The sequence below is a fragment of the Pseudomonas viridiflava genome, from assembly GCF_003702045.1.
Lineage (GTDB): Bacteria > Pseudomonadota > Gammaproteobacteria > Pseudomonadales > Pseudomonadaceae > Aquipseudomonas > Aquipseudomonas viridiflava_C.
In genome coordinates this window covers 1-114,712 of record NZ_RBTP01000022.1, presented here as the reverse complement: position 1 = coordinate 114,712, position 114,712 = coordinate 1, and the positions used below count along the sequence as shown (strand labels likewise).

Annotated in this window: 107 protein-coding genes, 3 tRNA genes and 2 pseudogenes (1 of these 112 cut by a window edge); 75 read left to right on the top strand and 37 right to left on the bottom strand. The window is 57.9% G+C overall.

The genetic code is table 11. From position 1 onward, the window contains the following. The 7 genes from ppc to ALP40_RS08545 all read left to right on the top strand — a co-directional run. A protein-coding gene (gene ppc / locus ALP40_RS08580; protein WP_122207866.1) for a phosphoenolpyruvate carboxylase crosses the window boundary here: on the top strand, positions 1-421 show its 3' end. It extends 2,216 nt beyond the left edge of the window; 421 of the gene's 2,637 nt are visible here — the last part of the coding sequence; its start codon lies beyond the left edge, outside the window; the stop codon is at positions 419-421. Between the two features lie 281 nt (positions 422-702). Beyond that, the gene (gene adk / locus ALP40_RS08570) at positions 703-1,350 is read left to right on the top strand and encodes an adenylate kinase (RefSeq protein ID WP_122207864.1); all 648 of its coding nucleotides are present in this window, start codon (positions 703-705) and stop codon (positions 1,348-1,350) included. Positions 1,351-1,436: 86 nt separating this feature from the next. Next, positions 1,437-2,111: a tRNA (adenosine(37)-N6)-threonylcarbamoyltransferase complex dimerization subunit type 1 TsaB gene (gene tsaB / locus ALP40_RS08565; protein WP_122207863.1), complete on the top strand. Its 675-nt coding sequence runs from the start codon at positions 1,437-1,439 to the stop codon at positions 2,109-2,111. Between the two features lie 198 nt (positions 2,112-2,309). Next, positions 2,310-2,621: a hypothetical protein gene (locus ALP40_RS08560; RefSeq protein WP_122207862.1), complete on the top strand. Its 312-nt coding sequence runs from the start codon at positions 2,310-2,312 to the stop codon at positions 2,619-2,621. A 2-nt stretch (positions 2,622-2,623) separates the two neighbouring features. Further along, entirely contained in the window at positions 2,624-3,487 is an 864-nt protein-coding gene (locus ALP40_RS08555; RefSeq protein ID WP_183136018.1) for a DUF72 domain-containing protein, read from the top strand. Positions 3,488-3,535: 48 nt separating this feature from the next. Continuing rightward, positions 3,536-4,369: an oxaloacetate decarboxylase gene (locus ALP40_RS08550; protein ID WP_122207860.1), complete on the top strand. Its 834-nt coding sequence runs from the start codon at positions 3,536-3,538 to the stop codon at positions 4,367-4,369. A gap of 2 nt (positions 4,370-4,371) precedes the next feature. Further along, entirely contained in the window at positions 4,372-5,061 is a 690-nt protein-coding gene (locus ALP40_RS08545; protein WP_122207859.1) for an extensin family protein, read from the top strand. On the opposite strand, the gene ALP40_RS08540 is transcribed toward ALP40_RS08545, so the two are convergent. Beyond that, the gene (locus ALP40_RS08540; protein ID WP_122207858.1) at positions 5,062-5,682 is read right to left on the bottom strand and encodes an energy transducer TonB; all 621 of its coding nucleotides are present in this window, start codon (positions 5,680-5,682) and stop codon (positions 5,062-5,064) included. Positions 5,683-5,781: 99 nt separating this feature from the next. Between ALP40_RS08540 and ALP40_RS08535 the strand changes: the two genes are divergently transcribed. Beyond that, the gene (locus tag ALP40_RS08535; RefSeq protein ID WP_122207857.1) at positions 5,782-6,576 is read left to right on the top strand and encodes a class I SAM-dependent methyltransferase; all 795 of its coding nucleotides are present in this window, start codon (positions 5,782-5,784) and stop codon (positions 6,574-6,576) included. A gap of 21 nt (positions 6,577-6,597) precedes the next feature. On the opposite strand, the gene ALP40_RS08530 is transcribed toward ALP40_RS08535, so the two are convergent. Beyond that, positions 6,598-7,242, bottom strand: a complete 645-nt coding sequence (locus ALP40_RS08530; RefSeq protein WP_122207856.1) for a TetR/AcrR family transcriptional regulator — start codon at positions 7,240-7,242, stop codon at positions 6,598-6,600. 90 nt (positions 7,243-7,332) lie between these two features. Here ALP40_RS08530 and ALP40_RS08525 point away from each other — a divergent pair, with 90 nt between their 5' ends. Further along, positions 7,333-8,433 (top strand): efflux RND transporter periplasmic adaptor subunit, encoded by a 1,101-nt coding sequence (locus ALP40_RS08525; RefSeq protein WP_122207924.1) that lies wholly within the window; start codon positions 7,333-7,335, stop codon positions 8,431-8,433. A 7-nt stretch (positions 8,434-8,440) separates the two neighbouring features. Continuing rightward, positions 8,441-11,509 carry an efflux RND transporter permease subunit gene (locus tag ALP40_RS08520; RefSeq protein WP_122207855.1) on the top strand — a complete coding sequence of 1,023 codons (3,069 nt, stop codon included), beginning with the start codon at positions 8,441-8,443 and terminating at the stop codon, positions 11,507-11,509. A gap of 20 nt (positions 11,510-11,529) precedes the next feature. On the opposite strand, the gene ALP40_RS08515 is transcribed toward ALP40_RS08520, so the two are convergent. The 5 genes and pseudogenes from ALP40_RS08515 to dapE form a co-directional block, all read right to left on the bottom strand. Next, complete coding sequence (locus tag ALP40_RS08515) at positions 11,530-12,219, bottom strand: DUF4197 domain-containing protein (protein ID WP_122207854.1); 690 nt, start codon at positions 12,217-12,219, stop codon at positions 11,530-11,532. Between the two features lie 168 nt (positions 12,220-12,387). Beyond that, positions 12,388-14,864: pseudogene (gene plsB / locus ALP40_RS08510) on the bottom strand (glycerol-3-phosphate 1-O-acyltransferase PlsB). A 590-nt stretch (positions 14,865-15,454) separates the two neighbouring features. Beyond that, positions 15,455-15,832, bottom strand: a complete 378-nt coding sequence (locus ALP40_RS08505) for a hypothetical protein (protein WP_122207853.1) — start codon at positions 15,830-15,832, stop codon at positions 15,455-15,457. Positions 15,833-15,851: 19 nt separating this feature from the next. Continuing rightward, a complete protein-coding gene (locus ALP40_RS08500; RefSeq protein ID WP_122207852.1) occupies positions 15,852-16,661 on the bottom strand; it encodes a putative RNA methyltransferase in 810 nt (269 codons plus the stop codon). Further along, complete coding sequence (gene dapE / locus ALP40_RS08495) at positions 16,661-17,812, bottom strand: succinyl-diaminopimelate desuccinylase (RefSeq protein WP_122207851.1); 1,152 nt, start codon at positions 17,810-17,812, stop codon at positions 16,661-16,663. Before dapE ends, ALP40_RS08500 begins: the two co-directional genes overlap by 1 nt. 188 nt (positions 17,813-18,000) lie before the next feature. Here dapE and tcdA point away from each other — a divergent pair, with 188 nt between their 5' ends. Beyond that, complete coding sequence (tcdA, locus tag ALP40_RS08490; protein ID WP_122207850.1) at positions 18,001-18,831, top strand: tRNA cyclic N6-threonylcarbamoyladenosine(37) synthase TcdA; 831 nt, start codon at positions 18,001-18,003, stop codon at positions 18,829-18,831. On the opposite strand, the gene ALP40_RS08485 is transcribed toward tcdA, so the two are convergent. From ALP40_RS08485 to ALP40_RS08470, 4 genes are read right to left on the bottom strand one after another with little or no spacing between them, the layout of a single operon-like run. Further along, positions 18,822-19,229 (bottom strand): SufE family protein, encoded by a 408-nt coding sequence (locus tag ALP40_RS08485; RefSeq protein WP_122207849.1) that lies wholly within the window; start codon positions 19,227-19,229, stop codon positions 18,822-18,824. The two genes, tcdA and ALP40_RS08485, sit on opposite strands and share 10 nt — an antisense overlap. Further along, complete coding sequence (locus ALP40_RS08480) at positions 19,226-20,431, bottom strand: aminotransferase class V-fold PLP-dependent enzyme (protein ID WP_122207848.1); 1,206 nt, start codon at positions 20,429-20,431, stop codon at positions 19,226-19,228. The genes ALP40_RS08485 and ALP40_RS08480 overlap by 4 nt, the downstream gene beginning before the upstream one ends. Positions 20,432-20,489: 58 nt before the next feature. Continuing rightward, complete coding sequence (gene dapD / locus ALP40_RS08475; protein WP_122207847.1) at positions 20,490-21,524, bottom strand: 2,3,4,5-tetrahydropyridine-2,6-dicarboxylate N-succinyltransferase; 1,035 nt, start codon at positions 21,522-21,524, stop codon at positions 20,490-20,492. A 44-nt stretch (positions 21,525-21,568) separates the two neighbouring features. Further along, complete coding sequence (locus tag ALP40_RS08470; protein WP_122207846.1) at positions 21,569-21,916, bottom strand: ArsC family reductase; 348 nt, start codon at positions 21,914-21,916, stop codon at positions 21,569-21,571. A 214-nt stretch (positions 21,917-22,130) separates the two neighbouring features. Between ALP40_RS08470 and ALP40_RS08465 the strand changes: the two genes are divergently transcribed. Beyond that, positions 22,131-22,361: a hypothetical protein gene (locus tag ALP40_RS08465; protein ID WP_122207845.1), complete on the top strand. Its 231-nt coding sequence runs from the start codon at positions 22,131-22,133 to the stop codon at positions 22,359-22,361. Positions 22,362-22,437: 76 nt separating this feature from the next. Here the strand turns inward: ALP40_RS08465 and ALP40_RS08460 are convergent, their stop codons facing one another. The 4 genes from ALP40_RS08460 to map all read right to left on the bottom strand — a co-directional run bounded on the left by ALP40_RS08460 (position 22,438) and on the right by map (position 28,129). Then, on the bottom strand, positions 22,438-23,265 hold the full coding sequence (locus tag ALP40_RS08460) for a matrixin family metalloprotease (protein WP_122207844.1): 828 nt from the start codon (positions 23,263-23,265) through the stop codon (positions 22,438-22,440). 113 nt (positions 23,266-23,378) lie between these two features. Next, a complete protein-coding gene (gene dapC, locus ALP40_RS08455) occupies positions 23,379-24,572 on the bottom strand; it encodes a succinyldiaminopimelate transaminase (RefSeq protein WP_122207843.1) in 1,194 nt (397 codons plus the stop codon). 31 nt (positions 24,573-24,603) lie between these two features. Beyond that, on the bottom strand, positions 24,604-27,300 hold the full coding sequence (locus ALP40_RS08450; protein WP_122207842.1) for a [protein-PII] uridylyltransferase: 2,697 nt from the start codon (positions 27,298-27,300) through the stop codon (positions 24,604-24,606). Positions 27,301-27,346: 46 nt separating this feature from the next. Beyond that, entirely contained in the window at positions 27,347-28,129 is a 783-nt protein-coding gene (map, locus tag ALP40_RS08445) for a type I methionyl aminopeptidase (protein WP_122207841.1), read from the bottom strand. 312 nt (positions 28,130-28,441) lie between these two features. Between map and rpsB the strand changes: the two genes are divergently transcribed. The 23 genes from rpsB to ispD all read left to right on the top strand — a co-directional run bounded on the left by rpsB (position 28,442) and on the right by ispD (position 54,854). Continuing rightward, a complete protein-coding gene (gene rpsB / locus ALP40_RS08440) occupies positions 28,442-29,185 on the top strand; it encodes a 30S ribosomal protein S2 (RefSeq protein WP_122207840.1) in 744 nt (247 codons plus the stop codon). A 190-nt stretch (positions 29,186-29,375) separates the two neighbouring features. Further along, positions 29,376-30,239, top strand: a complete 864-nt coding sequence (tsf, locus tag ALP40_RS08435) for a translation elongation factor Ts (RefSeq protein WP_122207839.1) — start codon at positions 29,376-29,378, stop codon at positions 30,237-30,239. Between the two features lie 206 nt (positions 30,240-30,445). Continuing rightward, positions 30,446-31,189 (top strand): UMP kinase, encoded by a 744-nt coding sequence (gene pyrH / locus ALP40_RS08430; protein WP_024686172.1) that lies wholly within the window; start codon positions 30,446-30,448, stop codon positions 31,187-31,189. After that, on the top strand, positions 31,186-31,743 hold the full coding sequence (gene frr, locus ALP40_RS08425) for a ribosome recycling factor (protein ID WP_073164004.1): 558 nt from the start codon (positions 31,186-31,188) through the stop codon (positions 31,741-31,743). The genes pyrH and frr overlap by 4 nt, the downstream gene beginning before the upstream one ends. Positions 31,744-31,759: 16 nt before the next feature. Further along, positions 31,760-32,515: a polyprenyl diphosphate synthase gene (uppS, locus tag ALP40_RS08420; protein WP_122207838.1), complete on the top strand. Its 756-nt coding sequence runs from the start codon at positions 31,760-31,762 to the stop codon at positions 32,513-32,515. Further along, positions 32,515-33,330 (top strand): phosphatidate cytidylyltransferase, encoded by an 816-nt coding sequence (locus ALP40_RS08415; protein WP_122207837.1) that lies wholly within the window; start codon positions 32,515-32,517, stop codon positions 33,328-33,330. The genes uppS and ALP40_RS08415 overlap by 1 nt, the downstream gene beginning before the upstream one ends. After that, a complete protein-coding gene (gene ispC, locus ALP40_RS08410; protein ID WP_122207836.1) occupies positions 33,327-34,517 on the top strand; it encodes a 1-deoxy-D-xylulose-5-phosphate reductoisomerase in 1,191 nt (396 codons plus the stop codon). The genes ALP40_RS08415 and ispC overlap by 4 nt, the downstream gene beginning before the upstream one ends. Before the next feature lie 106 nt (positions 34,518-34,623). Continuing rightward, positions 34,624-35,976, top strand: a complete 1,353-nt coding sequence (gene rseP, locus ALP40_RS08405; protein WP_122207835.1) for a sigma E protease regulator RseP — start codon at positions 34,624-34,626, stop codon at positions 35,974-35,976. Positions 35,977-36,050: 74 nt separating this feature from the next. Further along, entirely contained in the window at positions 36,051-38,435 is a 2,385-nt protein-coding gene (bamA, locus tag ALP40_RS08400) for an outer membrane protein assembly factor BamA (RefSeq protein WP_122207834.1), read from the top strand. 45 nt (positions 38,436-38,480) lie between these two features. Continuing rightward, the gene (locus ALP40_RS08395; RefSeq protein WP_002554721.1) at positions 38,481-38,984 is read left to right on the top strand and encodes an OmpH family outer membrane protein; all 504 of its coding nucleotides are present in this window, start codon (positions 38,481-38,483) and stop codon (positions 38,982-38,984) included. Between the two features lies 1 nt (position 38,985). Further along, complete coding sequence (lpxD, locus tag ALP40_RS08390) at positions 38,986-40,041, top strand: UDP-3-O-(3-hydroxymyristoyl)glucosamine N-acyltransferase (RefSeq protein WP_122207833.1); 1,056 nt, start codon at positions 38,986-38,988, stop codon at positions 40,039-40,041. Positions 40,042-40,150: 109 nt separating this feature from the next. Beyond that, on the top strand, positions 40,151-40,591 hold the full coding sequence (gene fabZ, locus ALP40_RS08385; protein WP_122207832.1) for a 3-hydroxyacyl-ACP dehydratase FabZ: 441 nt from the start codon (positions 40,151-40,153) through the stop codon (positions 40,589-40,591). Further along, complete coding sequence (gene lpxA / locus ALP40_RS08380; protein ID WP_122207831.1) at positions 40,588-41,364, top strand: acyl-ACP--UDP-N-acetylglucosamine O-acyltransferase; 777 nt, start codon at positions 40,588-40,590, stop codon at positions 41,362-41,364. The genes fabZ and lpxA overlap by 4 nt, the downstream gene beginning before the upstream one ends. A 2-nt stretch (positions 41,365-41,366) precedes the next feature. Then, a complete protein-coding gene (gene lpxB, locus ALP40_RS08375; protein WP_122207830.1) occupies positions 41,367-42,509 on the top strand; it encodes a lipid-A-disaccharide synthase in 1,143 nt (380 codons plus the stop codon). A gap of 11 nt (positions 42,510-42,520) precedes the next feature. Then, positions 42,521-43,171: a ribonuclease HII gene (gene rnhB / locus ALP40_RS08370; protein WP_181113912.1), complete on the top strand. Its 651-nt coding sequence runs from the start codon at positions 42,521-42,523 to the stop codon at positions 43,169-43,171. Positions 43,172-43,234: 63 nt separating this feature from the next. Continuing rightward, on the top strand, positions 43,235-46,756 hold the full coding sequence (gene dnaE / locus ALP40_RS08365) for a DNA polymerase III subunit alpha (RefSeq protein ID WP_122207828.1): 3,522 nt from the start codon (positions 43,235-43,237) through the stop codon (positions 46,754-46,756). 127 nt (positions 46,757-46,883) lie between these two features. Next, on the top strand, positions 46,884-47,831 hold the full coding sequence (locus ALP40_RS08360) for an acetyl-CoA carboxylase carboxyltransferase subunit alpha (protein WP_122207827.1): 948 nt from the start codon (positions 46,884-46,886) through the stop codon (positions 47,829-47,831). Positions 47,832-48,139: 308 nt separating this feature from the next. Then, positions 48,140-49,477 carry a tRNA lysidine(34) synthetase TilS gene (gene tilS / locus ALP40_RS08355; RefSeq protein ID WP_122207826.1) on the top strand — a complete coding sequence of 446 codons (1,338 nt, stop codon included), beginning with the start codon at positions 48,140-48,142 and terminating at the stop codon, positions 49,475-49,477. 265 nt (positions 49,478-49,742) lie between these two features. Beyond that, entirely contained in the window at positions 49,743-51,374 is a 1,632-nt protein-coding gene (locus ALP40_RS08350) for a CTP synthase (protein WP_122207825.1), read from the top strand. Positions 51,375-51,389: 15 nt separating this feature from the next. Beyond that, the gene (gene kdsA, locus ALP40_RS08345; RefSeq protein ID WP_122207824.1) at positions 51,390-52,235 is read left to right on the top strand and encodes a 3-deoxy-8-phosphooctulonate synthase; all 846 of its coding nucleotides are present in this window, start codon (positions 51,390-51,392) and stop codon (positions 52,233-52,235) included. Between the two features lie 138 nt (positions 52,236-52,373). Next, positions 52,374-53,660, top strand: a complete 1,287-nt coding sequence (eno, locus tag ALP40_RS08340) for a phosphopyruvate hydratase (RefSeq protein ID WP_004879053.1) — start codon at positions 52,374-52,376, stop codon at positions 53,658-53,660. A gap of 189 nt (positions 53,661-53,849) precedes the next feature. Then, positions 53,850-54,128, top strand: a complete 279-nt coding sequence (gene ftsB, locus ALP40_RS08335; protein ID WP_004879054.1) for a cell division protein FtsB — start codon at positions 53,850-53,852, stop codon at positions 54,126-54,128. A 15-nt stretch (positions 54,129-54,143) separates the two neighbouring features. Then, positions 54,144-54,854, top strand: coding sequence for a 2-C-methyl-D-erythritol 4-phosphate cytidylyltransferase (gene ispD, locus ALP40_RS08330; RefSeq protein ID WP_122207823.1), 711 nt, complete (start codon positions 54,144-54,146; stop codon positions 54,852-54,854). Positions 54,855-54,867: 13 nt separating this feature from the next. Here the strand turns inward: ispD and ALP40_RS08325 are convergent, their stop codons facing one another. After that, positions 54,868-55,764, bottom strand: coding sequence for a LysR substrate-binding domain-containing protein (locus ALP40_RS08325; RefSeq protein ID WP_122207822.1), 897 nt, complete (start codon positions 55,762-55,764; stop codon positions 54,868-54,870). Between the two features lie 104 nt (positions 55,765-55,868). Between ALP40_RS08325 and ALP40_RS08320 the strand changes: the two genes are divergently transcribed. The 8 genes from ALP40_RS08320 (at position 55,869) to rpoS (ending at position 63,112) form a co-directional block, all read left to right on the top strand. Next, entirely contained in the window at positions 55,869-56,981 is a 1,113-nt protein-coding gene (locus tag ALP40_RS08320; protein WP_122207821.1) for an S-(hydroxymethyl)glutathione dehydrogenase/class III alcohol dehydrogenase, read from the top strand. Positions 56,982-57,040: 59 nt separating this feature from the next. After that, the gene (gene fghA, locus ALP40_RS08315; RefSeq protein ID WP_122207820.1) at positions 57,041-57,886 is read left to right on the top strand and encodes an S-formylglutathione hydrolase; all 846 of its coding nucleotides are present in this window, start codon (positions 57,041-57,043) and stop codon (positions 57,884-57,886) included. Between the two features lie 102 nt (positions 57,887-57,988). Beyond that, the gene (gene ispF / locus ALP40_RS08310; RefSeq protein WP_122207819.1) at positions 57,989-58,462 is read left to right on the top strand and encodes a 2-C-methyl-D-erythritol 2,4-cyclodiphosphate synthase; all 474 of its coding nucleotides are present in this window, start codon (positions 57,989-57,991) and stop codon (positions 58,460-58,462) included. Beyond that, positions 58,459-59,517: a tRNA pseudouridine(13) synthase TruD gene (gene truD, locus ALP40_RS08305; protein ID WP_122207818.1), complete on the top strand. Its 1,059-nt coding sequence runs from the start codon at positions 58,459-58,461 to the stop codon at positions 59,515-59,517. Before ispF ends, truD begins: the two co-directional genes overlap by 4 nt. Next, complete coding sequence (gene surE / locus ALP40_RS08300; RefSeq protein ID WP_122207817.1) at positions 59,505-60,254, top strand: 5'/3'-nucleotidase SurE; 750 nt, start codon at positions 59,505-59,507, stop codon at positions 60,252-60,254. Before truD ends, surE begins: the two co-directional genes overlap by 13 nt. A 41-nt stretch (positions 60,255-60,295) precedes the next feature. Continuing rightward, the gene (locus ALP40_RS08295) at positions 60,296-60,931 is read left to right on the top strand and encodes a protein-L-isoaspartate(D-aspartate) O-methyltransferase (protein WP_181113580.1); all 636 of its coding nucleotides are present in this window, start codon (positions 60,296-60,298) and stop codon (positions 60,929-60,931) included. Between the two features lie 200 nt (positions 60,932-61,131). Next, positions 61,132-61,998 carry a peptidoglycan DD-metalloendopeptidase family protein gene (locus tag ALP40_RS08290; RefSeq protein WP_122207815.1) on the top strand — a complete coding sequence of 289 codons (867 nt, stop codon included), beginning with the start codon at positions 61,132-61,134 and terminating at the stop codon, positions 61,996-61,998. A gap of 103 nt (positions 61,999-62,101) precedes the next feature. Continuing rightward, the gene (gene rpoS, locus ALP40_RS08285; protein ID WP_122207814.1) at positions 62,102-63,112 is read left to right on the top strand and encodes an RNA polymerase sigma factor RpoS; all 1,011 of its coding nucleotides are present in this window, start codon (positions 62,102-62,104) and stop codon (positions 63,110-63,112) included. Between the two features lie 520 nt (positions 63,113-63,632). Here rpoS and fdxA read toward each other — a convergent pair. Further along, positions 63,633-63,956 (bottom strand): ferredoxin FdxA, encoded by a 324-nt coding sequence (fdxA, locus tag ALP40_RS08280; protein ID WP_043305397.1) that lies wholly within the window; start codon positions 63,954-63,956, stop codon positions 63,633-63,635. 246 nt (positions 63,957-64,202) lie between these two features. Then, positions 64,203-66,770 carry a DNA mismatch repair protein MutS gene (gene mutS, locus ALP40_RS08275; protein ID WP_181113910.1) on the bottom strand — a complete coding sequence of 856 codons (2,568 nt, stop codon included), beginning with the start codon at positions 66,768-66,770 and terminating at the stop codon, positions 64,203-64,205. A 450-nt stretch (positions 66,771-67,220) separates the two neighbouring features. On the opposite strand from mutS, the gene ALP40_RS08265 reads away from it, so the two are divergent. From ALP40_RS08265 to recX, 3 genes are all read left to right on the top strand, one after another. Further along, positions 67,221-67,721 (top strand): CinA family protein, encoded by a 501-nt coding sequence (locus tag ALP40_RS08265; RefSeq protein ID WP_122207811.1) that lies wholly within the window; start codon positions 67,221-67,223, stop codon positions 67,719-67,721. 93 nt (positions 67,722-67,814) lie between these two features. After that, positions 67,815-68,879, top strand: coding sequence for a recombinase RecA (recA, locus tag ALP40_RS08260; protein ID WP_122207810.1), 1,065 nt, complete (start codon positions 67,815-67,817; stop codon positions 68,877-68,879). A gap of 5 nt (positions 68,880-68,884) precedes the next feature. Next, on the top strand, positions 68,885-69,352 hold the full coding sequence (recX, locus tag ALP40_RS08255) for a recombination regulator RecX (RefSeq protein ID WP_122207809.1): 468 nt from the start codon (positions 68,885-68,887) through the stop codon (positions 69,350-69,352). 2 nt (positions 69,353-69,354) lie between these two features. Here the strand turns inward: recX and ALP40_RS08250 are convergent, their stop codons facing one another. Continuing rightward, the gene (locus ALP40_RS08250) at positions 69,355-70,470 is read right to left on the bottom strand and encodes an LOG family protein (protein ID WP_122207808.1); all 1,116 of its coding nucleotides are present in this window, start codon (positions 70,468-70,470) and stop codon (positions 69,355-69,357) included. Positions 70,471-70,817: 347 nt separating this feature from the next. After that, on the bottom strand, positions 70,818-71,234 hold the full coding sequence (locus ALP40_RS08245) for a quorum-sensing-regulated virulence factor family protein (protein ID WP_122207807.1): 417 nt from the start codon (positions 71,232-71,234) through the stop codon (positions 70,818-70,820). Between the two features lie 218 nt (positions 71,235-71,452). Here ALP40_RS08245 and ALP40_RS08240 point away from each other — a divergent pair, with 218 nt between their 5' ends. The 3 genes from ALP40_RS08240 (at position 71,453) to ALP40_RS08230 (ending at position 73,494) form a co-directional block, all read left to right on the top strand. Continuing rightward, on the top strand, positions 71,453-72,163 hold the full coding sequence (locus ALP40_RS08240) for a tRNA-uridine aminocarboxypropyltransferase (protein ID WP_122207806.1): 711 nt from the start codon (positions 71,453-71,455) through the stop codon (positions 72,161-72,163). 235 nt (positions 72,164-72,398) lie between these two features. Then, positions 72,399-73,046: a response regulator transcription factor ErdR gene (erdR, locus tag ALP40_RS08235; protein ID WP_122207805.1), complete on the top strand. Its 648-nt coding sequence runs from the start codon at positions 72,399-72,401 to the stop codon at positions 73,044-73,046. A gap of 82 nt (positions 73,047-73,128) precedes the next feature. Continuing rightward, positions 73,129-73,494, top strand: coding sequence for a diacylglycerol kinase (locus ALP40_RS08230; RefSeq protein WP_122207804.1), 366 nt, complete (start codon positions 73,129-73,131; stop codon positions 73,492-73,494). 15 nt (positions 73,495-73,509) lie between these two features. Here ALP40_RS08230 and ALP40_RS08225 read toward each other — a convergent pair whose 3' ends face one another. Continuing rightward, on the bottom strand, positions 73,510-74,436 hold the full coding sequence (locus ALP40_RS08225) for a LysR family transcriptional regulator (RefSeq protein WP_122207803.1): 927 nt from the start codon (positions 74,434-74,436) through the stop codon (positions 73,510-73,512). A 123-nt stretch (positions 74,437-74,559) separates the two neighbouring features. On the opposite strand from ALP40_RS08225, the gene fpr reads away from it, so the two are divergent. Further along, on the top strand, positions 74,560-75,339 hold the full coding sequence (fpr, locus tag ALP40_RS08220) for a ferredoxin-NADP reductase (protein WP_002554680.1): 780 nt from the start codon (positions 74,560-74,562) through the stop codon (positions 75,337-75,339). A 48-nt stretch (positions 75,340-75,387) separates the two neighbouring features. On the opposite strand, the gene tsaA is transcribed toward fpr, so the two are convergent. The 5 genes from tsaA to rimO all read right to left on the bottom strand — a co-directional run bounded on the left by tsaA (position 75,388) and on the right by rimO (position 79,333). Next, a complete protein-coding gene (gene tsaA, locus ALP40_RS08215) occupies positions 75,388-76,095 on the bottom strand; it encodes a tRNA (N6-threonylcarbamoyladenosine(37)-N6)-methyltransferase TrmO (RefSeq protein ID WP_122207802.1) in 708 nt (235 codons plus the stop codon). A 13-nt stretch (positions 76,096-76,108) separates the two neighbouring features. Then, the gene (locus ALP40_RS08210; protein ID WP_122207801.1) at positions 76,109-76,570 is read right to left on the bottom strand and encodes a DUF1456 family protein; all 462 of its coding nucleotides are present in this window, start codon (positions 76,568-76,570) and stop codon (positions 76,109-76,111) included. A 67-nt stretch (positions 76,571-76,637) separates the two neighbouring features. Then, positions 76,638-77,348 (bottom strand): rRNA pseudouridine synthase, encoded by a 711-nt coding sequence (locus ALP40_RS08205; protein ID WP_122207800.1) that lies wholly within the window; start codon positions 77,346-77,348, stop codon positions 76,638-76,640. Positions 77,349-77,439: 91 nt separating this feature from the next. Continuing rightward, complete coding sequence (locus tag ALP40_RS08200; RefSeq protein ID WP_122207799.1) at positions 77,440-77,883, bottom strand: GNAT family N-acetyltransferase; 444 nt, start codon at positions 77,881-77,883, stop codon at positions 77,440-77,442. A gap of 106 nt (positions 77,884-77,989) precedes the next feature. Then, positions 77,990-79,333 (bottom strand): 30S ribosomal protein S12 methylthiotransferase RimO, encoded by a 1,344-nt coding sequence (gene rimO, locus ALP40_RS08195; RefSeq protein ID WP_122207798.1) that lies wholly within the window; start codon positions 79,331-79,333, stop codon positions 77,990-77,992. 457 nt (positions 79,334-79,790) lie between these two features. Here rimO and ALP40_RS08190 point away from each other — a divergent pair, with 457 nt between their 5' ends. From ALP40_RS08190 to ALP40_RS08185, 3 genes are all read left to right on the top strand, one after another. Then, entirely contained in the window at positions 79,791-81,686 is a 1,896-nt protein-coding gene (locus ALP40_RS08190) for a potassium transporter Kup (RefSeq protein ID WP_122207797.1), read from the top strand. 49 nt (positions 81,687-81,735) lie between these two features. Beyond that, complete coding sequence (locus ALP40_RS26125) at positions 81,736-81,921, top strand: CbrC family protein (protein WP_375140000.1); 186 nt, start codon at positions 81,736-81,738, stop codon at positions 81,919-81,921. Positions 81,922-82,093: 172 nt separating this feature from the next. Continuing rightward, positions 82,094-82,567: a hypothetical protein gene (locus ALP40_RS08185; RefSeq protein WP_122207796.1), complete on the top strand. Its 474-nt coding sequence runs from the start codon at positions 82,094-82,096 to the stop codon at positions 82,565-82,567. A 119-nt stretch (positions 82,568-82,686) separates the two neighbouring features. Here the strand turns inward: ALP40_RS08185 and ALP40_RS08180 are convergent, their stop codons facing one another. The 4 genes from ALP40_RS08180 to ALP40_RS08165 form a co-directional block, all read right to left on the bottom strand. Further along, positions 82,687-84,030 (bottom strand): virulence factor family protein, encoded by a 1,344-nt coding sequence (locus tag ALP40_RS08180; protein WP_122207795.1) that lies wholly within the window; start codon positions 84,028-84,030, stop codon positions 82,687-82,689. Further along, positions 84,030-86,606, bottom strand: a complete 2,577-nt coding sequence (gene mprF, locus ALP40_RS08175) for a bifunctional lysylphosphatidylglycerol flippase/synthetase MprF (protein ID WP_375140004.1) — start codon at positions 86,604-86,606, stop codon at positions 84,030-84,032. Before mprF ends, ALP40_RS08180 begins: the two co-directional genes overlap by 1 nt. A 419-nt stretch (positions 86,607-87,025) precedes the next feature. Beyond that, positions 87,026-87,102 (bottom strand) — tRNA-Met (locus tag ALP40_RS08170). 198 nt (positions 87,103-87,300) lie between these two features. Beyond that, positions 87,301-87,377, bottom strand: a tRNA-Met gene (locus ALP40_RS08165). Positions 87,378-87,637: 260 nt separating this feature from the next. Here ALP40_RS08165 and dinB point away from each other — a divergent pair. Continuing rightward, the gene (gene dinB, locus ALP40_RS08160) at positions 87,638-88,699 is read left to right on the top strand and encodes a DNA polymerase IV (protein ID WP_122207793.1); all 1,062 of its coding nucleotides are present in this window, start codon (positions 87,638-87,640) and stop codon (positions 88,697-88,699) included. Positions 88,700-88,733: 34 nt separating this feature from the next. On the opposite strand, the gene ALP40_RS08155 is transcribed toward dinB, so the two are convergent. From ALP40_RS08155 to ALP40_RS08145, 3 genes are all read right to left on the bottom strand, one after another. Continuing rightward, positions 88,734-89,690, bottom strand: a complete 957-nt coding sequence (locus ALP40_RS08155) for a hypothetical protein (protein ID WP_122207792.1) — start codon at positions 89,688-89,690, stop codon at positions 88,734-88,736. 68 nt (positions 89,691-89,758) lie between these two features. Continuing rightward, entirely contained in the window at positions 89,759-91,474 is a 1,716-nt protein-coding gene (locus tag ALP40_RS08150) for a proline--tRNA ligase (RefSeq protein ID WP_122207791.1), read from the bottom strand. 171 nt (positions 91,475-91,645) lie between these two features. After that, a complete protein-coding gene (locus tag ALP40_RS08145) occupies positions 91,646-92,986 on the bottom strand; it encodes an OprD family porin (RefSeq protein WP_122207790.1) in 1,341 nt (446 codons plus the stop codon). A gap of 954 nt (positions 92,987-93,940) precedes the next feature. Here ALP40_RS08145 and ALP40_RS08140 point away from each other — a divergent pair. Together ALP40_RS08140 and ALP40_RS08135 are read left to right on the top strand one after the other, a co-directional pair. Continuing rightward, positions 93,941-94,366, top strand: coding sequence for an HIT domain-containing protein (locus tag ALP40_RS08140; RefSeq protein WP_122207923.1), 426 nt, complete (start codon positions 93,941-93,943; stop codon positions 94,364-94,366). Positions 94,367-94,368: 2 nt separating this feature from the next. Beyond that, the gene (locus tag ALP40_RS08135; RefSeq protein WP_122207789.1) at positions 94,369-94,575 is read left to right on the top strand and encodes a SlyX family protein; all 207 of its coding nucleotides are present in this window, start codon (positions 94,369-94,371) and stop codon (positions 94,573-94,575) included. A 59-nt stretch (positions 94,576-94,634) separates the two neighbouring features. Here ALP40_RS08135 and ALP40_RS25970 read toward each other — a convergent pair whose 3' ends face one another. Further along, entirely contained in the window at positions 94,635-95,240 is a 606-nt protein-coding gene (locus ALP40_RS25970) for a cold-shock protein (protein WP_122207788.1), read from the bottom strand. A 462-nt stretch (positions 95,241-95,702) separates the two neighbouring features. Here ALP40_RS25970 and ALP40_RS08125 point away from each other — a divergent pair, with 462 nt between their 5' ends. From ALP40_RS08125 to ALP40_RS08045, 17 genes are all read left to right on the top strand, one after another. Beyond that, positions 95,703-96,176, top strand: coding sequence for a Dps family protein (locus ALP40_RS08125; protein WP_004879132.1), 474 nt, complete (start codon positions 95,703-95,705; stop codon positions 96,174-96,176). Between the two features lie 337 nt (positions 96,177-96,513). After that, positions 96,514-96,843 carry a ribbon-helix-helix domain-containing protein gene (locus tag ALP40_RS08120; protein WP_181113901.1) on the top strand — a complete coding sequence of 110 codons (330 nt, stop codon included), beginning with the start codon at positions 96,514-96,516 and terminating at the stop codon, positions 96,841-96,843. Positions 96,844-97,122: 279 nt separating this feature from the next. Continuing rightward, positions 97,123-98,898, top strand: a complete 1,776-nt coding sequence (gene aspS, locus ALP40_RS08115; protein ID WP_122207786.1) for an aspartate--tRNA ligase — start codon at positions 97,123-97,125, stop codon at positions 98,896-98,898. Between the two features lie 113 nt (positions 98,899-99,011). Next, positions 99,012-99,758 carry a YebC/PmpR family DNA-binding transcriptional regulator gene (locus ALP40_RS08110; RefSeq protein ID WP_122207785.1) on the top strand — a complete coding sequence of 249 codons (747 nt, stop codon included), beginning with the start codon at positions 99,012-99,014 and terminating at the stop codon, positions 99,756-99,758. A gap of 129 nt (positions 99,759-99,887) precedes the next feature. Next, complete coding sequence (gene ruvC / locus ALP40_RS08105; protein WP_122207784.1) at positions 99,888-100,412, top strand: crossover junction endodeoxyribonuclease RuvC; 525 nt, start codon at positions 99,888-99,890, stop codon at positions 100,410-100,412. A 106-nt stretch (positions 100,413-100,518) separates the two neighbouring features. After that, on the top strand, positions 100,519-101,127 hold the full coding sequence (gene ruvA, locus ALP40_RS08100) for a Holliday junction branch migration protein RuvA (protein ID WP_122207783.1): 609 nt from the start codon (positions 100,519-100,521) through the stop codon (positions 101,125-101,127). Beyond that, complete coding sequence (ruvB, locus tag ALP40_RS08095) at positions 101,128-102,186, top strand: Holliday junction branch migration DNA helicase RuvB (protein WP_122207782.1); 1,059 nt, start codon at positions 101,128-101,130, stop codon at positions 102,184-102,186. Between the two features lie 135 nt (positions 102,187-102,321). Next, positions 102,322-102,789 (top strand): tol-pal system-associated acyl-CoA thioesterase, encoded by a 468-nt coding sequence (gene ybgC, locus ALP40_RS08090; RefSeq protein WP_122207781.1) that lies wholly within the window; start codon positions 102,322-102,324, stop codon positions 102,787-102,789. Further along, a complete protein-coding gene (gene tolQ, locus ALP40_RS08085) occupies positions 102,779-103,474 on the top strand; it encodes a protein TolQ (protein ID WP_122207780.1) in 696 nt (231 codons plus the stop codon). The genes ybgC and tolQ overlap by 11 nt, the downstream gene beginning before the upstream one ends. Before the next feature lie 14 nt (positions 103,475-103,488). After that, complete coding sequence (gene tolR, locus ALP40_RS08080) at positions 103,489-103,953, top strand: protein TolR (protein ID WP_002554654.1); 465 nt, start codon at positions 103,489-103,491, stop codon at positions 103,951-103,953. Then, positions 103,953-105,023: a cell envelope integrity protein TolA gene (tolA, locus tag ALP40_RS08075; RefSeq protein WP_088235783.1), complete on the top strand. Its 1,071-nt coding sequence runs from the start codon at positions 103,953-103,955 to the stop codon at positions 105,021-105,023. The genes tolR and tolA overlap by 1 nt, the downstream gene beginning before the upstream one ends. After that, positions 105,020-106,321 (top strand): Tol-Pal system beta propeller repeat protein TolB, encoded by a 1,302-nt coding sequence (tolB, locus tag ALP40_RS08070; protein WP_122207779.1) that lies wholly within the window; start codon positions 105,020-105,022, stop codon positions 106,319-106,321. The genes tolA and tolB overlap by 4 nt, the downstream gene beginning before the upstream one ends. Positions 106,322-106,373: 52 nt before the next feature. Next, complete coding sequence (gene pal / locus ALP40_RS08065) at positions 106,374-106,871, top strand: peptidoglycan-associated lipoprotein Pal (protein ID WP_122207778.1); 498 nt, start codon at positions 106,374-106,376, stop codon at positions 106,869-106,871. A gap of 6 nt (positions 106,872-106,877) precedes the next feature. Beyond that, complete coding sequence (gene ybgF, locus ALP40_RS08060; protein WP_122207777.1) at positions 106,878-107,693, top strand: tol-pal system protein YbgF; 816 nt, start codon at positions 106,878-106,880, stop codon at positions 107,691-107,693. Positions 107,694-107,864: 171 nt separating this feature from the next. Next, a complete protein-coding gene (gene queE, locus ALP40_RS08055) occupies positions 107,865-108,512 on the top strand; it encodes a 7-carboxy-7-deazaguanine synthase QueE (RefSeq protein ID WP_122207776.1) in 648 nt (215 codons plus the stop codon). 16 nt (positions 108,513-108,528) lie between these two features. After that, complete coding sequence (gene queC, locus ALP40_RS08050) at positions 108,529-109,203, top strand: 7-cyano-7-deazaguanine synthase QueC (protein ID WP_181113505.1); 675 nt, start codon at positions 108,529-108,531, stop codon at positions 109,201-109,203. Positions 109,204-109,266: 63 nt separating this feature from the next. Then, a tRNA-Lys gene (locus tag ALP40_RS08045) sits at positions 109,267-109,342 on the top strand. 521 nt (positions 109,343-109,863) lie between these two features. Here the strand turns inward: ALP40_RS08045 and ALP40_RS08040 are convergent. Further along, complete coding sequence (locus ALP40_RS08040) at positions 109,864-110,820, bottom strand: aromatic alcohol reductase (RefSeq protein ID WP_122207774.1); 957 nt, start codon at positions 110,818-110,820, stop codon at positions 109,864-109,866. Between the two features lie 96 nt (positions 110,821-110,916). Between ALP40_RS08040 and ALP40_RS08035 the strand changes: the two genes are divergently transcribed. Beyond that, positions 110,917-111,375, top strand: a complete 459-nt coding sequence (locus ALP40_RS08035; RefSeq protein ID WP_122207773.1) for a helix-turn-helix domain-containing protein — start codon at positions 110,917-110,919, stop codon at positions 111,373-111,375. 17 nt (positions 111,376-111,392) lie between these two features. Here ALP40_RS08035 and ALP40_RS08030 read toward each other — a convergent pair. Then, positions 111,393-111,788: pseudogene (locus ALP40_RS08030) on the bottom strand (transposase); the annotation flags it as partial. A gap of 333 nt (positions 111,789-112,121) precedes the next feature. Between ALP40_RS08030 and ALP40_RS08025 the strand changes: the two are divergent. Then, positions 112,122-114,188, top strand: coding sequence for a PAS domain S-box protein (locus ALP40_RS08025; protein ID WP_409077510.1), 2,067 nt, complete (start codon positions 112,122-112,124; stop codon positions 114,186-114,188). Between the two features lie 75 nt (positions 114,189-114,263). Here the strand turns inward: ALP40_RS08025 and pilV are convergent. Beyond that, positions 114,264-114,712: shufflon system plasmid conjugative transfer pilus tip adhesin PilV (gene pilV / locus ALP40_RS25965; RefSeq protein ID WP_122207772.1), on the bottom strand; the 449-nt coding region annotated here is incomplete at its 5' end.

The window sequence follows — 114,712 nt, the reverse complement described above, 5'->3', positions numbered from 1 at the left end:
GCTGGAGCGCGGCGAGGGTGATGTGCTGGCACAGATGCGCGAGCACTGGCCGTTCTTCAGAACCCGTATCGACATGCTGGAAATGGTGCTGGCCAAAGCCGATACGGACATCGCCAGGCTCTACGACGAACGTCTGGTGGAGGATGGGCTGCAACATTTGGGCGCACATTTACGCGACCTATTGTCGCAGGCGTGTACGGTGGTTCTGGGGCTTACCGGGCAGACGCAATTGCTGGCGCATAGCCCTGAAACGCTTGAGTTCATCAGCCTGCGCAACACGTACCTCGACCCCTTGCACTTGCTTCAGGCGGAGCTGTTGTCGCGCTCGCGCCACCGTGAAGCGCAACTGGACAGCCCTTTGGAACTGGCATTGCTAGTGTCTGTAGCGGGGATCGCGGCAGGGCTGCGCAATACCGGCTGATGGCCAGACTGGCGCGGCGGGCGCTGGATTTGACGCCCGTCACGACAGACGCAGCGTTTAGCGGCTAACCTGCCGAAGAGGTTGCAGCAGGTCGTACGGCTGGATAGCCCAGGCACACACGCTAGTGTGCCTGCGGTTACTGCGACTTTTGGCGGCTTGTGCGGCTTGGGTCTGCTGTGTATCTTGATCAGCCTTTTGGCCTATTGGCCTGATTCATTTTTTAGATTGGCCCCTGAGGCGAATCCGATGATTTCCATATAAAAAATTTGAGGAGCATGACGATGCGCGTGATTCTGCTGGGAGCTCCCGGGGCCGGTAAAGGTACTCAGGCAAAATTCATCACTGAAAAGTTCGGCATCCCGCAAATTTCGACAGGCGACATGCTGCGCGCGGCGGTCAAGGCCGGTACAGAGCTGGGCATCAAGGCTAAAAGCGTCATGGATTCGGGCGGTCTGGTTTCCGATGACCTGATCATTGGCCTGATCAAGGACCGTCTGGCTGAGCCGGATTGCCAGAACGGCGTGCTGTTCGATGGCTTCCCGCGCACCATTCCCCAGGCCGAAGCGCTGCTGAAGGCCGGTCTGGAAATCGACCACGTGCTGGAAATCGCTGTCGATGACGAAGAAATCGTCCAGCGCATGTCTGGCCGTCGTGTTCACCCGGCTTCCGGGCGTACGTACCACTTGCAGTACAACCCGCCGAAAATCGAAGGCAAGGACGACGTCACGGGCGAAGAGCTGGTGCAGCGCCCGGACGATGTGGCAGAAACCGTACGCCATCGTCTGTCGGTCTATCACGAGCAGACCAAGCCGCTGGTTGAGTTCTACAGCAAACTGAGTGCCGAGAATGGCAAGCCCAAGTGCAGCCATATCCCAGGCGTCGGCTCTGTCGAAGAGATCACCGCCAAGGTGCTCAAAGCATTGAGCTGAGTTGATACAGACTGCTCATTAATGGCCCGCTTGCGGGCCATTTGTCATTTATACTGCGCCACTTTTCCATGACAACGGACACACCGATGACCACCTTGCTGGCCCTGGACACCGCCACTGAAGCCTGCTCGGTCGCTTTGCTGCATGACGGCAAGGTACTGAGCCATTACGAGGTGATTCCGCGCCTGCACGCCCAGCGCCTGCTGCCGATGATCAAAGACCTGCTGGCCGAGGCGGGCATCGCCATGTCGGCACTGGACGCTATTGCGTTCGGCCGTGGCCCGGGGGCTTTCACCGGCGTGCGCATTGCCATCGGCGTCGTTCAAGGTCTGGCCTTTGCACTCGAGCGTCCGGTACTGCCGGTTTCCAATCTCGCCGTACTGGCGCAACGTGCCTACCGTGAGCAAGGTGTGTCGCAGGTAGCCGCCGCCATCGATGCACGAATGGATGAAGTGTATTGGGGCTGTTATCGCGAGTCGGCTGGCGAGATGCGGTTGGTGGGAGACGAAGCGGTCATGGCGCCGGAGCTTGCTGCGTTGCCTGCAAATGCCGCTGGAACGTGGTTCGGTGCAGGCACCGGTTGGGGCTATGCCGGGCGCATTCCGGTCGCCTTGTCAGGGCATGACGCCTGCCTGCTGCCTCACGCACAGGATCTGCTGACGCTGTCCACCTTTGCCTGGAACCGTGGCGAAGCCGTCGCGGCCGATGATGCGCAGCCGGTCTATCTGCGTGACAAGGTGGCAACGCCCAAGGCGCGTTAATGTTCATGCCTGAGCTGGTTAGTTAGGGCGATTGCAAGCAAAGTATCAATTAGCCATCTACCGTTTATCGTTTTAATGTGACTTAAATCGGCTGTGCTCAAACAATTTGCAATATGTGTGGTCTAGTTAACGTTAGGAAGTTTGCAAGCATCCGGGCTGTAACGTTAAATTGCCACTACAGAAGCCGAGTAACTATTGATGCGCATCGACGGACCCTCACAACGTTCTTACCCTATCAAGCGAAAGCCGCAAAAGCAGCCTTCGATTGTTGAGGGCTCTTTCGAAGAAGTCACGACTGATGACCTTCCGCCTGTGCCTGCGCGGGCGTCCCGTCGCGAAGCTGACGAAGGCCCGATTGGCAGCACAGCCAATGTGCCTGCGCGTCCGCAGGACATCATCTTTCCCCGGTCCATGAGTTCTCGAGTCGCCAACGCCCTTGCCAGTTACCTGAGCACGGCCAGCTTTGTGGATTGGGACCTTGAAGTGTCGGGGCTCGATCTTCACGTCTGATTGTGTCCATCCTGCCTTACTACCTCGGTTGCCCTTCCTGGAGTGAAAACGCCTGGCGCGATTCGCTGTATCCCGAAGAGGCTCGCCCGACTGATTTCCTGAGCCTGTACTCACAGGTTTTCAATGTGGTCGAAGGCAATACGACGTTCTATGCCCGTCCCGCGGCTTCCACCGTGCAGCGTTGGGCCGAGACGATGCCTGAAGACTTTCGCTTCACTGCCAAATTCCCCCGCGACATTAGCCACGACGGCGATCTGCGCGCGCAGGTGACCGCTGCTGAAACCTTCATCCAGTTGATGGCACCTCTCGGCCAGCGGGTCGCGCCGTTCTGGTTACAGTTGTCGGCCGGTTTCACACCGCAGCGCTTGGCCGAACTGGTCGGCTTCATCGACGAGTTGAATGTGCCGCTCGCAGTGGAAGTGCGAAACATGGCGTTTTTCATGAAGGGCGACGAAGAGCGCATGCTCAATCGCATCCTGCTGGATCGTGGCATTGAGCGTATCTGTCTGGACTCGCGGGCGTTGTTCAGCTGTGTGTCCAGTGACCCTGCCGTGCTGCATGCGCAATCCAAGAAACCGAAGGTGCCTGCTCGTCCGGCAGCGCTGACTCAGTTCCCGCAGGTGCGCTTCATCGGCCGTCCCGAGCTTGAGGCCAACGACCCGTTTCTGGTGCAGTGGGTGGAGAAGGTTGCGGTCTGGATTGAAGAGGGCCGGGTGCCTTACGTGTTTCTGCACACGCCGGACAACCTGCGCGCGCCCGAGCTGGCGCGTCGTTTTCATGAGCAACTGATGGTTCGCCTGCCGGGGCTGCCGCCGTTGCCTGAACTGGATCGCGGTCCAGCGGTGGAGCAGTTGGGCTTGCTCTGAGGTCGCCAGTTGTGGGTTTATGGAGACTCACACCTGGAGAGCCTGCACATGGATCAGCATCACCTTCTCAAAGCACAGACATTCAAGGCCTTGCACGAGCGCGACGGGGCCTTTGTGATCCCGAACCCGTGGGACGCCGGTTCGGCCAGGCTGCTGGCCTCAATGGGTTTCGAGGCGTTGGCGACCACCAGCGCGGGCCTGGCCTTTACCTTGGGACGAGCCGACGCCGAGGGCGCACTCAGCCGTGACGACACGCTCGCCAACGTGGCAGCCATTGTGGCAGCCACACCCCTGCCAGTCGCTGCCGACTTGGAAAACGGCTTCTGCGACAGTCCACAGGGTTGCGCCGAGACACTGCTCAAAGCCGCAGCGACAGGCCTCGTGGGCGGCTCCATTGAAGATGCTACCGGTCACGCAGATCACCCCATCTACGATTTCGAGCTGTCTGTGGAGCGTGTCCGGGCGTCGGCCGTCGCAGTGCGCAGCCTGCCGTTTGCGTTCATGCTCACGGCGCGGGCCGAAAACCTGCTGCACGGCCGGATGGATTTCGCTGACACCCTGCGCAGGCTCGAGGCTTACGCCGAGGCAGGCGCAGACGTTCTGTATGCGCCGGGCCTGCGGACTCGGGAGGAGGTGATTGCGGTGGTGAGTGCAGTCGCTCCCAAGCCGGTCAATGTCCTGATGGGGCTGGGCGGGGTCACGCTGTCGGTTGCGGATCTGAGCGAGTGCGGCGTCAAGCGCATCAGCGTCGGGTCGTCGCTGGCGCGCGCAGCCTTCGGTGGGCTTTATCGGGCCGCCGAAGAGATTCGCAACTACGGCACCTTCAATTACGCCGGGCAAGCGATGCCATTCGATCAACTGAACGATCTTTTCAAAGGCTGAGCATGCGCGTGTTCCTGTTGTTGCTGATGCTCTGCGCCGCTGCGATGGCAGCGGTGTGGAAGGGCTGGATTGACGTGCCGCCACAGTGGAATCCTTGGGCTCCGCTGGACGTGCGCGCCGAGCCCAATCTGCTGACGCCGTTCAAGCTGTCACGTCTGCGAGACGATCCGGAGCTGTGCGATCAGGTGCTGAGTGCTTCCGGCCTGCGCTTCAGTCGTCAGGCCGATAGTCCGGCTTCGGCGCGTTGCCCGCTGGAGAACACGTTGCGCGTGCAGGGTGGCGACGTGGCCCTCAGCAGCAGCTTCCTGGCCAGTTGCCCGTTGGCGGTGGCGTACGTGCTGTTCGATATTCATACCTTGCAACCTGCCGCCCAAACCGTTTTCGGTCAGCGAGTCGCTCGTATCGATCATTTGGGCAGCTTTGCCTGCCGTAACATCTACAACCGCGCCAACAGCCGGCTCAGCCAGCATGCAACCGCCAATGCGCTGGACATCGCCGGTTTTCGCCTGGCTGACGGTCAGCGCATCAACCTGCTCAAGGATTGGAACGATTCAGGCGAAAAGGGGCGTTTTCTGAGGCTGGTGCGCGATGGGGCCTGCAAGAACTTCAGCACGGTGTTGGGGCCGGAGTACAACGCGGCCCATCGTGATCATTTCCATGTGGACATGGGGCGCTGGCAGGTGTGTCGCTGATCAGGCAGCCATGCGCAGGTTTTGCAGAATCAGCGGGCGAGCCCAGACGTTCTCGTAGTCGAACTGACGCTGCTGGGTGGCGATGGTCTTCTCGTCGAGGGGCAGAGCAGGCTTGTCAGCCAGGTCCCACTCCAGCTCAGCGATTGGCAGGTGCAGCGGGCGAGTCTGTGGGGCAGGGCCTGGCGTCACGTCGCTGTGGGCATTGAGTACGGTAGGGCGCACCCAGTTGCTTTCGAATTCCAGATGGCGCTGCTGCTCGATCATGTCGGCGATGCTGAAGGGTTCGGCCGGCGGTGGCAGCAGGTCGAGTTCGAATTCGGCAATCGGCAGGAACAGCGGCTCTGGCGGCTTGACCTCGGTGTCGTTCACCGGACAGGCGCGCTGCTCGACGATCTTGCTCAGGGTCTTGGCGCCAGCGACGGGCTCACCGGTTTCGACATCCACTTCCACACTCGTGGGATGGACGGGGATCGGAGTGCTGTCGGCGACCTGATCAGCCATTGCACGTGCAAACGCATCCGACCACAACTGGGTAACACCACCGAGGGTGCGACTGTTGCGTACGCTAAAGTCGCCTGAGTGCGACAAATAGCCAATGGATGTTTGAACAATGTCTGACATAGCGATCAGTACTGGCCTTGGGTCTGGCAAAATGCCGGATACTTTGGTTATCGGCAGATTTTGCCGATCATTAACATTTTTTGAGCGTGTGTAGACGTAATGAGTGAACAGCAGGCAGGCAGTCGCATCAGGGTCGAAGCCCTGATGACGAACGGGCAGGATCAGGCGGCGCACTGGGCGCAGCGCCTGGGTTTGCCGTTGCAGGATGAACAGGCCGATTTTGCCCTGCAAGTGACCGACGATGGCTTGCAATTGCAGCAATTGGACGACGATGCGCCCGGCGCGGTACGGGTCGATTTCGTCGAAGGCGCTGTGGCTCATCGCAGGCTGTTCGGCGGCGGCACCGGGCAGATGATCGCCAAGGCCGTGGGTATTCAGCCGGGTGTCAGGCCGCGCGTGCTGGATGCCACGGCCGGGCTTGGCAAGGATGCGTTCGTGCTGGCGAGTCTTGGGTGCGAGATGAGCCTGATTGAACGCCAGCCGATCATCGCTGCACTGCTGGAAGACGGCCTCTTACGAGGGCGCGATGACCGGGACGTGGGGTCGATCATTGCCCGGATGCGCTTGTTGACGGGTAATTCGATCCAGCTGATTGGCGACTGGCAGGGCGAACCGCCGCAGGTCATCTACCTTGACCCGATGTTTCCGCACCGGGAAAAGACGGCGCTGGTCAAAAAAGAGATGCGCCTGTTTCGTCCGTTGGTGGGCGATGACATGGACGCGCCAGCCTTGCTGGAAGCCGCGTTGGCACTGGCCACGCACCGAGTCGTGGTCAAGCGCCCGCGCAAGGCGCCCTGCATCGACGGCCCCAAGCCCGGCTATGCGCTGGATGGCAAATCCAGTCGTTACGACATCTATCCCAAAAAGGCGCTCAAGCCCAAGGTCGCCGACTAGGCTGGCCGTTTCGGGACCGGTTTAAAGACTGCGTTCAGGCTGATAGGCACGCATGAACAAGGTGACCACTTCCCGCACATGCTGGTCGGCAGTGTCCGCATCCGGTGGGTTGTTGTAACCCACCAGAAGCCGGAAGTTGTGAATGCCTTTGACCATGTTCAGAAAGTGCTCGGCAGCCCTGCGCGGGTGTTCGATGCGCAAGCTGCCGGTTGCGTCGATCTCGACCAGCACGCGTTCCATTTCGCTGATGAGCTTGAGTGGCCCCGCCTCGAAGAAGATCCTCGACAATTGAGGATCCTGTGTGCCAAGCGCCACCATCAAACGATGCAGTTCGAGAGACTCCGGGCTATTGACGAGGCATTGGAACGCACGCGCAATGTTCAACAGCGCGGTCTCGACGGTTGCACCTTGCGCCAGATGAAACAGCACGGCAGGCATTTGCTCTTCGCAACGCGCCACCACGGCGGCTGAAAACAGCGTTTCCTTGTCGGTGAAATGGCTGTAGACGGTGAGCTTGGAAACCCCGGCTTCGCTGGCAATTGCGTCCATGCTGGTGTTCACGTAGCCGTTGCTCACGAACAGATTCTTCGCAGATTCAAGAATGGCTTTGCGCTTCTCAAGGTCCTTGGGGCGACCGGGGCCGGTGGTGATCGGTGTGTCAGGCATAAGTTCAAATAATGTACTGGTGAGTTTGATAATTTTTAATATACTCGCCAGTACAATTATTCCAAGCCTGTTTTGATGAAGGTTTACATCATGCTCCGCGATGTCATGCCGCTTCTCGTGCCGCTGTGTCTGGTCTCTTTGCTGACCGCCTGCGGTCAGGAAACCACCACCCCGGTTTTCGTCCGCCCCGCGATGGTGGTGCAGCCGCTGCCTTCGGCTCAGTCGATGGACAGCTATCCGGGCGAAGTACGCGCCCGGTTCGAGCCCGAGCTGGCGTTTCGTATCGCGGGCAAGGTGAGCAAGCGGCTGGTCGAGGAGGGGCAGCGGGTCAAAGCCAATCAGCCTCTCGCTGAGCTCGACGCTCAGGATGTGCGCCTGCAACTGGACGCCACCCGTGCGCAAGTCACTGCTGCTGAAGCCAACCTGCAACTGGTGCGTTCCGAGCGTGATCGCTATAAAACTCTGCTGGACCGGCAGATGGTCAGCCGCTCGCAATACGACAACGCTGAAAATCTCTATCGCGCAGGCGAAGCCCGGCTCAAGCAGATCAAGGCCGAGCTGACCGTTGCCGACAACCAGACCGGCTACGCGGTCTTACGGGCCTCACAGGATGGCGTGATCGCCAGGCGATCGGTCGAAGTGGGGCAGGTGGTCGCTGCCGGGCAGACCGTTTTCACATTGGCGACCGATGGTGAGCGGGAAGTGCTGATCAGCCTCCCGGAACAGAATTTTGCCCGCTTCAAGGTCGGCCAGCCCGTTTCGGTCGAACTGTGGACCGCGCGCGATCAGCGCTTTGCCGGGCGTTTGCGTGAGTTGTCGCCGTCTGCCGATCCTCGTTCCCGGACCTTCGCGGCGCGTGTGGCGTTTGCCAGCGGGCAGGTGCCCGCCGAGTTGGGCCAAAGCGCACGCGTGTTCATCGCGACCGAGCATGCAGTGCCGCTTTCCGTGCCACTGGCGGCGGTAACCGCAGAGAACGGTCAGACGTACGTCTGGCGTGTCGCCCCCGACAGCACCGTCTCGCGAGTGCCCGTGCAGGTCGGCCCTTACGGACAGGAGTCGGTGCCGGTGCTTGAAGGCGTGAAAGAAACCGACTGGATTGTGGCCGCAGGTGGGCATGTACTGCGTGAAGGCGAGCCTGTACGCCCGGTGGATCGAAGCAATCGAGCCGTGACGCTGGCAGCCAAGGAGTAGGCCCCCCATGCATTTCAATCTTTCCGAATGGGCGCTGCGTCACCGCCAGGTCGTGCTGTATTTGATGATCGTGCTTGCCATCGTTGGTGCGCTCTCTTACACCAAGCTGGGCCAAAGTGAGGATCCGCCGTTCACGTTCAAAGCGATGGTGATCCGTACGCTGTGGCCGGGCGCCAGTGCCGAAGAAGTGGCCCGTCAGGTCACGGACCGGATCGAAAAGAAACTCATGGAAACCGGTGAATACGAGCGCATTGCTTCGTTCTCGCGGCCCGGCGAGTCCACGGTCACCTTCGTGGCACGTGACTCGATTTTTTCCGCGTACCTGCCTGAGCTTTGGTATCAGATCCGCAAGAAGGTCGGCGACATTCGCCAGAACCTGCCGCCCGATGTGCAGGGGCCGTTCTTCAACGACGAGTTCGGCACCACGTTCGGCAATATCTACGCGCTGACGGGCCAGGGCTTCGATTACGCTGTGCTCAAAGACTACGCCGACCGTATTCAGATCCAGCTCCAGCGTGTGAAGGATGTGGGCAAGGTCGAGCTGATCGGCCTGCAGGACGAGAAAATCTGGATCGAGCTGTCGAACGTCAAGCTCGCCACGCTGGGTTTACCGCTGCAGCAAGTGCAGCAGGCACTACAAGCGCAGAACGCGGTGTCCTCGGCGAGCTTTTTTGAAACGCCCAGCGAGCGTATCCAGCTTCGGGTCAGTGGACAGTTTCAAAGCGTGGACGAGATTCGTAATTTCCCGATTCGCGTGGGTGATCGCACGTTTCGAATCAGTGATCTGGCCGATGTGCATCGTGGCTTCAACGATCCGCCTGCGCCGCGCATGCGCTTCATGGATGAAGATGCCATCGGGCTGGCGGTGGCCATGAAAGACGGGGGCGACATTCTGATCCTTGGCCGTGCGCTGGAAACCGAGTTCGCCCGGTTGCAGAAAAACCTGCCTGTCGGCATGCAATTGCGCAAGGTGTCCGATCAGCCGGCAGCGGTGAAGACCGGTGTCGGCGAGTTCGTGCAGGTGCTGGCCGAGGCGCTGATCATCGTTTTGTTGGTGAGCTTCTTTTCGCTGGGGGTTCGTACCGGCATGGTGGTGGCGCTGGCCATCCCGCTGGTGTTGGCGATGACCTTTGCGACCATGTATTACCTGGGCATCGGCCTGCACAAAATCTCGCTGGGCGCGCTGGTGCTTGCGCTGGGCCTGTTGGTGGACGACGCGATCATCGCCGTGGAGATGATGGCGATCAAGATGGAGCAGGGCTACGACCGGCTCAAGGCGGCCAGCTTTGCGTGGACCAGCACGGCGTTCCCGATGTTGACCGGCACGCTGATTACGGCAGCGGGCTTTCTGCCAATTGCCACGGCACAGTCGAGTACCGGTGAATACACACGCTCGATCTTTCAGGTGGTGACCATCGCTCTGATCGCCTCCTGGATTGCCGCAGTGATGTTCGTGCCCTATCTCGGTGACCGGCTGTTGCCAGACCTCGCCAAGCGAGACGCTGCCAGGCACGGCAGCCATGCCCCGGATCCTTATGCGACGCCGTTCTACATGCGTGTCCGCGCTCTGGTGGGCTGGTGCGTGAGGTGCCGCAAGACCGTTATTGTCGCCACGGTCGGCCTGTTTGTGCTGTCCGTGGTGATGTTCAAGTTTGTCCCGCAGCAGTTTTTCCCGGCCTCCGGGCGTCTGGAGTTGATGGTGGACCTGAAGCTTGCCGAAGGATCCTCTCTGGTGAACACGGCCGAACAGGTCAAGCGCCTTGAGCAGATGCTCAAGGGCCATGAAGGCATCGACAATTACGTGGCCTATGTTGGCACAGGCTCGCCGCGCTTCTACCTGCCGCTGGATCAGCAACTCCCCGCGCCCAGTTTCGCCCAGTTCGTGGTGCTCACCCGCAGCATCGAGGATCGTGAGGCTCTGCGCACGTGGCTGATCGCTCACCTCAACGAGCAGTTTCCGACCCTGCGTTCCAGGGTGACGCGCCTGGAAAACGGCCCGCCCGTGGGTTACCCGGTGCAGTTTCGCGTTACTGGCGAGCACATCGAAGTGGTCAGGGCGCTGGCGCGCAAGGTGCAGGACAAGGTGCGTGAAAACCCGCACGTGTCCAATGTTCACCTCGATTGGGAGGAACCGAGCAAGGTGGTGCACATGAACATCGATCAGGACCGCGCTCGGGCGTTGGGCGTCACCACCGCAGACCTGTCGGCGTTCCTGCGCAATTCGCTGACCGGTTCCACCGTCAGCCAGTATCGCGAAGACGATGAACTGGTGGACATCATGGTGCGTGGCACCCGCAACGAGCGTGAGCAACTGGACGCGTTGTCCAGCCTGTCGGTGCCTACGCAGAACGGTGCCAGCGTCGCGCTTTCACAAGTGGCCACGTTGGATTACGGCTTTGAAGAGGGCGTAATCTGGCACCGCAATCGCCTGCCCAGTGTGACGGTGCGTGCAGACATTTATGGCAAGGACCAGCCTGCGACACTGGTGAAACAGATCATGCCGACCCTGGACGCGGTGCGTGCCGAATTGCCGGACGGTTATCTGCTGGAAGTGGGTGGCACGGTGGAAGACTCTGCACGCGGACAGAACTCGGTCAACGCCGGTGTGCCCTTGTTCATCGTGGTGGTGTTGACCCTGCTGATGATCCAGTTGCGCAGCTTTTCACGCATGCTGATGGTATTCGTAACCGCACCGTTGGGACTCATAGGGGTGACGCTGTTTCTGTTGCTCTTCAACCAGCCGTTCGGCTTTGTCGCGATGCTGGGCACCATCGCGCTGTCCGGGATGATCATGCGCAACTCGGTGATTCTGGTGGACCAGATCGAGCAGGACATCGCTGCCGGACTGGACCAATGGCATGCGATCATCGAGGCCACTGTTCGCCGGTTCAGGCCTATTGTGCTGACCGCACTGGCTGCGGTGCTGGCCATGATTCCACTGTCACGCAGCCTGTTTTTCGGGCCGATGGCAGTGGCAATCATGGGCGGCCTGATCGTTGCCACCGCGTTGACCCTGCTATTTCTTCCAGCGCTGTATGCGGCGTGGTTCAGGGTGAAGAAGGTAGAGGGCGTGTAACCCGCCTCATACCGCAGCGCTTACAACGCGCCAAACACTTTCTTCGCCAGTCCGGTCGCCGCCGCGGCCGGGTTGGCGCGGATGCTTTCTTCCTGCTTGGCGATCATCTCGAACAGTCCATTGAGCGCTTGTTCAGTCACATAGCTTTCGATGTTGGCGCTTTTGCTGTCCAGCATGCCCAAGGACGAGGCCTTGCCCGCGAAGGCGTTGTATTTCTGTGCCAGGCCGACCTGATCGGTGGCTTTCTTGACAATGGGGAGGAACTTGGTGCGAATCTGCTCGCGGCTGGTGCTGCTCAGGTACTGAGTTGCCGAATCCTTGCCACCGCTGAGAATCGACTTGGCATCGGTTACGCTCATCTTCTTCACGGCATCCACCAGTAGCGCCTGTGCTTGTGGCACGGCCGCTTCAGCCGCCTGGTTCATGCTGGTTTCCAACTGGTCGACTTGAGTGCCCATGCCGAGCATTTTCATTTTCTTGGCGACCTGACCCAGCTTGCCGGGCAGTTCGATCCGCACTTCTTCGTTTTTGCTGAAGCCGCCCGGCACGCCCAGTTGCTTGACGGCAACCTGTGCGCTTTGGGTCAGGGCGTCCTTGAGGCCGCCGGTGGCATCCGATTGCGACAGATCACCCAGTGACAGGGCGAAGACGTTGGCCGACAGCAGCAGGCCTGCGCAGAGGCCGGCAATGGTAAACGTGGGGCGAAGCATGGCAGCGTCCTTTTTGATGAGGTCTTGGAGGCAGCGCCGAATCCGGTGTCGGCGCTGTATGCAACTGAGCGTATCAGGGAAGCGGTTGCGCGGGGTTCAATCTGCTGCCCGATCACTCGGATCGGTGCCGTTCAGTTTGAACCCCGGATGTCGGCGCAGTTCAGCGCTTTAGCTCCCACCGTCCGGCTCGGGTACATTTTCCTGCTGGTGCAACGCCACCTGCCGGATCGACAACCTGATTTCTGCGGGTAACACGCGCTTGGCGGCGCCCTCTGCCAGTTCACCCAGCAGCGGGTGATAGCTCAGCTTGCCTGCCGTGTCCTTACGCAATACGCCCAAATCGAGCAGCGTCTGGATGAAGTGACGGAACAGGCTCTTGTCGAAGAATTCCGGTGCGTTGAGCCCGTGCAGAATCGATAACCGCTGGGCCATGACGGTACACAGGTCTTCCAGCGCTTCAGCCGTCAGCGTTTTTTGACCATTGTTGAGCAACAGAGCAATGGCCATGTAAAAGCGCTGGAGTGTCTGGGCAATGGCGCGCGACAACAGGGTCAGCAGTACAAATTCGCGAGAACTTGGCTCCGGACGTATATACACGTCATCCCTGATGCGCAGCAGGCCCTGTTCGACAAAGGCGGCGAGCCATTGATCGACAACCTCGTCCAGCTCATCCAGGGACCAGCGAATGAACAGCTCCGATTGCAGGTAGGGATACAGCGCACGGGTGTAGCGCAGGATAAGTTCGCGACTCATCCGGGACGAACTCTGGAAAAAGCTGGCCAGCAACGACGGCAACGCGAAAATGTGCAGCACGTTGTTGCGGTAGTACGTCATCAGAACCGCATTCTGTTCGTTCAGGTACAGAATCCTGCCCAGCGCATCCTTCTGCTCGGCTAGCAGGTCCATGCCTTTCACGTGCTCGATCAACGCCCGTGCATCGACTTCGGGCAGGGTCATGTGCGGTGAGTACGGGACGGCGCGTAGCAGTGTCAGGTACAGGTCGAGGACCCGCTCCATCGCTTGGTCATCCAAGGCCAGTCGATGGGTCGACAGCAACGCTACGGCCACCAGGTTCATCGGGTTGACGGCTGCCGCTTCGTTCAGGTGCTGCGCCACACGTTCGCCCAAGCGATGCGTGGTGCCGCTGAGCCAGTCCGGCTTGAATTGCGGGGCCAACTCCTGCTCACGCCAGTCCGGCTGCTCGGCATCGAGAAACTCGGCCAGCTTGATCGGTTCGCCGAAGTTCACCGACACCTGACCGAAGCGCTGCTTGAGTGCGCCAATTACTTTGAAAATGTCGAAGATCGACTCTTTCTTCTTGGTCGCGCCGCGCAGCTCACCCAGATAAGTACGGCCTTCCAACACGCGTTCGTAGCCGATATACACCGGGATGAAGACGATCGGCATCCGCGAGTTGCGCAAAAAGCTGCGCATGGTGATGGCGAGCATGCCGGTCTTGGGTTGCAACATACGCCCGGTACCACGAAATACTCGACCGGAAAACCTTTGGTGAACAGCGTGTGCAGGTATTCGTTGAACACCGCTGTGTACAGCGGGTTGCCTTTGAAGGTCCGGCGCATGAAGAACGCACCGCCGCGCCTCAACAGGCTGCCGATCACCGGCATGTCCAGGTTGATCCCTGCTGCGATGTGCGGCGGTGTCAGGCCGTTGCGGAACAGCAGATACGAGAGCAGCAGGTAATCGATGTGGCTGCGATGGCACGGGACATAAATGACTTCATGGCCCGGCGCGACTTCCTGCACGCCCTCGATGTGGCTGACTTTGATGCCATCGTAAATCTTGTTCCAGAACCAGCTCAGCACCACTTCCAGAAAGCGAATGGCCGAATAGGTGTAGTCCGAGGCGATCTCGTTGCCATAACGCAGCGCCAGTTCTCGCGCTTTCTCTTCGGAAATTTTCTCGCGCTGGGCTTCTTCGACAATCGCCTGCTTGACCAGCGGCTCGTCCAGCAGGCCCTTGACCACATTGCGCCGGTGCGAAACGTCAGGACCGATCACCGCGCTTTTCAGGTTGCGGAAATGCACCCGCAGCAGTCGCTGGGTCATGCGCAGTGTCAGCTCGTAGCCTTTGTTTTCGCCCACCAGTTCACGCATGTGAATCGGCGCGGAAAATTGCACACGGGTCTTGCGGCCCAGAATCAGGATGCTCACCAGACGACGCAACCGACCGGTCACGGCCCAGCTGTCGGCAAACAGCAGTTTCCAGGCGCTGGACTCGCGGTCAGGCGATTGCCCCCAGAACACGCTGACCGGGATGATCTGCGCATCCTCGTTCGGGTTCTGGCTGACGGCCGCGACCAGACGCTCCAGTGTTGGCGGCGCACCACGCTTGTCGTGGCGGCCGAGCCAGTCGGGTGAGGGCGTCAGGTAGAAGAACGCGGCAGGCTCCATCAGGTTGCCAACCGATACCGACAGCACCGGACGAGGCAGGCCAGCCTTGCGGCATTCGGTGTCGAGGACGGCAAGGTCACTGATCGAAGGCGACTGCAAGGCGTAGAACACCGGCCGGCTGCGGTCGAGATTGAGCGTGAAGGACGATTGGTTGATGGTTTCCGAGCGAACCCAGAGGTACAACAAACGGCGCAGAGTGCCGAACACAAGACGGCGGAATGGAGAGCGAGTCATACGGCTTCTGCTGAATAAAGGGCGGCTGCCCGAGATGGCGCCAGTGTGACGCATCCCGAGGCGATGGGCAAAAACGGTGATGGGGCGCGCAAACCGGGACAAGACGAAAGCGTCTGACTGAATGCATACCCCGGGAGGCAGCTTGCTGGCGATGGCGTCAGTTCAGCCACTGATAGGTCGCATCGAAAAAGAATCGTCGGCAAGCCGCCGCTTATCAAACAACCTGTAACCCACTGAATAAAATCGGCTTGTGGGAGCGGGTCGGGCGGCGTTCCGTTTGTCCGCAAAAAGGCCGTTACATCCGACGCAGATGCAGTGGCTGAACTTCTGCATGCGCGGACAAGTCCGCTCCCGCTGAGTTTGCTGCGCTACAGCGCTACCTCGAAGACGTGATGAGGCCGCCCACAGTTCGTTAGTTGTCGCGAGACATGTGTATCACGATGCTCGCGGAGCATGGACACGATCAGGATTGCGTGTACCAGCTCGTTCCCACGCTCTGCGTGGTAACGCCTCGCAGGACGCTCCGCGTCCGGGCCTTATGCTCCGGAGCGGGGTGTGACCGTTCCGTGTTCCTGCTTCCATCCGGTCGCTTACGACGTCCGCCAGGTGATCTCTTCTTCGCCATCGGCACTGATGCGCATCCAGCGGTCGGCTGTGTCGTCGCTTTCTTCTTCCACCCAGGTGCCCGGCGCACAGCGTACTTCAACGTTCAGCGCCGCGAAGGCAGCACGCGCGCAGGCAATATCGTCGTCCCACGGTGTCTGGTCGCTTTCCAGGTACAGGCTGTTCCACTTGCCTACGGCCTTGGGCAGCCAGGTCACGGGCACATTGCCTGCCTTGCACTTCCAGGTCTGGCCTTTCTGTGCCCAGTCGCTGCACGGGCCGATGGCGTCGCCGAGCCATTTGGCGATTGCCTTGTGGTCGACGTCTTCGTCTTTCAGGTAGATCTCGATATCAGGTTGGCGCATGGGTGCCTCTTTTGAATGCTTAGTGCAGCACGAAATAATCGTAGCGCATGGAAACGGTGACCTTGAAGGGGCCCGGATGTTCGATGACGGCGGTGCGGCGTTCGGCGCTGGCTCGCCACCCGTGGGGCGTCATGGCCAGCAGGTCGGCGCGTGACTGGCCGTCGATCAGCTTCAGGGTGTAGCGCAGGGTTTCGCTGTGCTGCAATTGCATGCCTGGCGGCACCAGCGCCAGATGTTTGTCATCGGCGTACTCGCGCACTTCGTCATACAGGCGCTGGCGCAGTTCCATCAAATGTTCGTTGGTCGGGCCGACGCGCATCAGTCCGCCACCGGGCGTCAGCAGGCGCTTGGCTTCGGTCCAGTCCAGCGGGCTGAAGACGCTGGCCAGAAACTGACAGCTGGCGTCCGGCAACGGCACACGGGCCATGCTGGCGACCATCCAGGTCACGTTCGGGTCACGACGGCAGGCACGTTTGACGGCCTCCCGGGAGATGTCCAGCGCATAGCCATCGGATTTTGGCAGCGCCTCTGCAATCTGAGCAGTGTAATAACCTTCGCCACAACCGATGTCCAGCCAATGGGCCGGTGCGCGTTCAGCCGCCAGTTCGGCCAGTCGCCGGGCAACCGGCGCGTAATGACCTGCGTTGAGAAAATCGCGTCGTGCCTCGACCATCGCCTGATTGTCGCCGGGATCACGGCTGTTCTTGTGTTGCACCGGCAGCAGGTTCAGGTAGCCCTGCCGCGCACGGTCAAAACGATGATTGGCGGGGCATACCACGCCGTTGTCGGCCGCGCTGAGCGGCCCCGAGCAGATAGGGCATGTCAGCATCAGGCGAGCAACTTGACCAGTGTCTGGTAGTAGATCTCGGTCAGCACATCAAGATCGCTGGCCTGAATGCGCTCGTTGACCTGATGGATTGTCGCGTTGACAGGCCCCAGTTCGACCACTTGAGTGCCCAACGTCGCAATGAAGCGACCATCGGACGTACCGCCGCTGGTCGAGGCCTTGGTGTCGCGACCGGTGACGTCCTTGATGCTCGCGGACACGGCGTCCAGCAGGGCACCCGGTTCGGTGAGGAACGGCAGGCCAGACAGCGCCCAGTCGATGTGCCAGTCCAGTTCATGTTTGTCGAGAATAGTGGCGACGCGCTGCTGCAGACCTTCGACGGTCGATTCGGTGGAGAAACGGAAGTTGAACACCGCCTCCAGATCGCCCGGAATCACGTTGGTGGCACCCGTGCCGGAATTGAGGTTGGAAATCTGAAAGCTGGTCGGCGGGAAGAAATCGTTGCCGTTATCCCAGTGCTCGGCAGCCAGCTCGGCCAGCGCGCCAGCCGACAGATGAATCGGGTTTTTCGCCAGATGCGGATAAGCGACGTGACCCTGCTTGCCGCGTACGGTGAGCTTGGCGCCCAGCGAGCCGCGACGACCGTTCTTGACCACGTCGCCCACCAGCGTGGTGCTCGATGGCTCACCGACGATGCACCAGTCTAGGCGTTCGTTGCGTGCCGCCAGTCGCTCGACCACCGCCTTGGTGCCGTGATGGGCCGGGCCTTCTTCGTCACTGGTGATCAGAAACGCCACCGATCCGCGATGATCGGGGTAGTCGGCCACGAAACGTTCAGAGGCCACCAGCATGGCTGCCAGGCTGCCCTTCATGTCCGCCGCGCCACGGCCGCACAGCATGCCATGTTCATCGATCAAGGCATCGAACGGATCGTTCTGCCACTGCCCGACCGGGCCTGTTGGCACCACATCGGTATGACCCGCGAAGCACAGCACCGGACCTTCGTGGTTGCCATGCGTTGCCCAGAAATTGTCCACGTCTTCGATGCGCATCGGCTCCAGCTTGAAGCCGGCATCGCCCAGACGCTTCATCATCACGGTCTGACAATCGGCATCGACCGGTGTGACCGATGGTCGACGGATCAGATCGCAGGCAAGCTGCAGGGTAGGCGAAAGGTCGGATGGGGCCGTCATGTACAGAACTCCGGTAGCCAGACTGGGGGCGCGAAAAGGCCGTTATCTTATATCAAAACGATGAATTTAACGTTCGTATATGAAGATCTCTGCCACGACCAGCCGTTTTTTGGCGGGCCACAAGCATCGACAGATGTCTCATTGCGCACGACGGCCTATAATGCGCGCCGGTTTTTGAGGTAATGAACATGAGTGCAGAGGATCCGCGTTTCGCAGGCATTGCCCGTTTGTACGGCATTGAGGGGCTGGAGCGTCTGCGTGCCGCACACGTGGCGGTGGTCGGCATCGGCGGCGTGGGCTCCTGGGCGGCGGAGGCCTTGGCGCGCAGCGGTGTGGGCGAAATTTCGCTGTTTGACATGGACGACGTGTGCGTCAGCAACAGCAACCGCCAGTTGCATGCGTTGGACAACACCATCGGGCGTCCGAAAGTCGAGGTGATGGCCGAGCGGATTCGGGCCATTAATCCCGACTGTGTGGTGCATGCAGTGGCTGATTTCGTCACCCGCGACACGATGGCCGAGTGCATCACGCCGCAGTTGGACTTCGTGATCGACTGCATCGACAGCGTCAACGCCAAGGCGGCGCTGATTTCCTGGTGCAAGCGACGCAAGATCCAGATGGTAACCACCGGCGGGGCAGGCGGACAGATTGACCCGACGCTCATTCGGATTGCCGACCTGAACCGTACCTTTAACGATCCGCTGGCCTCCAAGGTGCGTTCGATCCTGCGCAGTGACTATGGCTTTTCGCGCACGCCGAACCGGCACTACAGCGTTCCGTGTGTGTTCTCCACCGAACAACTGCGTTACCCGAAACCGGATGGCAGCATTTGTCTTGAAAAGAAATTCGTCGGTGACGGCGTAAAGCTGGACTGCGCAGGCGGGTTCGGTGCGGTGATGATGGTGACCGCGTCGTTCGGCATGCTTGCTGCGACCCGCGCCGTGGACAAATTGGTAGCAGGCACACGCCGACCCTCGGAGCGGGTCAAGCCTGCGACAGAGGCCTCCAGTCAGGCATGAGTGAGTTCACGCATTTTCTGCAGCACGGCATTCAGGCCGTTGCTGCGCGAAGGCGATAACTGACGACTCAGGCCCAGTTGGCTGAACCAGCCCGGCAAATCCACGGCGTGCAGCTCTTCGGCTGACAACCCGTCAACCCGCGCCAGCAGCAGGGCAACCAGACCGCGTATCAGGCGCGCATCGCTGCTGGCACGAAAACGCCAGTGACCTGCGTTGACTTCACCGGTTAGCCAGACTTTGCTTTCACAGCCGTGAACCAGATGCTCGTCCGACTTTTCGTCGTCGCTTAATGCCGGGAGCCGGTCGCCCCATTGCATCAACAGCCGTGCCCGCTGTTCCCAGCCTTGCAACTGACCAAACGTATCGAGCGCTGTTTGTGCCGCTGCTGGCAGGCTCATCTGAGCAGTTCCAGTGCTTGATCCAGCGCTGCGAAAAATTGCAGCAGGTCATCGGAATCGTTGTACAGCGCCAGCGAAGCACGGATGGCGCCCGGCAGACCAAGGCCCTTGAGCAGCGGCATCGCGCAGTGGTGGCCAGCACGTACTGCGATGCCCTGTTCTGTCAGCAGGTGGGCGAGATCGGCATTGTGCACGCCGTCCACGACGAAGCTCACCAGCGCCAGATCGGGGGAGCCCAGCACGCGGATGCCGTCACGCTGTTGCAAGCCTTCCAGCAGGCGGCGATGCAGCTTGAGTTCATGGTCTGCCACTGCCTGATGGTCCAGGCTTTCGAGGTAATCCAGTGTTGCGCCCAAGCCGATCACGCTGGCGATGGGAGGCGTGCCGGCCTCGAAGCCCAGCGGGGCAGGGCGAAACTTCGAATGATGATAATCGGCGGTCAGGACCATCTCGCCACCGTACTGCCAGTGCGTGAGGCTGGGCAGTGCGTCATTTCGGCCGAAAAGCACGCCGAGCCCCTCAGGGCCATACAGCTTGTGGCTTGAGAATACGTAAAAGTCGCAGCCCAGCGCCTGGACGTCGTGACGGCCGTGAACCACGCCTTGCGAGCCGTCCACCACGGTAAAAGCGCCTTGGGCCTTGGCCAGAGCGATGAGGCGCGGCAAAGGCTGCCAAGTGCCAAGGACATTGGAAAGCTGACTGACCGCCAGTAACCGGGTACGAGGGCCGATCAGGTGAGCGGCCGTTACACAGTCAATCACGCCATGCGTGTCGAGTGGCAGGATCACGAGCTTCAGATCCAGTCGCTGCGCCAGCTGTTGCCAAGGCAACAGATTGGCGTGATGTTCCAGCGCGCTGATCACGATTTCATCGCCCGCCTCGAACTCGTGCGCCAGGCCATAGGCAAGCAGGTTGAGCGCAGACGTCGCGCCATGAGTGAAGATGATCTGTCCGCAGTCGCCCGCATTGAGCCAGTGGGCGATCTTGCTGCGACTGTCTTCGAAGGCCTGGGTGGCGTGCGCGCCAGGCAGATGCTGCGCACGATGCACATTGGCGGCACCGCTTGCGTAGTAATGAGTCAGGGCATCGATCAGCACCTGAGGTTTTTGCGTGGTGGCGGCATTGTCCAGATAGGTCTGGCCTTGCCGTTGCAAGGCGGCGATGGCAGGAAAGTCAGCGCGCCAGGGGGAAGGAAGGGGCATGATTCGTCCAGCTCGGTGAAGCGGGTTCGGATGCTGCGCCTCGAACCCGCACACGGCATCAGTTGTGAGCGTGCAGTGCTTCGTTCAGCTCCACGGCCGACTTGTGGGTCTTGCACTCCACTGCGCCGGTCTGCGAATTGCGACGGAACAACAGGTCGCTTTGACCGGCCAGGTCGCGCGCCTTGACGATTTTGACCAGCTCGTTGTTCTCGTCGAGCAGGGCCACTTTGGTACCTGCGGTCACGTACAGTCCAGACTCGACGGTATTGCGATCACCCAACGGGATGCCGATACCGGCGTTGGCACCGATCAGGCAGCCTTCGCCGACCTTGATGATGATATTGCCGCCACCGGACAACGTACCCATTGTCGAGCAGCCGCCACCCAGGTCCGAACCCTTGCCGACGAACACGCCCGCAGAGACACGCCCTTCGATCATGCCCGGGCCTTCGGTGCCGCCGTTGAAGTTGACGAAACCTTCATGCATTACGGTGGTGCCTTCGCCGATGTAGGCACCCAGGCGTACGCGAGCGCTGTCAGCGATGCGCACGCCGCTCGGCACCACGTAATCGGTCATTTTTGGGAACTTATCCACCGAGAACACTTCGAGCAGTTCGCCTTTGAGGCGCGCTTCCAATTGACGTTCGGCCAGCTCGCTCAGGTCCACTGCGCCCTGGCTGGTCCATGCCACGTTGGGCAGCAGCGGAAAGATGCCGGTCAGGTTCAGACCGTGCGGCTTGACCAGACGATGCGACAGCAGGTGCAGTTTCAGGTAGGCCTCAGGGGTCGAGGTCAGCGGCGCATCTTCAGCCAGCAGGGTCGCAACCAGCGGCTTGTGGCTTTCTGCCAGACGGTTGAGAAGAGCAGCCTGCGTGGCATCGACCGACTTGACCGCGTCAGCCAATTTGTAGGATTGATCGACGTTGAACGTGATCGCTTGATTACCACCGGTGTAGCCCAGCGCTGGCGCGATGGCCGCGATCAGTTCTGCCGATGGATTGATCACTGGCTGTGCGTAGAACACTTCCAGCCAGGCGCCTTCACGGTTTTGAGTGCCAACGCCGAAGGCCAGGCTGAACAGGGTAGTGGACATGGAATACCTCTTAACTTATCTAGGGCTATCAGAAGCGTCCCGGCTTACTGAATGGCCGCTTTGTACAGGTCTGGTTTGAAGCCAATCAGGGTCTTGTCGCCCAGATCGAGCACGGGGCGCTTGATCATGGACGGTTGCGCGTGCATCAGTTCGATGGCCTTGGCCTGATCGATATCCGCTTTCTGCGCATCGTCGAGCTTGCGAAACGTCGTACCTGCCCGGTTGAGCACCACTTGCCAGCCGTGCTCATTGCACCACTGCTCCAGGTGTTCGCGGTCGATGCCCTGCGTCTTGTAGTCATGAAAATCGTAACCGACGGCGTTTTCATCGAGCCAGGTACGCGCTTTTTTCATGGTGTCGCAGGCTTTTATGCCAAATAGGGTGTAAGTCATTGTTTTGTATGGGGCGATTGATAGCTCTGGACAGTCCCCATTACCTCCCAGGAAATTTAGCCGGTGATTATGCCACGTCAGCGTCCCGAGCGCCTTGGCTGTCTGGCGCAGTTGCCCGGACCACAGTAGGTGAAGAACATTTCACTCACCTGACACTTGAGCGACAGGCGGTAACGGGCAATGATGATGTTCCACATGTAAGATCGGGTGCGTTATGTCTGAACAAGAAAAGAAGAGGGAAGCGGCGCTTATCCGACAACGTTATTACAGGGAACGTCAACGCGCGGAAGGCTTTAAGCAGAACACCATCTGGATCCACAGCCAGGCGGAGATCGAAGGACGAATGGCGGCGCGGGAAGGAAAACCGCTGTTGCCGATGAGATCCCATGATCCCGTCAGTTGGGCTGTTGGATGGATCGGTGAGACTTTGAGAGTCCGGGATTAGGCTTCATCTGGTCAGTCGCGCCACGTGCCGCAGATCGCGATACGTGGCGCGCATTTCAACGCAACGTCTGACGGCGTTACGGTTGTTCGAATTTTGAGTTGTTGCGGTCAGGATAAATCGACTTCATAAATTCGATGTCTTTAGTGCTCAGCGTCTTGCCAATATTGATCACTTCAAAATCGCCCAGCGTCAACGCATTGGGGATGTCGAAGTGCATGATCGAATCACGGTCATAGGCGGTGTAGTGAAAGTCCGCCGCTTCATATTGATCCAGAAAATTCCTGGCGATCAGCTCTTCGCTGTAGCCGGCCTGGGCCAGCAATTGGCGCAGTAGCGGCTCATTCCACGGGATTTTCGCGTCCGGATGTTGGTGTTCATGGACAGCGCCCAGTGCATGTCCGAACTCATGCAGAACGATACGTTCCAGTTCGGGTTTGGGGCTCAAGTCGTTTTCAAAGATCTCCGTGAAGTTGAACTCCATCGTGCTTTGATCCTGCGGGACCAACAGGGCGTCAGTCCCCACTTCGCTCCAGTTCAGTCGGGTGTTCAGGCCAATGCGGATGTCGCTGTGACCACTGGTCACAAACTCGAATTTCAGGTTCACATGGGGCAGCCATTTACGCGCGGCATCGATGATTGGCTGGGTCAGCGGGGCAGGTGGGTTTTTAGGAAACGCGATTTTCAAGGTTCGTCCGCGAGACCAGTACTTATTGAAGGCCACCAGGATGCGGGGTTGGCGTTCACCGGTTTCCGATACGTAGCCCGTTTCAGATTCATAGGTCGGGGTGATAGCCGCATTGGCCGGGTTTTCGCCTATTGCCGCTTCGTAGGACGCCTGATAGTCCGCTGCGTCTCGCATGGAGCACAGCATGGGCAGGGTTGGGAGAGGGGTTGGATCTGACATGCAGTTGATCTTCGTGTGGGTGATAAGTAAGGCACGAAGATAACCAGCTGCTAGGCGCTGCTGGTGTTACATAAATACTGCGCCGCACAGGGGCAGGCGGCGCAGCGTCTGGCTTACTTGCGTACGAAGTCGCGTATCCGCTCGGCGGCCTCGATGCACTCTGCAAGAGGAGCCACCAATGCCAGGCGAACCCGGCCTTTGCCTGGATTGACACCGTCCACTTCACGCGACAGATAAGAGCCGGGAACGACAGTGACATGCTGGTCGACGTACAGGTCGCGGCAGAAAGCGGCGTCGTCCGTGCCTACATCTGGCCACAGGTAGAAACCGCCGTCCGGGCGCTGCACATCCAGCACTGGGGAGAGAATATCCAGAACGGCATCGAATTTCTCGCGGTACAGGTCACGATTGGCGCGCACGTGCGCTTCGTCATTCCAGGCGGCGATACTGGCCAGTTGGGTTTGTACCGGCATGGCGCAACCGTGGTAAGTGCGATACAGCAGGAACGCTTTGAGAATGTCTGCATCGCCCGCCACAAAGCCCGAACGCAGCCCAGGCAGGTTGGAGCGCTTGGACAGGCTGTGGAACACCACGCAGCGCTTGAAATCCTGGCGACCCAGTTCGACGCACGCACTGAGCAGACCGGGCGGCGGCGTCTGCTCGTCAAAGTAAAGCTCGCTGTAGCACTCGTCGGCGGCGATCACGAAATCGTATTCGTCTGCCAGGGTGATCAGTTTCTTCAGGGTTTCGACCGGGATCAGCGCGCCCGTCGGGTTGCCGGGTGAGCAGAGGAACAGAATCTGGCAGCGTTTCCAGATGTCCGGCGTTACGGCATCGAAGTCGGGGTTGAAGCCGTTTTCGCTCAGGCACGGCAGATAGTGAGGGTGTGCGCCAGCCAGAAACGCTGCGCCCTCGTAGATCTGGTAGAACGGGTTGGGGCTGACGACCAGTCCGTCGTCACTGCGGTTGACCACGGTCTGGGTAAAGGCAAACAGCGCCTCGCGGGTGCCGTTGACCGGCAGCACATTGCGCGCCGGGTCCATCCAGCCTTCAGGCAGATCGAACCTGCGCGTGCACCAGCCTGCTATCGCTTCACGCAGTGCGGGAATGCCCAGGGTGGTGGGATAGACCGCCATCTGGTCTAGATTGTCAGCCAGCGCTTTGGCGACAAAATCAGGCGAACGGTGCTTGGGTTCGCCAATGGACAGTGCAACCGGACGTTTTTCCGGATTGGGCGTCACGCTGCCCAGCAGAGCGCGGAGCTTCTCGAACGGATAAGGCTGTAGCAATTGCATGGCGTGGTTCATGAGGTAAAGCTCTCAAGGACTGCGTCGAAGGTTAAATGCTGATGCGCAATTCGCCACTTGGCTGCGAATTGACGCTCAGTTGCTTGATGATCGCCTCCTGCAATCGGCTGCACAGTTGCGGATCGGACAAAGGGTGGTTGTCGGCGTCGGTGATAAAGAACACGTCTTCCACTCGCTCCCCAAGTGTCGCAATCTTGGCATTCTGCAGTGACAGGTCGAACTCCAGAAAAATCTTGCCGATGCGCGCCAGCAGGCCCGGACGGTCTGGTGCAAGCAGTTCGAGCACCGTAACCGGACGCTGCGCATCGTTATGAATCGTCACTTGCGGCGCAAAGGCAAAATGCTTGAGTTGCCGGGGGACGCGCCGTTTGATGATGGTCGGGTAATCGTCCGGATTGCGCAGCGCTTCGGTCAGGCCTTCGCGGATTTCCTGAACGCGTACCGGGTTGTCGCCAATCGAACCGCCTTCGTTGTCCAGCACAATATACGTATCGAGCGTGAACTTGCTGCTGGACGTAATGATGCGTGCGTCGTGAATGTTCAGGTTCAACTGGTCCATTGCCGCCACGGTCACCGCAAAGAAGTCATGCTGGTCGGGCGCGTAGATGAAGATCTGCGTACCGCCTTCGAATTCCCGCTGCGTGGTTTCCTTGATCAGGACCAGCGGGCCACCATCGGCGGGCTGTTGCAGGATTGCATCGCTGTGCCAGGCCACGTCACCGGCGGTGTGGCGCAGGAAATAGTCGTCGCCCAATGCTGACCACAGTTGCTCGACATCATCGGGGTCGGTGCCGTTTCGCACCAGAATGTCCAGTGCAGCGATTTGCGTGCGGCGAATCTGTTCTTCGCGGTCGACCGGGTTTTCAAGGCCGCGGCGCAGGGCGCGTTTGGTTTCGGTGTACAGCTGGCGCAGCAGGCTGGCGCGCCACGAGTTCCAGAGCGTCGGGTTGGTTGCGTTGATATCGGCCACGGTCAGCACATACAGGTAGTCCAGATGCACTTCATCACCGACGAACTGGGCGAAGTCATGAATGACCTGCGGGTCGGAGAGGTCCTTGCGCTGCGCGGTGGTCGACATGACCAGGTGATTGCTCACCAGCCAGACGATCAGCCGGGTGTCCCAGGCGGGTAGATGGTGACGGGTGCCAAAGGCTTCGGCATCCACAGCGCCCAGCTCGGAGTGATCACCGCCACGGCCCTTGCCGATGTCGTGATACAGACCGGCCAGGTAGATCAGTTCAGGTTTCGGCAGGCGGCCCATGATCTTGCTGGCCAGCGGGAATTTCTCCGACACCTCGGTGTACTGCAGTTTGCGCAGATGCTTGATCAGATTCAGCGTGTGCGCATCCACCGTATAGATGTGGAACAGGTCATGCTGCATCTGCCCGACGATGTGGCCGAATTCCGGAAGGTACAGACCCAGGATGCCGTAGCGGTTCATGCGCCGCAGGTTGCGATGAATGCCGATTTCGCACTTGAACAGCTCGATGAACAGGCTGGTGTTGCGAATGTCGTTGCGGAAATCGTCGTTGATCAGGTGCCGGTGTTCACGCAGCAGGCGAATGGTGTCGGCGCGTACGCCCTTGATCTCCGGGTGCTGGGCCATCAGCACGAAAATCTCGATCATGGCGAACGGGGTGCGCTTGAATACGTTGGGGTGCGTGGCTTCTATATAACCGTCATGCAGCTGGAAGCGTGAATTGAGCGGTTGGGGTGTACCACTGTCGTCGGAGAGGATGACTTCTTCGAAGTGCTGGATGATCAGGTCGCTCAGCTCGGCGATGCTCATCACCACGCGATAGTACTTCTGCATGAAGCGTTCTATGGCGAGCTTGGCGTCGTTGTCCTGATAGCCCAGCAGATCGGCGATGCTTCGCTGGTAATCGAACAGTAGGCGGTCTTCGGAGCGTCCTGCCAGCATGTGGAGGGCGTAACGCACTTTCCACAGGAATTCCTGGGACGAGGCGAGCAGGTTGTTTTCACTCTCCAGCAGAAAGCCTTCACCTGCCAGGGCGTGCAGGTTCAGAGTGCCGTACTGACGCCGGGCGACCCAGAGTATCGTCTGGATATCCCGCAGCCCGCCGGGGGAGCCCTTTACGTTGGGCTCAAGGTTATATTCGGTGTCGTTGTACTTGTGGTGGCGGCTTTTCTGCTCGGCACGCTTGGCCAGGAAGAAGTCCTTGCTTGGCCACATATGGCGCGGGCTGGTCACTTCGAGCATGCGCTGACGCAAACGCTCGGGACCGGCAATGGTGCGGCTTTCCATCAGGTTGGTGATGACGGTGAGATCGGCCAGGCCTTCCTGAGCGCATTCATCCACCGAGCGCACGCTTTGTCCGACTTCAAGGCCGATGTCCCACAGCAGGGTCAGAAACCGCTCGATGGGCTCGCGAAAGATTTCGTGATCGGCGCTGTCCAGCAGAATCAGCAGGTCAATGTCGGAGTAGGGGTGCAATTCGCCCCGGCCATAGCCACCCACCGCCAGAAGTGCGATGTCTGCGTCTTCGCTCCAGTCGAACTGATCCCATGCCTTGCACAGGATATTGTCGACGAACCAGGCGCGATCCTCGATCAGGCGACGTATGTCGCGGCCCGACCGGAAACGCTCGTCCAGCACTTCCCGTGCATTGCGGATGGCTTTCTTGAACGCAGCGATGGGGCTGGCTTTCAGCGCCAGTTCGGCCTGGAACTGGCCGCGGTCGAACAAATCGGGATCTACCTGCGGCATGGAGCGGCTTTCCTCGTGTCGGGCTGTTGAACGGTCTATCGATCACTCACGGCGATTTGTGTGCAATGGTGTCATCGCTGCGCAGGGTGAATATCTCGTACCCGTCAGCCGTCACCAGAATCGTATGCTCCCATTGGGCCGAGAGCTTGCGGTCCTTGGTGATCGCCGTCCAGCCGTCACCGAGGATTTTTGTATCGGCCTTGCCCTGATTGATCATTGGCTCGATGGTGAATGTCATCCCTTCGAGCAGTTCGATACCGGTGCCTGCCTCGCCAAAGTGCATGACTTGCGGCTCTTCATGAAACACCTTGCCGATGCCGTGACCACAGAACTCGCGAACCACGGAAAAACCGTTCTTTTCCGCATGCTTCTGAATAACGGCACCAATATCGCCCAGTTTTGTGCCAGGGCGAACGATCTCGATGGCTTTATAAAGGCACTCTTGGGTGACCTTCGACAGGCGCTCGGCCCACACCGGCACGGTGCCCACGTGAAACATCTTGCTGGTGTCACCGTGATAGCCATCCTTGATGACCGTGACATCGATGTTCAGCGTGTCGCCATTCTTGAGCTGCTTTTCCCCGGGAATGCCGTGGCAGACCACTTGATTGATCGAGGTGCAGATCGATTTGGGGAAGCCTTTATAGTTGAGCGGCGCAGGTATGGCCTTCTGTTCGTTGACAATGTAGTCGTGGCAGATGCGGTCCAGCTCTTCAGTGGTGACGCCGGGCTTCACATAAGGGCCGATCATTTCCAGAACGTCAGCGGCGAGACGACCGGCAATGCGCATCTTTTCGATGTCTTCAGGCGTTTTGAGGGTGATAGTCATACAGGGGCTCTCGGCATGTCGTGTGCGCGTTTTGTGCGCAAAGGCGCAATTCTACCAGACCGCCACGCAGCCGGTGGTCATCGCTTCCTTTATATGCACCCGCAGGGGATGCAAAGGTGTGGCGAAACAAGCACTTGATTACAGTTCCGTTCTCTTTCCTTTTGTGATATAAAATGCGCCGCTTTCCAAGGTCCGTCCTGGAAGCTTAAACCCACACACGTGTCGACACGATGACCTGGGTGCCTTTGGCTCATGCCACTGGTTGGTCATTGGGATACGTGGAGGCCTAACCCGACTTATCAAGGAACTATCATGTCCCAAGTCACCATGCGCGATATGCTGAAGTGCGGCGTTCACTTCGGTCACCAAACCCGTTACTGGAACCCGAAAATGGGTAAGTACATTTTCGGCGCGCGTAACAAGATTCACATCATCAACCTTGAAAAAACCCTGCCTATGTTCAACGAAGCGCTGACTTTCGTTGAGCGCCTGGCTTCGGGCAAAAACAAGATTCTGTTCGTCGGCACCAAGCGTTCCGCTGGCAAGATCGTTGCTGAAGAAGCAGCACGTTGCGGTTCGCCGTACGTCGATCACCGCTGGTTGGGCGGCATGCTGACCAACTTCAAGACCATCCGTCAGTCGATCAAGCGCCTGCGTGATCTGGAAGTTCAGGCTGAAGACGGTACGTTCGCGAAGCTGACCAAGAAAGAAGCCCTGATGCGCACCCGTGATCTGGAAAAACTGGATCGTAGCCTGGGTGGTATCAAGGACATGGGCGGTCTGCCAGACGCTCTGTTCGTTATCGACGTTGATCACGAGCGCATCGCGATCACCGAAGCCAACAAGCTGGGCATCCCGGTCATCGGCGTTGTCGATACCAACAGCAGCCCGGAAGGCGTTGACTACATCATCCCAGGCAACGATGACGCTATCCGCGCTATCCAGCTGTACATGGGTTCGATGGCTGACGCTGTCATCCGTGGTCGTAACAATGTTGCTGGTGGCACCGACGTATTCGTCGAAGAAGCTCCAGCTGCAGCAGCTGTAGAAGGCTGAGTAAAAACGCCTGGCGTTTACTCAGTACGCGAAAAGGGGGCTTAGCCCCCTTTTTGCCACCTAGGAAATGATTTGTTGGCAAGCGACGGTGGCGTGAGTGTCATGTGCCGCTGCCACCCTGAATTTTCAAGAATTGCACGCCCGGTTAGTCGGGTGGAATGGTTGAAGACCTATCCAAGAGGATTTTGAAATGGCAGAGATTACTGCAGCGTTGGTCAAAGAACTGCGCGAGCGTACCGGCGAAGGCATGATGGATTGCAAAAAAGCCTTGACCAAGGCTGGCGGCGACATCGAAAAAGCAATCGACGACATGCGTGCTTCCGGCGCCATCAAGGCCGCCAAGAAAGCAGGCAACGTTGCTGCTGAAGGCGCTATTGCTATCAAGGACGACGGCAAGGCTGCCGTTCTGATCGAAGTCAATTCGCAGACCGACTTCCTGGCTTTGCAGGAAGACTTCAAGGCATTCGTTGCTGCCAGCGTCGAAAAAGCCTTCGCTGACAAGCTGACCACCGTAGAGCCGCTGATCGCTGCTCAGGAAGAAGCGCGTCTGGCGCTGATCGCCAAGACCGGTGAAAACGTCAACATTCGCCGTCTGGTGCGTGTTGAAGGCGACGTCCTGGGTTCTTACCTGCACGGTAACAAGATCGGTGTTGTGGTTGTCTTGAAAGGCGGCGACGCTGATCTGGCCAAAGACATCGCCATGCACGTTGCTGCAAGCAACCCTGAATTCCTGCTGCCTTCGGAAGTTTCTGCTGAAGCGATCGAGCGCGAGAAGGCTGTCTTCCTGCAACTGAACGAAGACAAGATCAAGGGCAAGCCTGCTGAAATCGTCGAGAAGATGGTTAGCGGTCGTATCACCAAGTTCCTGGCTGAAGCAAGTCTGGTTGAGCAGGCGTTCGTCAAGAACCCTGAGCTGACCGTCGGTGCTCTGGCGAAGAAAGCGGGTGCTGAAATCGTATCGTTCACCTACTTCAAAGTAGGCGAAGGCATCGAGAAGCCAGTCGACAACTTCGCTGAAGAAGTCGCGGCTCAAGTAGCTGCAAGCAAGAACTAAGACGGTTCTTCATGCTGTTGCCCCAAAGAGGCTGCCCGCTCACGCGTGCGGCCTCTTTGTCGAAAGAGATAGGAATTTTTTCCTTGGAGAAAGCGCTCATAAGGCTGCATTCTCCCGACGCTCATGGAGCGTCAAGCTAGAGTAAGCGCAGGCTTCATATAGCCCGCACAGATTTTTTTCAGAAAACGCCGCAGGAGAGATTCGCAATGGCTCAGCAGGGCAGTGGTTATCAGGCTCGCTATAAACGCATTCTACTCAAGCTTAGCGGCGAGGCCCTCATGGGCTCGGAAGAGTTCGGCATCGATCCCAAGGTCCTGGACCGGATGGCGCTCGAAGTCGGCCAACTGGTCGGTATCGGTGTTCAGGTCGGGCTGGTTATCGGTGGCGGCAACCTTTTCCGTGGTGCCGCATTGAGTGCAGCGGGCATGGACCGGGTAACCGGCGATCACATGGGCATGCTGGCCACTGTGATGAACGCGCTGGCCATGCGCGATGCGCTGGAGCGGGCTAACATCACCGCTATCGTGATGTCCGCCATCTCAATGGTGGGTGTGACGGATCATTACGATCGTCGCAAAGCCATGCGTCACCTGAGCGCCAAGGAAGTGGTGATCTTCGCGGCAGGTACGGGCAATCCGTTCTTCACGACAGATTCGGCTGCCTGCCTGCGAGCAATCGAAATCGACGCTGATGTGGTGCTCAAAGCGACCAAGGTCGATGGCGTATACACGGCAGATCCGTTCAAAGACCCCAATGCCGAGAAGTTCGATCATCTGTCTTACGATGAAGTGCTGGATCGCAAGCTGGGTGTCATGGATCTTACGGCCATTTGCCTGTGCCGCGACCACAAGATGCCGTTGCGTGTCTTCAACATGAACAAACCCGGTGCCCTCCTTAATATTGTCCACGGTGGCGCCGAAGGAACCCTGATCGAGGAAGTTCAACAATGATCAACGAAATCAAGAAAGACGCTCAAGCGCGCATGCAGAAATCCCTCGAATCTTTAAGCCATGCCTTTGGCCAGATTCGTACCGGCAAGGCCCACCCCAGTATTCTGGGTAGCGTGATGGTGCCTTACTACGGCGCCGACACCCCTTTGAGCGGTGTGGCCAACGTCACTGTGAAAGATTCTCGCACCCTGCAGGTCGTGGCTTTCGAGCGCAACATGCTGGCAGCCGTCGACAAGGCGATCCAGAGCGCGGGTCTTAACCTCAATCCGACCAACCTGGGTGAGATGCTGCTGATTTCCATGCCGGCTCTGACCGAGGAGACGCGCAAGGGCTTCACCAAGCAGGCACGCAGTGCTGCTGAAGATGCTCGCGTTGCCGTGCGTAACATTCGCCGCGATGCTTTGGGTGACCTGAAAAAGCTGGTCAAGGATAAGGAAATCAGCGAAGACGAAGAGCGTCGTGCCGCTGCCGATATCCAGAAGCTGACCGACAAGGCTGAAGCAGATATCGATGCTGCAACCAAGGCAAAAGAAGCAGACCTGATGGCCGTATAGGGTTCGGGGCGCTTTAATGGAAAAGACAAAACCGACCGGGCCGTCTTCGGTGCCGCGCCACGTTGCGATCATCATGGATGGCAACAACCGTTGGGCCAAAAAACGCCTGTTGCCAGGCGTGGCGGGTCACAAGGCGGGCGTTGATGCCGTGCGTGCAGTGATCGAAGTCTGTGCGGAAGCCAAGGTCGAAGTGCTGACACTGTTCGCGTTCTCCAGTGAAAACTGGCAGCGCCCGGCCGATGAGGTTGGCGCGCTGATGGAACTGTTCTTCACGGCGTTGCGTCGTGAGACCAAGCGCCTGAATGAAAATGATATCAGTCTGCGAATCATCGGTGATCGCTCACGCTTTCATCCCGAGCTTCAGGCGGCAATGCGTGAGGCTGAACTGCGCACCGCAGGTAATAGCCGTTTTGTGCTGCAGATCGCTGCCAATTATGGTGGCCAGTGGGACATTGCGCAGGCTGCCCAGCGACTCGCGCGTGAAGTCCAGGCCGGTCATCTGCAGCCGGAAGACATCACTGCGCAGTTGTTGCAGGCTTGTCTGGCCACGGGTGATCTGCCGTTGCCGGATCTCTGTATCCGCACGGGTGGTGAACGCCGCATCAGCAACTTCCTGCTTTGGCAGCTGGCTTACGCCGAGCTGTATTTCTCCGACCTGTTCTGGCCGGACTTCAAACACGATGCCATGCGCGCTGCGCTGGCTGATTTCGCTTCTCGCCAACGTCGCTTCGGTAAAACCAGCGAACAGGTAGAAGCTGGAGCCCGGGCTTAATGCTGAAACAACGGATCATCACGGCACTCATTCTGTTGCCGATTGCCCTTTGCGGCTTCTTCCTGCTGACGGGTGCCTACTTCGCACTGTTCATCGGCTTCGTGGTCGTGCTGGGCGCTTGGGAGTGGGCCCGACTGGCAGGCTTTGCCGGGCAGTCGATGCGCCTCGGGTATGCCGCGGTGGTGGCTGTCCTGCTTTTTCTTATGTATCTGCTGCCGGGGCTTGAGCCTTGGGTGCTGGTCGCGGCGGTCATCTGGTGGGCGGTGGCAACGTTCCTGGTGCTGACGTATCCCGATTCCAGCGAATACTGGGCGAGCGCGGCGTGCAAACTGGTGATCGGTCTGCTTATCCTGCTGCCTGCCTGGCAAGGGCTGGTGTTGATCAAGCAGTGGCCGCTGGGCAACTGGTTGATCCTTGCGGTCATGGTGCTGGTCTGGGCTGCCGATATCGGTGCGTATTTCTCCGGCAAGGCCTTTGGCAAACGCAAGCTGGCGCCGAAAGTGAGTCCGGGCAAAAGCTGGGAAGGCGTCTACGGAGGTCTGGTCGTCAGTCTCGGCATCACGGCAGCAGTGGGGATTTCTCGTGACTGGACGGTTGCCCAGTTCATTGTCGGTCTGCTGGGTGCCGCTGTGGTGGTGTTCATTTCGGTGATCGGCGATCTGACTGAAAGCATGTTCAAGCGTCAGTCCGGCGTCAAGGACAGCAGCAACCTGCTTCCAGGGCATGGTGGTGTGCTGGACCGTATTGACAGCCTGACCGCCGCTATTCCCGTTTTCGCCGTACTGCTATGGGCTGCGGACTGGGGTGTGATGTGAGTCGCCCGCAGCAGATTACCGTTCTGGGTGCAACGGGTTCGATCGGGTTGAGTACGCTGGATGTGGTTGCCCGGCACCCGACGCTTTACCAGGTCTTCGCTCTGACGGGGTTTACTCGCCTGAATGAGCTGCTGGCATTATGTGTCAGGCACACGCCGCAGTTTGCCGTAGTGCCTGAGCAGACAGTTGCGCGCAAGCTGCAGGATGATCTTGCGGCTGCCGGCCTCGACACCCGCGTACTGGTAGGGGAGGAGGGGCTTTGTGAGGTCGCTGCTCACCCTCAGGTCGATGCCGTCATGGCTGCGATTGTAGGGGCAGCGGGTCTGCGTCCGACGCTGGCTGCGGTTGAGGCTGGTAAAAAGGTGCTGCTGGCCAACAAGGAAGCGCTGGTCATGTCTGGCGCCCTGTTCATGGACGCTGTCCGCGCGAGCGGTGCGGTTCTGTTGCCCATCGACAGCGAGCACAACGCGATTTTTCAATGCCTGCCTGCCGATTTTGCGCGTGGCCTTGGCGCCGTTGGCGTCAGGCGTATCATGCTGACGGCGTCTGGCGGTCCGTTTCGCCAGACGCCTTTGGCTGAATTGCAAAAGGTCACCCCCGATCAGGCATGTGCCCATCCGGTGTGGTCGATGGGGCGCAAAATTTCCGTTGACTCCGCCACCATGATGAACAAAGGGCTTGAGCTGATCGAGGCCTGCTGGTTGTTCGATGCTCGTCCCTCTCAGGTGGAGGTCGTCATTCATCCCCAGAGCGTGATCCACTCGTTGGTGGATTATGTAGATGGTTCGGTTCTGGCTCAGTTGGGCAATCCCGACATGCGTACGCCAATCGCCAATGCCCTGGCGTGGCCTGCACGTGTAGAATCCGGTGTGGCGCCGCTGGACCTGTTTCGTATCGGTCAGCTCGATTTTCAGAAGCCCGACGAAGAGCGCTTCCCTTGCCTGCGTCTGGCCCGGCAGGCGGCGGAGGCGGGTGGAAGCGCCCCGGCGATGCTCAATGCCGCAAACGAAGTCGCAGTGGCGGCGTTTCTGGGCGGGCGTATTGGTTATCTCGAGATTGCCGCTATCATCGAGGACGTGCTCAATCTAGAGCCGGCGGGTCAGGTCAACGACCTCGAAGCGGTGTTCGCGATCGATGGCCGGGCTCGAGTCCTGGCCAGCCAATGGCTTGAGAGATGCGGGCGCTGAAGCCGCAAGGCCTCAGTGAAACGATTGAAGGGCTGCGTGACGGGCAGGTCCCGAAGCATGCGATGATCAACACACTTGCCGACGAGTCGGTATCCGGAGAAAGTCGATGAGCGCGTTATACATGATTGTCGGCACCCTGATTGCGTTGGGCGTGCTGGTCACCTTCCACGAATTCGGTCACTTCTGGGTGGCCCGTCGCTGTGGGGTCAAAGTCCTTCGGTTTTCCGTAGGCTTCGGTACGCCGCTGGTGCGTTGGCACGATCGTCAGGGGACCGAGTACGTGGTCGCCGCCATTCCGCTGGGTGGCTACGTCAAAATGCTCGATGAGCGTGAAGGCAACGTACCGCCCGAGCTGGCCGATCAGTCATTCAATCGCAAGACGGTTTATCAGCGCTTCGCCATCGTCGTCGCGGGGCCTACGGCAAATTTCCTGTTGGCCATTGCGTTCTTCTGGGTGCTGGCCATGATGGGCAGTCAGCAGGTTCGCCCGGTCATTGGTGCGGTCGAGGCTGGCAGCATTGCCCAGCGCGCCGGGCTGGTTGCGGGTCAGGAAATTCTCTCCATTGATGGCGAGCCGGTTTCGGGCTGGTCGGCTGTCAATCTGCAGCTCGTTCGCCGTTTGGGCGAAAGCGGTACGATCACAGTCAAGCTCAGGGAGCAGGATTCGACGGTTGATACCTCTCGTGAGCTGGTTCTGGATAACTGGCTGAAAGGCGCTGAAGAGCCTGACCCGATCAAATCGCTCGGTATTCGTCCGTGGCGCCCCTCGTTGCCACCTGTGTTGGCCGAACTCGATCCTAAAGGCCCTGCCCAGGCTGCGGGCCTGAGAATGGGCGACCGTCTGGTGTCGGTTGATGGTCAGCCTCTCAATGAATGGCAGCAGGTGGTCGACTGGGTCCGTGAGCGCCCGGGGGCCAAAGTGTCGTTGCGTATCGAACGCGACGGCGCGCAACTGGATGTGCCGGTCACGCTTGCTGAAAAAGGTGAGGGCAAGGCGGCCGCAGGTTACCTGGGTGCAGGGGTCAAGGGTGTAGACTGGCCTGCCGAAATGGTCCGCGAGGTCAGCTACGGTCCTTTTGCCGCGATGGCAGAGGGCGTGAAGCGTACTTGGACCATGAGTGTGCTGACGCTGGATTCGCTCAAGAAAATGTTGTTCGGTGAGCTGTCGGTAAAAAACTTGAGTGGACCGATAACCATTGCTAAAGTGGCGGGCGCTTCGGCCCAGTCGGGCATCGGAGACTTTCTCAACTTCCTCGCTTATCTGAGCATAAGCCTTGGGGTTCTGAATTTATTGCCTATTCCCGTGCTGGATGGCGGGCATTTGCTGTTTTATCTGATCGAGTGGGCGCGTGGTCGTCCCCTTTCGGAAAAGGTTCAAGGTTGGGGGGCGCAGATCGGTATCAGTCTGGTGGTGGGCGTTATGTTGCTCGCGCTGGTCAACGATCTGGGTCGACTGTAAAGCGTTGCCGAGTTGCGAATCTGCCGCATTTTGCGGCAGTTTGTTTATTGCCAGTTGGAATAAGAAAGGACTTCATGAAACGTCTGCTGCTAACTGCGGTTCTTGCCGCACTGATGATCGCTGAAGTTCACGCCGAGTCCTTCACCATCTCCGATATCCGTGTCAATGGCCTGCAGCGGGTTTCCGCCGGCAGCGTCTTTGGTGCACTGCCGCTCAACGTAGGCGAGCAGGCGGATGACGGTCGTTTGGTCGATGCCACTCGTGCGTTGTTCAAAACCGGCTTCTTTCAAGATATCCAACTGGGTCGCGATGGCAACGTACTCGTTATCTCCGTCGTCGAGCGTCCTTCCGTTGCGAGCATCGAGATCGAAGGCAACAAGGCGATCTCCACCGAAGACCTGATGAAGGGCCTGAAACAATCGGGTCTGGCTGAAGGTGAAATTTTCCAGCGCGCCACCCTTGAAGGCGTGCGTAACGAGCTGCAGCGCCAGTATGTGGCCCAAGGGCGCTACTCGGCTGAAGTGGCCGCCGAAGTCGTGCCGCAGCCGCGCAACCGCGTCGGTCTCAAGATCAACATCAATGAAGGCACCGTTGCGGCCATTCAGCACATCAACGTCGTGGGCAACACCGTGTTCCCTGACGAGGATCTGATTGACCTGTTCGAGCTCAAGACTTCCAACTGGCTTTCCTTCTTCAAGAACGACGACAAGTACGCCCGTGAGAAACTGTCCGGCGACCTGGAACGTCTGCGTTCGTACTACCTCGATCGCGGCTATATCAACATGGATATCGCCTCGACTCAGGTTTCTATCACGCCTGACAAGAAAAACGTGTACATCACCGTCAACGTCAACGAAGGCGAGAAGTACAGCGTCAAGTCGGTCAAGCTCAGCGGTGACCTGAAGGTTCCGGAAGATCAGATCAAATCCCTGATGCTGGTTCAGCCGGGTCAGGTGTTTTCGCGCAAAGTCATGACCACGACCTCCGAGCTGATCACCCGTCGCCTGGGTAACGAAGGCTATACCTTCGCCAACGTCAACGGTGTGCCAACACCGAACAACGAAGATCACACTGTCGACATCACCTTCGTGGTCGATCCCGGCAAGCGTGCCTACGTGAACCGCATCAACTTCCGTGGCAACACCAAGTCTGCGGACGAAGTGCTGCGTCGCGAAATGCGCCAGATGGAAGGTGGCTGGGCGTCGACTTATCTGATCGATCAGTCCAAGACTCGTCTGGATCGCTTGGGTTTCTTCAAGGAAGTCAACGTCGAAACGCCGCCGGTGCCAGGCACCGACGACCAGGTTGATGTGAACTACGCAGTGGAAGAGCAGGCGTCCGGCTCCATCACCGCTAGCGTGGGCTTCGCACAGAGTGCCGGCCTGATCCTGGGTGGTTCGATCAGTCAGAACAATTTCCTGGGTACAGGTAACAAGGTCAGCATCGGTTTGACCCGTTCCGAATACCAGAGCCGTTACAACTTCAGTTATGTAGATCCGTACTACACGCCGGATGGCGTGAGCCTGGGTTACAACGCGTTCTATCGCACCACTGACTATGATGATCTTGATGTTGACGTAGCGAGCTATGCGGTTGACAGCCTCGGTGCAGGCGTGAGCCTCGGTTACCCGATCAGCGAGACGTCGCGTCTGACCTATGGCTTGACGGTGCAGCAGGACGAAATCAAGACAGGTAATTACACCGTCGATGAAATCTTCGATTTCCTTGAAAAGGAAGGCGACAAGTTCCTGAACTTCAAGGCGTCAGTGGGCTGGTCTGAATCCACACTCAATAAAGGTGTGTTGCCGACTCGGGGTCATTCTCAGAGCCTGGTGCTTGAGTCGACACTGCCTGGCAGCGACTTGTCGTTCTTCAAGCTTGACTACCGTGGTCAGTATTTCCACCCGCTTTCTGACAATTACACGTTACGCTTGCACACCGAGTTGGGTTATGGCGACGGCTACGGTTCAACGTCAGGCCTGCCTTTCTATGAGAACTACTACGCCGGTGGCTTCAATTCGGTTCGGGGCTTCAAGGACAGTACTCTTGGCCCGCGGAGTACGCCAAGTAGAGGTGCTGCCAATGGCGGCAGACCAGGAACGATCGAGGACCCGGATCAGGATCCGCTGCCGTTCGGTGGCAACGTGCTGGTTCAGGGTGGCGTAGAGCTGATGTTCCCTCTGCCTTTCGTTAAAGATCAGCGTTCACTGCGGACCTCTGTGTTCTGGGACGTGGGTAATGTTTTCGACAGTAATTGCGATTCCAGTAGGACGCGCAATGGTCAGCGTGTTGAATGCAACAACGTCGACTTCTCTGGTATGGCCAGTTCCGTCGGTGTGGGTGTGACCTGGGTCACCGCTCTCGGTCCTTTGAGCTTCGCCTTGGCGATGCCGATCAAGAAGCCGGATGACGATTCCGAAACCCAAGTATTCCAATTCTCCCTGGGTCAGACCTTCTAAGCGTCTGATCTGTGATAACGCAACGAATTCTGTAGGAGTTGTATTGTGCGTAAGTTGACTCAATTGGTACTGCTGGCCACCGTTCTGGTCGCGAGCCCTGCTTTTGCTGACATGAAAATCGCTGTGCTGAACTATCAGATGGCGCTGTTGGAATCCGATGCTGCCAAGAAATACGCTGTGGATGCCGAGAAGAAGTTTGGCCCGCAACTCACCAAGCTGAAAAGCCTGGAAAGCAGCGCCAAGGGTATCCAGGATCGTCTGGTGAGCGGCGGCGACAAGATGGCTCAGCCTGAGCGCGAGCGTCTTGAGCTTGAGTTCAAGCAGAAAGCCCGCGACTTCCAGTTCCAGTCCAAGGAACTGAACGAAGCCAAGGCCGTCGCCGACCGTGAAATGCTCAAGCAGCTCAAGCCAAAGCTGGACCAGGCTGTTGAAGAAGTCATCAAGAAAGGTGGTTTCGATCTGGTGTTCGAGCGCGGTGCGGTGATTGACGTCAAGCCTCAGTATGACGTTACTCGCCAGGTCATCGAGCGCATGAATCAGCTGAAGTAATATGAGCGCAACTATCAAACTCGGCCAATTGGCCGAGTTCCTGAATGCCACGGTGCGTGGCAGCAAGGACAAGGACATTACAGGGCTGGCCACTTTACAAGAGGCTGGCCCTGATCAGATCAGTTTCCTGGCCAATCCCCAATACCGCAAATTCCTGGTCGATACCCAGGCCGCTGCCGTGCTGCTCAAGCCTGCAGATGCCGACAGTTTCGCCGGTGACGCGTTGTTGGTGCCGGATCCTTACCTGGCCTATGCCCGAATCTCCCACCTTTTCGATCCCAAGCCCAAGGCTGCTGCCGGCATTCATCCGACAGCAGTGATCGCTGACGATGCTGTGGTCGACCCGGCCGCCAGCATCGGTGCCTTCGCCATCGTCGAAAGCGGTGCACGGATTGCGGCGCATGTCACCGTAGGTGCGCACTGCTTCATCGGTGCTCGTTGCGAGATCGGAGAGGGTGGCTGGCTGGCACCCCGTGTGACGCTTTACCACGACGTACGCATTGGCAAGCGTGTGGTCATTCAGTCGGGGGCCGTGCTGGGCGGGGAAGGTTTCGGCTTTGCCAATGAAAAAGGCGTCTGGCAGAAGATCGCTCAGATCGGCGGTGTGTCCATTGGCGACGACGTGGAAATCGGCGTGAATACCGCCATCGACCGTGGCGCGCTGGCGGACACCCGAATCGGTAACGGGGTCAAGCTGGATAACCAGATTCAGATCGCGCACAACGTCCAGATTGGCGATCACACGGCAATGGCTGCCTGTGTCGGTATCTCTGGAAGCACGAAAATTGGCAAGCATTGCATGTTGGCAGGTGGCGTTGGGCTGGTCGGTCATATCGACATTTGTGACGGTGTTTTCATCACCGGCATGACGATGGTGACTCACTCGATCACCGAGCCAGGCTCCTATTCGTCGGGCACTGCGATGCAGCCTGCCGCCGAGTGGCGCAAGAGTGCAGCGCGGCTGCGCAAGATCGATGACATGGCCCGGCGTCTGCAAAAGCTGGAAAAGATGGTCGAAACCGTGACCAACGCCGGTAATCCTCCATCTGATGGCTGATACCTTTTTAATATCAAGCGTGCACAGTCGATAAACTGCCTCCTTGATGTAGAGGGGTGCTGCGCCGTCGCGACGCACCCCTAATCTTTACTACAGGCTTCCCCTCGAAATGATGGACATCAAAGAAATTCGCGAATACCTGCCTCATCGTTATCCGTTCCTGTTGGTGGATCGCGTCACGGAACTGGACATCGAGAACAAAACCATTCGCGCCTATAAGAATGTCAGTGTCAACGAGCCTTTCTTCAATGGTCACTTTCCTCAGCATCCGATCATGCCGGGCGTGCTGATCATCGAGGCGATGGCGCAGGCGGCAGGGATTCTGGCGTTCAAGATGCTGGATGCCAAACCGTCCGACGGCACCCTCTATTATTTCGTGGGCTCGGACAAGCTGCGGTTCCGTCAGCCGGTTCTGCCGGGCGACAAGCTGGTACTGGAAGCCAACTTCCTGAGCTGCAAGCGCCAGATCTGGAAATTCGAATGCAAAGCCACTGTTGAAGGTAAAGCGGTATGCTCCGCTGAAATCATCTGTGCGGAACGCAAGCTATGAGTTTGATTGACCCTCGCGCAATCATCGATCCGACGGCCGTCCTGGCTGACAATGTGGAGGTCGGCCCTTGGTCGATCATCGGACCCGGTGTGGAAATTGGCGAGGGTACAGTGGTCGGTCCTCATGTCGTCCTCAAGGGGCCGACACGGATTGGCAAGCACAACCGCATCTACCAGTTTTCTTCGGTAGGCGAAGACACGCCCGATCTCAAGTACAAGGGTGAAGAGACGCGTCTGGTGATTGGCGATCACAACGTGATTCGCGAAGGCGTGACGATTCACCGTGGCACCATTCAGGACCGCGCTGAAACCACCTTGGGCGATCACAACCTGATCATGGCGTATGCCCATATCGGCCACGACAGCGTGATCGGAAATCATGTGATTCTGGTCAATAACACCGCTTTGGCTGGACACGTTCATGTCGATGACTGGGCGATCCTTTCAGGTTTCACCCTGGTGCATCAGTTCTGCCACATCGGTGCGCACAGCTTTTCCGGTATGGGCACTGCCATCGGCAAGGATGTTCCTGCATTCGTGACCGTATTCGGCAACCCGGCCGAGGCACGCAGCATGAATTTTGAAGGCATGCGCCGTCGTGGGTTTTCCGAAGAGGCGATTCATGCGCTGCGCAGGGCGTACAAGACCGTTTACCGCCAGGGTCTGACGATCGATCAGGCCGTTGCAGAGTTGGCCGAGCCTGCTGCGCTCTTTCCTGAAGTCGCGGTGTTTCTCGAGTCGATTCAGGCTTCGACCCGCGGCATCACCCGCTAATCATGGCCAGGCTATTGCGTATCGCGCTGGTGGCTGGCGAGGCCTCGGGCGACATTCTCGGTTCCGGCCTGATGCGTGCGATCAAAGCGCGTCACCCTGACGTCCAGTTCATCGGCGTCGGCGGTCCGCTCATGGAAGCGGAGGGTATGCAGTCGTATTTCCCTATGGAACGCCTCTCGGTCATGGGGCTGGTGGAAGTACTGGGTCGTCTGCGTGAATTGCTCGCCAGGCGCAAGCTGCTGGTCCAGACCCTGATCAATGAGCAGCCTGATGTCTTCATCGGTATTGATGCTCCGGATTTCACCCTCAATATCGAACTTCAACTGCGTCGCGCAGGGATCAAGACCGTTCATTACGTCAGCCCGTCGGTATGGGCGTGGCGTCAGAAGCGTGTGCTCAAGATTCGCGAGGGTTGCGATCTGATGCTGACCCTGTTGCCGTTCGAAGCGCGTTTTTACGAAGAGAAAGGCGTGCCGGTTCGTTTTGTCGGGCATCCGCTTGCCGACACGATTCCCTTGGAATCCGACCGTGCGGCGGCCCGCTCCGAGCTTCGATTGCCGGGAGAGGGGCCTGTCGTTGCCTTGATGCCGGGCAGCCGTGGCGGTGAGGTGGGCCGGTTGGGCGCCTTGTTCTTCGAGGCTGCCCAGCTTCTTCTGGCACAGCGCCCGACCATGCGTTTCGTGCTGCCCTGTGCCAGCCCGCAGCGGCGGGCCCAGATTGAAGAGCTGCTGCAGGGGCGCGACCTGCCTGTCACGCTGCTCGATGGACAGTCGCATGTTGCGTTGGCCGCTTGCGATGCCGTGTTGATCGCGTCCGGCACGGCGACCCTGGAGGCGTTGTTGTACAAGCGTCCGATGGTGGTTGCCTATCGTCTCGCGCCAGTTACCTTCTGGATACTCAAGCGGCTGGTGAAAAGCCCCTACGTTTCACTGCCCAACCTGCTGGCTCAGCGCCTTTTAGTGCCTGAATTGCTGCAAGACGCGGCCACCCCCGAGGCGTTGGCGCAAACGCTGTTGCCTTTGATCGACCAAGGGCAGGCGCAAACCCAAGGTTTTGACGAGATTCACCGGACGTTGCGCCGCGATGCCTCCAATCAGGCTGCCGATGCGGTATTGAGCCTGCTTGGGCAAACGTCACCACTGTGAGTAAGCCGATGATACAAACAGGTCTGGATTTCACGCTGGTCGAAGATCTGGTCGCAGGTGTCGATGAAGTGGGCCGAGGACCGCTGTGCGGAGCTGTTGTGACCGCTGCAGTCATTCTTGACCCGGCCAGACCGATTCTTGGCCTCAACGACTCCAAGAAGCTGACCGAGGCCAGGCGCGAGAAGCTGTTCGATGAAATCCAGGAAAAAGCCTTGTGCTGGTTCATTGCCCGGGCTGAAGTCGAGGAAATCGACGACTTGAACATCCTGCACGCGACGATGCTGGCCATGAAGCGTGCCGTGGAAGGGTTGAGCATTACCCCCAAGCTTGCCCTGATCGACGGCAATCGCTGTCCGCAGCTGTCCGTGCCGTCCGCGCCCGTGGTGCAGGGCGACGCCAAGGTGCCGGCAATTGCGGCGGCATCGATTCTTGCCAAGGTCAGTCGCGATCGGGAAATGGCCGCCTTCGAACTCATTTATCCGGGCTATGGCATGGGTGGCCACAAGGGTTACCCCACGCCTGTGCATCTGGAAGCCTTGGCACGACTGGGGCCGACACCGATTCATCGGCGTTCTTTCGCGCCGGTTCGCGCCGCCCATGAAGCGCGTGCGGCCATGATGATGGCGCAGGTTTCCTCATCGATCGGATTGCTGCAGGACTGACGTTTCAGTCAGGGCTCGCTACAATCGCGTCCTCGTTTTTTGTTTACGCGCTATAGGATCACCATGCCGGCTTCTTTCGTTCATCTACGCCTGCACACCGAATACTCACTGGTTGATGGTCTGGTCCGGGTCAAACCGTTGATCAAGGCGTTGACCGGCATGAACATGCCTGCCGTGGCGGTGACCGATCAGAACAACATGTGCTCGCTGGTCAAATTCTATAAGGCGGCGCAGGGTGCGGGCATCAAGCCGATCTGCGGCGCCGATCTGTGGCTGGCAGGCCGCGACGAAGATGCAGCGCTCAGCCGTATCAGCCTGTTGGTCATGAACGCTCAGGGTTATCGCAACCTGACCGAGTTGATTTCTCGCGGTTTTATCGAAGGCCAGCGCAACGGTCAGATCGTCATTCAGCGTGAGTGGGTCGCCCAGGCGAGTGACGGTCTGATCGCGCTGTCAGCAGCCAAGGAAGGCGAGATTGGCATGGCGTTGCTCGGCGGTAATCCGGGCGAGGCTGACGAGCTGCTGCGTGAGTGGATGGAGGTGTTTGCGGATCGTTACTACATCGAAGTGCAGCGCACCAACCGCGCCAACGATGAAGAGCACCTGCACGCCGCCGTTGCCCTGGCTGACCGCCACGGCGCGCCGCTGGTCGCGACCAACGATGTGCGTTTCATCAAGCAAACCGATTTCGAGGCACATGAAACCCGCGTCTGCATCGGCGAAGGTCGCGCACTGGACGACCCTCGGCGTTCGCACAACTACAGCGATCAGCAGTACCTGAAAAGCCCGGAAGAAATGGCCGAGCTGTTCAGCGACCTGCCCGAGGCACTGACCAACAGCGTCGAAATCGCCAAGCGCTGCAACATCGACGTCAAGCTGGGCACGCACTTCCTGCCTAACTTCCCGATCCCCGATGGCATGACCATTGATGAATATTTCCGCAAGGTTTCGTTCGACGGCCTGGAGGAGCGCCTGTCGGTCCTGCTGCCCAAGGACACCACGGAAGATTACGAGGCCAAACGCCAGGTCTATGTTGACCGGCTGAATTTCGAACTGGATATCATCATCCAGATGGGATTCCCCGGTTACTTCCTGATCGTGATGGACTTCATCCAGTGGGCCAAGAGCAACGGCGTGCCTGTAGGTCCTGGTCGTGGGTCGGGTGCCGGCTCGCTGGTTGCCTATGTGCAGAAGATTACTGACCTTGACCCGCTGGAATACGACCTGCTGTTCGAACGCTTCCTGAACCCGGAGCGGGTGTCGATGCCGGACTTCGACGTCGACTTTTGCATGGACGGTCGTGACCGGGTCATCGACTACGTGGCCGAGAAGTACGGCCGCAACGCGGTCAGCCAGATCATCACCTTCGGTTCAATGGCCGCGAAGGCTGTGGTGCGGGACGTGGCGCGGGTTCAGGGCAAGTCCTATGGGCTTGCGGATCGCCTGTCGAAAATGATCCCGTTCGAAGTCGGCATGACGCTTGAGAAGGCCTACGAGCAGGAAGAAATCCTGCGTGACTTCCTCAAGGTCGATGAGGAAGCGGCTGAAATCTGGGAAATGGCCCTCAAGCTTGAGGGGGTCGTGCGTAACGTGGGCAAGCACGCCGGTGGCGTGGTGATCGCCCCTACCAAACTGACGGATTTCTCGCCAATCTACTGCGACGAGGCCGGTGACGGTCTGGTAACCCAATTCGACAAGGATGACGTCGAGGCGGCAGGTCTGGTGAAGTTCGACTTCCTCGGTCTGCGAACCCTGACCATCATCGACTGGGCGCTGAAAACGATCAATCGTGACCGCGCCAAGGTCAACGAAGCGCCGCTGGACATCGCGTTCATCCCTCTGGATGACATGCCGACCTACCAGCTGTTGCAGCGCGCCGAGACGACAGCCGTGTTCCAGCTCGAGTCGCGAGGCATGAAAGAGCTGATCAAGAAGCTCAAGCCGGACTGTCTGGAAGACCTCATCGCTCTGGTGGCCCTGTTCCGTCCGGGCCCACTGCAATCGGGCATGGTTGACGATTTCATCAACCGCAAGCACGGACGTGCCGAGCTGTCCTATCCGCACGTGGATTACCAGTACGAAGGTTTGAAGCCCGTGCTGGCACCGACCTACGGCATCATCCTGTATCAGGAACAGGTGATGCAGATCGCTCAGGTCATGGCCGGCTATACCCTTGGCGGGGCAGACATGCTGCGTCGTGCAATGGGTAAAAAGAAGCCCGAGGAAATGGCCAAGCAGCGTGGCGGTTTCATCGACGGCTGCAAGACCAACAACATTGATCCGGATCTTGCCGGTAACATTTTTGACCTGGTGGAGAAATTCGCCGGTTACGGTTTCAACAAGTCTCACTCCGCCGCCTACGGCCTGGTTTCATACCAGACCGCCTGGCTGAAGACTCACTACCCGGCGCCGTTCATGGCGGCCGTGTTGTCAGCGGACATGCACAACACCGACAAGGTCGTGACCCTGATCGAGGAAGTGCGCACGATGAAGCTGCGTCTCGACGCGCCCGACGTGAACACTTCCGATTTCAAATTCACGGTCAGTGATGATGGCCGGATTCTGTACGGTCTAGGTGCGATCAAGGGCGTGGGTGAAGGACCGGTCGAGGCAATCACCGAAGCTCGCCTGAACGGGCCGTTCAAGGACCTGTTCGATTTCTGCGCCCGTGTCGACCTCAAGCGCGTCAACAAGCGGACCCTCGACGGTCTGATCCGCAGCGGTGCACTGGATCGGCTCGGTCCGTACTTCGAGCTAGAACCCAAGGCCTATCAGGCCAACATCGACCGTAACCGCTCGGTGTTGCTCGCTGCGCTGGAAGAGGCCATTCAAGCGGCCGAGCAGACCGCGCGCAGCCGGGACAGCGGCCACTCGGACCTGTTTGGCGGGCTGTTCGTTGAAGAAGACGCCGACGTCTACGCCAATCACCGCAAGACCCGCGAGCTGAGCCTCAAGGATCGTTTGCGTGGTGAGAAGGAGACCCTGGGGCTTTACCTGACGGGTCACCCGATCGACGAATACGAAGGCGAGATTCGCCGATTCGCACGCCAGCGCATCATCGACCTCAAGCCAGCCCGAGATACCCAAACGGTGGCAGGCCTGATCATTGCGCTACGCGTGATGAAGAACAAGAAGGGCGACAAGATGGGATTCATTACCCTGGATGACCGCTCTGCACGTATCGAAGCTTCGCTGTTTGCCGAAGCGTTTCATTCGGCTCAGTCGCTGTTGCAGACCGATGCTATGGTGGTGGTTGAAGGCGAAGTGAGTAATGATGACTTCTCCGGCGGCTTGAGGCTGCGTGCCAAGCGCGTCATGAGTATCGAAGATGCGCGAACCAATCTGGCCGAAAGCCTGCGAGTGACGGTGCATGCCGACGCGCTCAAGGGCGACCGGCTGCGTTGGCTCGGCGATCTGTGCAAGCGCCATCGCGGCGCCTGTCCGATCACGGTGGACTACACCGGTAAGGATGCCAAAGCGTTACTGCAGTTCGGAGAAGCATGGCGGATTGATCCGGCAGACAGCTTGATTCAAGCTCTGCGTGACCAGTTCGGGCGTGAGAACGTCTTTCTCCAGTATCGCTGAACGCCGCAGGCCCGACCTGCGCTCAGCCCTGAATTTAAATTCGACCTGACCGCGCCTGTTTCCAGAGGAAAAGGCGCAGACGGATCAACCGGCCGGCCTCTTGGCCGTCGACCCAAGACGGATGCCTATGAACCCGAATTTTCTTGATTTCGAACAGCCGATCGCTGACTTGCAAGCCAAGATCGAAGAACTGCGCCTGGTGGGTAACGATAACTCGTTGAACATCGGCGACGAGATCGCCCGACTGCAAGACAAGAGCCGGACACTCACCGAAAGTATCTTCAGCAACCTGACCAGTTGGCAGATTGCGCGCATGGCGCGTCATCCCCGTCGTCCGTATACGCTGGATTACATTCAGAACATCTTCACCGAGTTCGATGAGCTGCATGGCGACCGCCACTTCTCTGACGACGCGGCCATCGTGGGCGGCGTAGCGCGCCTGGAAGGCCAGCCGGTGATGGTGATCGGTCACCAGAAAGGCCGCGAAGTGCGGGAGAAGGTACGTCGAAACTTCGGCATGCCCCGCCCAGAGGGTTATCGCAAGGCCTGCCGCCTGATGGAGATGGCCGAGCGTTTCAAGATGCCGATCCTGACGTTCATCGATACACCGGGCGCCTACCCAGGCATCGACGCTGAAGAGCGCAACCAGAGCGAGGCGATTGCCTGGAACCTGCGCGTCATGGCGCGTCTGAAAACCCCAATCATCGCCACGGTTATCGGCGAAGGTGGTTCAGGTGGTGCATTGGCCATCGGCGTGTGCGACCAGTTGAACATGCTGCAGTACTCCACCTACGCGGTTATCTCGCCGGAAGGCTGTGCATCGATTCTTTGGAAGACGGCCGAAAAGGCTCCCGATGCCGCCGAAGCAATGGGCATTACGGCCGAGCGCCTCAAAGGCCTGGGTATTGTGGACAAGGTCATCACCGAGCCGCTGGGCGGCGCACACCGCGACCCGGTTGCAGCATCCGCCTCGATTCGTGAAGAGTTGAGCAGCCAGTTGGCGATGCTCAAGAAGTTCGACAACGACGCACTGCTGACCCGCCGTTACGATCGCCTGATGAGCTACGGCTTGTAAGAAGAGCGTGAAGAGGGCGCTGTGTTTCCGGCGCAGTGTTCTCTTCCGGCTGAGGCAAGCGCTGGGCAGTGGGAGGCCCCACCACATCTTGACGTAGCGGTGTCGCGCAGCAAGCACCGGACCGTGGGAGCGGACTTGTCCGCGAACACTGCATTCAAGTCGCTGAATCGTCGTCGGATGCACCGCCCTTTTCGCGGACAAACGGAACGCCCCCCGGGGTCCGCTCCCACGATCACTGCACGACAGTGCGACGTCAGAAGCCTGGGCTCCCACGCTTTATGTGTTGCCCGGCATGAATGAGCTTATCAATGACCCATCCAAGCCATAGCGGTCATGATCTATCCTCCAGGCTTCTTAAAGTCCTGGCGCCCTGGCGCGACGCGCCTGTCTGGCATGTCGGTTTCTCCGGTGGCCTCGACTCTACTGTTCTGCTGCATCTTCTGGCTCGGCTCGCCACTCATGAACGTCTGCCTGACCTGAAAGCGATTCATGTTCATCACGGTTTGCAGGCTGTTGCCGATGGCTGGCCGGAGCATTGTCGGCAGGTCTGTCAGTCACTCGACGTACCGTTTCAGATCATGACCGTAACGGTAGAGCCGGGCGCCAGTCTTGAACAGGCAGCCCGGCAGGCGCGTTACGCGGCGTTTTCCCAGCGGCTGGGCGAGGGAGAGGTGCTGCTGACCGGTCAGCATCGCGACGATCAAGCTGAAACCCTATTGTTTCGTCTGATGCGCGGTGCAGGTGTGCGAGGCCTCGCGGCGATGCCTGAGTCTCGTGATCTGGGACAGGGGTATCTGGTCAGGCCGCTGCTTGACTGTCCGCGTAGCGAACTTCAAAGCTATGCCCGCGAACACGGTCTGAACTGGATCGAGGACCCCAGCAACGTCGACATCCGGTTTTCGCGTAACTTCCTGCGCGCACAGGTCATACCGTTGCTGACCTCCAGATGGCCGCAGGCCGTTTCCGGCATGGCGCGCACAGCCCGTCATCTCGGCGAAGCCCAAGAGCTTTTGGGAGAGCTTGCCGAGCAGGATCTGGCCGACGCCCAAGCCATCACGCCGTTTGCCTGGCTCGGCCTGCCCGTGTTGGCTATAGGGCCTCTTGCCGGTTTGTCCGCGGCTCGACAACGCAACGCGCTGCGTCACTGGCTGACACCGCTGACCCGTTTGCCGGACACCGATCACTGGTCGGGCTGGAGCACCTTGCGAGATGCGGGGGAGGGCGCGCAGCCGATATGGCGTTTGACCGACGGCGAAGTGCATCGCACGCAGGGGCATCTGTGGTGGTTGTCGGAGCCTTGGCTTGGCAGGGTTGAAGGAGCCCTGAACTGGGTGGACCCGCGCCAGCCATTGAACCTGCCCGGTAACGGGCAGCTCTGGATACAGGGTGATGCGCCAGAAGGGCCGCTTCTCGTGCGTTATCGGCAGGGCGCTGAAGTCCTTCATGTTGCCGGACGCGGTCATCGCGATCTCAAACGCTTGCTCAACGAGCGCGGTGTGCCTTCGTTCATCCGCGGCAGATTGCCGCTGCTGTACCGCGAAGACCGGTTGCTGGCGGTGGCGAACCTGCCCGGACTGGACGCTTCGGCCAATGGAAGCTGGCAATTATGCTGGCTGCCGCCGACGAGCGACCAAAGTTTGAGCTGAAAGGGCCTTTCAGGTAGACTACGCTCCCTTCTTGATACAGCTTCTGTTGGTTCTTTTGAAACAACATGAGTTGCCGGTTACCAACCAGTGTTTGCTGGGCGATTTCTTAAAATGTGACGCGTAATAGGCAGGCTTTCGGCCGGTCGGTTCCAACGCAGCAGTTTCGGGAGTGCACCGTGAATTTTGTCGGTAATCGGGGGCTTCGGCCTTCCTTCGCTTTCCCCGGCGGCTCTGACCGCTTTAACGCAGACTTCTAGGGTTTTTCATGACGCGCTACATCTTCGTCACGGGCGGTGTTGTTTCTTCATTGGGGAAAGGCATTGCCTCGGCTTCATTGGCGGCCATCCTGGAGGCGAGGGGGCTTAAGGTCACCATGCTCAAACTGGATCCCTACATCAACGTGGACCCAGGCACTATGAGCCCGTTCCAGCACGGTGAAGTGTTCGTCACTCACGACGGCGCTGAAACCGACCTGGACCTTGGTCACTACGAGCGGTTCATCCGCACCACCATGACCCAGAACAACAACTTCACCACCGGCCGTGTTTATGAACACGTCCTGCGCAAAGAGCGCCGTGGTGATTACCTGGGCGCGACCATTCAGGTCATTCCGCACATCACCGACGAGATCAAGCGCCGCATCATCAAGGGTGCAGGCGATGCCGAGGTGGCGTTGGTCGAAATCGGCGGTACGGTCGGTGATATCGAGTCGCAACCGTTTCTTGAAGCCATTCGCCAGCTGCGTTTCGAAGTCGGCGCACGCCGCGCGATGCTGATGCACCTGACGCTGGTCCCGTACATCGCCACCGCAGGCGAAACCAAGACCAAGCCGACGCAGCATTCGGTCAAGGAACTGCGTTCCATCGGTCTGCAGCCGGACATTCTGGTGTGCCGCTCCGATCACCCGATCGACAACTCGTCGCGTCGCAAGATCGCTCAGTTCACCAACGTCGAAGAGCGTGCGGTGATCGCACTGGAAGACGCCGACACCATCTACAAGATCCCTGGCATCCTGCACTCGCAGGGGCTGGACGATTTCGTCGTCGAGCGCTTCGGTCTGCAATGCGGCGGTGCCGATCTGTCCGAGTGGGACAAGGTCGTCGATGCCAAGCTCAACCCTGAACACGAAGTCACCATCGCGATGGTCGGCAAGTACATGGAACTGCTCGACGCCTACAAGTCGTTGATCGAGGCCATGAGCCACGCCGGTATCACTAACCGCACCAAGGTCAACCTGCGCTACATCGATTCCGAAGACATCGAGAACCAGGGCACCGGTCTGCTCGAAGGCGTGGACGCGATTCTGGTTCCGGGCGGTTTTGGTCTGCGCGGCGTTGAAGGCAAGATCACCGCCGTTCAGTTCGCACGTGAAAACAAGGTGCCTTACCTGGGGATTTGCCTGGGTATGCAGGTGGCGGTCATCGAGTTCGCACGTAACGTGCTGGGCTGGAAAGATGCCAACTCCACCGAGTTCGACCGCACCAGCGCACACCCTGTCGTGGGTCTGATCACCGAGTGGGAAGACGCGACCGGCGCTGTGGAAACCCGTACCGAAAGCTCCGACCTGGGCGGCACGATGCGTCTGGGTGCGCAGGAATGCCAACTGGAGTCCGGTTCGCTGGTTCACGATTGCTACAAGAACGATGTGATCGTCGAGCGTCATCGTCATCGTTACGAAGTGAACAACAACCTGCTGCCACAACTGATCGAAGCCGGCCTGAAGATTTCCGGTCGTTCCGGTGATGGCGCGCTGGTCGAAGTGGTCGAGGCGCCTGATCATCCGTGGTTCGTGGCCTGCCAGTTCCACCCGGAGTTCACTTCCACGCCGCGTGACGGTCATCCGCTGTTCAGCGGTTTCGTCAAAGCTGCGCTGGCTCAACGTCAAAAGAACGCCTGACAGGGATATCGACACATGGCTCAGAAAACCATCCGCGTAGGCTCCATCGAGATCGCCAACGACAAGCCAATGGTGCTGTTCGGCGGCATGAACGTGCTTGAGTCACGAGACATGGCCATGCAGGTCTGTGAAGAATACGTGCGGGTTACCGAAAAGCTCGGTATCCCTTACGTGTTCAAGGCCAGTTTCGACAAGGCCAACCGTTCTTCGGTCACGTCCTATCGGGGGCCGGGTCTGGAAGAGGGCATGCGCATCTTTGAAGAGATCAAGCGTACCTTCAACGTCCCGTTGATCACTGATGTGCATGAGCCTGAGCAGGCTGCCGTCGTTGCAGAGGTGTGCGACATCATCCAGTTGCCGGCTTTCCTGTCGCGCCAGACCGACCTGGTGGTCGCGATGGCCAAGACCGGTGCAGTGATCAATATCAAGAAAGCCCAGTTCCTCGCGCCTCAGGAGATGAAACACATCCTGGCCAAGTGCGTGGAAGCTGGCAATGATCAGTTGATCCTGTGTGAGCGCGGTTCCAGCTTTGGTTACAACAACCTGGTGGTGGACATGCTCGGCTTCGGCATCATGAAGCAGTTCGAGTACCCGGTGTTTTTCGACGTGACCCACGCCCTGCAAATGCCGGGTGGCCGCGCCGATTCGGCCGGTGGCCGCCGTGCCCAGGTGCTGGATCTGGCAAAGGCTGGCCTGAGCCAGAGTCTGGCGGGGCTGTTCCTTGAAGCACACCCCGACCCTGACAATGCCAAATGTGATGGTCCCTGCGCCTTGCGCCTGGACAAGCTGGAGCCGTTCCTGGCTCAGCTCAAGTCGCTGGATGAACTTGTGAAAAGTTTTCCGATCGTAGAAACCGCTTGAACAGGGTTCTCAGGTAAAGTGCCGTTCCCCGTCATTCGTGACGGGGTTGTCGCATTCAGGCCTGCCGTTTTTTGCGTCTGATTGCGCGTACCGTTTTCCAGCTGCGTCGTTTTCGTCAATCTTGGAGTGTTTACAACAATGGCAAAAATCGTCGACATCAAAGGTCGTGAAGTTCTCGACTCCCGTGGCAATCCCACCGTGGAAGCAGATGTGCTCCTCGATAACGGCATCATTGGCAGCGCCTGTGCGCCGTCAGGTGCTTCAACCGGCTCGCGCGAAGCGCTGGAGCTGCGTGATGGCGACAAGAGCCGTTACATGGGCAAGGGCGTGCTGAAGGCAGTCGCCAACATCAACGGTCCGATCCGCGACCTGCTGCTGGGCAAGGACCCGGTTGACCAAAAGGCGCTGGACCACGCGATGATTGCGCTGGACGCGACCGAGAACAAGGCAAGTCTGGGCGCCAACGCGATTCTCGCTGTTTCCCTGGCCGCCGCAAAAGCCGCTGCCCAGGATCAGGATCTGCCGCTGTACGCGCACATCGCCAACCTGAACGGCACGCCAGGTGTCTACTCGATGCCGGTCCCGATGATGAACATCATCAACGGTGGCGAGCACGCCGATAACAACATCGACATCCAGGAATTCATGGTTCAGCCGGTGGGCGCCAAGTCGTTCGCTGAAGGCCTGCGCTGGGGCACCGAGATTTTCCATCACCTCAAGGCTGTTCTCAAGGCACGTGGCCTGAACACTGCTGTGGGTGACGAAGGGGGGTTCGCGCCTAACCTGGCGTCCAACGAAGAAGCGCTCAGCGCGATTGCCGAGGCCGTTTCCAACGCCGGTTACAAGCTGGGCACCGATGTGACCCTGGCCCTGGACTGCGCGGCAAGCGAGTTCTACAAGGACGGCAAGTACAAGCTCAGCGAAGAAGGCGAGTACGACTCTGCCGGTTTCGCCGACTACTTGGCCGATCTGGTCAGCAAACACCCGATCATCTCGATCGAAGACGGCCTGGACGAGTCCGACTGGGCAGGCTGGAAGATCCTCACCGACAAGATCGGCGACAAGATCCAGCTGGTGGGCGACGACCTGTTCGTGACCAACACCAAGATCCTGAAAGAAGGCATCGACAAGAAGATTGCCAACTCGATCCTGATCAAGTTCAACCAGATCGGTACGCTGACCGAAACGCTGGAAGCCATTCAGATGGCCAAGGCTGCCGGTTACACCGCCGTGATCTCGCACCGTTCCGGTGAAACCGAAGATTCGACCATTGCCGATCTGGCCGTGGGCACGTCTGCCGGTCAGATCAAGACCGGTTCGCTGTGCCGCTCGGACCGCGTATCAAAGTACAACCAGCTGTTGCGCATCGAAGAGCAACTGGGCTCCAAAGCCGTTTATAACGGTCGTGCCGAGTTTCGCGGTTGAGCCATAGATGGTAAAAGACGCAGGGGCGTGCGGGAAAACCGGCTCATCCGGTTTCACCCGTAACGCCGATGCTGACGCTCCGTTGTAATCTGGAGTGATTGAGCCTGGCTTATGTCAGGCTCAATGCCCTCAGTCGTTTGTTTGTTGTGTTGGCTCTGCCGTCTTTTTTACTGGGTACCTGATATTTCAATGCGCAGTCCTAACTGGTTGTTCCTCATCCTGCTTCTATTGCTTGCCGGCCTGCAGTATCGCCTGTGGGTAGGCAATGGCAGCCTCGCGCAGGTGGCCAGCCTGAACCAGCAGATCGCGGATCAGCATGCCGAAAATCAGGTCTTGCTGGAGCGCAATCGTGTGCTTGATGCTGAAGTCATGGAGCTGAAAAAGGGACTGGAAACCGTCGAAGAGCGTGCCCGTCATGAACTGGGCATGGTCAAGGATGGTGAAACCCTGTATCAGTTGGCGCAATAACAAAAAGTAGGTGTCATGAAAGACTTTCTCCCTGCCTTCTGGGCAGTGATACCTGCAGCGGGCATTGGTGCCCGTATGGCAGCTGACCGTCCCAAGCAGTACCTGCAACTGGGCGGCCTGACAATTCTTGAACACAGCCTGTTAGGTTTTCTGGATCACCCCCGTCTCAAGGGCCTGGTGATCAGCCTTGCCGTGGATGATCCGTACTGGCCGGGCTTGCCTTGTGCGCTGGACTCTCGGATCCAGCGGGTCGACGGTGGTAAAGAGCGTTCGGGTTCAGTCCTCAATGCCTTGCTGCATTTGCATGCGCAGGGTGCGAGTGACGATGATTGGGTCCTGGTTCACGATGCGGCGCGTCCCAATCTGGCCCGTAGCGACCTGGACAATCTGCTCAGTGAGCTGGCGGATGACCCGGTTGGCGGCCTGCTGGCGGTCCCTGCGCGGGATACGCTCAAGCGTGCCGGCAGCGACGGTCGTGTAGCCGAAACGGTTGACCGCAGCCTTATCTGGCAAGCCTACACGCCGCAGATGTTTCGCCTGGGTGCCCTGCATCGAGCGCTGGCGGACAGTCTGGTGTCGAATGTCAGCATCACCGACGAGGCATCGGCCATTGAATGGGCCGGTCAATCGCCGCGTCTGATCGAAGGTCGGTCCGATAACATCAAGGTCACCCGACCTGAAGACCTTGAGTGGCTACGCCAGCGCCGTGGTGATGTGAGTCGTTGATGAATCCGGTTTGCTATTGCTGGTACTCATCACGCATCGCCAGTCCTTCCTTTAAATAATCCACCAGCTTGCGGACCTTGGGCGAAAGGTGTCTCTGCTGTGGGTAGAGTGCCCATACGGCAGTGTTGGGCGGCTGATGCATGTCCAGCAACGAGATCAGCGCGCCGCTTTTGAGGTGCTTCTGGACGTAATAGTCCGGCAACTGGCACAGCCCGACTCCTTGCAGCGCGGCGTCCAGCACGGCCTGGCCGCTGTTGCAGCGCCAATTGCCTTGCACGCGTTGAGAAAATTCGCGTCCGTTGTGTTGAAGCAGCCACGTATCGCTGCTGCCGATCAGGCAGTTGTGGCGGCTCAATTCCGACAAGCTATGCGGACGGCCGTAGCGTTCGATGTAGGAAGGCGACGCACACAGGTACATGCGCCTGGGGGCCAGTCGAGTGGCGACCAGGCGCGAGTCCTGCAGCCGTCCGAGTCGAATCGCCAGGTCCATGCCTTCATGAACCAGGTCCAGCGTGTCGTTGCTTAGCTCGATATCGACCCGCAAATGCGGATAGATGTCCATGAAACGTGTCACGAGCGGCGTGATAAAACGTTCTCCATACGCTACTGCGCATGTCATGCGCAGCAATCCTTTGGGCTCGCTGGCCAAGTCGCCGACTGCTCTTAGCGCTTCTTCGCGTCCATCCTGCAATCGCTGGCAATGGTGCAAAAACGTCTGGCCTGCCTCGGTGAGTGCCACTTTGCGTGTGCTGCGGTACAGCAGACGAGTCTGTAACCGCTCTTCGAGCCGAACGATCTGGCGGCTGACGTGCGAGGACGAAACGCCCAGGCGCAGTGCCGCCGCAGTGAACTGACCGCATTCAGCCACCGCCACAAATTCATCGAGGCCTTCCCAGCGATTGGTGTACATCGATTATCCCTGTACAGCATTAATGTTTTGCTTTTGGCTGTATTACTCGCCAATTGGCACTGTACTACACTGCACACCTTGTTTTAGTTCGCCGGAGAAGATTGATGATCAAGTCACGTGCTGCTGTTGCCTTTGAGGCCAAGAAGCCACTGGAAATCGTGGAAGTCGATGTCGCCATGCCCAAGGCGGGCGAGGTGCTGCTGCGCGTCGTGGCGTCCGGCGTTTGCCATACCGATGCGTACACGCTGTCCGGCGCTGACCCTGAAGGTATCTTTCCGTCGATTCTGGGCCACGAAGGCGGCGCTATCGTCGAGGCGGTCGGCGAGGGTGTCACGTCGGTCGTCGTCGGCGATCATGTGATCCCGCTCTACACCCCTGAATGCCGCCAGTGCAAATTCTGCCGCTCCGGCAAAACCAACCTGTGCCAGGCGATCCGTTCCACTCAGGGCAAGGGTCTGATGCCGGATGGTACATCGCGCTTCTCCTATAAGGGTGAGCCGATTTTCCATTACATGGGCACGTCGACCTTCTCCGAATACACCGTCCTGCCGGAAATTTCGGTGGCCAAGATCGACAAAAAGGCACCACTGGAAAAAGTCTGCCTCTTGGGGTGCGGCGTCACCACCGGTATCGGTGCGGTACTCAATACCGCCAAGGTCAAACCCGGTGACACCGTGGCCGTCTTCGGTCTGGGTGGCATCGGCCTGTCGGCCGTGATCGGCGCGGTGAAAGCCAAGGCGTCGCGAATCATTGCCATCGACATCAACCCTGCCAAGTTCGAGATTGCCAAGCAGTTGGGTGCAACAGAGTGCGTGAACCCGAAAGACTTCGATCGCCCGATTCAGGAAGTCATCGTCGACATGACCGACGGCGGCGTGGACTTCTCGTTCGAGTGCATCGGGAACGTTCAATTAATGCGTGCTGCGCTTGAGTGCTGCCATAAAGGCTGGGGTGAATCAGTCGTTATTGGCGTGGCTGGTGCCGGTCAGGAAATTTCCACCCGTCCATTCCAGCTGGTGACCGGACGCGTCTGGCGCGGTTCGGCGTTCGGCGGCGTGCGCGGTCGTACCGAGCTGCCGAGCTATGTCGATATGGCGCAAACGGGCGAGATCCCTCTGGACACCTTCATCACCCACACGATGGGTCTGGAAGACATCAACAAGGCTTTTGACCTGATGCACGAAGGCAAAAGCATCCGTACCGTCATCCACTTCTAAACAGCGACGATGGGCAGCAGGCCCTTATAAGGCCTGCTGCCGGTCGTTCGGAGTTGACCATGACCCTGGAAAATATCTCCTGCCAGAAGAGCTTCGGCGGCTGGCACAAGCGTTACAAGCACGCCTCCCAGGTGCTGGGTTGCGACATGGTGTTCGCGGTTTACCTGCCCCCGCAGGCGGAGCAGGGTGGCAAGCTGCCGGTGCTGTACTGGCTGTCCGGTCTGACCTGCACCGACGAGAACTTCATGCAGAAAGCAGCGGCCCAGCGCGTGGCTGCCGAGCTTGGCATCATCATCGTGGCGCCAGACACCAGCCCGCGCGGTCCTGATGTGCCTGGCGACCCGGACGGCGCTTGGGATTTTGGTCTGGGCGCGGGCTTTTATCTCAATGCCACCGAACAGCCTTACGCTCGTCACTACCAAATGCACGATTACGTGGTCACGGAATTGCCCGCTCTGATCGAAGCGCATTTCCCGGCTTCCCAGGCTCGCAGTATCAGTGGCCATTCGATGGGCGGGCACGGCGCGCTGGTGTGTGCATTGCGTAACCCGGGTCGCTATAAATCGATCTCGGCATTTTCGCCTATCAGTAACCCGATGGATTGCCCGTGGGGGCAGAAAGCGTTTTCGCGTTATCTGGGCGAAGACCGTTCACGCTGGCGCGAGTGGGATGCCAGTGTGCTGATGGCTGAGGCGACGGAAAAACTGCCGATCCTGGTAGATCAGGGCGACCGTGATGATTTTCTCGTCAACCAGCTCAAGCCCGAAACGCTCGTGCAGGCGGCCAAGGCCTCGCAGCAACCATTGACGTTGAGAATGCAGCCCGGTTACGACCACAGCTATTTCTTTATCGCCAGCTTCATAGAGGATCATTTACGTCATCACGCCAGCGCGTTGCGTGACTGAAGGCCATTCGCACACGCTGGCTTACCGGTAGCGTCTCCGGCAAACCTAATCGGCGTCAAAGCAGGTAGAATCACGCCCTGACTTTTTTCAGGGCGTTTTTTTATGCGTATTGGCCACGGCTACGATGTGCACCGTTTCGCTGAAGGCGATTTCATTACCTTGGGCGGCGTGCGGATTGCGCACGGTTTCGGTCTTCTGGCGCACTCCGATGGCGATGTTTTGCTGCACGCGCTAAGCGATGCACTGCTGGGCGCTGCTGCGCTGGGCGATATCGGCAAACACTTCCCGGACACCGATCCGCAGTTCAAGGGTGCGGACAGTCGCGTGCTGTTGCGCCATGTGCTCAAGCAGGTGCAGGGCAAGGGTTGGAAAGTCGGTAACGTCGACGCCACCATCGTCGCTCAGGCACCCAAGATGGCGCCCCATATCGACGCCATGCGTGCCCTGATCGCCGAAGACCTTCAGGTCGAACTGGATCAGGTCAACGTCAAAGCCACCACCACTGAAAAACTCGGCTTTACCGGTCGTGAAGAAGGCATCGCAGTCCATGCGGTCGCTTTGTTGCTGCCCGCATGACCGAACTGGAATTGCTGGGCCCGATGGCCTACGGCGATGCACTGGGACGTGCCGTTCTCAAAGCGAGCGCCGAGGATTTCCAGGTCGATGAAGTCCTCGATATCCCGCTTTCGGGCGATGGCGAGCATTTGTGGCTGTGGGTCGAGAAGCGCGGCCTGAACACTGAAGAAGCTGCACGCCGTCTGGCCCGGGCTGCCGGTGTTCAGCTACGTACCGTCAGCTATGCCGGCTTGAAGGATCGACAGGCGCTCACCCGCCAGTGGTTCAGTATTCAACTGCCCGGCAAGGCTGACCCTGATCTGTCGGCGGCGCAGGACGAAACGCTGCACATCCTCAAGAGCAGTCGCCACAAACGCAAATTGCAACGCGGTGCCCACGCCGCCAATGGCTTCACGTTGCGCCTGACGCAGTTGGAGGCTGACAAGGAAGCGCTGAATGCGCGTCTGGAGTCGATCGCTCGCCAAGGCATTCCCAACTATTTCGGCGCTCAGCGCTTCGGCTATCAAGGCGGCAATCTGGGCGAGGCTCGCGATTATGCTGCCCGCCAGGCGCTACCCGAGCAGCGCGCCGTCCGTTCGCGCCTGCTGTCGACCGCTCGCAGCTACCTGTTCAATCAAGTGCTCGCCGCACGGGTTGCCGATGGCAGTTGGCAATCGGCGCAAGTGGGCGATCTGCTGGCCTTCACCGACAGCCGAAGCTTTTTTCCAGCTGGGGCCAACGAGTGCAGTGATCCGCGGCTGGCGATTCTGGACCTTCACCCGACTGGTCCGCAGTGGGGCGCAGGCCCTTCACCGGCCCAAGGCAAAACGGCGGAGCTTGAAAGCAGGGTCGCCGCAGAGCATGCCGCACTGCGTGACTGGCTGATCCGAGCGGGAATGGAACACGAACGTCGCATCCTGCGGCTGCCCATTGGGCGGCTGACGTGGCATTATCCCGAGCCTGACATTCTGCAACTGGAATTCGTCCTTCCGCCTGGATGCTTTGCCACCGTATTGGTGCGCGAGCTCGTCAATCTGGTGCCGGTTGGGCAGACGGACAGCCCATGCGTATTCTGATTTCAAATGATGACGGGGTCAGTGCGCCCGGTCTGGCGGCGCTTTATGCGGCGCTGGCGGACTACACTGAGTGCGTGGTTATTGCCCCTGATCAAGACAAGAGCGGTGCCAGCAGTTCGCTGACGCTCGACCGGCCTTTGCATCCGCAGACGCTGGCCAATGGTTTCATCAGCTTGAACGGCACACCGACCGATTGCGTGCATCTGGGTCTCAACGGGCTGCTAGAGCAGGAACCGGACATGGTGGTTTCAGGTATCAACCTGGGCGCCAACCTGGGTGATGATGTGCTGTACTCAGGAACGGTTGCCGCCGCGCTGGAAGGACGCTTTCTGCAACGACCGTCGTTTGCGTTTTCGTTTCTGTCTCGTCAGCCGGACAACCTGGCCACGGCTGCGCACTACGCGCGCCTGCTGGTCGAGGCGCATGAGCAGCTCGACCTTCCACCGCGTACGGTGTTGAACGTGAACATTCCGAACCTGCCGTTGGAACACATTCGCGGCATCCAGCTGACCCGGCTCGGTCATCGCGCCAGGGCGGCTGCGCCGATTAGGGTCGTCGACCCTCGCGGGCGCGCCGGTTATTGGATCGCGGCGGCCGGTGATGCCGAAGACGGCGGTGCCGGGACTGACTTTCATGCGGTCATGCAGGGCTATGTGTCGATTACACCGCTGCAGCTGGATCGAACCTATCAGGATGGTTTCAACAGCCTGAACACTTGGCTGGAGGGCCTGCGCTGATGTCACGCGAGCAAGATGATATGTTACGTCGCGGGATCGGGATGACCTCGCAGCGTACTCGCGAGCGTTTGATTCAACGCCTGTACGAAGAAGGTGTGTCGAACAACCATGTGCTGGATGTGATCCGCAAGACGCCGCGTCACCTGTTCGTCGATGAAGCGTTGGCTCACAGGGCCTACGAAGACACGGCGCTGCCCATCGGCCACAACCAGACGATTTCCCAGCCCTATATGGTCGCCCGTATGAGCGAACTGTTGCTGGCGGCGGGCCCTCTGGACAAGGTCATGGAGATTGGCACCGGTTCGGGCTACCAAACCGCCGTGCTGGCGCAACTGGTAGAGCGGGTGTTCTCGGTAGAGCGCATCAAAGTATTGCAGGACCGGGCCAAGGAGCGTCTTGTCGAGCTCAACCTGCGCAACGTTGTGTTCCGTTGGGGCGATGGCTGGGAAGGGTGGCCGGCACTGGCTCCCTACAACGGGATCATCGTCACCGCAGTCGCGACCGACGTTCCACAGGCTTTGCTCGATCAGTTGGCACCTGGCGGAAGACTGGTCATACCGGTCGGCTCGGGTGAGGTCCAGCAACTGATGCTGATCATCCGGGAAGAAAACGGTTTTTCCCGACATGTATTGGGGGCTGTACGATTCGTGCCGCTGTTGAATGGGCCCCTTGCCTGAAAACGCCAGAACTCACGAATGAATTCTGGCGCACGTCATCGGTCTACACCGTCTGTTCATGAGAACGATGGCAAAATTGCATCGAATCTCATGTCAGAACCGTCATTACACCGTTTTTGATGCGTTTAAGCACTGGCTGCCCGCCGTTCTTGCGGCACAATAGGCATCTTTGAATTCAGTACCATTAAAGGGAGTGGCGGGTGAGTCACACAGTCATTCAGCAGCTCAGGTCTTCAAGAAGTTATCAGCGTCTGTTGATTGGCATTGCGCTCAGTGTCCTCTTGGTCGGCTGTTCCAGTTCGCCTTCGGGTGGCGTCCGCGTGGTCGATCGAAATGGTAACGCAGTGGCTCAACGGCCAACGGTCACGACCGGGCAATATGTGGTCAAGCGCGGCGATACACTTTTTTCTATTGCATTTCGTTACGGCTGGGACTGGAAAGCCCTCGCTGCCCGTAACCAGATCCCCGAACCCTTTACCATCAAACCCGGTCAGACAATTCGCTTTGATGGGCGCTCCCCTTCAACACAGGGCGTAGCTTCGGCCCCTGCAACGGGTCGTCCGGTCGCAAGCACTTCCACCACTACCAGCAACTCGGGCTCGGTGAAAACCACGGTAATGTCCAAGCCGGTCGATGTCGTGCCCGTCGTAATACCGCCTTCTGCGACCACCGCCACAGGCCCGGCAGGCAAGTCTCCGAGCGGTTGGACCTGGCCTTCCAGTGGCATTTTGATAGGTAAATTTTCTTCAAACGGTAGTTTGAATAAAGGAATTGATATCGCCGGTGATTTGGGACAGCCTGTTTTGGCAGCGTCTGATGGTTCAGTTGTTTACGCCGGAAGTGGATTACGGGGCTACGGCGAATTGATCATCATCAAACACAGCGATACCTACGTCAGCGCCTACGGTCATAACCGCAGGCTTTTGGTACGGGAAGGGCAACAGGTAAAGGCGGGGCAGACAATTGCCGAAATGGGGTCAACAGGAACTGACCGGGTGAAACTGCATTTTGAGATTCGCCGTCAAGGTAAGCCTGTAGATCCGCTGGGATTCTTGCCACGTCGTTGATTGTTGCCAGCCTGTTCCTGGCGCAGAAGGAACAGGCTCAAGCGTTGCCACGGATATAGGCGTCGCTGGAGCTTGAGGTCGAACTCACCAAAGGACTATAACAATGGCTCTTAGCAACGAAGCGCCGGAGTTTGACATCGATGATGACGTACTCCTTATGGAATCTGGCATTGTCCTGGAGCAGCCGTCGAACGAGAAGCAGCCGTCTACTGCCGCCTCGCGTCGTGCAAAGGCCAAGCCGTCGTCATCGCTCAAACAACACAAATATATTGATTACACTCGGGCGCTCGACGCTACCCAGTTGTATCTCAATGAAATAGGGTTCTCTCCTCTCTTGTCCCCGGAAGAAGAAGTGCACTTTGCGCGACTCTCGCAAAGTGGAGATCCGGCTGGGCGTAAACGCATGATTGAAAGCAATCTGCGGCTGGTGGTGAAAATTGCCAGGCGCTACGTCAATCGTGGGCTGTCATTGCTTGACCTGATCGAGGAAGGCAACCTGGGTTTGATCCGGGCGGTCGAAAAATTCGATCCTGAACGCGGTTTCCGTTTTTCTACTTACGCGACGTGGTGGATTCGTCAAACCATCGAGCGTGCAATCATGAATCAGACCCGGACCATCCGGCTTCCGATTCATGTTGTCAAAGAGCTGAACGTCTACCTGCGCGCTGCCAGGGAGCTCACGCAAAAGCTCGATCACGAGCCGTCCCCCGAAGAGATCGCTAACCTGCTGGAAAAACCGGTGGGGGAGGTCAAGCGCATGCTTGGGCTCAATGAGCGAGTGTCTTCGGTTGACGTGTCGCTTGGGCCTGATTCAGACAAGACGCTTCTCGATACCCTCACGGACGACCGTCCTACCGATCCTTGCGAGCTTCTGCAGGACGACGACCTTTCCCAGAGTATTGATCAGTGGCTGTCCGAGTTGACCGAAAAGCAGCGTGAGGTCGTCATACGCCGTTTTGGCCTGAGAGGCCATGAAAGCAGTACGCTTGAAGATGTAGGCCTGGAGATCGGACTCACGCGCGAGCGCGTGCGACAGATTCAGGTGGAAGGTCTCAAGCGCCTGCGTGAGATTCTCGAAAAAAATGGCCTGTCCAGCGAGTCGCTCTTCCAATAGAAAATCCAACACCGCGTAACAAAAGTCGGCATGAGCAGCGTTGTTCATGTCGGCTTTTTATATGGTGTTCGTCATCTGATGCCCCGGCGACTTTCTGTGTGTGAAGAAGACATTGGACGGGGAGTTGTTTAGCCGTTGTAGGTCATTGCGTACAGGATTTGTAAGCTATCAAGGGTTTATAGGTGAGATAAGCGGCGACGGCGTCCCTCAATTATTTTTAACTGCTTGATATACATGGATTTATAAAAGGGTACAGGCAAAAGCGGAAATATTTTGGCGTGCTTCGCCCGTTGTCGTAAAAACTCAAGTCTCTATTATCTGGGCTGTGCCAACGGATCGGCACACGCTCTCAAGGATGAGAGTGAGGACATCGCGGGATGCGATTCATCAGGACGATGAAAAGGGATTACAGGGATTAGGGAAAAAATGTGGGCGGGTCACACCGCCCCTTTTTCAAACGCTTTACCCGATTTACAGTATAAAAAAGGCCCTCAAGAGGGCCTTTTTTATTGTCTGGATTCTAGCGTTCCAGATCTGCAATCTTGTCTTTCTTGCCGTCCCACTCTGCTGCGTCCGGCAGCGCATCTTTCTTCTCGGTGATATTCGGCCATACCTCGGCAAGCTCGGCGTTGAGCTCGATGAAGTTTTCCATACCGGCAGGAATCTCGTCTTCGGAGAAAATCGCCTGTGCAGGGCATTCAGGCTCACATAATGCGCAGTCGATGCACTCGTCCGGGTGAATCACCAGGAAGTTCGGTCCCTCGTAGAAGCAGTCCACCGGACAGACTTCCACGCAGTCGGTGTACTTGCACTTGATGCAGTTGTCGGTGACGACGAAGGTCATTTCTAATTCTCTCCTCAGGCGGCTGCGGCAGAGCCCTTCCAGACAGGGTTGCCAGGTTCGGGACGGTTCCCGGCCCTATGAAAACACGTGCTTTTGATGAGCAACCTTGATGCAGTCTTGCTGCATCGCCTGCTGCTCATCGTTGGTTCGCTGCGTCTTCACGCGGCTTGAACGGCTACTCAACCAGGCTAAAAGTCGAGCGCATCCCAGACCGCGCGGGATTCTAACAGTATGTAACGGGTCGCGTCACAGTCGAGTTTGCAATGTGTATAGCAAATCCAGCGCCTGACGCGGTGTCAGATCGTCGACCTTGACCTTGGACAGTTCGTCGAGCACTGGATGAGGCAGGCTGGCAAACAGGTCGCTTTGCATCGGCGCCGCCGCTTTGCCCGGTTTGGCCCGAGGTTGCTCGTGCGGCAGGCTGGTGGTTTCCAGACGTTGCAAATGCTCTTTCGCGCGAGTGATGACCTTGCCCGGAACCCCGGCCAGTTGCGCGACAGCCAGGCCGTAGCTTTGGCTGGCAGGTCCTGGCAGGACCCGGTGCAAGAACACGATCCGCTCATTGTGCTCGGTGGCGTTCAAATGCACATTGCTGACCAGCGGCTCGCTTTCCGGCAGAACGGTCAACTCGAAGTAGTGCGTGGCGAACAGGGTATAGGCACGCAACTGAGCGAGGCACTCTGCCGCAGCCCAAGCGAGGGACAGGCCATCGAAGGTGCTGGTCCCGCGCCCGACTTCGTCCATCAGCACCAGGCTGCGGTCGGTCGCGTTGTGCAGAATGTTAGCCGTCTCGCTCATTTCAACCATGAATGTCGAGCGCCCGCCTGCCAGGTCATCGCTGGAGCCGATACGGGTGAAGATCCGGTCCACCAGGGACAGCTCGCATTGGGCGGCAGGTACGAAGCTGCCAATGTGCGCCAAGAGAACGATCAGAGCCGTCTGGCGCATGTAAGTCGACTTACCGCCCATGTTCGGGCCAGTGATGACCAGCATGCGCGTGTTGTCATCCAGCGCCAGGTCATTGGCCACAAATGGCGTCGACAGCACCTGCTCAACCACCGGGTGACGGCCTTGTTCGATGCGCATGCAGGGTTCGGTGACGAAGCGTGGGCAGTTGAGGTCCAGATTGAGTGCGCGTTCGGCCAGATTGCTCAGCACGTCCAGTTCAGCCAGCGCCGCAGCAGTGTCCTGCAAGGGCGCAAGATGGCCGATCAGGTCTTCGAGCAATGCTTCGTAGAGCATTTTTTCCCGAGCGAGTGCACGGCTCTTGGCCGACAGGGCCTTGTCTTCGAACTCCTTGAGCTCCGGCGTGATGAAACGCTCCGCGCCTTTGAGCGTCTGGCGGCGGATGTAATCGGCAGGGGCCTGCTCGGCCTGCTTGCTGGGCAACTCGATGAAGTAGCCATGCACACGGTTATAACCGACCTTCAGATTGGCAAGCCCGGTGCGGGCTTTCTCGCGGGCTTCCAGATCGATCAGGAACTGACCCGCGTTTTCGCTCAGCGACTGCAGCTCGTCCAGTTCCGCGTCGTAGCCGGTCTTCAGCACGCCACCGTCACGAATCACCGCGGGCGGGTTATCAATGACCGCTCGTTGCAGCAGATCGGCCAATTCCGGGTAGGTGCTGGCGGTGCGAGCCAGTTGTTGCAGGTGTGGCGCTTCCAGTTCGCTCATGGCCTGCTGCAGCTCGGGCAGCGCGCTCAAGGCGTCTCGCAGGCGGGCAAGGTCGCGTGGACGAGCGTTACGCAGGCCAATGCGCGCCAGTATTCGCTCGATGTCACCGATTTCCTTCAATTGCGGCTGCAGATTTTCGAAGCGATAGCGCTCCAGAAAACAGGTGATCGAGGTTTGACGAGCTTGCAGAATGGTCAGGTCGCGCAACGGGCGGTTCAGCCAGCGGGTCAGCAGGCGTGTGCCCATCGCGGTCTGGCAACGGTCCATGACCGATTGCAGGGTGTTGTCGCGACCACCGGACAGATTGGTATCCAGCTCCAGGTTGCGGCGACTGGCTCCGTCGAGGATGACCGTGTCGTCCAGGCGCTCATGCCGCAGGCTGCGCAGGTGCGGCAAGGCCGTGCGCTGGGTTTCTTTTGCATAGCTCAGCAGGCAGCCTGCCGCACCGATCGCCAGAGTCAGCATTTCACAGCCGAAACCTTTAAGGTCTTGAGTTGCAAACTGCTGACACAGACTTTTATGCGCCGAGTCGCGCTCGAAATCCCACGGCGCACGACGTCGTGAGCCACGGCGTTTTTCAGCTGGCAGGCCTTGAGGCCAGTCATCCGGGATCAGCAGCTCGACCGGGTTGATGCGCTCAAGTTCGGCCAGCAGATTTTCCCAGCCCTTGATTTCCAGCACGCTGAAGTTGCCGCTGGTGATGTCCAGCACGGCAAGGCCGAACAGGCGCTCGTCTCCCAGGACCGCAGCGATCAGGTTGTCCCGGCGCTCATCGAGCAATGCCTCATCACTGATAGTGCCCGGTGTGATGATACGCACCACCTGACGATCGACCGGGCCCTTGCTGGTGGCCGGGTCACCGATCTGCTCACAGATGACCACCGACTCGCCCAGCTTGACCAGTTTGGCCAGATAGCCTTCGGCCGCATGGTAGGGGATGCCGCACATGGGAATACTCTGGCCTGCCGACTGACCACGGGCGGTGAGCGTAATATCCAGCAACTTGGCGGCCTTTTTAGCGTCTTCATAGAAGATTTCGTAAAAGTCGCCCATGCGGTAGAACATCAGTTGGTCCAGATGCTGGTTTTTCAGCTTCCAGTACTGCTGCATCATCGGGGTATGTGCGGAGAGGTCGGAAATTGCTTTATTCATCAGTAGGTTAGGCAAGTTCTTGAGGAGAGTGGGGCAAACTTCGAGGTGCAATGTGCGATCCCTCCGTGTACCGAGGGGTGTCTGCCGAGTGTTTGCGATGGGCGCAAGGTTATCACGCACGTTGCATGGGCGCAGTTCCGGTTTGCTGGCGCTCAATCGTGACGTCGGATTTCCAGACGGCCACGGCAGCCGTATTGATGTATAGACTTGCCCAATCGCTACCGGCTGTCGGTAAGCGCGATATGAAAAGGGACTTTTATATGTCGAACAAACGAGCAAGGGATTCCGTCAGCGGACGTTTCATTCCGTTAGACGAGGCAAAGCGCAGGCCAAGGGAGACCACGGTCGAAACGGTCAGGAAACCTGATTCGAAACGTAATAACCGACGCGATCAGGCGTAGGCTTTTTCACTGCATTGGTTTTGAACGGGACACTATCGTGGATGAAACAACCCGGCTTGCGGGCTCGCTCGGCAAGCTTCTGCAGACGTTAAAGGCTCAGGTGACCACCGCCGAGTCGTGCACCGGCGGCGGTATCGCTGAAGCCATCACGCGCATCAATGGCAGCTCCGGCTGGTTCGAAGCCGGGTATGTCACCTACTCCAATGCCCAGAAAACCCGTCAACTGGGCGTCCCGGCCGAGCTTTTCCATTCGGTCGGGGCTGTCAGCCAAGCGGTTGTCGAGGCCATGACCCAAGGCGCACAGCTCAACAGTGGTGCGCGGTTTGGGGTGGCGGTCAGCGGCGTGGCGGGGCCAGGCGGCGGTACGGTCGACAAGCCGGTCGGCACCGTTTGGGTGTGCTGGGGCGATGACGACAGGCTGATTTCCCAGCGTTATCAGTTCGCGGGTGACCGTGAGCAGGTGCGCCGACAGACGGTGAAAGCCGCGCTGGAGGGGCTTATCGCGCTGGCGTGCGGAGAAATGCCAAAACAGGGGTAGGCGAGCGCTGATCCCTGTGGAATAATACTGTCTACTTATACAGGTGTTGTGGCCATCAAGGCCCTAATTGAATTTGATTACGTGAGGACTTCAATGGACGACAACAAGAAGAAAGCCTTGGCTGCGGCCTTGGGTCAGATCGAGCGTCAGTTCGGTAAAGGTGCCGTGATGCGCATGGGCGACCATGACCGTCAGGCGATTCCAGCCATTTCCACCGGTTCGCTCGGTCTGGATATCGCGCTCGGCATTGGTGGCTTGCCAAAGGGTCGGATCGTAGAAATTTACGGTCCTGAGTCTTCCGGTAAAACAACGCTGACGTTGTCTGTTATCGCTCAGGCTCAGAAAATGGGCGCGACTTGCGCGTTCGTCGATGCTGAGCATGCACTTGATCCGGAATACGCAGGCAAGCTGGGTGTCAACGTTGACGACCTGCTCGTTTCGCAGCCGGACACCGGTGAGCAGGCGCTGGAAATCACCGACATGCTGGTGCGCTCCAACGCCATCGACGTGATCGTGGTCGACTCCGTGGCTGCGCTGGTGCCGAAGGCCGAGATCGAAGGCGAGATGGGTGACATGCACGTAGGTCTGCAGGCACGTCTGATGTCTCAGGCGCTGCGCAAGATCACCGGTAACATCAAGAACGCCAATTGCCTGGTGATTTTCATCAACCAGATCCGTATGAAGATCGGTGTGATGTTCGGTAGCCCGGAAACCACCACCGGTGGTAACGCACTGAAGTTCTACGCCTCGGTTCGTCTGGACATCCGTCGTACCGGTGCCGTGAAAGAAGGCGACGAAGTGGTGGGCAGCGAAACCCGCGTCAAGGTCGTGAAAAACAAGGTGGCTCCGCCGTTCCGTCAGGCCGAATTCCAGATTCTTTACGGCAAGGGTATTTACCTCAACGGCGAGATCATCGATCTGGCAGTGCTGCATGGCTTCCTCGAGAAGTCTGGCGCCTGGTATAGCTATCAGGGCAGCAAGATCGGTCAGGGTAAGGCCAACTCGGCCAAGTTCCTGGCGGAGAATCCTGAAATTGGTAACGCCCTTGAGAAGCAGATTCGTGACAAGCTGCTGACCCCGGGTGTCGATACCAAGGCTGTCGGCTCCCGCGAGCCAGCGGTGGCTGACGATATGGCTGAAGCAGACGCCGATATCTGATATCCATGCCTGCCGTGCTTGATACACCTGTCGCCGTCAGGCGAACTGCAATGGACCTGCTCGCGCGACGCGAGCATGGTCGAGTCGAGCTGACGCGAAAGCTGCGTCAGCGCGGCGCTTCCCCCGAGCACATCGAAGCCGCTCTTGATCGTCTGGTCGAGGATGGGCTGCTCTCAGAATCCCGTTACCTTGAAAGCTTTGTCTCCTACCGATCTCGTTCGGGCTATGGGCCTGTGCGTATTCGTGAAGAGCTCAGCCAGCGTGGCTTGCAGCGTGCCGATATTGAGCAGGCGCTAAGGGAATGCGGCGTCGACTGGCAGGAAAAACTTCATGAAACCTGGCAGCGAAAGTTTGCCGGGCGGATGCCTGCTGATGCACGTGAGCGCGCCCAGCAAGGCCGATTTCTCAGTTACCGCGGTTATCCGTTAGACATGATTGGCCGCCTGTTAAGCGGCCGTGGCGGGGATGATTGACGTCAGGCTCTGAGCGGTTCGCGATGTTTCGCTGGCTGCTGGTTCGACGGGTCTAGCCAGTTCTCGGGCAGGTTAATGTAGTCCACCAATTCGCGAAGGCGACCCTGATTACGCCCTGTGAACGTAAAGGCCAGTCGTGTCAGATGGCTGAACTGCGCCTCGTCGTGTTCTTCCCCTTGATAACCGTGCTGGTGAAAATTTTCGCTGACGCACAAATCGGCGAACGCACCCTGCATGTGTTCCAGCGCTTTATCGCTCAGGGCATAATGAATGCGTATCACGAATTTATTCTTCAACCAGCGGCTGGAGTGGTAGTTGCTGTAGAACCGATTGATTTCATCGACCGCTTCGTCGGCGCTGTAGACCAGCCGCATCAACTTCATGTCTGCTGGCAGGATATAGTGATTGTCCTCCAACTGAGCCTTGAAGAAGTCCAGCGCGCTTTGCCAGAAGCGGGCGCCGGGCGTGTCTAGCAGCACAATTGGCACCAGCGGACTCTTACCTGTTTGAACCAGCGTCAGCACTTCCAGCGTTTCATCCAGCGTGCCGAAACCACCCGGACATAGCACCAGCGCGTCAGCTTCCTTGACGAAGAACAGCTTGCGTGTGAAGAAGAAGTGGAACGGAAGCAGGTTTTCCGTTCCTTCGACGGTTGGATTGGCATGTTGCTCGAAGGGCAGGGTGATGTTGAAACCCAGACTGTGTTTCAGGCCTGCCCCTGCGTGGGCTGCCGCCATGATGCCGCCACCCGCACCCGTGATCACCATCATGTCGGATTGCGCCAGCTTTTCGCCCAACTCAATGGCCTGCGTATAAAGCGGATGTTCGACTGGGGTCCGGGCCGAGCCGAATACGGTGACCTTGCGGCGCCCTTTGAATCGTTCCAGGACCCGGAAAGCGCCATCCAGTTCGCGAAGCGTTTGCAGGGTTATCTTCGCGTTCCAGCGGTTGCGATCATCCTGAGCCATGCGCAGGACGGTGAGCATCATATCGCGATAAAGCGCCATGTTCGGGCTGCCTGGGGCGACCTGATGGATGTGTTCTTCGATTTTGCCGGTCAGGTCCAGGCCGTTGCTTTGAAAGTGTTGCGACAGAAAATCGTTAGGTACATAAGGCATTCAAAATTCTCCTCCTACAGAAGTCATCGCCCCGGTCGACAGTGATAGGCGCAAATGCGGATCACGCCAATGCCGACTCATAGGACTCTGTCTGTTTCCTTGGGTCAGAAACAATTGATGCACACGACACGCATTAAGCCTGTTGTTCATGCGCCTGAAAAGGGCAGGTGGCGTTCAGGAAGTTATAGCGCCAGCCTGGCTTATATGTCGAATCGATGATGTGCCGGTTCCTTCGAAAAGGCCACCGGTTCTCAGTCCGTCTTCAGGCAGAGGCAGTGCAGGATGTCTCGAAACGAGCAGCGTATGCGCCTGATGGACAGGCGCACGGAGGGACAGGCTAAGGCGACTTACTTCTTGGGTTTGACGGTGCAGTCCGAGGCCTGGAAGGTTTGCGTCGCGACCGGGCGGTTGGTCTTGTACTCAGTGAACTGGTACTTGAGCACAGCACCTTTGGTCATCAACTGACGAAAGCCGTTGTTGTGGCAGACGCTGTTACCCAATTGGTTGCGCATGGCATCCGGGTTGGCGCGCATCTGCTGAGCCTGGCCTTCACGCACGCTCAGATGGTTGATCAGTTCCTTGCCGTTGACGGTGTATCCCTGATCCAGAATGTCTTCGTTGATCGCTCGGGGCGTACCGACGCTGCTTTCCTTCGCGACTTTTTCCAGCATCTTGCTGAGTTCGAACTCCTGTTTTGACGCCGCTTGGGCGCACAGAGGAGCAACGAGCAAAAGCGTAAGGGTAGGGGCGATGAGGCGCAGCATTAAACTCTCCTGATTAAGTAGCTGGCCGTTGGACCAGCGACTTCAAAGTGCGTTCCGGGATAACCTGCCGACTGCGGGTTTCAATGGCGCAGCAGTATAAGGCAGGACGCTTCACACAGCCTAGGGTTGAACGGCCAGCGCTCTGATAAACTGTGCGCACTTAATTCCTGCCGAGTTTTCGTGGTGTCGATGCTTTCCTTCGTTTGGCGCGTTTGGCAATGAGCCACGCTGTTTCCCGCTTGCGTGACGAGCGTCTTGCCCGTAGTACCAGGCCCTTTATCGCTCGGGGTTCTCGTGCGCCGCGCTGCCCGGATTGCCGGGTCATCTTTAGCTATTGTCTGTGTGCATGGCGTCCTAAAGTGGTCGCCGATTCTGGCGTGTGCTTATTGATGTACGACACCGAACCACTGAAGCCGACCAATACCGGGTGGCTGATTGCCGATGTCATTGAGGACACTCATGCGTTCGGCTGGTCACGCATTGACGTTGATCAGCAGATGTTGGCGCTTCTGGATGATCCGCAATGGCAGCCCTACATTGTCTTTCCCGGCGAGTTCGTTGCCGAGGAGCGGGTGGTTACCCAGATTTCTCGTCACGATGGCAAGCGTCCGCTGTTCATTCTGCTGGATGCGACCTGGACGGAAGCGCGCAAGATGTTTCGTAAAAGCCCGTACCTGGAAAGATTCCCGGTGTTGAGCCTGGCGCCCGAGCAAATATCGCGTTATCGCTTGCGTCGTTCCAGGCGTGACGATCATTTCTGTACGGCGGAGGTGGCAGCGCTGTGTCTGGAGCTAGCGGATGATACCGACGCCAGCGGTGTGCTCGATGCCTATCTGGACGTCTTCAGTGCGCATTACCTGGGGGCCAAGTATCAATTGCCGCTGGATCTGGATGACGCGGCGCACAGTCATCTGAAAGCTTTTTTATAATCGGCGGAATATCTTTTCCCGCGTCTGTTGGCCGATAGCCATCTTGTCGTCTTGCAAGGTCGCGTCATGCTTGACCGACATGGTGTTGCTGGGCATGCTTGGCGCCGCTTGGACGCCGATTCACTGGGCTTGGCCTGTATCTGCCTTTAAGGGCAACGTGAATTTGCCGGCATTTACGGATGCCTTGCTGAGCGGCCCGTGTAGCAGGCGCTCACTATAAAAACAGGACCAACACATGACCTACGACATCCTGATCGCCGACGATCATCCCCTGTTCCGCAGCGCGCTGCGTCAGGCGTTGAGCATCGGCCTGGGGCCTGACGCACGGTTGGTCGAGGCAGAGAGCATTGCTCAACTGGAATCACACCTTGGGCAAAAGGCTGATTGGGATCTGGTTCTGCTGGACCTGAACATGCCCGGCGCTTATGGCTTTTCCGGATTGGTTCTGTTGCGTGGGCAGTACCCGCAAATTCCGGTGGTGATGGTGTCAGCGCAGGAGGAAGCATCCATTGTCGTCAGGTCCCGCGAGTTCGGGGCCAGCGGTTTCATTCCCAAATCCAGTTCACTGGAAGCGATTCAGCATGCAGTGCGAACCGTTCTGGAAGGTGACGTCTGGTGGCCGCCGCAAGTCAACGAAACCATTAGCGTGTCGGCTGAAGCCAAGGCCGCCAGTGCAGGGCTTGCCAGCCTGACACCGCAGCAGTTCAGGGTGTTGACGATGGTCTGTGAAGGCCTTTTGAACAAGCAGATCGCCTTTGAACTGAGCGTCTCGGAAGCCACTATCAAGGCTCATGTGACGGCGATTTTCCGCAAGCTCGGTGTGCGAACCCGTACGCAGGCGGCTTTGTTGTTGCAACAACTCGAATCCATTTCAGCGAGCTAACGGTCAGTCATCGAAAATGTTCACGCTTTTTTGACCTGCGTTCCCTTAGCTTTCCCCATCCTTACTGTACAGCAGCCTCTCTATGTCGCCCTTCAAAGGCCAAACCGGTCTGAAACGAATCCTCAACGCCGCAGGTTATTCCCTGGACGGCCTGTCCGCCGCTTTCAAGGGCGAGGCCGCTTTTCGCCAGTTGGTGCTGCTCAACGTGGTGCTGATTCCCGTGTCGTTTTTCCTGAGCATCAGCAAAGGCGAGCATGCATTGTTGGTGGCCGTTTGCTTGCTGGCGTTGATCGTCGAACTGCTCAATTCGGCAGTCGAAGCTGCTATCGACCGCATCTCGCTGGACTTGCACCCACTGTCCAAGAACGCCAAGGACATGGGCAGCGCTGCACAATTCATTGCCTTGAGCATGATCGGTCTGGTGTGGGGCATCGTTCTGTTGGGCTGATGCGTCGGCAGATGTTCAATACAGGCTTGGCAATACGATCTCGTCGCTGCGCTGAACTCCTGCGGTGAACGCGCGGCAGAGCTCTAGAAACTCGCGCATGGCGGAGGTCTGATACTTCTGCTTGTGCCAGATGAAGTAGAACTGCCGCGACAGGTCCAGATCCGGCGTCGCGAGCTCGACCAGATTGCCGCGTCGAAACGCATCGCGCAGCGCCAGCCTGGAAATGCAGCCAATCCCCAGTCCTGATTCCACTGCGCGCTTTATCGCCTCGGTGTGTTCCAGTTCAAGCTTCACGTTCAGGCCGTTGCGGTGATGCCGCATTGCCTGATCGAATGTCAGCCGAGTACCGGAACCCTGCTCGCGCAGAATCCACGCTTCGTGCGTCAGCTCGTCCAGTGTGGCTTGGCCACGTTTGGCCAGCGGGTGCTGAGGCGCGCAAAACACCACCAGTTCGTCCTCGACCCAGGATTGCACTTCGATATCCGGGTGGCTGCAATCGCCTTCGATCAACCCCAAATCAATCTCGTAATGCGCGACCTGCTGCACAATGTGCGCCGTGTTCTGGACGTGCAGTTTCACTTGGCTTTCGGGATGACGCTGCATGTAACCGCCGATCAGCAGCGTTGCCAGATAATTGCCAATGGTCAGCGTAGCGCCGACTGCCAGCGAGCCGAAGCCTGACTTGCCATTAAGCAGGTCTTCGATTTCCTTGGCCTGATCAAGAAGGGCTACCGCCTGAGGCAGCAATTGGCGACCAGTTGCATTGAGGCTTAACCGTTTGCCGGCGCGGTCGAACAATTGGCAACTGGATTGACGTTCCAGCTCGGTAATCGATGTGCTGGCAGCCGATTGCGACAATGAAAGCAGCACCGCCGCGCGCGAGACGCTTTCCTGCTGGGCGACGGCAACGAATACCTGAAGTTGACGGAGAGTGAATCGCATATCTATATAACCGATTACCTATATCTTGATAATTCATTTAACAGATATTGTGTCTGCCACTAGAATGTCGCGCAATAGCGCTGTGCCCCTGCGCGCACGAAATTTTCAGGAGTTTCCACGTACATGAGCAACATGAACCACGAGCGTGTCCTCAGCGTCCATCATTGGAACGACACCCTCTTCAGTTTCAAGTGCACCCGCGACCCAGGCCTGCGTTTCGAGAACGGTCAGTTCGTCATGATCGGTCTGCAGCAGCCAAACGGTCGTCCGCTCATGCGTGCGTATTCGATTGCCAGCCCCAATTGGGAAGAGCATCTGGAGTTCTTCAGCATCAAGGTGCCTGACGGCCCGCTGACGTCCCAGTTGCAGCACCTGAAGGAAGGCGACGAGATCATCATCAGCAAAAAGCCTACGGGCACGCTGGTACTCGACGACCTCAAGCCTGGCAAGCATCTGTACCTGCTGAGCACCGGCACTGGCCTGGCACCGTTCATGAGCGTGATTCAGGACCCTGAAACCTACGAGCGTTTCGAAAAGGTCATCCTGTGTCACGGCGTGCGTTACGTGAATGAGGTCGCCTACCGCGAGTTCATCACTGAACACCTGCCCCAGAACGAGTTCTTCGGTGAAGCGCTGCGCGACAAGCTGATCTATTACCCGACCGTGACCCGCGAGCCGTTCGAAAATGAAGGCCGTCTGACCGACCTGATGCGCAGCGGCAAGCTGTTCAGCGACATTGGTCTGCCGCCGATCAATCCTCAGGACGACCGCGCCATGCTGTGCGGCAGCCCGAGCATGCTGGATGAAACCAGTGAAGTGTTGAACAGCTTCGGCCTGACCGTTTCTCCGCGTATGCGTGAGCCAGGCGACTACCTGATCGAGCGTGCTTTCGTCGAGAAGTAAGCCGGATTGAAAGAACCGCCTCACCTTTACGCAGGGAGAGGCGGTTTTTTATTGCCTCGGGTTTTGTGCCGGGACCACTTCAAGCACGCAGATAACGCCTGCCTGCGGATAGTGCCAGCGCACATCCAGATCCCAGAACTGTGCGCCGTAGCGTCGCTCCGGCGTAGGCACTTGATAAGCCGGCCGTGGATCCTGAGCCAGGCATTGTTCGATGAGTTCAGCCAGCGGCTCGCCGAGCCTCAAGGCATGTACGTGCGCCTGACGCAGTGCAGTGTCCTGCCAGCGCACTGGAATAAGCACAGGCGCTGTGCTGGCCATCAGATTGGTCGCGTTACCGACGATGTCCGCGTAAGGCACGTAAGGCTTGATGTCCAGCACCGGCGTGCCATCGAGTAGATCAATGCCCGACAGCCATAGACGTCCGGCTTCGACCTTGTCCAGCTTGACCACGGACTGGCCGATGCCGTTGGGGCGGTGCGTCGCGCGCGTCGCGAAGACGCCCATTGACTGGTTGCCGCCCAGACGAGGCGGGCGCACCTTCAAGCGCGGCTTTTCTTCCAGCGCCAGGTGAAACAGGAACAGCAGCCAGACATGGCTGACCTGTTCCAGGCCTTGTATCGCTTCGGCCTGGTCAAAGGGTGGGACCAGTTCCAGCACGCCACGTGCAGCCGGAGCCAGGTGCGGCTGACGTGGGATGGCGAACTTCTCCTTGAAGCAGGAGCGTACGTAGCCGACAGGCGAAACGGTGTAGGTCATGGCGCCAGCCGACTCAGCCGCGCACGCGCAGGGTCAGGCCCTTGAGGAAGTTACGCAGCAACTGGTCGCCGCATTCGCGGTAGTTGGTGTGACCCACCTTGCGGAACAAGGCGCTCAGCTCTGGTTTGGACACCGGGAAATCCACGGATTTGAGGATTGCGTGCATGTCGTCTTCTTTGAGTTCGAAGGCCACACGCAGTTTTTTCAGCACGATGTTGTTGGTGATCGGCAGGTCGATCGGTTGTGGCGGGCGGCTCTCGTCTTTGCCGCGTTTGAAGTAGACCAGGCCGTCCAGGAAGTGCGCCATGATCTCATCGCTGCAATCCAGATAACCTTCCTCTTCCTCTTTTTTCATGAACGCAATGACGTCGCTCTTGGAAACGTCAAAGCCGGTCAGTTGGGTGATCTCGACGATCTTGCTGTCGCTGATATCGAGCATGTAGCGCACGCTGCGCAATACATCGTTGTTCATCATGAGGGGTGCAATCCTGTAAGTCATTTGACGGCGCACGACGACGTCGTGCGCGCTGTGTGAAGGAGGGTTAGAACTTTTCCTTGGTCGTCATGTAGCGCCATTGCCCTTCAGGCAACTTGCCCATTGACACACCGCCGATGCGGATACGGCGAATGGAGATAATCTTCAGGCCAACGGCTTCGCAGAGCTGGGCGATAACGCCTGGCTGTGGATTTTTCATGGCGAAACGCAGGCGGTTTTCGTTCTGCCAGCTGGCTTTCACTTTCGGCAGTTCCTTGCCCTTGTACGTCAGGCCGTGATTCAGGCGATTCATGCCGTGAGGCACCATCTCACCAGCGATTTCCACTACGTATTCCTGTTCGATCTTGCTGCGGTCATCGGTGAGTTTGCGCAGGATTTTCCAGTCCTGGCTGAACACCATCAGGCCGCTGGCATTGGCCTGCAGGCTAGAGATTGCTTCAAGGCGCAGGAAATGCCCCTTGAGCGGACGCTTGCCGTAGCTGTGTTCCTCGGAGAGCGTGCCGGGCGTGATCGTCTGCAACGCGCTTTCGGCCGTCATCGAGGCGGGTGTGTGAAAAATGATAGTGACCGGCTCCGGCGCGTCGGCCTTGGCTTCAGGGCTGAGTTCTACCTTCTGGTTCTCGACTTTGAATTGCGGTTCATCGACAACCACGCCATCCACAGTGACCCAGCCGCCCTCAATGAACAGTTCGGCCTCTCGGCGGGAGCAGCCGACCAGGTCGATGAGGCGTTTGGAGAGGCGAATGGGGTCTGTCATGAAAGAAGCCGTTTACTGATGAGAAAGGCTGCATTGTAACCGCCCGCGCCGGGTTAATCGCAGCAACATTGCAATTGCTCTCCCCAGTTGGTTAGTTGCGACGATCCAGACGCATTCTGAGCATCGGATAAGGGTTCCCCAAACCATCGACCTCGGAGCGACTGACTACCTTGAAACCGTGCTTGAGGTAGAAGCCGAGTGCTTGCGGATTTTGCTCGTTCACGTCCAGCTCCTGGATATCGAAGCGCGAGATCGCGTGAGTCAGTAAGCGTGATCCCAGCCCTTGCCCCCGGTGATCCGGATCGATGAACAGCATGTCCAGTTTGCGTCTGTTGACGCCTGCAAACCCGGTGATGTCGAGCCGCGCATCGCGTGTACAGAACAGTGTGACGCTGTCGAGGTACTGCTTGAGCAGCAAACCCTTCAGCTGCGTGATGTACGCGTTCGGCAGGAAGTCATGGGTCGCACGCACAGAGCGTTCCCATACGTCTGCCAATCGCGGGTGGTCCTTTTTATCTGGAAAGTAGAGCTCCATCGGGCTTGCGCTCCCAGCCATGTGTTTTTGCATAGACCGCGACATTGAACGAAAAAGCCCTGCCGTTTTGAAAGGGCAGGGCTTTTTAAGAACGCTTAAGGCGTTATCAGATGATTTCGGCCCACAGGTCGTATTCGTCGGCATCGGTGACGCGGCACATGATCTTGTCACCTGGCTTGACGTCGCTGTCATCCTCCAGACCGATGAATACATTGCCATCGATTTCCGGCGCATCGAAGAAGCAGCGACCGACCGCGCCACGTTCATCGACTTCGTCGATCAGCACTTCGATCTCTCGACCGATCTTCATTTGCAGGCGTGCGGCGCTGATGGCCTGTTGGTGGGCCATGAAGCGATCCCAACGGTCCTGTTTGACATCGTCCGGTACGATGGCGGCATCCAGCAGATTGGCTGGCGCGCCTTCGACCGGGGAGTACTGGAAGCAGCCAACGCGGTCCAGTTGCGCTTCGGTCAGCCAGTCCAACAGGTACTGGAAGTCCTCTTCGGTTTCGCCCGGGAAGCCGACAATGAAGGTCGAACGAATGATCAGGTCCGGGCACTGCTCGCGCCAGTTCTTGATGCGGGCCAGGGTCTTGTCCTCGAACGCCGGACGCTTCATCAGCTTGAGGATCTTCGGGCTGGCGTGCTGGAACGGGATGTCCAGGTACGGCAGGATCTTGCCGGCGGCCATCAGCGGGATCAGCTCGTCAACGTGCGGGTATGGGTAAACATAGTGCAGTCGCACCCAGACGCCCATCGAGCCCAGTGCCTGACACAACTCGGTCATGCGGGTCTTGACCGGCTGGCCGTCCCAGAAACCGGTGCGGTATTTGACATCGACGCCGTAGGCGCTGGTGTCCTGAGAAATGACCAGCAGTTCCTTCACGCCAGATTTGACCAGACGCTTGGCCTCGTCCAGCACATCACCCACCGGACGGCTGACCAGCTTGCCGCGCATCGACGGGATGATGCAGAAGCTGCAGCTGTGATTGCAGCCTTCGGAGATCTTCAGGTAGGCGTAGTGACGCGGGGTCAGCTTGATACCTTGGGGCGGTACCAGATCGATCAGCGGATTGTGATCGTGGCGCGGCGGCACGACGTCATGCACGGCATTGACGACCTGCTCGTATTGCTGAGGACCGGTGACCGACAAAACGCTCGGGTGTACCTTGCGAATCACGCTTTCATCGACACCCATGCAGCCGGTCACGATCACCTTGCCGTTTTCCGCCAGCGCCTCACCAATCACCTCCAGCGATTCGGCCTTGGCGGTATCGATGAAGCCGCAGGTGTTGACCACCACAACGTCGGCGTCTTCGTACGTCGCAACGACTTCGTAACCTTCCATGCGCAGCTGAGTCAGGATGCGCTCGGAGTCGACCAAGGCTTTCGGGCAACCGAGTGAGACAAATCCAACCTTGGGGGCGGATGGCGTGGTGACGGTGGACATGGCGAACCTCGGCGTGAAGGGGGCCTGGACACTGCGCGCAGGCACCGATTGGGCGCTTGGTTGCGCCTCTGATCAAAAAGTGCGCAATTCTAGCGATGAGCGGACGCGATGACCAGCGTTTGGACAAGATTTACGACGAGTGCTGTCTGGCAGCGGCAAAGCCCAAGGAAGGATGAGCGGTCTTCTGGGTTCACTCAGCGTACAAGCACTGCCTTCGCCCGAGCAGCCGTGGCTGCCCTGTGTTGTTGTGACGAGGGCGTTATGAAATCCGTTTCGGCGGGCTTGCAGGTCATGCAACCACCTTGGCAACTGTCTTAGTAAGAGAATTACCTCCACCGCTGCGTTATGCTTCGCGCCATTGCGTCTATGCGTGTCAATGTCTGGGCGCATCTGAATTGTTACGCGTTGTGAAGTTCATAGTGCTTTGAGCCTCATGTCTGGTTTCCGGGAGTAGTGGATGAGTCAAACAAACAGTCATGCAGGTTCTGGAAGTGCTGCCAAGCCCGTGGGGCTGCTGATCGCGGCAGTCGGCGTGGTGTATGGCGATATCGGCACCAGTCCGCTGTATACGCTCAAGGAGGTGTTTCAGGGTGGCTATGGCGTCGAGGTCACGCATGACGCGATTCTGGGCGTGTTGTCGCTGATCTTCTGGTCGCTGATCTGGGTCGTGTCGTTCAAGTACATGGTCTTCATTCTGCGCGCCGACAACCAGGGCGAGGGCGGCATCATGGCCCTGACGGCGCTGGCGCGGCGGGCGACGGCCAAATACCCCAAATTACAGATGATGATGGTGGTGTTCGGCCTGTTCGGCGCAGCACTTTTTTACGGGGATAGCATGATCACGCCGGCCGTTTCGGTGTTGTCGGCGATGGAGGGTCTTGAACTGGCGTTCGATGGCCTGGAACACTGGATCGTGCCAATGGCGCTGGTGGTGTTGATCGGGTTGTTTCTGATTCAGCGACACGGTACGGCACGCATCGGCGTGCTGTTCGGCCCGGTGATGGTGACCTGGTTTGTGGTGCTGGGCGCTTTAGGCGTCTACGGCATCATGCAGTCCCCGGAAGTGCTCAAGGCCGTGAATCCTGCGTGGGGCGTGCATTTCTTTATTATCCATCCGGGCATCGGCGTTGCGATTCTAGGTGCTGTGGTACTGGCGCTGACTGGTGCTGAAGCGTTGTATGCAGACATGGGGCATTTTGGTCGCAAGCCGATTTCCCGGGCCTGGTTCATCCTGGTGCTGCCTGCTTTGCTGCTCAATTATTTCGGACAAGGCGCGTTGGTGCTGGGCAACCCCGAGACGGTTCGCAACCCGTTCTACTTGCTGGCGCCGGGTTGGGCGCTGCTGCCGCTGATCGGTCTGTCGACGATGGCCACGATCATTGCCTCGCAGGCCGTGATTTCCGGTGCGTTTTCCATGACTTTGCAGGCTATCCAGCTTGGTTATATTCCGCGCATGCACATCCAGCATACTTCCAGCGACGCGCAGGGCCAGATCTACATCGGTGCGGTGAACTGGGCGCTGATGGCGGGCGTGATCATGCTCGTGATCGGCTTCGAGTCGTCTGGCGCACTGGCTTCGGCCTATGGCGTTGCAGTCACGGGGACCATGCTCTGTACCACGATTCTGGTGTCTTCGGTCATGCTGCTGTTGTGGAAGTGGCCGCCGTTGCTGGCCATTCCGCTGCTGGTGGGGCTGCTGCTGGTGGACGGCCTGTTCTTCGCCGCCAACGTGCCGAAGATCTTTCAGGGCGGTGCCTTCCCGGTACTGGCGGGTGCGGTGCTGTTCATCCTCATGACCACCTGGAAGCGGGGCAAGCAACTGCTCGCTGACCGTATCGATGAGGGTGGGCTGCCATTGCCGATCTTCATTGGCAGCATTCGTGTGCAGCCGCCACACCGAGTGCAGGGCACCGCTGTGTTCCTGACCGCTCGCTCGGACGCCGTGCCCCATGCCCTGTTGCATAACATGCTGCATAACCAGGTGCTGCATGACCAAGTGGTGCTGCTGACGGTGGTCTACGAGGATTCGCCGAGGGTTCCGGTCCAGCAGCGGTTCGAAGTGGAATCTCATGGCGAAGGCTTCTATCGCGTCATCCTGCACTTCGGGTTCATCGACGAGCCGGACGTGCCTGCGGCGCTGGCGCTGTGTCCTCTGCGAGAACTGGACTTCAGCCCAATGCGCACGACTTACTTCCTGAGCCGCGAGACGGTGATTCCGTCCAAGATGGAAGGCATGGCCCGTTGGCGAGAAGCGCTGTTCGCGTTCATGCTCAAGAACGCCAACGGTAACCTGCGATTCTTCAAGCTGCCCTTCAACCGGGTGATCGAGCTGGGGACCCAGGTCGAGATGTAAGTTTGGCGGATAGGGTGCACGCGTCCGGCCAAGTCAGCCGAATAATCCCGTGAAGCCAAGACATGAGGTGCACTTAAGTTTAAGTGCACCTCACAAGGATGCATTCACGACTCGGCCCCACTTTATCTACCATCCCGATCCCCTCGGTAACGGGTCGGTGCAACTCTCTTGCGACACTTGCCTGATCTGCAATCAGGCAAGGCTTCATTTATGCGGGGCCGGTATGCGCCATTGATGAATGCGAAAACTGCATCTGTCCTTGGCCCAACGACGGCAGTGCCCATCAGCATTTGGGGCGACGTTTGGCAATGAAGAGCGTATCGGCCTGGACGGCGCAGGCCTGATCGACAGGTTCAGTGAGCCAGTTGAAGGCGTGTGCCATTCACTTTCGATTACGGCTAAATCTTATGACTAAGACCGAACTGCAAACCCTCATATTCAGCGTTAAAAAGTATCTAACGATTATCTTTTTTCTCTGCCTATCAGGCTTTCTCATCCATGCATACCTGCACAAACCGGAATTTCCTTCTGAAATAGTCCTGACGCAAGATTTCATTCCGGGGCAGTCGATCTACCTTGTTCAAGATGCCAGAGATCCGGATGAGCCCAAAAGGCTGCGTTTCTACGTCAACGACGGTGGCGGCAGAAGTAATGAGGCGATGAGGGTGCGCCTCGGCAAGACTCCTCCCTTTCTGGTCTCGGACACTGACTTGAAAGATGTGGTAATCCAGCATGTTTCCAACGGTCTACACATCAAACTTAAAGGCGCGGTCTCGAATTACCAGAGCAACCTTTATCTGGAAGACGGCGACACGTACACCACCTATCGCGTGAGCCTTGAACAGGTGGAAACGCGACCGCCCTTACCTAGCGGGCGATAAGCTCAATCTCACAAGTCCGCCGGGTTGATACTTGGCGGGGGATGTACCCTGTGACCACCCATAAAAAATCCCGGCCACCTCATGGTGCCGGGATTTTTTTAGCTCAGGCTACTGGCCGATTATTGAGCGCCCGTCGCTGCGCCTGTCTTGCCTTGACGCTTGTTGATGGCGTCGATCAGGCGTTTGGCCAGGGCAGGGTAGTCTTCATCAAAGTGATGACCGCCGGGCAACTGGACCGTTTCGCCTACGGCGGTGGTGTCGGTGCAGCCGCTGTCTTTCTTCTCTTCGATGCCGTACACGCAGAACACCTTGGCAGCAGGCAGCTTGGCCATTTCCGGGCCGGTGGTTGCTTCCTTGCCAGCATTACCCAGCCAGCCGTCGACGTGGATCTCGAAGCTGCCGGAGCGGGCGAAGGCCAGCAGGATGATCGCGTCGATGCGATTCTGGTCTTCGGTTGCCAGGCGGTTGTAAATGGCAGGCATCACGTCGGCACCAAATGAGTAACCAGCAAGAATGAAGCGTTTGGTGCCCCATTTCTGACGGTAATGGTTCATCAGGTCGGTCAGGTCAACGGCCGTCTGTTCAGGCGTCTTGTGTTCCCAGTAGTAGCGAAGCACATCGATGCCGACTACCGGATAACCCATCTTCGCCATGTCGCCTGCGACGACCTTGTCCAGGTCGCGCCAGCCGCCGTCGCCGGACATGAACAGCGTTACCGTGTCGGACGGTTGGCTGGCCGGTACTTCAACGACTGGAATACCCAGACCGCCGCCATCGTTCTCACCGAGGAGCAAATGGCGCAGTTCGGTGTTCAATACTTGTGGCAACTTAATGTCGTAATCACTGATGCTGGTGTCAGCGTTGTTCTGATCGCGCACGAACGCGGCGCTGGGATCATCCGGCGCGTCGTTCCAGGCGGCCAGCCAATGGCCATGCGGTGCTTTTTGGGGCAGCGGCACGTCGCAGATGCGTGGCGGCGTATCACCTTCGTCCACTACAGGCGGCGGATTGGACACGTGTTCAAGCTCAAAGCCTACGGAAATGGCCTGCGCCTTGTCATCGGTCTGGCCGGCCAACCAGCGCCAGGCCAACGTTGCGCCTGGGCCTATACCGCCGACCACCAGCGCAGGGCCGTCGAGCTTCTCAAGAGCGCTCTGAAAGGTCTTCTGCTGCATCACGCAGTCGTCTTTGGGCAGAACCACCTGGACGATACGTGCCGAGGCGTCTTTGCTCATGGCCAGCAATTGCTTGTCGGTGAGCATCTCCTCGGCAGTAACGGCCAGCGCGATACGGGTATTGATACGGGTGGCGGGTATCACGCTGGTCAGCGGGGCTCCGTCGTCCAGGCTTGAGTGTTCAAGGGTGGCGGGCGGAGCGGGGCGGTTCCAGATCCAGACCCCCACGGCGACCAAAAGAAGAATTACCAGGGCTGCGAGCAAAAGGCGCCAGGAGCGTCGAATCATCAGCGTTTCACCAATCCAGTCAGGCCGCCCGCAATCAGGGCGGCAGTATCAGCCAGCGCCACAAGCGGATCGAGTCCGGCGGGCACGGCCATATATCGAGGTTCCCAATCGGGCTGGAACTTGTCCTTGAAGCGCCGTAGCCCCTGGAAGTTGTAAAGCTGCTCGCCGCGACGGAAGATCATCGACCCCAGGCGCTGGGTCAGGGGGGCGCCGCGTCTGGGTTGCAGGCCGGAGAGCGGCACCATGCCAAGGCTGAAGCGTGAGTAGCCCTGAGCTTTGTAATGCTGAATCAGGCCCACCATCATGAATTCCATCGTCAGCTTGGGTGCATCCGGATGAGAGCGCATCAGATCCAGGCTGGCCAGTTCGCGGCCGGTGGTTTCCAGCAAGTTGGAGAACGCAACCGGTTTGCCCTGAAAGTGAACGATGGCGATGCGGAAATACTTAAGGTATTCGGGGCTGAAGCGGCCTAGCGAGAACCCTTTCTCCCGCACGTTCTTGCCCGTCAGCCACGCATCGGAAATCACTTTCAGCTCGTCGATGGGGGCTTCGCCCGGCTCATAAATTTCAAGCGACAGGCCATCGCGTCCACCCCGATTCCAGGTGTAGCGCAGGTCCTTCATCTCTTTGCCTTTGGCTTCGAGATCGAAACTCAGCAAATTGACGCGGGCTTCTTCACCCAGTTTGATGGCGGTCAGTCCGATGTCCATGTAGAACGGCAGATTTTCTGCACGCACTTGGTAGAACACAGGGCGTGCGTGGTGTACGTCACACAGATCTCGAAATTGCCAGATCAATTCGGCGCGCTGTTGCGTCGGGCCGATCGGGTCATAGAGCGCCACCAGACTGCGCCCACGGTGCGAGTACATCAGAAACGCATTGCCTGCCGGGTGAAACAGGATCGCCTTGTCGCCCGTCAGTACCAGTCCGCCGTCAGGCTGGCTGGACGCCTTGAGAATCTCTGCAGCCTTGTCGAGGTCGGCTGCATCGGGCAGTTTGATCACAGGGCGCGCAGTGCGCAGCAGCCAGGTCAGGGAAACCACAACCAGCAGAACTGCGCTGCCCAGTGCCGAGCGCAAGCCGCGAGGGGCGTCAGCGTCCAGCGTGAATTGCCACCACAACTTGTGGCTGTAAGGGACGTCCTGGTAAGCGAACAGCAGCAGCCAGATCGAGGCACCCACCACGCAGACACTCGCGATCAGGTAAAGCGGCGAAAACGGTACTTCCAGAAGGCGGCTGGGGCGGTAGAACGAGCGGCGGAAGGTCATCAGCAGCAACGCTGTCAAAAGCAGCAGGCTGGCTTCTTCCCAGTCGAAACCTTTGAGCATCGACAGCGTCGCGCCTACCAGCAGCAGAATCACGGTGAGCATCCAGGCTGCGGATAGCCGTCGGCGCAAGCCTTGGGCAAGCAGCAAACACAGCACGCCGACCAGACTCGCACCGAAGTGGGAGGCGTCGATCAGGCGATGGGGGATCATGAAGCCGACGTTTTCCAGTCGGGTATCGATTTCAGGGGTGGCACCAGAGAAGAGCAGCACCACCCCCGACAAGAAAACCAGTAGTGCCAGGATGGGGGCCGCGAGCCCCGAGGCGACGCGCATCGCCTGTCGGGTCGGCAGCAATCGCTGTGCTTCGGTGAACAGCAGTGTCAGGCACGCCAGCAGCAGCGGCAGCACCACATAGATCAGGCGATACAGCAGCAGGGCAGCTGCCAGTGGCGCAGCACCCAGCTCGTTGGCAAATGCAGCCAGCAGAATCGCTTCGAAGACGCCTACCCCACCGGGCACATGACTGAGGACGCCCGCGGCCAGGGCCAGCAGGTAGATCAGCATGAACGCGCCCAGCGGCGGGGCATGGGGCAGCAGCATGTAGAGCACAAGCGCCGCCGCGGCAACGTCCAGCGCTGTGATCACCAGTTGGATCAGGGTCAGGCGCAGATCTGGAAGACGCAGCGTGCGACGACCGAGGCGTACCAGAATGTTATGGGGAATGTCCTGCTCAGGCAGACGGCGTCGATAGATGGCAACGGCCAGCGCCACGCTGCCCACCAGTACCGCTGTCGCAACGATAGCCAGCACTTCAACGGGAAGCTTAAGCGCCAGGGACGCGCCGGACAGGTTGCTCAGGGTTGCGATTGCAGCGAGGGGCGGTAACGCGCAACCCAGCGAAAGGCTGGCGAACACGGTCATGCGGGCAATTTCAATCGCGCCGATGCCATGCCGGGAATACAGGCGATAGCGGACCGAGCCACCGGACAGCATCGACAGTCCGACCGCGTTGCCAATGGCAAAGGAGGTGAAGCCGCCGAGAATGAGCGTTTTGGTGGGCAGGTCTACGTTGGCGTAACGACTCGCGGAGATTTCGTAACCCATCAGGATGACGTAACCGATGATCGCTGCCAGCAACGCGCCGCCCAAGGAGGGCAGTGGCACTGCGAACAAGGAGTCGTGCAGCGCATACCAGTCCATCTCTATGAGCATGTGCCGACAGGCGATCAGCGCCAGTCCGAACAGCAACAGCATCACGGCCAGCCCGATAGGCTGGCGATACTTGCTCAGCAACTCGCGCCAATTCATGCGTGCGGGTGTGCCAGGTTGGTCGGCATTTACTGCTTCATTGGAATCTGACGTGTTGTCGCGCATCAATCACTCCTTGGATCGTGCGCGACAGGATGGAGGTATACAGCCAAGTTACCAATCCCTACGCAAAAAATATTTCAGGATGTTAGCGCGTCAACGCCTGACGAGCGAACAGCGATTAGAGCGGGTCATTGCTGTTCAGTCCTGATTCAGGTCTGATTCAGCTTAGCCATAAGCCTATCGGCCGCATGTGAAAAAACTGTCGCAATTGGAAAATATTGCGCGACGGTGGTGATGATAGGGCTTGAGTGCCTGGAGCAAATAGTCTTTTTTGTCAGACAGTTACCGGCGGCGTGGAGAGTATTTCGATCAGGCACAAAAAAGGCCACTCTTTCGAGTAGCCTTGTTTTGATGTTTGGTTGCGGGAGCCGGATTTGAACCGACGACCTTCGGGTTATGAGCCCGACGAGCTACCAGACTGCTCCATCCCGCGTCTGTGTGGCGGCATTCTACAGCCGAACGCAGAAGTGTCAACCCTTAATCCTGAAAAGCTGAAAATAAGCGGTCTATCGTGCTGTTTATAAGGAAGCGCCTGATGGAGTTGCCGCCTCGGCAGTCGGAGCGGGTCCAGTCCGTGCTTTATCGACACGCACAAAAAAGGCCACTCTTTCGAGTAGCCTTTCTTGATGTTTGGTTGCGGGAGCCGGATTTGAACCGACGACCTTCGGGTTATGAGCCCGACGAGCTACCAGACTGCTCCATCCCGCGTCTGTGTGGCGGCATTCTACAGAGAGTTGCCGAGGTGTCAATGGTTAATGTCGAAAAACTGCTTTTTCTTCAATCGGTTAGCGAAACGAAGCGAGCTGGCAGGGTGCTCATGACGTTCGGCCGGCAGCGCTAGCGGCCCTATTTGCTTGATGACGGAGCGTTTGGTACGCCATTTCATCGCGCATTTTCAGTGCGGACGTGTCAGCCATTGATAGCAGTGAGATACTGCGCGGCCACGGACAGCAAAATTTCATCAGGTCATGACGCAGCGCAAAATCATCCACATCGACTGTGACTGCTTTTATGCAGCCATCGAAATGCGCGACGACCCCAGCCTGGTGGCCAAGCCACTTGCCGTGGGAGGATCGGCCGAGCGGCGAGGTGTGATCGCGACCTGCAACTATGAAGCTCGTGCGTTTGGCGTGCGCTCCGCTATGTCTTCTCGTCATGCGCTCAAGTTGTGTCCGGACCTGACCATCGTCAAGCCTCGCATGGAGGCCTATAAAGAAGCGTCGAAGGAAATCCAGACGATCTTTCGGGACTACACCGATCTGATCGAGCCTTTGTCTCTGGATGAGGCTTTTCTGGACGTGTCCGACGCCAGCCACTTCTCAGGCAGCGCGACGCGCATCGCTCAGGACATTCGGCGCAGAGTCTCGAATCAGTTGCACATCACGGTATCGGCAGGCGTTGCGCCCAACAAGTTTCTGGCCAAGATTGCCAGCGACTGGAAAAAGCCAAACGGGTTGTTTGTCATTACTCCAGACCAAGTCGAGGATTTCGTCGCATCGTTGCCAGTCAACAAGCTGCATGGCGTGGGCAAGGTCACCGCTGACAAGCTGGGGCGTCTGGGGATCGTTGGCTGCGCAGACCTGCGCAGCCGCAGCAAGCTTGCTCTGGTGCGTGAGTTCGGCAGTTTTGGTGAGCGGCTCTGGAGCCTGGCGCACGGTATTGATGACCGGCCCGTGCAGAATGACAGCAGGCGCCAATCGGTCAGCGTCGAAAACACTTACGACAAGGACCTGCCTGATCTGGCCAGTTGCCTTGAAAAGCTGCCTGCCTTGCTGGAAACGCTGACCCAACGCATGGCAAGGATGGAAGGTCAGTACCGCCCCGGCAAGCCTTTCGTCAAAGTGAAGTTTCATGACTTCACCCAGACCACGCTAGAGCAAACCGGCGCAGGCAGGGATCTGGGCAGTTATGAGCAGTTGTTGTCCCAAGCCTTCGCGCGGGGAGGGAAGCCGGTTCGGCTGTTGGGCGTTGGTGTGCGCTTGCACGATTTGCGTGCGGCACACGAACAGCTTGAGCTGTTTTCGCGTTGATCGGCGGCTCCGTGGGATCACGGAGCCTGATAGGTCATTGCGCCTGTGCGGGAACGGCCACCAGACGACCTGCATCCTTGGCGAGCGACTTAAGAAACTCGTTCTGCAGTTGTGGATCATTGCGAGTCAATTCAATCAGGCTTTGTTCAAGCTCGCTGGCCTCCTCTTCCAGTCCTAGTTCCGAAAGACGCTTGACCCGGTGTACCCATTCACTCACTTCGTCATCTTCCAGGTCGTCGTAGATCAGCGCATGCGCTTCCAGCAGTTTGCCGCGCAATGAATGACTGATAGGCAAGCTGGCGTTGGCGTGAGCATTGTCCTGCTCGTCCTCGACATTGATATAAAGGCGAGTGACGCGGCTCAGGTCCTGCTCGGCAAAGGGACTGTCCAGCAGATTCAGCCTGAGTACGCCGTTGCGGTCCGTGGCCATCTCATGGGTTTCATTGCCGGCCTTGACCATCACCGAACGCTCGTTCCAGGGCAGGTTGGAGTTTTCGATTCGTTTGTCTTTCTGAACCTCATCGATACCCGCCAGGTTCTGTTGGGCGCGACCGTGAGAAGGGACGTTCATGAACGGGTTCAGCCCGGCGACGCCATAGGTGATCCAGTCCTTGGTCACGCTCTCAGGCAGGCTGCCCAGTGCGAACACGTTGACGACATTGGCACCGACGCCCGCCACGACCGCGACTGCACCCATCGGGATTTCATAGATTTCCCGCCAGGGTTGATAAGGCGTGTAGCGATCATAATGACGCGTGACTTCAAAGTCGGTGACTTCAAACGATTTATGCTCGTGGATCCGCACGCGACGTTGCGGTAACTCAAGCGTTTTGGGTTCGCCGATATCAACCTGCAGCGTGTGTTCGAGCAGTTTTCGCTCGACGCGTTCTTCGTGCTCACTGCGTTGTGACAACTGATTGGCACAGCCGCCGACGAGGAACGTGCCGCAGAGAACGGCGCTGCCGAGGCTTAGGGTGCTTCGTTTGAGCATGGGATCTCTTGATGCGGATGGGGGCGTTGATGAGTGGCGCACCGACAGATACCGGTGCGCCTTTTAACTCAGCGTTTTACGCGACCCTGGATGAACGACAGCACGTCAGCGACCGCAATGGCTTGCGGTTGCGACTCGGTACGGCTCTTGTATTCCAGATTTCCTTCAGCCAGGCCGCGATCACTGACAACGATGCGATGCGGGATGCCGATCAGTTCCATGTCTGCGAACTTGATGCCGGGGCTGGTTTTCTTGTCACGGTCGTCGAGCAGCACTTCAAAACCGGCGGCTTTCAGGTCGGCGTACAGTTTGTCTGTGGCTTCACGTACCGCGTCGGTTTCATAGCGCAGCGGGACCAAGGCGATCTGGAAGGGCGCCAGCGTGTCGTTCCAGATAATGCCGTTTTCATCGCTGTTCTGTTCGATGGCAGCGGCGACGACACGGGATACACCAATGCCATAGCAACCCATCGACAGGTTGACCGGCTTGCCGTTTTCGCCAAGTACCTGGCATTTCATCGCTTCGCTGTACTTGGTGCCCAACTGGAAAATGTGGCCGACTTCAATGCCGCGCTTGATTTCCAGCGTGCCCTTGCCATCAGGGCTTGGATCGCCTGCAACGACGTTACGCAGGTCGGCGACGGTCGGAATCGGAAGATCGCGCTCCCAGTTGACGCCGAAGTAGTGCTTGTCGTCGATGTTGGCGCCAACACTGAAATCGCTCATTAGCGCGACCGAGCGGTCGATGATGCAAGGCAGTGGCAGGTTGAGCGGACCGAGTGAGCCTGCGCCTGCGCCGATGGCGTCACGCAGTTCGGCTTCGGACGCCATGACCAGAGGGTCTGCGACCTGCTCCAGTCGGGTGGCCTTGATTTCGTTGAGTTCGTGGTCGCCACGAATGATCAGCGCGATCAGCTTGCCTTCTTCGGCAGCATGCACCACCAGCGTCTTGACAGTCTTTTCGATCGGCAGATTGAAGCCTTCGACCAGTTGCGCGATGGTCTTGGTGTCAGGTGTATCGACCAGGCGAAGCTCTTCGGTCGGAGCAGGGCGCGACGTTTCGCGCGGAACCGCCTCGGCCTTCTCGATATTAGCGGCGTAATCGGAGCCGTCGCTGAACACGATGTCGTCTTCGCCGGACTCGGCCAGCACGTGGAATTCGTGTGAGCCTGCGCCACCGATCGAGCCGTTATCTGCCTCGACAGGGCGGAATTTCAGGCCCAGGCGGGTAAAGACATTGCTGTACGCCTGATGCATGCGGTCGTAGGTTTCCTGCAACGAAGCATGATCGGCGTGGAACGAGTAGGCGTCCTTCATGACGAACTCACGACCGCGCATCAGGCCGAAGCGTGGGCGGATCTCGTCACGAAATTTGGTCTGGATCTGGTACAGGTTGATCGGCAGCTGCTTGTAGCTGTTCAGCTCGTTGCGGGCCAGATCGGTGATGACTTCTTCGTGGGTCGGGCCCAGGCAGAAGTCACGGTTGTGGCGGTCGACCAGGCGCATCAGTTCCGGGCCGTACTGCACCCAGCGACCGGATTCCTGCCACAGTTCTGCGGGCTGAATGCCAGGCATCAGGATTTCGAGTGCGCCAGCAGCGTCCATTTCCTCGCGAACGATGGCTTCTACCTTGCGCAACACACGCAGGCCCATCGGCAGCCAGGTGTAAAGACCTGAGGCAAGCTTGCGAATCATGCCGGCGCGCAGCATCAGCTGATGGCTGACCACGACCGCATCGGAAGGGGTTTCTTTCTGTGTGGCGAGCAAAAATTGACTGGTGCGCATGGTTGGCCGTTGTCGGTTGCTGAGACTGGAAATGACTCGGGATTGTACGGTGATGTGCCGGTGACGTACAGGGCAGGGCGGTCGCTCTGGTCGTGCGGCTGATCGTTGGAGCGAGTAAGAAAAAGCCCGGCATGAGCCGGGCTTTTCGTATTGCCGAGTGCGGAGCCGTGATTACAGGATCGAAATCGGGTAATCGACGATCAGGCGGAACTCGTTGACGTCGCCGTCGGCCTGAGCGTCGTTGCCACGGTGCCATGCTTGACGCATGCGGAAGGACAGGTCTTTTGCAGGACCTGTCTGTACGACGTACTTGGCTTCCAGGTTGGTCTCGTGGTGTTTACCGTCTGCGCCGTATATTGGGGTGCCATCATTTTTGCGGTAAACGGAGTTTGTGGCCAGGCCGGTGCCGTCGATGTTGTCACCATTGAGGTAACGCGTCATGAAGCTAAGGCCAGGAACGCCATAGGGCGCCATGTTCAGGTCGTAACGCACCTGCCAGGATTTCTCCCCAGGACCGTTGAAGTCAGAGTACTGGACGGAGTTAGCAAGGAAAATCGAGTCGCCGCCACGGTTGTTATCGCCAATGCCTATGTAGTCGAAAGGCGTATCGCCGTTAACTTTTTGGAAGGCAACGGTAACTGTGTGCGCAGCCAGAAAAGAGTAGGCTGCGGAGAGGGAGTAGGTGGTGTTGCTGATCGAGCCTGCTTTTGCGCTGCCCTCATCCGTAGTGCGGTAGAGGTTGGCGTCGAAAGCAAGAGACTGCTCGTTACCCAGCGGAAGCGCGTAGTTAACGTTTCCGTAGTACTGATTCCACACGTCTTCAAGCTTGGCTGCATAGAACGCAACGCCCAAAGCGTCGTTGATGGCGTATTTACCGCCAGCAAAATCTGCGCTGTTAGCCCGTACACCGGCGTAGTTTGCCCAGATGCTTCCGTCATGGCTGGTGTCGTTCTGGCTGGTGCCGGAATAGAAGTGACCACCCTCAAGATCAAGGCCTTTGATCTCACTGCTTTGCAGGCTGATGCCGCTAGCTGTCTGTGGCAGCAGTCGAGATCCGCCTACCGCAAAAACGGGACTTGTAGGCTGCATGTCACCGATTTTAAGCTCGGTTTTAGATACTCGGAACTTTACCGCACCGCCTAACTTGCCAAGCGTATCTTCGTTGCCGCCATTGCGGTCCGTAACCAGGTTGGTAGACCCGGAGTAGGTATCAGGACCCCAGAGCTTCAACCCAAAATAGCCGAATGCTTCCACGCCTACGCCGACTGTGCCTTGGGTGTAGCCAGAACTGAAGTTCGTCCACAGGCCCTGAGTCCAGTCACGCTGATCCTGATTGCCATCGCCTTTATTGTCGCGGTTGAAATAGTAATTGCGCAACTTCAGGTCAAGCGTGCTGCCTTCAACAAAACCTTTGGCCTCAGCCTGATCACTGACGAACGGTGCAGCTGTTGCCAGTTGGGCGCTGGCTGCGGTAACGGCCAGTGCGATTGCGCTCCACTTCATCACTCTCATCGTGATTGCTCCTTTGGTTTTTAGAAGGTAACCAAGCCGTCCCACCTGTTTTTTTATCTGGGCGGCCTTTTCTATTTTTATGTCGGCGGAAAATCTACATCACGCTGACGGTGCTTGCGATAGGTGCAGCCCTATCCTTTCAGAATCTTTACGGCGGTGTCGCTGAGTGCGTCATCCCTGTAGTGGTGCCGCGTTTGCAGACTCCGGGTAGAGGGGAATGGAGCAAAGCCCTCATCACCTGCAGCCTGTCAAAAGCATCGTTGCGGACCACGAACAGTCATTCCCTTGGTCGTGTCATCTCTGTTTTCCGCCAGAGACGTCTTGACCATGATGGGTGATATAGCAACAAGTGTGCACAAAAATCCACATTATGAAAAAAATTTGTGAAAAATCAGAATCAGCGTTTCTTTTCCTTTTTATCTTCTTGTTTGTAAATGGTTTTTTTAAAAAATAAAAAATCGTTTCGCGCGCGCTGCAGAAGTCAGCGTAGCCCGGCACAGCAGGTTTGTTACCCGTGCACACCGACATCTGTGTAAATGACGCACCTCTGCTGTTGCCAGCGCAACATCAGTGTGTGGTTTTGGTGCACTGTCGGGATGCGCTGCCTGAGTGTGGAGCGTGCTTCGTCTGCGGCTCATGGTGATCGAAAGGCTGTTTCATTTTAATGACCTGAATACAGGTTTCTCCTCGTGCGCCTTGCCTGAGTGCGTCCTTGCTGGCGGTCGTCATCATGCTTCTTCTTTTTTAGGCGACTCAAATCAGTGCGGCAGCGAAAAGCAGGCTGCATCCTGGTGCAGGTCTGCATTCAAGGGTTACGCTTCCGGCTTCAGGATTGATGAGTGGCAAGGGGATGAAGCGTTACCTCATCAAGCGTATCCTGACTTCCATTACGAGGCGCTCTGTCACCGACAGGGCAGGCCAGACATCTACCTGGCTATTCAGGAGCTTATTATCGTGTTCGTTCTGGATTCACGTCTGCTGCAAGACACTCGGCCTCTGGGCGACTTTCCACTCTGCCGGCTGCTGCTCTCCAACGACTCAAGCTATCCCTGGTTCATTCTGGTGCCGCGACGTACCGACATCAGCGAGATATTCGAGCTGTCTCCTGAAGAGCAACTACAGCTTTGGCAAGAGACGACAACCCTGTCGAGGATTCTCAAAGATGTGTTCAGCGCTGATAAGATTAATGTCGCGGCGCTCGGCAATGTCGTCAGCCAGCTTCACATGCATGTGATCGTGCGCAAGCGTGACGATGCTGCCTGGCCTGCACCGGTCTGGGGCAAGCAGCCGGCTGTTCCTTATACGGATGAGGCGTTCGCAGCGATCCGTGAACGGCTCCGGCCGGAACTGACCAGTGATTTTCGATTTGAGGGGGAATAATCATGAACCTTGATGAGCGAGTCATGGAGCTGGAAAGCCGCCTCACCTTTCAGGACGATACCATTCAGTCATTGAATGACGTGCTGGTGGCGCAACGACGCGAGCTTGACCTGCTACAACTGCAGATGACAGCGATGCTCAAGCGTCAAGAGGAGCTGGGCAATCAGTTCGAAACCTTCGAAGAAGATGCTCCGCCGCCTCATTACTGACAGATATAAAAAAACCGCGGCCTCTCATGGAGGTCGCGGTTTTTTATTGCTGTTTGAAATCAGCGACGAGGCAGAGCTGCGATCACGTCTTCGGCTTGCAGGCCTTTGTCTCGGTTCATCACAGAAAACTCGACGCGCTGACCTTCGACCAGCACACGATGACCTTCACCGCGTATGGCACGGAAGTGAACGAAAATATCGTCGCCGGAATCACGCGAGATAAAGCCGAAGCCTTTCGAGGTGTTGAACCACTTTACGGTGCCCGTATCGCGATTGCTCATGTCATGGCTTTGAGGCGCAGGCGAAGGAGATGACCTGTAGAAGCTCACACCCAGGTGCAGCGCGACCGCGACTATGGCAGTAATCAGGCTGGCGATGATCGCTGGCTGGCCTGCTATATAAGGCAATGGAACGAGTAGCGTGAGGATTTGCAGTACAACGGCGATAACCAGCAGTGCGCTGACCAGATTTTGCAGTGTGTGACGTGTGCCTCGATTCCAGTAGGGAATTACCGGAGCGAGGATCAGGTTGAGTAGCCCCAGAAAAGCCAGAAAAAGCGCGTCTGGCTGTTGCAGGTAGGGAGCGACGGCTTCACTACGCAGGCTGGGGATAAAAGAAAGCAACAGAGCTGCTGCTCCCGTTACCAGATGGACAATTTTCAACATTTTTAAAAAGCTCACAGGTCAAGAAGGATTACAAGAAATAGCGGGTAACGCCCGGTACGCTTCTGAACAAGGGAAGGCGTGATGCACGAGCGAGGGGCCAGCCTATGCGCTAAGCCAAATGACAACTCATTAGCGACACGCGGTGTATTTAACAGCAAAGCCCGATGCTACTCAAATCAGTCGCTTGCCCGTGAACGAATGCTGTGTGGCGCGCGTCTTAAAACGTAGTGGCGACTGCCCCAAACCCCTTGAAACAGAGCCTTGCAGCTGCTTTGAACTGTGTTCGAGGCGGTTTTTCACACGCCAGCCCTGAGAAAGGCGGGATGGCAGGAATCTGTCGGGAGACGCTCGCGGCTGCATCGACATGGGGCAGGGCGTCGACAGATAGCTGCGCGGCTCCTCTTCTCTTGATAGAGTAGGCGCTGTTACTGCTTTCCAATCCTCACTAAAAGGACATGAAACATGGCAATCGATATTGGTATCAGTGAAGAAGATCGCAAATCGATCGTTGATGGTCTTTCGCATCTGCTTTCGGATACTTATGTGCTTTACCTCAAAACCCACAACTTTCACTGGAATGTCAGTGGGCCAATGTTTCGTACGCTCCACTTGATGTTTGAAGAGCAATACAACGAACTGGCTTTGGCGGTTGATTCCATAGCCGAGCGTATTCGTGCCCTTGGCTTCCCCGCACCAGGCACTTATTCGACCTATGCGCGTCTTTCTACTATCAAGGAAGAAGAAGGCGTGCCCAGTGCTGAAGATATGATCAAAAGTCTGGTTCAGGGGCAAGAGGCTGTTGTCCGCACGGCGCGTAGTATTTTTCCTCTTTTGGATAAAGTCAGCGATGAGCCGACGGCTGATTTGTTGACGCAACGGATGCAGGTTCATGAAAAAACAGCATGGATGCTGCGCTCGATGCTCGAATCGAAATAATGAGTACGGCGAGTGGCACCTTGTGCTGCTCGCTTGCTTCGCCCCTGCAACTGCTCAGTGCCTCTGCCGTTTCACGCTCGCCTCGATCCAGATTCTGATGCCCCGCGTATTCAATATTTACATTCGCATAATTGTTAAACACCCGCGCAGCAGATTTTTGCTTATAGCAGGCTGGTATTCGATATTCCCTAGTCCTTTGTGGTCATGTCCTACGCTAACTAAGTGCAGGCCCTGCTGGATATAAATTCATGGATCGGGCTTTATAGGTCGGGTGTTGACTTGTTTATAAATGTTTCCCATTTTTTGTCTTGAATTTGATTTCAGAAGGGCGGTAATTATGATGTCACGAGGTGTCGAGCGTGAGGTTAAAGCGTTAAGTCGGGACGATCCTTTCGTTGAGGATTTTAATATGACGCTGGCGCAGCCTCATTCCAAGTCCGTTCGGCTGAACGGTCTGGCCACATGCCTGCGTCTTGAGAACGTGTACTGGAATATACTGTCCGGTATTGCGCGCTCCAATAACTGCTCGGTGAATGCCGTGCTTTCCTATATCGATAGAGAGGTTCATCTGCGCTACGGCGGTGTAAAGAATTTCAGCGGTCTGATCCGCGTGGTCTGTGTGGCACATTTGTTGAAGACCGACCGTCTGGATATCGCCCAGGCGTAGCTTGATCCCCTCATTTTTGCGGGCTTGCCTCTGGCGAGACCGCGCGCTCCCTGCGCTGCGAACGAGCCGTTCGAGCGTACGAAGCAGCGACGAACTTATCCTGACAGGATAGGTTCGTTGGCTGCACGGCATCGATTAACTCTATATAATCCTTCGCCTTGCCAACGGGCACGACTCTGCGGCTGGCTTGAACTGTGTGCCGGCGCCTTGCACTATTGAGCGCAAGCCAGGAGCGAAAGCCCCACCGAATTTCGAATTACGAGAAGTGAAAACACCATCATGATGCGCAGCCATTATTGCGGCCAACTGAACGAGAGCCTGGAAGGTCAGGAAATTACCCTTTGCGGATGGGTCCACCGTCGCCGTGACCACGGAGGCGTTATCTTCCTCGATATTCGCGACCGTGAAGGTATGGCTCAGGTGGTGTTCGATCCTGATCGTGCCGACACCTTCGCCGCTGCCGACCGTGTCCGCAGTGAGTACGTAGTCAAGGTCGTCGGCAAGGTGCGTGCGCGTCCTGCCGGTGCAGTGAACCCCAACATGGCGTCCGGTGCCATCGAAGTGCTGGGCTACGAGCTGGAAGTACTGAACGAATCGGAAACCCCGCCGTTCCCGCTTAACGAATACTCGGACGTCGGTGAAGAAACCCGCCTGCGCTATCGCTTTATCGATCTGCGTCGTCCGGAAATGGCTGAAAAGCTGCGTCTGCGCTCGCGTATCACCACCAGCATCCGTCGTTATCTGGATGACAATGGCTTCCTCGACGTCGAGACGCCTATTCTGACGCGTGCCACGCCGGAAGGCGCTCGCGACTATCTGGTCCCAAGCCGCACACACCCGGGCAGCTTCTTCGCGTTGCCGCAATCGCCTCAGTTGTTCAAGCAATTACTGATGGTCGCCGGCTTCGACCGCTACTACCAGATTGCCAAGTGCTTCCGTGATGAAGACCTGCGTGCCGACCGCCAGCCGGAATTCACCCAGATCGACATCGAGACCAGCTTCCTGGACGAGAAGGACATCATCGGCTTGACCGAGAAGATGGTGCGTCAGCTGTTCAAAGAAGTCCTGGACCTGGAGTTCGGTGACTTCCCGCACATGACCTTCGAAGAAGCCATGCGCCGTTATGGTTCCGACAAGCCTGATCTGCGCAACCCGCTGGAACTGGTTGACGTTGCCGATCAGCTCAAGGATGTCGAATTCAAGGTATTCAGCGGTCCTGCCAACGATCCGAAATGCCGCATCGCCGCGCTTCGTGTTCCAGGCGGGGCAAGCATGCCGCGTAAACAGATCGACGACTACACCAAGTTCGTCGGCATCTACGGTGCCAAAGGCCTGGCCTACATCAAGGTCAACGAGCGCGCCAACGGCGTTGACGGCTTGCAGTCGCCCATCGTCAAGAACATCCCGGAAGCCAACCTCAATGTGATCCTGGATCGCGTGGGTGCAGTGGACGGCGATATCGTGTTCTTCGGCGCAGACAAGGCCAAGATCGTCAGCGAAGCCTTGGGCGCGCTGCGCATCAAGGTCGGCAACGATCTGAAACTGCACACCTGTGAGTGGGCGCCGATGTGGGTTGTCGACTTCCCGATGTTCGAAGAGAACGACGACGGCAGTTTCACCGCGCTGCACCACCCCTTCACAGCACCCAAGTGTACGCCTGAAGAACTGGAAGCCAACCCGGCCACTGCCTTGTCCCGCGCCTATGACATGGTGCTGAACGGCACCGAACTGGGTGGTGGTTCGATCCGTATCCATCGCAAGGAAATGCAACAGGCGGTATTCCGTCTGCTGGGCATCGCCGAAGACGAGCAGCAGGAGAAGTTCGGCTTCCTGCTCGACGCGCTGAAATATGGCGCGCCACCGCACGGTGGTCTGGCGTTCGGTCTGGATCGTCTGGTGATGTTGATGACTGGCGCTCAATCGATTCGTGAAGTCATCGCCTTCCCGAAAACTCAGAGCGCTGCGGACGTCATGACCCAGGCACCGGGTGTCGTGGATGCCAAAGCCCTGCGTGAACTGCACATTCGCCTGCGCGAGCAGCCAAAGGCCGAGTGATGCCGGGCAGGGCGTATCCTGGATGCGCCCTGCATTGCCCGAATAGAGTGAAACTTTTTGCCTGTTGCATGGGCGAAAGGTGAAGGTGTTTCGAAAAGAATCTGGAGCGAGAAATGGCAGGTCATTCTAAGTGGGCGAACATCAAGCACCGCAAAGAGCGTCAGGATGCCAAAAAAGGCAAGATTTTCACCAAGTGGATTCGTGAACTGACCGTTGCCGCTCGTCAGGGCGGCGGTGATCCCGGCTCCAACCCGCGCCTGCGTCTGGCATTGGACAAGGCGCTGGGCGCAAACATGACCCGTGACACCATTGATCGTGCCGTGGCTCGCGGCGTGGGGGCTTCCGACGGTGATGATGTCGAGGAGCTGGGTTACGAAGGTTATGGCCCGGGTGGGGTGGCGATCATGGTTGAAACCATGACTGACAACCGTAACCGAACCGCTGCCGCCGTGCGTCACGCGTTCACCAAATGCGGTGGCAATCTGGGGACCGACGGTTCTGTGGCCTATCTGTTTGATCGCAAGGGGCAGATATCCTTTGCGGCTGGCGTCGATGAAGATGCCTTGATCGAAGCGGCAATGGAGGCAGATGCCGACGACGTCGTTACCAATGAAGATGGCTCCATCGATGTGTTTACCTCGTTTTCGGGCTTCTATGCGGTGCGTAACGCACTGGAGGCGGCCGGTTTCAAGGCGTCGGATGCGGAAATCGTCATGTTGCCGACCACCAGCGCCGTGCTGGATCTGGACATCGCCGAGAAGGTCCTCAAGCTGATCGACATGCTTGAAGACCTGGATGACGTACAGAACGTCTACTCGAACGCAGAAATTCCGGACGAGGTCATGGAGCAGTTGGGCTGATCATCGTCAGATAAGCTGCACCGGAAGCCGGAGGAACGAAGCCGTAAGCGTCATGCGGCTATCGGCCTCCGGCTTCTGCCTTTATGCTGCGCTCATTGTGTTGCGTTACCTTCTCTAGCTGCAGGCGTTATGACTCTTATTCTTGGTATCGACCCCGGTTCGCGAATCACCGGCTATGGCGTGGTGCGTGACACCGGTCGCGGCTGCGTTTACGTGGCATCGGGTTGTATTCGCACAGGCAGTGGCGAGCTGCACGAACGTCTGCAAATCGTCTATCGCGGCGTCCGTGAAGTGATCAAGACTTACGGGCCGGTGACGATGGGGATCGAAAAGGTCTTCATGGCAAAAAACGCCGACTCCGCGCTCAAGCTCGGCCAGGCGCGAGGCGCTGCCATCGTGGCTGGGGCCGAGGAAGAGCTCGAGATCGCCGAATATACGGCCACTCAGGTCAAGCAGGCTGTGGCGGGTACCGGTGGTGCCAATAAAGAGCAGGTGATGATGATGGTGATGCACCTGCTTAAACTGACTCAGAAACCGCAAATCGATGCCTCCGATGCGCTGGCCATTGCGTTGTGTCATGCGCATACCCGTTCCAGCCTTATTCCCCACGGCTTGAACACCGCGCGCAGCCGTGGCGGCAGGCTGCGTCTGTGACGGCATCATTCGCACGCATTTTTTTACTTGCAGGTCTGGCCACTCCTGTGATGATTGTTCCCAACTTTTTCGCGCAAGCGATAAGCAACACGAAAGGATCTGAAACGTGATTGGACGTTTACGCGGCTTTCTCGCTGAGAAACAGCCTCCGCATCTGGTGCTGGACGTCAATGGCGTCGGTTACGAACTGGAGGTGCCGATGACCACGCTCTATCGGCTGCCCCACGTTGGTGAGCCCGTGACCCTGCACACACACCTTGTCGTCCGCGAAGACGCGCATTTACTGTACGGCTTTTATGAAAAGCGTGAGCGCGAGTTGTTTCGCGAGCTGATTCGTCTCAACGGCGTAGGCCCCAAGCTGGCCTTGGCGTTGATGTCAGGTCTTGAGGTCGATGAGCTGGTGCGCTGTGTTCAGGCGCAGGACACCTCGGCGCTCACCCGCATACCAGGTGTCGGCAAGAAGACCGCCGAGCGTCTACTGGTCGAACTCAAGGACCGCTTCAAGGCCTGGGAGTCGTTACCAGGCACGTTTACACTGGTTTCCAATGGCCCGAATCAGGCCGAACCTGTGGCGTCGGCCGAGTCCGATGCGGTCAGTGCCCTGATATCGCTGGGCTACAAGCCACAAGAGGCGAGCAAAGCCGTCTCTGCCATCAAGGAAAAAGACTTGAGCAGTGCCGATCTCATCCGGCGTGCATTGAAGGGGATGGGATAAGTGATAGATGCCGACCGTTTGATAACCGCTACTGGCGGCCGTGATCGCGACGAGCAGCTGGACCGTGCGATTCGTCCGCTGAGCCTGGCTGACTACATTGGTCAGCCCACGGTTCGCGAGCAGATGGAGCTGTTCATCCAGGCCGCGAGAGGGCGTAACGAATCTCTGGACCACACCCTGATTTTCGGGCCTCCGGGTCTGGGCAAGACCACGCTGGCCAATATCATCGCGCAGGAAATGTCGGTTTCGATCAAGAGCACGTCAGGTCCCGTCCTTGAACGTCCCGGAGATCTGGCCGCCATCCTGACCAATCTTGAGCCGAACGATGTGTTGTTCATCGACGAGATTCACCGGCTGTCGCCCATTGTCGAGGAAGTGTTGTACCCGGCGATGGAAGATTTTCAGCTGGATATCATGATCGGGGAGGGGCCTGCTGCCCGCTCTATCAAACTGGACCTGCCGCCTTTCACCCTGGTGGGCGCGACCACGCGAGCCGGCATGCTCACCAATCCGTTACGTGACCGTTTCGGTATCGTTCAGCGTCTTGAGTTTTATAGCATTGCCGATCTGTCGACCATCGTGACCCGCTCGGCCGGTATCCTGGGGCTGGTCATCGAACCTGAAGGCGCGTTCGAGATCGCCCGTCGAGCCCGTGGCACCCCGCGTATCGCCAACCGCCTGCTGCGTCGCGTGCGCGATTTCGCCGAAGTACGCGGCAACGGTCAAATCACCCGTCAAACCGCTGACAAGGCGTTGAATCTGCTGGACGTCGACGAGCATGGTTTCGATCATCAGGACAGGCGTTTGCTGCTGACCATGATCGAGAAGTTTGACGGTGGTCCGGTAGGTGTCGACAGCCTCGCTGCGGCCATCAGTGAAGAGCGCCATACGATTGAAGACGTACTGGAACCCTATTTGATCCAGCAAGGCTATATGATGCGCACACCGCGCGGTCGGGTCGTGACCCGTCATGCCTACCTGCATTTTGGGCTGAACATCCCTTCCAGGATGGGAGAGCTGCCAACTGCCGAGGAGTTTGTTGATGATTCGGCTGATTAAATGTGACGTCATGCAATTTAATCGCCGTCTGTGTGTCACATTGCCAGTCTCGTGGGCGCTAAAGGTGGCGAGCGGCAAATCGTTGAAAAACAGTTGCCTGACCCGATTGGCAACGTGAGGAGTAAGCACTAGAGTATGCGCGCGCAAAACGGGGTTCAGTCGTTCGCACATCGCTGTCGCGTTTATTACGAAGACACCGATGCTGGCGGCATCGTCTACTACGTCAATTATCTGAAATTCATGGAACGGGCTCGTACCGAGAGGCTGCGCGATCTTGGTTTCGCTCAGTCCGCAATGGCGCAGGACAACCTGCTGTTTGTCGTGCACTCCAGCGAAGCGCGTTATCACAAGCCTGCGCGGCTGGATGACGAATTGCTCGTCAGTGCACAAGTAACCGAATTGAACCGTGTCAGCCTGCGCTTTCAACAGCAAGTCAGGCGGGCTTCGGATGCAACGCTGCTCTGCGAGGGGCAGTTCTTGGTGGCGTGTGTAAGCGCCGATAGTTTGAAACCCCGGGCCATTCCCGAAGCTCTGCGAGCGGCCTTTGCCGACCAGAGTGGCGTGGGCACACATTCAGAGCAGGAGATAAAGCGTGGAAGCTAACGTCGTCGACCATTCCTCCATGTGGAGTTTGGTCAGCAATGCCAGCATTGTTGTTCAGTTGGTGATGCTGATTCTGGTGGCCGCCTCGGTCACTTCATGGATCGTGATTTTTCAGCGCAGCAACATGCTGCGCGCAGGTCGGCGGGCACTGGATAGCTTTGAAGAGCGTTTCTGGTCCGGCATCGATTTGTCCAAGCTGTACCGTCAGGCAGGCAGCAACCCTGACCCGGACTCGGGCGTGGAGCAGATCTTCCGTGCAGGCTTCAAGGAATTCTCCCGTCTGCGTCAGCAGTCCGGTGTCGATCCTGATGCGGTGATGGAAGGTGTGGCGCGTGCCATGCGCGTTGCCATTTCCCGTGAAGAGGAAAAACTGGAGTCCGGTCTTTCTTTCCTGGCCACCGTGGGTTCTACCAGCCCGTACGTCGGTCTGTTCGGTACTGTCTGGGGGATCATGAACTCCTTCCGTGGTCTGGCAACAGCCCAACAGGCGACGCTTGCCACTGTCGCGCCAGGTATTGCCGAAGCCCTTATCGCAACGGCCATTGGTCTGTTCGCGGCAATCCCGGCCGTTATTGCCTACAACCGTTTCTCCGCGCGCAGCGAGACCTTGATCAGCCGTTACTACACGTTCGCTGACGAGTTCCAGGCAATCCTGCACCGTAAAGTGCATACCAGCGAAGAGTGAGCAGGTAATTCCCCATGGCTTTAATCGCTCGAGATCGACGCAGAAAACGCAAGCCGGTCGCCGAAATGAACGTAGTGCCCTACATCGACGTGATGCTGGTGTTGCTCGTGATTTTCATGGTGACTGCTCCCATGATCAACCAGGGCGTGAAAGTCGACTTGCCCAAGGTCTCCAGCGAGGCTTTGCCGCAGGACAACAATAATCAGGTCCTGACCATTTCGATCAAGGCTGACAAGACCTATTACTGGAACCTTGGCAGCGAAGTCGATACTGACAAGCAGATGGACAAGGCGATGACCTTGCCCCAGCTGACAGCCGCCGTCACCAAGATCGTCGCTGCCGGGCGTGATGCCGGCAAGCAGACACAGGTGTTCATTCGTGGTGACAAGACCGTTGATTACGGTTCGGTCATGGGCACGATGGGCGGGCTGCAGAAAGCCGGGGTCGGGAATGTTGGCTTGATTACCGAGGCACCCTGATGCAGCCGATTCGAGAGCCGTCTGCCTCGGAAAGCTATTTCTGGCCCAGTGTCTGGGCTGTGGCGTTGCACATTCTGATTTTTGGCATGCTGTTCGTCAGTTTCGCCATGACTCCGGATTTGCCTGAAGCCAAGCCTATCGTTCAGGCAACGCTCTATCAGCTCAAGTCCAAGAGTCAGGCGACGACCCAGACCAACCAGAAAATTGCTGGCGAGGCAAAGAAGACTGCTGCGCGACAGACTGAAGTCGAGCAGTTGGAGCAGAAGAAAATCGAGCAGTTGAAGCAGGAAGCTGTTAAAGCTGCGGAACAAAAGAAAGAAGAGTCCGCTCAAAAAGCGGAAGAACAGAAGGCCGCCGACGAAGCCAAGAAGGCCGAGCAGAAAGCCGAGGAGGCCAAAAAGGCTGACGACGCCAAGAAAGCTGACGAAGCCAAAAAGGTTGCCGACGCCAAAAAAGTTGAAGAGAAACAGTTGGCCGACATAGCCAAGAAGAAAGCCGAAGACGAAGCGAAGAAGAAAGCCGAGGAAGACGCCAAGAAGGCCGCTGCCGAGGAAGCCAAGAAGCAGGCGGCTGACGAGGCCAAGAAAAAGGCTGCCGAAGACGCCAAGAAAAAGGCTGCCGAGGACGCGAAGAAGAAAGCAGCTGCCGATTCCGCCAAAAAGGCGCAGGAAGCTGCACGTAAATCTGCAGAAGACAAGAAGGCGCAGGCATTGGCCGATTTGCTCTCCGACAAGCCGGAACGGCAACAGGCACTGGCAGATGAGCGTGGCGATGAAACCGCTGGCAGCTTCGACGATCTGATTCGGGTTCGTGCATCTGAAGGCTGGAGTCGGCCTCCATCGGCACGTAACAACATGTCGGTAACGTTGCAGATCGGCATGTTGCCGGACGGAACAATCGCCTCTGTGTCGATTGCAAAGTCCAGTGGCGACGGGCCTTTTGATAGCTCTGCGGTTGCTGCGGTGAAAAACATTGGGCGTTTGACAGAAATGCAGGGTCTGAAGCCCGCTGACTTCGCTCCCTATCGTTCATTCAAGATGACATTCACACCTGGAGATCTAGCCTTGTGATCAACCTTTTTCGAGGACTGCTTTTCGTTCTCTGCTGTGCAGCCGGAGTTGCGGCCGCAGAAGAAAAGAACATTCTGGTCACCAGCGGCAGTGACCGTGCCACACCGATCGCTGTCGTGCCATTTGGCTGGCAGGGCGGCAACGTGCTGCCGGAAGACATGGCGGAGATCATCGGCAACGACCTGCGCAACTCCGGCTACTACTCGCCGATCCCGAAGCAGAACATGATCAGCTTGCCGACCCAGGCCAGCGAAGTCATTTTCCGTGACTGGAAAGCGCTGGGTGCCCAATACGTCATGGTCGGCAACATTGTTCCTGCGGGTGGTCGTCTGCAGATTCAATACGCGCTGTTCAACGTGGCCACTGAGCAACAGGTCCTGACCGGCAATGTTTCCGGCACCAACGACCAACTGCGTGACATGGCGCACTACATTGCTGATCAGTCTTTCGAGAAGCTTGTGGGCATCAAGGGTGCGTTTTCGACACGCATGCTTTACGTAACCGCCGAGCGCTTCTCCGAAAGCAATACGCGCTACACCCTGCAACGTTCGGATTATGACGGTGCACGTGCGGTAACGCTGTTGCAGTCCCGTGAGCCAATCCTGTCGCCGCGCTTTGCGCCCGATGGCAAGCGTATCGCCTATGTGTCTTTCGAACAGAGACGTCCACGTATCTTCGTTCAACATATCGATACCGGTCGTCGCGAGCAGATCACCAACTTTGAAGGTCTGAACGGCGCACCTGCTTGGTCGCCGGATGGCACCAAGCTTGCGTTCGTACTGTCCAAGGATGGCAACCCGGAAATCTACGTCATCAACCTGGCTTCGCGTCAGTTGAGCCGTGTGACCAACGATTCCTCCATCGACACCGAACCGTTCTTCGGCAAGGATGGCTCGACGATCTACTTCACGTCGGACCGTGGTGGAAAGCCGCAAATCTATAAAACCAATATTAATGGCGGTGGTGCCGAACGAGTTACGTTCGTGGGTAACTACAACGCCAATCCGAAATTGTCAGCCGATGAAAAGACGCTGGTGATGATTCACAGGCAGGACGGCTTTACTAATTTCAAGGTTGCAGTACAGGATTTGGCCCGCGGAAGCGTAAAAATCCTCACAGATAGCAACCTTGATGAGTCGCCTACTGTTGCGCCCAACGGCACCATGGTAATCTACGCCACCCGCCAGCAGGGCCGGGGAGTCTTGATGCTCGTGTCCATTAACGGACGCGTAAGGCTCCCGCTTCCTACCGCACAAGGCGAAGTCAGAGAACCGTCCTGGTCCCCTTACCTGAACTGACGCGGCGCTACACGATTTGCTTAACACACTGGGGTTCATTAGGAGTTTCAAGATGGAAATGCTGAAGTTTGGTAAGTTTGCTGCGCTGGCTCTGGCCATGGCTGTAGCTGTAGGTTGCTCGTCCAAAGGCGGCGACAATGCCGGTGCTGGCGCTGTCGACCCTAACGCTGGTTACGGCGCTAACACGGGTGCTGTTGACGGTTCCATGAGCGAAGAAGCTGCTCTGCGCGCAATCACCACCTTCTACTTCGAATACGACAGTTCGGACCTGAAGCCAGAAGCCATGCGCTCCCTGGACGTGCATGCTAAAGACCTGAAATCCAACGGCGCTCGCGTTGTTCTGGAAGGCAACACCGACGAACGTGGTACTCGTGAGTACAACATGGCACTGGGCGAGCGTCGTGCGAAAGCCGTTCAGCGCTACCTGGTACTGCAAGGTGTTTCCCCAGCTCAGCTGGAACTGGTTTCCTACGGCGAAGAGCGTCCAGTTGCTACCGGCAACGACGAGCAGTCGTGGGCTCAAAACCGTCGCGTCGAACTGCGTAAGTAATTTGACATGCGAACGTGCCGACGTGCTCTAACCGTTTTGGCCCTTGCCCTTCCGCTTTCAGCGTTGGGTGCGGCTCCTGTGGTCGATAACAATTCTGGCTCTGGCAGCAGCAGTTATCCGCCAGCGGGTTATGGCACGTCCGGCGCCTATGCCGGGGGAGGGGTTACACCCCCTCCCTCGGCACAAGGTCAGCTGTTCATGCAGCTACAGCAAATGCAGGAAGAGATCGCGCGTTTGCGCGGGCTTGTCGAGGTTCAGCAGAACGACATCCAGCGCATGAAGCAGGAAGCTCTGGAGCGTTATCAGGAACTCGACCAACGTATAGCCAGTGGCGCTGCCGCTCCGGCTACCAATAATTCTCAACCTTCTGGTGGCGCTGTTGACGCCAGTGGGACGCCTTCGGCTCCGGCCGCTCAGGCACCGGCAGCAGGCACCGAGCCTCCTGACCCGGCGAAGGAAAAGCTTTATTACGAAGCTGCCTTCGATTTGATCAAGGCAAAGGATTTCGACAAGGCCAGCCAGGCTTTTACCGCTTTCCTGCGCAAATACCCGAACAGCTCTTACGCTGGCAATGCCCAGTATTGGCTGGGTGAAGTGAATCTGGCCAAAGGCGACCTTCAAGGTGCCGGTCAGGCATTCGCCAAAGTGAGTCAGCAATACCCGAAACACGCCAAGGTTCCTGATTCGTTGTACAAGCTGGCCGACGTAGAGCGCCGCCTGGGTCACAACGACAAGGTCAAAGGCATTTTGCAGCAGGTTGTCGCTCAATATCCGGGCACATCCGCGGCTCAGCTGGCACAGCGAGATCTTCAGCGTCTCTGATGTCCTGACTCGCAAATCAAGAAAGCCGCGCCCGTCGCGGCTTTTTTCGTTAGAATCTCGCACCCGAAATTCCGGTACACATTACGCTTCTCTGGATTCTGCGCTCGCAGGGTCCTTTGAAGTGCCTGACGGAGGCGGACGGCCTGTTTAGCTGTTACGCCCGTGGCTGATATGCAAGACACATTACGCATCACCGAAATATTTCACTCGTTGCAGGGTGAAACCCGTACGGCTGGGCTGCCCACCGTATTTGTGCGCCTGACCGGCTGTCCTCTTCGCTGCCAGTACTGTGACAGCGCCTACGCATTCACGGGTGGCACGATCCACTCGCTGGACGACATCGTCGCTCAGGTCGCTTCTTACCGGCCTCGTTACGTTTGCGTAACGGGTGGTGAACCGCTCGCACAGCCGAACGCGATTCCGTTGCTAAAGCGTCTGTGTGACGCAGGTTACGAAGTGTCGCTGGAAACCAGCGGCGCGCTGGATATCTCTGCAGTGGACCCTCGTGTCAGTCGTGTTGTCGACCTCAAAACCCCAGGGTCTAAAGAGGTCGCACGCAATCGCTACGAAAACATGGAACTGCTTACGCCCAACGACCAGGTCAAATTCGTGATTTGTTCGCGGGAAGATTACGACTGGGCAGTTTCCAAGCTCATTCAATACGGGCTCGATCGCCGGGCTGGCGAGGTTCTGTTTTCCGCGAGCCATCATGAGCTGAAAGGCCGCGATCTGGCCGACTGGATCGTGGCGGATAACCTGCCAGTACGCTTGCAGATGCAGTTGCATAAATTTCTTTGGGACGACGAGCCGGGGCGCTGAAATGACTGAATCGACCATGACTGAAAAAAGAGCCGTGATTCTGCTGTCGGGTGGCCTGGACTCCGCCACCGTCGTCGCAATGGCCCTTGCTGAAGGGTACGCCTGCTACACCATGAGCTTCGATTACGGTCAGCGCCATCGCGCTGAACTCGACGCAGCCGCGCAGGTGGCTCGCGACCTGGGTGCCATTGAGCACAAGGTGATTGGCCTGAATCTGAACGGCATTGGCGGCTCGGCACTGACTGACAGCTCCATCGCCGTGCCTGAGGCGCCTTCAGAAGGCATCCCGGTGACTTACGTGCCGGCCCGCAACACCGTCTTTCTTTCCCTCGCACTGGGCTGGGCAGAGGTGCTGGGCGCGCGCGACATCTTTATCGGCGTCAATGCGGTGGACTATTCGGGCTACCCGGATTGCCGCCCTGAGTTCGTCGCATCGTTCGAGCGCATGGCTAATCTCGCAACCAAGGCCGGTGTGGAAGGGCAGGGCTTCACCATACGTGCGCCGCTGCAGAACCTCAGCAAGTCCGACATCGTCAAGGCTGGCACTGCGCTGGGCGTCGATTACGCACTCACGGTTTCCTGCTATCAGGCCGATGATCAAGGCCGTGCGTGCGGTAAATGCGACAGCTGCCGCCTGCGCGCAGAAGGCTTCGCCGCCGCCGGTGTAGCAGACCCGACGCGTTATTTTTAAGTTTTTTTAAAATAGGTGTTGAATTACTCATAAAAATCAGTAATATACGCGCCACACAACAGAGGGTCGTTAGCTCAGTTGGTAGAGCAGTTGGCTTTTAACCAATTGGTCGTAGGTTCGAATCCCACACGACCCACCATTTCGAAAATCTGGAAGGCCCATGAAAATGCGGATTTCCAGATTTTTTTTGCGTTGCAGATCGTCAGGTCGGAGAGCTGCTTTGAGCTTTCGTCATGGGTGAAGCGACGATCTGTAAAGCGGTTGGCAAGTCTTTCGAAGCTGAAGGCAAGTAGTACCGTTTGAGAGCGATGTACACCCATGCAAGCAGCCGTCTGTGTAGAAACTCACAGATGCCGGAGTCAATATGTTGTCTTCGCTGATAGTGCCATATCGTAAGCGTCCGACGAACACACATTCATCCCCCAATCATGGCAAGCGTTTGATTAACGCGCTGTGGTTCGCAATCCGCGCTAAGAAAACTCAATAGTTGGTGGCTTTGAAGCGCCTCAGACCTTGGCAGATAGTGCGGAAAAGATAAAGATTTGGACGTCTAGGATTACTAAACCCGTCCCCTCGCGGTTTTGCTCGGTCATCAGCGCCCTTTATCAGACTGATGAGCTATTCAGTAGGTCAACTCCCTGCGCGGAAACGCTCGTTCGGCTACTGCACTTGCGCTGAAGAGGTTGTCAGATTTGCCCGGGCCCACTTCTCAGCGGTCGTGACCTGAATCGATTGCTGCGCGTTGAAGGTGCCTGCTTTAGGCCAGGCCACACCTCTGCCCTGGGCGAACACAGCGCGGTACTTCTTGATGTGATGCGTTGGGTCTTTCTCCAATTCTTGGAGCAAGTACGGAACAGTCCATACGTTACGTTTGAACGGGCGGCCCAGTACACGTTCGAGGAGGCTCGCAATCTCTCCGTACGTCACAGTGTCTCCCGAGAGGTACACAATCTGATTTCGGAAGCGAGGTTCGAAGAAAACGATTTCCGCTGTCAACGCACCAATGTCGTCTGGAGTCGTAAGCGTCACGCTGGTATCAAGACTGCCCAGCGCGTTCACGGTATCGTTTTCGAAGTCAACCACCTCGAATACAGGCTCGAACAGGAAACTGGTAAACATACCCGTCGAGATGATTACCCATTCAGTTTTATCCTGGGCTCGAAGCAATTCGCGAACATCAAGCTGAGCATCGAACAGATCCTGAGGACTGCCCCGACCGATGACCTCGAAGTCGACACCAAACTGCCACGGGAAGTAGCGCTTCACACCGGATTTCAGAGCAGCGCTAGCCAGTTTCATCGGGGTTTCCCGGCCTGCAACCATGCCTGCACAGCCGATTACGGTATCGAAACGTGCGAATACTTCAGCCAACTGATCGATTGAGTCATTCACGAGGTCTGCGGCTACCATTTGGATGCCGAGCCCCCGAAGCTCATCTATTTCGACCTTTTTCTCGCGTACCTCAGTGTTGATGGTCGAATCCCTGAGCAGCACGCTGATTGTGGAACCGGGCGCGCGCTTTGCTACTCGCGCAAGATTACGCAAAACCGGTAGCCCAAGCTCACCGGCGCCTAGAACGAGAATGGATTGGGGGGGGAACTGGGTCACTTCGGTCATGATTTCTCCTGAGACCTGTTGCCTGTAAGATGAACAAATGCTTGCACGATTTGGCAACGCTCGTAAGAAGGCACACCTGTGATACCAGAGAAAGAAATGACCGATCAGGAGGCTCTCAGCCAGGCAGAGACAATCTGCCAAACCCTGAGAGAAGACGATGATGGCATCAGGCGGGAAGTGCTTGCTCACGCAGGCAGCCGCTGGTCGTTGGGTATCCTGCATGCTCTGGGTGTGTACGGCACGATGCGTCATGCCGAAATAAAAAGGCAGATGACCGGTGTGACTCAGCGGATGTTGACCAAGACACTCCGCTCCATGGAGAGGGATGGCCTAGTGGTTCGGCGGGAGTTCGGTGAAATCCCGCCACGTGTCGAGTATGATCTGACGCCGCTGGGTATGGGACTGTTGACCCGCATGTCCCCTATCTGGACTTGGGTTGTCGAGAACGTTGAGGATTTCCGCAAGGCGCGGCGTATTTTCGATAGTCAGGATGATAAAAAACCCGCATGGCAAATACCTACATCGACGCCATCAAGCTCAGAAGCGTCTGATTGAATGTAGCTCACAGCGTATTAAGAGCCCTGTGCCCATTGATGCGGTAGTAATTGGTCAATCGCACTGGCCCTCTGTGTCGGTAACCGCGTCAGTACATCCTTCAGATCCGCGAACGGATCATGCCCGTTCATGCGTGCCGATTGAATCAAACTCATAATTGCCGCCGCTCGCTTACCGCTACGCGGTGATCCGGCGAAAAGCCAATTAGAACGGCCAAGGGCCCAAGGCCGGATCGTATTTTCGACCCGGTTATTGTCGATGGGCACAGCACCATCATCGAGGTAGCGCGTTAATGCTACCCAGCGTTTCAGGCTGTAATCCAGAGCCTTGGCCGTGGCCGAGCCCTCGGGCACAAGTTCGCGCTGAGCCAGCATCCACTGATGCAACTTCTCCGCGATGGGCATCGCCATTTCATCCGAGCAGGTAAGGGCTTTTATCCATTGACTCAGGACGCTGGCTTGATCATGTCCCACGAACTCCTGCAAGATCCCTTGCGTATCTTATTCGAACACGGTGCCAAGCATGACGCCGCGTTGCGCAATTATAGTCCGTTGAGGCTTCATTGGGAGTTCATGTCATGCTGAGAAAAAACCATATGTTTGCTGTGGGGCCATTCGCGGCAGTGCGGCTTCAAGCGCGCGTGCAGACAGCTGCCAGGCGACGAACTACCTAATTTCTTCCGAAAGATACGCTTTAATACAGCTTATGTGAGACGGGTTTCCCAATCACAACGGGTATGGAAAGGCATGACCATAGACACACAAACCATAGTTCTCTCCGGTGGTGGCCCTGATGGGAAGACGCCGCGTCTTGTCACCGAGCTGAGGGGAACGTGCGGTGATCCTTTTGTGGCTGCTGTATGTGATACGCGTATGCCAATGGTCATCACCGACCCTCACCAAGACGATAATCCAATCGTTTTCGCAAACCCGGCTTTTTATGAATTGACCGGATACGCTGCTGAAGAAGTCTTAGGCCGAAACTGCCGTTTTCTTCAAGGTCCGGCAACGAACCAAGACCACGTAGCTAGCGTTCGTGAGGCCGTGAACCGGCAAGAGCCGATAGATATTAAACTTCAAAACTACCGCAAAGATGGAAAACCGTTCTGGAATCATTTGAGTGTGCACCCTGTATTCGACAAGGCAGGGACGTTAGTTTATTTCTCCGCTTCGCTTTATGCCATTACCTCTGATTATGAGCGCTTGCGCTATTTTGGTGACGACATCGGCTTAAACGAACGCGCGCTTGAAGCCCTTATCCGCTCCTCTACCGAGGTACGTTTCCGCATCAGCGCGGATTGGAGTGAGCTGCATCAGCTTAACGGCGGTGATTTTATACCTGACACTCAGGCGAACGATCCACACTGGCTTGATCGATACATACCCCATGAGGATCGCGCCGCAGTTCGTGCCGAAATAACCCGAGCGACGCTTACTAAATCGACCTATTTGATAGAGCACCGAGTTAACCGCGTGGACGGCTCTATCGGTTGGGCCCTCGCACGCGCCGTGCCAATGCTTGATGATGCAGGTGAAATCAAGGAGTGGTTTGGTGCTGCTTCCGATATTACTGAGCGTAAAAAAGCGGAAGAAGCACTACGCCAGGTTCATGAGAACCTAGAGGAGCGGGTTGCTCAGGCCCTGGCCGAACGAGGCAAGATCGAGGAACAGCTTCGTCAGTCACAAAAGCTTGAAGCTATAGGCCAGCTCACTGGGGGTGTTGCGCACGACTTCAATAATTTGCTGACGGTCATTCGCTCTTCCACTGACTTCCTGAAACGGCCCAACCTGTCCGATGAGCGACGCCGTCGGTACGTTGATGCCATTTCGGATACGGTAGACAGAGCCACTCGGTTAACCGGGCAACTTCTTTCTTTTGCTCGCAGGCAAGCCCTTAAGCCAGAAGTTTTTTCTGTCTGCAACGCGGTGCGCTCGATCTCTGACATGATGGATACCCTAACGGGTACCCATATAGCTATCAAATTTGATCTTCCTGAAACGCCTTGTTTTGTGAAGGCCGACCCGATTCAATTCGACACGGCTATCGTAAACATTGCGGCCAATGCGCGCGACGCAATGGGGCAGAGTGGTCAACTGAGTGTTTCCGTGCGTGCCGTTGATTATTTACCTGTCATCCGTAGTCATCCAGCCGTTCCAGGGGACTTCGTTGCTGTTGCGTTGAGCGACACGGGATGTGGTATTCCTCCCGACAAGCTGGAAAGTATTTTTGAGCCGTTCTTCACGACTAAAGATACAGGCAAGGGCACCGGCTTGGGTTTGTCGCAGGTGTTCGGCTTTGCGAAACAGTCAGGAGGTGAGATTGATGTTGAAAGTACTTTAGGCAAAGGCACTACATTTACACTCTACCTTCCACAAGTGGCGCCAGTCGAGCGCGCGCTTCGAGCGGGGGACTCTCAAATTATGTCGGCCGGTCATGGCCTGCGCGTGTTGGTCGTAGAAGACAATTCCAGCTTAGGGCTTTTCGCAATTGAGCTACTAACCGATCTCGGTTATGAATCTGTTCTGGCCTGTGACGCGGCAGCCGCGCTTGATCTTCTAGTTGAAAATGCGAAGCAGTTTGACGTGGTGTTTACGGATGTGGTGATGCCGGGTATGAGCGGCGTAGAACTGGGGCAAATAATTCGTAGCCTGTATCCACATCTTCCCGTGGTGCTAACTTCGGGTTACAGCCATGTGTTAGCCCGAAATGGTACCTATGGGTTTGAGCTGTTGCATAAACCTTATTCAGTAGAACAAGTTTCTCAGGTGCTTACAAAGGCAGCTGCTCAAACTCAGCGGCAAAAGTTGGATTAATGACCACAACGCGTCTGGTTGGTGGCGAATCGCTCGACACCAACGGTCCCGCCATTAACGGCCTGAAGAGCTTGACTAGTGCGCGCGATGGCTTGGTGCATCACAAGTCCGAAGCCGAAGCCGAAGCCGAAGCCGAAGACAAGGAAGGGAAGTCTGTCCGGCGCATGATGAAGCGATGGGCTGGGTTTGAAATCTCTGCCCCGAACCCGTTTTGTCCCAACTGATCTTGGTATAACCGACAGGGCAGGCATACGCCGTGACGTCATTGGTGTCACGGCCATGAATCGTCAGGGTAGTGCAATTTGGCACGCTCGCACCAGTCACCCACCCCACCTGACTCTCACAAGAAAGCGACCGCCCGGTGCTCGTGTGCCCGATCATGCCGTTGGTGGCACAGGCTGTCCCAGCAGCGGCAACTCCATTGAGCTGCGGATACTCACCCACAGTGCCTCGGCCTTCCGAGGCCACTGTTCCACCGCAGATATTCCCGCCCGTATAGAAGTTCTTGTGTAACCGCTCCATGA

Excerpts from the sequence above, each read along its gene's own strand:
- ispF (WP_122207819.1), top strand. The coding sequence starts at position 57,989 with ATGCGTATTGGCCACGGCTACGATGTGCACCGTTTCGCTGAAGGCGAT.
- tolR (WP_002554654.1), top strand. The coding sequence starts at position 103,489 with ATGGCTTTAATCGCTCGAGATCGACGCAGAAAACGCAAGCCGGTCGCC.
- ALP40_RS08320 (WP_122207821.1), top strand. The coding sequence starts at position 55,869 with ATGATCAAGTCACGTGCTGCTGTTGCCTTTGAGGCCAAGAAGCCACTG.
- ALP40_RS08150 (WP_122207791.1), bottom strand. The coding sequence starts at position 91,474 with ATGCGCACCAGTCAATTTTTGCTCGCCACACAGAAAGAAACCCCTTCC.
- ALP40_RS08245 (WP_122207807.1), bottom strand. The coding sequence starts at position 71,234 with ATGCTGCGCCTCATCGCCCCTACCCTTACGCTTTTGCTCGTTGCTCCT.
- ALP40_RS08250 (WP_122207808.1), bottom strand. The coding sequence starts at position 70,470 with ATGCCTTATGTACCTAACGATTTTCTGTCGCAACACTTTCAAAGCAAC.
- ALP40_RS25970 (WP_122207788.1), bottom strand. The coding sequence starts at position 95,240 with ATGTTGAAAATTGTCCATCTGGTAACGGGAGCAGCAGCTCTGTTGCTT.
- queE (WP_122207776.1), top strand. The coding sequence starts at position 107,865 with ATGCAAGACACATTACGCATCACCGAAATATTTCACTCGTTGCAGGGT.
- ALP40_RS08485 (WP_122207849.1), bottom strand. The coding sequence starts at position 19,229 with ATGAGCCTGCCAGCAGCGGCACAAACAGCGCTCGATACGTTTGGTCAG.
- ALP40_RS08035 (WP_122207773.1), top strand. The coding sequence starts at position 110,917 with ATGACCGATCAGGAGGCTCTCAGCCAGGCAGAGACAATCTGCCAAACC.
- tolA (WP_088235783.1), top strand. The coding sequence starts at position 103,953 with ATGCAGCCGATTCGAGAGCCGTCTGCCTCGGAAAGCTATTTCTGGCCC.
- queC (WP_181113505.1), top strand. The coding sequence starts at position 108,529 with ATGACTGAAAAAAGAGCCGTGATTCTGCTGTCGGGTGGCCTGGACTCC.
- kdsA (WP_122207824.1), top strand. The coding sequence starts at position 51,390 with ATGGCTCAGAAAACCATCCGCGTAGGCTCCATCGAGATCGCCAACGAC.
- ALP40_RS08415 (WP_122207837.1), top strand. The coding sequence starts at position 32,515 with ATGCTGAAACAACGGATCATCACGGCACTCATTCTGTTGCCGATTGCC.
- ftsB (WP_004879054.1), top strand. The coding sequence starts at position 53,850 with ATGCGCAGTCCTAACTGGTTGTTCCTCATCCTGCTTCTATTGCTTGCC.
- ALP40_RS08210 (WP_122207801.1), bottom strand. The coding sequence starts at position 76,570 with ATGATGAACAACGATGTATTGCGCAGCGTGCGCTACATGCTCGATATC.
- ALP40_RS08560 (WP_122207862.1), top strand. The coding sequence starts at position 2,310 with ATGCGCATCGACGGACCCTCACAACGTTCTTACCCTATCAAGCGAAAG.
- dapC (WP_122207843.1), bottom strand. The coding sequence starts at position 24,572 with ATGAACCACGCCATGCAATTGCTACAGCCTTATCCGTTCGAGAAGCTC.
- ALP40_RS08240 (WP_122207806.1), top strand. The coding sequence starts at position 71,453 with ATGAGCCACGCTGTTTCCCGCTTGCGTGACGAGCGTCTTGCCCGTAGT.
- surE (WP_122207817.1), top strand. The coding sequence starts at position 59,505 with ATGCGTATTCTGATTTCAAATGATGACGGGGTCAGTGCGCCCGGTCTG.
- ALP40_RS08350 (WP_122207825.1), top strand. The coding sequence starts at position 49,743 with ATGACGCGCTACATCTTCGTCACGGGCGGTGTTGTTTCTTCATTGGGG.
- dnaE (WP_122207828.1), top strand. The coding sequence starts at position 43,235 with ATGCCGGCTTCTTTCGTTCATCTACGCCTGCACACCGAATACTCACTG.
- tilS (WP_122207826.1), top strand. The coding sequence starts at position 48,140 with ATGACCCATCCAAGCCATAGCGGTCATGATCTATCCTCCAGGCTTCTT.
- rpoS (WP_122207814.1), top strand. The coding sequence starts at position 62,102 with ATGGCTCTTAGCAACGAAGCGCCGGAGTTTGACATCGATGATGACGTA.
- pyrH (WP_024686172.1), top strand. The coding sequence starts at position 30,446 with ATGGCTCAGCAGGGCAGTGGTTATCAGGCTCGCTATAAACGCATTCTA.
- erdR (WP_122207805.1), top strand. The coding sequence starts at position 72,399 with ATGACCTACGACATCCTGATCGCCGACGATCATCCCCTGTTCCGCAGC.
- ALP40_RS08180 (WP_122207795.1), bottom strand. The coding sequence starts at position 84,030 with ATGATTCGACGCTCCTGGCGCCTTTTGCTCGCAGCCCTGGTAATTCTT.
- mprF (WP_375140004.1), bottom strand. The coding sequence starts at position 86,606 with ATGAATTGGCGCGAGTTGCTGAGCAAGTATCGCCAGCCTATCGGGCTG.
- ybgF (WP_122207777.1), top strand. The coding sequence starts at position 106,878 with ATGCGAACGTGCCGACGTGCTCTAACCGTTTTGGCCCTTGCCCTTCCG.
- pal (WP_122207778.1), top strand. The coding sequence starts at position 106,374 with ATGGAAATGCTGAAGTTTGGTAAGTTTGCTGCGCTGGCTCTGGCCATG.
- map (WP_122207841.1), bottom strand. The coding sequence starts at position 28,129 with ATGACTATCACCCTCAAAACGCCTGAAGACATCGAAAAGATGCGCATT.
- ALP40_RS08505 (WP_122207853.1), bottom strand. The coding sequence starts at position 15,832 with ATGCGCCAACCTGATATCGAGATCTACCTGAAAGACGAAGACGTCGAC.
- ispD (WP_122207823.1), top strand. The coding sequence starts at position 54,144 with ATGAAAGACTTTCTCCCTGCCTTCTGGGCAGTGATACCTGCAGCGGGC.
- dapE (WP_122207851.1), bottom strand. The coding sequence starts at position 17,812 with ATGACGGCCCCATCCGACCTTTCGCCTACCCTGCAGCTTGCCTGCGAT.
- ALP40_RS08155 (WP_122207792.1), bottom strand. The coding sequence starts at position 89,690 with ATGCTCAAACGAAGCACCCTAAGCCTCGGCAGCGCCGTTCTCTGCGGC.
- lpxB (WP_122207830.1), top strand. The coding sequence starts at position 41,367 with ATGGCCAGGCTATTGCGTATCGCGCTGGTGGCTGGCGAGGCCTCGGGC.
- ALP40_RS08230 (WP_122207804.1), top strand. The coding sequence starts at position 73,129 with ATGTCGCCCTTCAAAGGCCAAACCGGTCTGAAACGAATCCTCAACGCC.
- eno (WP_004879053.1), top strand. The coding sequence starts at position 52,374 with ATGGCAAAAATCGTCGACATCAAAGGTCGTGAAGTTCTCGACTCCCGT.
- ALP40_RS08500 (WP_122207852.1), bottom strand. The coding sequence starts at position 16,661 with ATGCTGACATGCCCTATCTGCTCGGGGCCGCTCAGCGCGGCCGACAAC.
- ALP40_RS08450 (WP_122207842.1), bottom strand. The coding sequence starts at position 27,300 with ATGCCGCAGGTAGATCCCGATTTGTTCGACCGCGGCCAGTTCCAGGCC.
- ruvC (WP_122207784.1), top strand. The coding sequence starts at position 99,888 with ATGACTCTTATTCTTGGTATCGACCCCGGTTCGCGAATCACCGGCTAT.
- ALP40_RS08225 (WP_122207803.1), bottom strand. The coding sequence starts at position 74,436 with ATGCGATTCACTCTCCGTCAACTTCAGGTATTCGTTGCCGTCGCCCAG.
- fghA (WP_122207820.1), top strand. The coding sequence starts at position 57,041 with ATGACCCTGGAAAATATCTCCTGCCAGAAGAGCTTCGGCGGCTGGCAC.
- ALP40_RS08530 (WP_122207856.1), bottom strand. The coding sequence starts at position 7,242 with ATGCCTGACACACCGATCACCACCGGCCCCGGTCGCCCCAAGGACCTT.
- tcdA (WP_122207850.1), top strand. The coding sequence starts at position 18,001 with ATGAGTGCAGAGGATCCGCGTTTCGCAGGCATTGCCCGTTTGTACGGC.
- ALP40_RS08040 (WP_122207774.1), bottom strand. The coding sequence starts at position 110,820 with ATGACCGAAGTGACCCAGTTCCCCCCCCAATCCATTCTCGTTCTAGGC.
- ALP40_RS08200 (WP_122207799.1), bottom strand. The coding sequence starts at position 77,883 with ATGGAGCTCTACTTTCCAGATAAAAAGGACCACCCGCGATTGGCAGAC.
- ybgC (WP_122207781.1), top strand. The coding sequence starts at position 102,322 with ATGCGCGCGCAAAACGGGGTTCAGTCGTTCGCACATCGCTGTCGCGTT.
- ALP40_RS08525 (WP_122207924.1), top strand. The coding sequence starts at position 7,333 with ATGCTCCGCGATGTCATGCCGCTTCTCGTGCCGCTGTGTCTGGTCTCT.
- tsaB (WP_122207863.1), top strand. The coding sequence starts at position 1,437 with ATGACCACCTTGCTGGCCCTGGACACCGCCACTGAAGCCTGCTCGGTC.
- ALP40_RS08025 (WP_409077510.1), top strand. The coding sequence starts at position 112,122 with ATGACCATAGACACACAAACCATAGTTCTCTCCGGTGGTGGCCCTGAT.
- ALP40_RS08545 (WP_122207859.1), top strand. The coding sequence starts at position 4,372 with ATGCGCGTGTTCCTGTTGTTGCTGATGCTCTGCGCCGCTGCGATGGCA.
- truD (WP_122207818.1), top strand. The coding sequence starts at position 58,459 with ATGACCGAACTGGAATTGCTGGGCCCGATGGCCTACGGCGATGCACTG.
- ALP40_RS08520 (WP_122207855.1), top strand. The coding sequence starts at position 8,441 with ATGCATTTCAATCTTTCCGAATGGGCGCTGCGTCACCGCCAGGTCGTG.
- ALP40_RS08465 (WP_122207845.1), top strand. The coding sequence starts at position 22,131 with ATGTCTGAACAAGAAAAGAAGAGGGAAGCGGCGCTTATCCGACAACGT.
- uppS (WP_122207838.1), top strand. The coding sequence starts at position 31,760 with ATGGAAAAGACAAAACCGACCGGGCCGTCTTCGGTGCCGCGCCACGTT.
- ALP40_RS08550 (WP_122207860.1), top strand. The coding sequence starts at position 3,536 with ATGGATCAGCATCACCTTCTCAAAGCACAGACATTCAAGGCCTTGCAC.
- frr (WP_073164004.1), top strand. The coding sequence starts at position 31,186 with ATGATCAACGAAATCAAGAAAGACGCTCAAGCGCGCATGCAGAAATCC.
- ALP40_RS08540 (WP_122207858.1), bottom strand. The coding sequence starts at position 5,682 with ATGTCAGACATTGTTCAAACATCCATTGGCTATTTGTCGCACTCAGGC.
- tsaA (WP_122207802.1), bottom strand. The coding sequence starts at position 76,095 with ATGACCTACACCGTTTCGCCTGTCGGCTACGTACGCTCCTGCTTCAAG.
- ALP40_RS08125 (WP_004879132.1), top strand. The coding sequence starts at position 95,703 with ATGGCAATCGATATTGGTATCAGTGAAGAAGATCGCAAATCGATCGTT.
- ALP40_RS08295 (WP_181113580.1), top strand. The coding sequence starts at position 60,296 with ATGACCTCGCAGCGTACTCGCGAGCGTTTGATTCAACGCCTGTACGAA.
- tsf (WP_122207839.1), top strand. The coding sequence starts at position 29,376 with ATGGCAGAGATTACTGCAGCGTTGGTCAAAGAACTGCGCGAGCGTACC.
- fdxA (WP_043305397.1), bottom strand. The coding sequence starts at position 63,956 with ATGACCTTCGTCGTCACCGACAACTGCATCAAGTGCAAGTACACCGAC.
- recX (WP_122207809.1), top strand. The coding sequence starts at position 68,885 with ATGCCTGCCGTGCTTGATACACCTGTCGCCGTCAGGCGAACTGCAATG.
- ALP40_RS08205 (WP_122207800.1), bottom strand. The coding sequence starts at position 77,348 with ATGACAGACCCCATTCGCCTCTCCAAACGCCTCATCGACCTGGTCGGC.
- ALP40_RS08110 (WP_122207785.1), top strand. The coding sequence starts at position 99,012 with ATGGCAGGTCATTCTAAGTGGGCGAACATCAAGCACCGCAAAGAGCGT.
- ALP40_RS08185 (WP_122207796.1), top strand. The coding sequence starts at position 82,094 with ATGACTAAGACCGAACTGCAAACCCTCATATTCAGCGTTAAAAAGTAT.
- ALP40_RS08145 (WP_122207790.1), bottom strand. The coding sequence starts at position 92,986 with ATGAGAGTGATGAAGTGGAGCGCAATCGCACTGGCCGTTACCGCAGCC.
- dinB (WP_122207793.1), top strand. The coding sequence starts at position 87,638 with ATGACGCAGCGCAAAATCATCCACATCGACTGTGACTGCTTTTATGCA.
- adk (WP_122207864.1), top strand. The coding sequence starts at position 703 with ATGCGCGTGATTCTGCTGGGAGCTCCCGGGGCCGGTAAAGGTACTCAG.
- ALP40_RS08460 (WP_122207844.1), bottom strand. The coding sequence starts at position 23,265 with ATGTCAGATCCAACCCCTCTCCCAACCCTGCCCATGCTGTGCTCCATG.
- ALP40_RS08535 (WP_122207857.1), top strand. The coding sequence starts at position 5,782 with ATGAGTGAACAGCAGGCAGGCAGTCGCATCAGGGTCGAAGCCCTGATG.
- rseP (WP_122207835.1), top strand. The coding sequence starts at position 34,624 with ATGAGCGCGTTATACATGATTGTCGGCACCCTGATTGCGTTGGGCGTG.
- ALP40_RS08325 (WP_122207822.1), bottom strand. The coding sequence starts at position 55,764 with ATGTACACCAATCGCTGGGAAGGCCTCGATGAATTTGTGGCGGTGGCT.
- ALP40_RS08470 (WP_122207846.1), bottom strand. The coding sequence starts at position 21,916 with ATGACTTACACCCTATTTGGCATAAAAGCCTGCGACACCATGAAAAAA.
- bamA (WP_122207834.1), top strand. The coding sequence starts at position 36,051 with ATGAAACGTCTGCTGCTAACTGCGGTTCTTGCCGCACTGATGATCGCT.
- aspS (WP_122207786.1), top strand. The coding sequence starts at position 97,123 with ATGATGCGCAGCCATTATTGCGGCCAACTGAACGAGAGCCTGGAAGGT.
- lpxA (WP_122207831.1), top strand. The coding sequence starts at position 40,588 with ATGAGTTTGATTGACCCTCGCGCAATCATCGATCCGACGGCCGTCCTG.
- ALP40_RS08360 (WP_122207827.1), top strand. The coding sequence starts at position 46,884 with ATGAACCCGAATTTTCTTGATTTCGAACAGCCGATCGCTGACTTGCAA.
- ALP40_RS08515 (WP_122207854.1), bottom strand. The coding sequence starts at position 12,219 with ATGCTTCGCCCCACGTTTACCATTGCCGGCCTCTGCGCAGGCCTGCTG.
- fpr (WP_002554680.1), top strand. The coding sequence starts at position 74,560 with ATGAGCAACATGAACCACGAGCGTGTCCTCAGCGTCCATCATTGGAAC.
- recA (WP_122207810.1), top strand. The coding sequence starts at position 67,815 with ATGGACGACAACAAGAAGAAAGCCTTGGCTGCGGCCTTGGGTCAGATC.
- fabZ (WP_122207832.1), top strand. The coding sequence starts at position 40,151 with ATGATGGACATCAAAGAAATTCGCGAATACCTGCCTCATCGTTATCCG.
- ALP40_RS08120 (WP_181113901.1), top strand. The coding sequence starts at position 96,514 with ATGATGTCACGAGGTGTCGAGCGTGAGGTTAAAGCGTTAAGTCGGGAC.
- rimO (WP_122207798.1), bottom strand. The coding sequence starts at position 79,333 with ATGTCCACCGTCACCACGCCATCCGCCCCCAAGGTTGGATTTGTCTCA.
- dapD (WP_122207847.1), bottom strand. The coding sequence starts at position 21,524 with ATGTCCACTACCCTGTTCAGCCTGGCCTTCGGCGTTGGCACTCAAAAC.
- ALP40_RS08480 (WP_122207848.1), bottom strand. The coding sequence starts at position 20,431 with ATGCCCCTTCCTTCCCCCTGGCGCGCTGACTTTCCTGCCATCGCCGCC.
- lpxD (WP_122207833.1), top strand. The coding sequence starts at position 38,986 with ATGAGCGCAACTATCAAACTCGGCCAATTGGCCGAGTTCCTGAATGCC.
- ALP40_RS08190 (WP_122207797.1), top strand. The coding sequence starts at position 79,791 with ATGAGTCAAACAAACAGTCATGCAGGTTCTGGAAGTGCTGCCAAGCCC.
- ALP40_RS08135 (WP_122207789.1), top strand. The coding sequence starts at position 94,369 with ATGAACCTTGATGAGCGAGTCATGGAGCTGGAAAGCCGCCTCACCTTT.
- rpsB (WP_122207840.1), top strand. The coding sequence starts at position 28,442 with ATGTCCCAAGTCACCATGCGCGATATGCTGAAGTGCGGCGTTCACTTC.